General features: G+C 41.9%; 109 protein-coding genes, 1 tRNA gene, 3 pseudogenes and 1 riboswitch. Of the genes and pseudogenes, 94 read left to right on the top strand and 19 right to left on the bottom strand.

All coding sequences use genetic code 11. The annotated features are described in order from the left end of the window. Positions 1-8: 8 nt before the first annotated feature. From TZ97_RS06220 to TZ97_RS06195, 6 genes are read left to right on the top strand one after another with little or no spacing between them, the layout of a single operon-like run. A complete protein-coding gene (locus TZ97_RS06220; protein WP_324252899.1) occupies positions 9-581 on the top strand; it encodes an ECF transporter S component in 573 nt (190 codons plus the stop codon). Then, positions 571-1,221 carry a phosphatase PAP2 family protein gene (locus tag TZ97_RS06215; protein WP_045759760.1) on the top strand — a complete coding sequence of 217 codons (651 nt, stop codon included), beginning with the start codon at positions 571-573 and terminating at the stop codon, positions 1,219-1,221. Before TZ97_RS06220 ends, TZ97_RS06215 begins: the two co-directional genes overlap by 11 nt. 57 nt (positions 1,222-1,278) lie before the next feature. Then, positions 1,279-2,238, top strand: a complete 960-nt coding sequence (locus TZ97_RS06210) for a TIGR01212 family radical SAM protein (RefSeq protein ID WP_080934881.1) — start codon at positions 1,279-1,281, stop codon at positions 2,236-2,238. Further along, positions 2,222-2,779 carry a class I SAM-dependent methyltransferase gene (locus TZ97_RS06205; protein WP_045759758.1) on the top strand — a complete coding sequence of 186 codons (558 nt, stop codon included), beginning with the start codon at positions 2,222-2,224 and terminating at the stop codon, positions 2,777-2,779. The genes TZ97_RS06210 and TZ97_RS06205 overlap by 17 nt, the downstream gene beginning before the upstream one ends. Then, on the top strand, positions 2,772-3,026 hold the full coding sequence (locus tag TZ97_RS06200) for a hypothetical protein (protein ID WP_045759757.1): 255 nt from the start codon (positions 2,772-2,774) through the stop codon (positions 3,024-3,026). The genes TZ97_RS06205 and TZ97_RS06200 overlap by 8 nt, the downstream gene beginning before the upstream one ends. A gap of 12 nt (positions 3,027-3,038) precedes the next feature. After that, complete coding sequence (locus TZ97_RS06195) at positions 3,039-5,093, top strand: cation:proton antiporter (RefSeq protein ID WP_045759756.1); 2,055 nt, start codon at positions 3,039-3,041, stop codon at positions 5,091-5,093. Positions 5,094-5,304: 211 nt separating this feature from the next. On the opposite strand, the gene TZ97_RS06190 is transcribed toward TZ97_RS06195, so the two are convergent. Beyond that, positions 5,305-6,096 (bottom strand): ABC transporter ATP-binding protein, encoded by a 792-nt coding sequence (locus TZ97_RS06190; RefSeq protein WP_024054785.1) that lies wholly within the window; start codon positions 6,094-6,096, stop codon positions 5,305-5,307. 74 nt (positions 6,097-6,170) lie between these two features. On the opposite strand from TZ97_RS06190, the gene TZ97_RS06185 reads away from it, so the two are divergent. The 6 genes from TZ97_RS06185 (at position 6,171) to TZ97_RS06160 (ending at position 13,484) form a co-directional block, all read left to right on the top strand. Next, the gene (locus tag TZ97_RS06185) at positions 6,171-7,298 is read left to right on the top strand and encodes an AI-2E family transporter (RefSeq protein WP_003008322.1); all 1,128 of its coding nucleotides are present in this window, start codon (positions 6,171-6,173) and stop codon (positions 7,296-7,298) included. A gap of 136 nt (positions 7,299-7,434) precedes the next feature. Next, entirely contained in the window at positions 7,435-8,916 is a 1,482-nt protein-coding gene (locus TZ97_RS06180; RefSeq protein ID WP_045759755.1) for a M protein trans-acting positive regulator PRD domain-containing protein, read from the top strand. A 116-nt stretch (positions 8,917-9,032) separates the two neighbouring features. After that, positions 9,033-10,382 carry a hemolysin family protein gene (locus TZ97_RS06175; RefSeq protein WP_045759754.1) on the top strand — a complete coding sequence of 450 codons (1,350 nt, stop codon included), beginning with the start codon at positions 9,033-9,035 and terminating at the stop codon, positions 10,380-10,382. Between the two features lie 407 nt (positions 10,383-10,789). Beyond that, positions 10,790-11,767 (top strand): ABC transporter substrate-binding protein, encoded by a 978-nt coding sequence (locus TZ97_RS06170; RefSeq protein ID WP_045759753.1) that lies wholly within the window; start codon positions 10,790-10,792, stop codon positions 11,765-11,767. A 10-nt stretch (positions 11,768-11,777) separates the two neighbouring features. Then, positions 11,778-12,671 carry an ABC transporter permease gene (locus TZ97_RS06165; RefSeq protein WP_003005682.1) on the top strand — a complete coding sequence of 298 codons (894 nt, stop codon included), beginning with the start codon at positions 11,778-11,780 and terminating at the stop codon, positions 12,669-12,671. 9 nt (positions 12,672-12,680) lie between these two features. Next, positions 12,681-13,484 (top strand): ABC transporter ATP-binding protein, encoded by an 804-nt coding sequence (locus tag TZ97_RS06160; RefSeq protein ID WP_045759752.1) that lies wholly within the window; start codon positions 12,681-12,683, stop codon positions 13,482-13,484. Positions 13,485-13,670: 186 nt separating this feature from the next. Here TZ97_RS06160 and TZ97_RS10250 read toward each other — a convergent pair. Next, a pseudogene (locus TZ97_RS10250) lies at positions 13,671-13,859 on the bottom strand (UTRA domain-containing protein); the annotation flags it as partial. A gap of 107 nt (positions 13,860-13,966) precedes the next feature. Here TZ97_RS10250 and TZ97_RS06155 point away from each other — a divergent pair. The 7 genes from TZ97_RS06155 to TZ97_RS06125 all read left to right on the top strand — a co-directional run bounded on the left by TZ97_RS06155 (position 13,967) and on the right by TZ97_RS06125 (position 21,304). After that, positions 13,967-16,273 (top strand): endonuclease/exonuclease/phosphatase family protein, encoded by a 2,307-nt coding sequence (locus TZ97_RS06155; RefSeq protein ID WP_045759751.1) that lies wholly within the window; start codon positions 13,967-13,969, stop codon positions 16,271-16,273. A 212-nt stretch (positions 16,274-16,485) separates the two neighbouring features. Beyond that, positions 16,486-17,280: a pyruvate formate-lyase-activating protein gene (gene pflA / locus TZ97_RS06150; RefSeq protein WP_003005017.1), complete on the top strand. Its 795-nt coding sequence runs from the start codon at positions 16,486-16,488 to the stop codon at positions 17,278-17,280. Between the two features lie 124 nt (positions 17,281-17,404). Continuing rightward, positions 17,405-18,340, top strand: a complete 936-nt coding sequence (locus TZ97_RS06145) for a manganese-dependent inorganic pyrophosphatase (RefSeq protein ID WP_003005572.1) — start codon at positions 17,405-17,407, stop codon at positions 18,338-18,340. Between the two features lie 62 nt (positions 18,341-18,402). Beyond that, complete coding sequence (locus TZ97_RS06140) at positions 18,403-18,915, top strand: YiiX/YebB-like N1pC/P60 family cysteine hydrolase (protein WP_045759750.1); 513 nt, start codon at positions 18,403-18,405, stop codon at positions 18,913-18,915. A 268-nt stretch (positions 18,916-19,183) separates the two neighbouring features. Continuing rightward, a complete protein-coding gene (locus TZ97_RS06135) occupies positions 19,184-19,885 on the top strand; it encodes an MBL fold metallo-hydrolase (RefSeq protein WP_023918823.1) in 702 nt (233 codons plus the stop codon). Then, entirely contained in the window at positions 19,885-20,463 is a 579-nt protein-coding gene (locus TZ97_RS06130) for a TetR/AcrR family transcriptional regulator (RefSeq protein WP_045759749.1), read from the top strand. The genes TZ97_RS06135 and TZ97_RS06130 overlap by 1 nt, the downstream gene beginning before the upstream one ends. A gap of 190 nt (positions 20,464-20,653) precedes the next feature. Continuing rightward, a complete protein-coding gene (locus TZ97_RS06125) occupies positions 20,654-21,304 on the top strand; it encodes a DUF1803 domain-containing protein (protein WP_045759748.1) in 651 nt (216 codons plus the stop codon). Positions 21,305-21,338: 34 nt separating this feature from the next. On the opposite strand, the gene TZ97_RS06120 is transcribed toward TZ97_RS06125, so the two are convergent. Beyond that, entirely contained in the window at positions 21,339-22,784 is a 1,446-nt protein-coding gene (locus TZ97_RS06120) for a UDP-N-acetylmuramoyl-L-alanyl-D-glutamate--L-lysine ligase (protein WP_045759747.1), read from the bottom strand. A gap of 87 nt (positions 22,785-22,871) precedes the next feature. On the opposite strand from TZ97_RS06120, the gene TZ97_RS06115 reads away from it, so the two are divergent. From TZ97_RS06115 to TZ97_RS06045, 15 genes are all read left to right on the top strand, one after another. Further along, a complete protein-coding gene (locus TZ97_RS06115) occupies positions 22,872-24,500 on the top strand; it encodes a putative polysaccharide biosynthesis protein (protein WP_031574286.1) in 1,629 nt (542 codons plus the stop codon). A 407-nt stretch (positions 24,501-24,907) separates the two neighbouring features. Beyond that, positions 24,908-26,005, top strand: a complete 1,098-nt coding sequence (locus TZ97_RS06110) for a cystathionine gamma-synthase (protein WP_045759746.1) — start codon at positions 24,908-24,910, stop codon at positions 26,003-26,005. A 1-nt stretch (position 26,006) separates the two neighbouring features. Next, positions 26,007-27,170 (top strand): MalY/PatB family protein, encoded by a 1,164-nt coding sequence (locus TZ97_RS06105; RefSeq protein WP_045759745.1) that lies wholly within the window; start codon positions 26,007-26,009, stop codon positions 27,168-27,170. 35 nt (positions 27,171-27,205) lie between these two features. Beyond that, a riboswitch (M-box (ykoK) riboswitch) is annotated at positions 27,206-27,361 on the top strand. Positions 27,362-27,570: 209 nt separating this feature from the next. Beyond that, positions 27,571-30,231 carry a magnesium-translocating P-type ATPase gene (mgtA, locus tag TZ97_RS06100; RefSeq protein ID WP_045759744.1) on the top strand — a complete coding sequence of 887 codons (2,661 nt, stop codon included), beginning with the start codon at positions 27,571-27,573 and terminating at the stop codon, positions 30,229-30,231. Between the two features lie 219 nt (positions 30,232-30,450). Continuing rightward, positions 30,451-31,080 (top strand): uracil phosphoribosyltransferase, encoded by a 630-nt coding sequence (gene upp, locus TZ97_RS06095; protein WP_003005574.1) that lies wholly within the window; start codon positions 30,451-30,453, stop codon positions 31,078-31,080. A 128-nt stretch (positions 31,081-31,208) separates the two neighbouring features. Next, on the top strand, positions 31,209-31,799 hold the full coding sequence (clpP, locus tag TZ97_RS06090) for an ATP-dependent Clp protease proteolytic subunit ClpP (protein WP_021153673.1): 591 nt from the start codon (positions 31,209-31,211) through the stop codon (positions 31,797-31,799). Between the two features lie 277 nt (positions 31,800-32,076). Next, positions 32,077-32,355 carry a DUF2129 domain-containing protein gene (locus tag TZ97_RS06085; protein ID WP_003013098.1) on the top strand — a complete coding sequence of 93 codons (279 nt, stop codon included), beginning with the start codon at positions 32,077-32,079 and terminating at the stop codon, positions 32,353-32,355. A gap of 108 nt (positions 32,356-32,463) precedes the next feature. Further along, positions 32,464-33,621, top strand: a complete 1,158-nt coding sequence (locus tag TZ97_RS06080) for an ABC transporter substrate-binding protein (protein ID WP_023918808.1) — start codon at positions 32,464-32,466, stop codon at positions 33,619-33,621. A gap of 81 nt (positions 33,622-33,702) precedes the next feature. Continuing rightward, positions 33,703-34,572: a branched-chain amino acid ABC transporter permease gene (locus TZ97_RS06075; RefSeq protein ID WP_045759743.1), complete on the top strand. Its 870-nt coding sequence runs from the start codon at positions 33,703-33,705 to the stop codon at positions 34,570-34,572. A 3-nt stretch (positions 34,573-34,575) separates the two neighbouring features. After that, positions 34,576-35,523 carry a branched-chain amino acid ABC transporter permease gene (locus TZ97_RS06070; protein WP_003008278.1) on the top strand — a complete coding sequence of 316 codons (948 nt, stop codon included), beginning with the start codon at positions 34,576-34,578 and terminating at the stop codon, positions 35,521-35,523. Continuing rightward, positions 35,523-36,287, top strand: coding sequence for an ABC transporter ATP-binding protein (locus TZ97_RS06065; RefSeq protein ID WP_003005595.1), 765 nt, complete (start codon positions 35,523-35,525; stop codon positions 36,285-36,287). Before TZ97_RS06070 ends, TZ97_RS06065 begins: the two co-directional genes overlap by 1 nt. Further along, positions 36,287-36,997 carry an ABC transporter ATP-binding protein gene (locus TZ97_RS06060; protein ID WP_003008277.1) on the top strand — a complete coding sequence of 237 codons (711 nt, stop codon included), beginning with the start codon at positions 36,287-36,289 and terminating at the stop codon, positions 36,995-36,997. The genes TZ97_RS06065 and TZ97_RS06060 overlap by 1 nt, the downstream gene beginning before the upstream one ends. Before the next feature lie 472 nt (positions 36,998-37,469). Continuing rightward, on the top strand, positions 37,470-38,312 hold the full coding sequence (locus TZ97_RS06055; protein WP_235287905.1) for an Rgg/GadR/MutR family transcriptional regulator: 843 nt from the start codon (positions 37,470-37,472) through the stop codon (positions 38,310-38,312). Between the two features lie 214 nt (positions 38,313-38,526). Then, a complete protein-coding gene (locus TZ97_RS06050) occupies positions 38,527-39,765 on the top strand; it encodes an MFS transporter (RefSeq protein WP_045759741.1) in 1,239 nt (412 codons plus the stop codon). A 149-nt stretch (positions 39,766-39,914) separates the two neighbouring features. Beyond that, positions 39,915-40,571 (top strand): CBS domain-containing protein, encoded by a 657-nt coding sequence (locus tag TZ97_RS06045; protein ID WP_045759740.1) that lies wholly within the window; start codon positions 39,915-39,917, stop codon positions 40,569-40,571. A gap of 41 nt (positions 40,572-40,612) precedes the next feature. Here the strand turns inward: TZ97_RS06045 and TZ97_RS06040 are convergent, their stop codons facing one another. Further along, complete coding sequence (locus TZ97_RS06040) at positions 40,613-41,500, bottom strand: YitT family protein (protein ID WP_045759739.1); 888 nt, start codon at positions 41,498-41,500, stop codon at positions 40,613-40,615. A 149-nt stretch (positions 41,501-41,649) separates the two neighbouring features. On the opposite strand from TZ97_RS06040, the gene tmk reads away from it, so the two are divergent. The 8 genes from tmk (at position 41,650) to TZ97_RS06000 (ending at position 47,706) form a co-directional block, all read left to right on the top strand. Then, the gene (gene tmk / locus TZ97_RS06035) at positions 41,650-42,288 is read left to right on the top strand and encodes a dTMP kinase (protein WP_045759738.1); all 639 of its coding nucleotides are present in this window, start codon (positions 41,650-41,652) and stop codon (positions 42,286-42,288) included. Continuing rightward, positions 42,285-43,178, top strand: a complete 894-nt coding sequence (locus tag TZ97_RS06030; protein WP_045759737.1) for a DNA polymerase III subunit delta' — start codon at positions 42,285-42,287, stop codon at positions 43,176-43,178. Before tmk ends, TZ97_RS06030 begins: the two co-directional genes overlap by 4 nt. Positions 43,179-43,187: 9 nt before the next feature. After that, positions 43,188-43,508, top strand: coding sequence for a DNA replication initiation control protein YabA (gene yabA / locus TZ97_RS06025; protein WP_014713697.1), 321 nt, complete (start codon positions 43,188-43,190; stop codon positions 43,506-43,508). 2 nt (positions 43,509-43,510) lie between these two features. Next, positions 43,511-44,368 (top strand): 16S rRNA (cytidine(1402)-2'-O)-methyltransferase, encoded by an 858-nt coding sequence (gene rsmI / locus TZ97_RS06020; RefSeq protein ID WP_045759736.1) that lies wholly within the window; start codon positions 43,511-43,513, stop codon positions 44,366-44,368. A 17-nt stretch (positions 44,369-44,385) separates the two neighbouring features. Then, positions 44,386-44,967, top strand: a complete 582-nt coding sequence (locus tag TZ97_RS06015; protein ID WP_045759735.1) for a GNAT family N-acetyltransferase — start codon at positions 44,386-44,388, stop codon at positions 44,965-44,967. Then, entirely contained in the window at positions 44,951-45,442 is a 492-nt protein-coding gene (locus TZ97_RS06010; RefSeq protein WP_045759734.1) for a methylated-DNA--[protein]-cysteine S-methyltransferase, read from the top strand. The genes TZ97_RS06015 and TZ97_RS06010 overlap by 17 nt, the downstream gene beginning before the upstream one ends. A 5-nt stretch (positions 45,443-45,447) precedes the next feature. After that, entirely contained in the window at positions 45,448-45,801 is a 354-nt protein-coding gene (locus tag TZ97_RS06005) for an arsenate reductase family protein (protein ID WP_045760208.1), read from the top strand. A gap of 363 nt (positions 45,802-46,164) precedes the next feature. Beyond that, complete coding sequence (locus tag TZ97_RS06000; protein WP_045759733.1) at positions 46,165-47,706, top strand: ABC-F family ATP-binding cassette domain-containing protein; 1,542 nt, start codon at positions 46,165-46,167, stop codon at positions 47,704-47,706. Positions 47,707-48,017: 311 nt separating this feature from the next. Here the strand turns inward: TZ97_RS06000 and TZ97_RS05995 are convergent, their stop codons facing one another. After that, a complete protein-coding gene (locus TZ97_RS05995; protein WP_045759732.1) occupies positions 48,018-48,863 on the bottom strand; it encodes a peptidylprolyl isomerase in 846 nt (281 codons plus the stop codon). A gap of 222 nt (positions 48,864-49,085) precedes the next feature. On the opposite strand from TZ97_RS05995, the gene TZ97_RS05990 reads away from it, so the two are divergent. From TZ97_RS05990 to TZ97_RS05955, 9 genes and pseudogenes are all read left to right on the top strand, one after another. Continuing rightward, positions 49,086-50,135 (top strand): hypothetical protein, encoded by a 1,050-nt coding sequence (locus TZ97_RS05990; protein WP_080934875.1) that lies wholly within the window; start codon positions 49,086-49,088, stop codon positions 50,133-50,135. Positions 50,136-50,260: 125 nt separating this feature from the next. Next, positions 50,261-51,523: a hypothetical protein gene (locus TZ97_RS05985; protein WP_045759731.1), complete on the top strand. Its 1,263-nt coding sequence runs from the start codon at positions 50,261-50,263 to the stop codon at positions 51,521-51,523. 61 nt (positions 51,524-51,584) lie between these two features. Next, the gene (locus TZ97_RS05980; RefSeq protein WP_235287903.1) at positions 51,585-52,460 is read left to right on the top strand and encodes a hypothetical protein; all 876 of its coding nucleotides are present in this window, start codon (positions 51,585-51,587) and stop codon (positions 52,458-52,460) included. Beyond that, entirely contained in the window at positions 52,453-52,956 is a 504-nt protein-coding gene (locus TZ97_RS05975) for a hypothetical protein (RefSeq protein WP_045759730.1), read from the top strand. Before TZ97_RS05980 ends, TZ97_RS05975 begins: the two co-directional genes overlap by 8 nt. 100 nt (positions 52,957-53,056) lie before the next feature. After that, positions 53,057-53,599 carry a hypothetical protein gene (locus TZ97_RS05970; protein WP_045759729.1) on the top strand — a complete coding sequence of 181 codons (543 nt, stop codon included), beginning with the start codon at positions 53,057-53,059 and terminating at the stop codon, positions 53,597-53,599. A gap of 100 nt (positions 53,600-53,699) precedes the next feature. Continuing rightward, positions 53,700-54,453 (top strand): annotated as a pseudogene (locus TZ97_RS11080) (DNA translocase FtsK); the annotation flags it as partial. A 74-nt stretch (positions 54,454-54,527) separates the two neighbouring features. After that, positions 54,528-56,060, top strand: a pseudogene (locus tag TZ97_RS11075) (DNA translocase FtsK); the annotation flags it as partial. A 66-nt stretch (positions 56,061-56,126) separates the two neighbouring features. Next, positions 56,127-56,513 (top strand): SMU1112c/YaeR family gloxylase I-like metalloprotein, encoded by a 387-nt coding sequence (gene gloA2, locus TZ97_RS05960; RefSeq protein ID WP_045759727.1) that lies wholly within the window; start codon positions 56,127-56,129, stop codon positions 56,511-56,513. 8 nt (positions 56,514-56,521) lie between these two features. Next, a complete protein-coding gene (locus TZ97_RS05955; RefSeq protein ID WP_045759726.1) occupies positions 56,522-58,840 on the top strand; it encodes an HAD-IC family P-type ATPase in 2,319 nt (772 codons plus the stop codon). Positions 58,841-59,135: 295 nt separating this feature from the next. On the opposite strand, the gene TZ97_RS05950 is transcribed toward TZ97_RS05955, so the two are convergent. Further along, on the bottom strand, positions 59,136-59,480 hold the full coding sequence (locus TZ97_RS05950; RefSeq protein ID WP_024056054.1) for a DUF3397 family protein: 345 nt from the start codon (positions 59,478-59,480) through the stop codon (positions 59,136-59,138). A 160-nt stretch (positions 59,481-59,640) separates the two neighbouring features. Between TZ97_RS05950 and rplK the strand changes: the two genes are divergently transcribed. The 7 genes from rplK to TZ97_RS05915 all read left to right on the top strand — a co-directional run bounded on the left by rplK (position 59,641) and on the right by TZ97_RS05915 (position 64,583). Next, positions 59,641-60,066, top strand: coding sequence for a 50S ribosomal protein L11 (gene rplK, locus TZ97_RS05945; RefSeq protein WP_003005369.1), 426 nt, complete (start codon positions 59,641-59,643; stop codon positions 60,064-60,066). A gap of 97 nt (positions 60,067-60,163) precedes the next feature. Beyond that, positions 60,164-60,853: a 50S ribosomal protein L1 gene (gene rplA, locus TZ97_RS05940; RefSeq protein ID WP_003005355.1), complete on the top strand. Its 690-nt coding sequence runs from the start codon at positions 60,164-60,166 to the stop codon at positions 60,851-60,853. Between the two features lie 163 nt (positions 60,854-61,016). Next, positions 61,017-61,748, top strand: a complete 732-nt coding sequence (gene pyrH / locus TZ97_RS05935) for a UMP kinase (RefSeq protein WP_003005706.1) — start codon at positions 61,017-61,019, stop codon at positions 61,746-61,748. A gap of 19 nt (positions 61,749-61,767) precedes the next feature. After that, positions 61,768-62,325, top strand: a complete 558-nt coding sequence (gene frr / locus TZ97_RS05930; protein WP_003005165.1) for a ribosome recycling factor — start codon at positions 61,768-61,770, stop codon at positions 62,323-62,325. Between the two features lie 99 nt (positions 62,326-62,424). Then, a complete protein-coding gene (gene cvfB, locus TZ97_RS05925) occupies positions 62,425-63,279 on the top strand; it encodes an RNA-binding virulence regulatory protein CvfB (protein WP_045759725.1) in 855 nt (284 codons plus the stop codon). Positions 63,280-63,289: 10 nt separating this feature from the next. Then, complete coding sequence (locus TZ97_RS05920) at positions 63,290-63,505, top strand: YozE family protein (RefSeq protein ID WP_003005127.1); 216 nt, start codon at positions 63,290-63,292, stop codon at positions 63,503-63,505. 79 nt (positions 63,506-63,584) lie between these two features. Continuing rightward, the gene (locus tag TZ97_RS05915) at positions 63,585-64,583 is read left to right on the top strand and encodes a PhoH family protein (RefSeq protein ID WP_045759724.1); all 999 of its coding nucleotides are present in this window, start codon (positions 63,585-63,587) and stop codon (positions 64,581-64,583) included. Between the two features lie 257 nt (positions 64,584-64,840). Here TZ97_RS05915 and ald read toward each other — a convergent pair whose 3' ends face one another. Beyond that, on the bottom strand, positions 64,841-65,953 hold the full coding sequence (gene ald / locus TZ97_RS05910; protein WP_045759723.1) for an alanine dehydrogenase: 1,113 nt from the start codon (positions 65,951-65,953) through the stop codon (positions 64,841-64,843). 200 nt (positions 65,954-66,153) lie between these two features. Here ald and TZ97_RS05905 point away from each other — a divergent pair, with 200 nt between their 5' ends. From TZ97_RS05905 to tehB, 15 genes are all read left to right on the top strand, one after another. After that, the gene (locus TZ97_RS05905; protein WP_045759722.1) at positions 66,154-66,723 is read left to right on the top strand and encodes a GNAT family N-acetyltransferase; all 570 of its coding nucleotides are present in this window, start codon (positions 66,154-66,156) and stop codon (positions 66,721-66,723) included. 50 nt (positions 66,724-66,773) lie between these two features. Beyond that, positions 66,774-66,846: transfer RNA gene (locus TZ97_RS05900), tRNA-Thr, on the top strand. Between the two features lie 393 nt (positions 66,847-67,239). Beyond that, positions 67,240-68,964, top strand: a complete 1,725-nt coding sequence (tetA(46), locus tag TZ97_RS05890; RefSeq protein ID WP_045759720.1) for a tetracycline efflux ABC transporter Tet(46) subunit A — start codon at positions 67,240-67,242, stop codon at positions 68,962-68,964. Between the two features lies 1 nt (position 68,965). Continuing rightward, a complete protein-coding gene (tetB(46), locus tag TZ97_RS05885) occupies positions 68,966-70,702 on the top strand; it encodes a tetracycline efflux ABC transporter Tet(46) subunit B (RefSeq protein WP_045759719.1) in 1,737 nt (578 codons plus the stop codon). A 97-nt stretch (positions 70,703-70,799) separates the two neighbouring features. Then, positions 70,800-71,297: an rRNA maturation RNase YbeY gene (gene ybeY / locus TZ97_RS05880; RefSeq protein WP_045759718.1), complete on the top strand. Its 498-nt coding sequence runs from the start codon at positions 70,800-70,802 to the stop codon at positions 71,295-71,297. Beyond that, on the top strand, positions 71,278-71,676 hold the full coding sequence (locus tag TZ97_RS05875) for a diacylglycerol kinase family protein (RefSeq protein ID WP_045759717.1): 399 nt from the start codon (positions 71,278-71,280) through the stop codon (positions 71,674-71,676). Before ybeY ends, TZ97_RS05875 begins: the two co-directional genes overlap by 20 nt. A gap of 29 nt (positions 71,677-71,705) precedes the next feature. Beyond that, positions 71,706-72,605, top strand: a complete 900-nt coding sequence (gene era / locus TZ97_RS05870) for a GTPase Era (protein WP_003004993.1) — start codon at positions 71,706-71,708, stop codon at positions 72,603-72,605. 48 nt (positions 72,606-72,653) lie between these two features. Next, the gene (gene mutM / locus TZ97_RS05865) at positions 72,654-73,478 is read left to right on the top strand and encodes a DNA-formamidopyrimidine glycosylase (RefSeq protein WP_045759716.1); all 825 of its coding nucleotides are present in this window, start codon (positions 72,654-72,656) and stop codon (positions 73,476-73,478) included. Further along, positions 73,479-74,075: a dephospho-CoA kinase gene (gene coaE / locus TZ97_RS05860; protein ID WP_045759715.1), complete on the top strand. Its 597-nt coding sequence runs from the start codon at positions 73,479-73,481 to the stop codon at positions 74,073-74,075. Between the two features lie 16 nt (positions 74,076-74,091). Further along, on the top strand, positions 74,092-75,291 hold the full coding sequence (locus TZ97_RS05855; protein ID WP_327083384.1) for a multidrug efflux MFS transporter: 1,200 nt from the start codon (positions 74,092-74,094) through the stop codon (positions 75,289-75,291). Beyond that, positions 75,281-75,430 carry a 50S ribosomal protein L33 gene (gene rpmG, locus TZ97_RS10240; protein ID WP_003005699.1) on the top strand — a complete coding sequence of 50 codons (150 nt, stop codon included), beginning with the start codon at positions 75,281-75,283 and terminating at the stop codon, positions 75,428-75,430. The genes TZ97_RS05855 and rpmG overlap by 11 nt, the downstream gene beginning before the upstream one ends. Positions 75,431-75,471: 41 nt before the next feature. Further along, the gene (gene secG / locus TZ97_RS05850) at positions 75,472-75,705 is read left to right on the top strand and encodes a preprotein translocase subunit SecG (RefSeq protein ID WP_045759713.1); all 234 of its coding nucleotides are present in this window, start codon (positions 75,472-75,474) and stop codon (positions 75,703-75,705) included. Positions 75,706-75,804: 99 nt separating this feature from the next. Beyond that, the gene (gene rnr / locus TZ97_RS05845; RefSeq protein WP_045759712.1) at positions 75,805-78,165 is read left to right on the top strand and encodes a ribonuclease R; all 2,361 of its coding nucleotides are present in this window, start codon (positions 75,805-75,807) and stop codon (positions 78,163-78,165) included. Next, entirely contained in the window at positions 78,128-78,595 is a 468-nt protein-coding gene (smpB, locus tag TZ97_RS05840; RefSeq protein ID WP_003005443.1) for an SsrA-binding protein SmpB, read from the top strand. The genes rnr and smpB overlap by 38 nt, the downstream gene beginning before the upstream one ends. A gap of 129 nt (positions 78,596-78,724) precedes the next feature. Next, entirely contained in the window at positions 78,725-79,585 is an 861-nt protein-coding gene (gene tehB, locus TZ97_RS05835; RefSeq protein WP_045759711.1) for an SAM-dependent methyltransferase TehB, read from the top strand. A gap of 129 nt (positions 79,586-79,714) precedes the next feature. Here tehB and TZ97_RS05830 read toward each other — a convergent pair whose 3' ends face one another. Next, the gene (locus TZ97_RS05830; protein ID WP_003008179.1) at positions 79,715-80,257 is read right to left on the bottom strand and encodes a TetR/AcrR family transcriptional regulator; all 543 of its coding nucleotides are present in this window, start codon (positions 80,255-80,257) and stop codon (positions 79,715-79,717) included. Between the two features lie 334 nt (positions 80,258-80,591). Then, a complete protein-coding gene (locus TZ97_RS05825) occupies positions 80,592-81,938 on the bottom strand; it encodes an Nramp family divalent metal transporter (RefSeq protein WP_045759710.1) in 1,347 nt (448 codons plus the stop codon). 208 nt (positions 81,939-82,146) lie between these two features. On the opposite strand from TZ97_RS05825, the gene TZ97_RS05820 reads away from it, so the two are divergent. Both TZ97_RS05820 and TZ97_RS05815 read left to right on the top strand, forming a co-directional pair. Then, a complete protein-coding gene (locus TZ97_RS05820) occupies positions 82,147-83,001 on the top strand; it encodes a metallophosphoesterase family protein (RefSeq protein WP_045759709.1) in 855 nt (284 codons plus the stop codon). Positions 83,002-83,100: 99 nt separating this feature from the next. Continuing rightward, positions 83,101-83,550 carry an Rrf2 family transcriptional regulator gene (locus TZ97_RS05815; RefSeq protein ID WP_045759708.1) on the top strand — a complete coding sequence of 150 codons (450 nt, stop codon included), beginning with the start codon at positions 83,101-83,103 and terminating at the stop codon, positions 83,548-83,550. Positions 83,551-83,789: 239 nt separating this feature from the next. Here TZ97_RS05815 and TZ97_RS05810 read toward each other — a convergent pair whose 3' ends face one another. Beyond that, positions 83,790-84,872, bottom strand: a complete 1,083-nt coding sequence (locus TZ97_RS05810) for a M24 family metallopeptidase (RefSeq protein ID WP_045759707.1) — start codon at positions 84,870-84,872, stop codon at positions 83,790-83,792. Positions 84,873-85,032: 160 nt separating this feature from the next. On the opposite strand from TZ97_RS05810, the gene ccpA reads away from it, so the two are divergent. The 4 genes from ccpA (at position 85,033) to thrS (ending at position 90,798) form a co-directional block, all read left to right on the top strand. After that, positions 85,033-86,037 (top strand): catabolite control protein A, encoded by a 1,005-nt coding sequence (gene ccpA / locus TZ97_RS05805; protein ID WP_045759706.1) that lies wholly within the window; start codon positions 85,033-85,035, stop codon positions 86,035-86,037. 141 nt (positions 86,038-86,178) lie between these two features. Beyond that, the gene (locus tag TZ97_RS05800) at positions 86,179-87,177 is read left to right on the top strand and encodes a glycosyltransferase family 4 protein (protein ID WP_045759705.1); all 999 of its coding nucleotides are present in this window, start codon (positions 86,179-86,181) and stop codon (positions 87,175-87,177) included. Position 87,178: 1 nt separating this feature from the next. Further along, positions 87,179-88,501 carry a glycosyltransferase family 4 protein gene (locus TZ97_RS05795; RefSeq protein WP_045759704.1) on the top strand — a complete coding sequence of 441 codons (1,323 nt, stop codon included), beginning with the start codon at positions 87,179-87,181 and terminating at the stop codon, positions 88,499-88,501. Between the two features lie 353 nt (positions 88,502-88,854). Then, positions 88,855-90,798: a threonine--tRNA ligase gene (gene thrS, locus TZ97_RS05790; RefSeq protein ID WP_045759703.1), complete on the top strand. Its 1,944-nt coding sequence runs from the start codon at positions 88,855-88,857 to the stop codon at positions 90,796-90,798. A 211-nt stretch (positions 90,799-91,009) separates the two neighbouring features. Here the strand turns inward: thrS and TZ97_RS05785 are convergent, their stop codons facing one another. After that, a complete protein-coding gene (locus TZ97_RS05785) occupies positions 91,010-92,059 on the bottom strand; it encodes a TIGR00341 family protein (RefSeq protein ID WP_045759702.1) in 1,050 nt (349 codons plus the stop codon). A gap of 501 nt (positions 92,060-92,560) precedes the next feature. On the opposite strand from TZ97_RS05785, the gene yycF reads away from it, so the two are divergent. The 5 genes from yycF to TZ97_RS05760 all read left to right on the top strand — a co-directional run bounded on the left by yycF (position 92,561) and on the right by TZ97_RS05760 (position 96,806). Continuing rightward, positions 92,561-93,262, top strand: a complete 702-nt coding sequence (yycF, locus tag TZ97_RS05780; RefSeq protein ID WP_003008151.1) for a response regulator YycF — start codon at positions 92,561-92,563, stop codon at positions 93,260-93,262. Beyond that, complete coding sequence (gene vicK, locus TZ97_RS05775) at positions 93,255-94,607, top strand: cell wall metabolism sensor histidine kinase VicK (protein ID WP_045759701.1); 1,353 nt, start codon at positions 93,255-93,257, stop codon at positions 94,605-94,607. The genes yycF and vicK overlap by 8 nt, the downstream gene beginning before the upstream one ends. A gap of 7 nt (positions 94,608-94,614) precedes the next feature. Then, positions 94,615-95,424 carry an MBL fold metallo-hydrolase gene (locus tag TZ97_RS05770; RefSeq protein ID WP_023918725.1) on the top strand — a complete coding sequence of 270 codons (810 nt, stop codon included), beginning with the start codon at positions 94,615-94,617 and terminating at the stop codon, positions 95,422-95,424. Positions 95,425-95,565: 141 nt separating this feature from the next. Beyond that, a complete protein-coding gene (locus TZ97_RS05765; protein ID WP_152620216.1) occupies positions 95,566-96,093 on the top strand; it encodes a hypothetical protein in 528 nt (175 codons plus the stop codon). Between the two features lie 149 nt (positions 96,094-96,242). Continuing rightward, positions 96,243-96,806, top strand: coding sequence for a DUF443 family protein (locus tag TZ97_RS05760; protein ID WP_045759699.1), 564 nt, complete (start codon positions 96,243-96,245; stop codon positions 96,804-96,806). On the opposite strand, the gene TZ97_RS05755 is transcribed toward TZ97_RS05760, so the two are convergent. The 4 genes from TZ97_RS05755 to TZ97_RS05740 are packed head-to-tail and all read right to left on the bottom strand — an operon-like array spanning position 96,803 to position 98,996. After that, positions 96,803-97,351, bottom strand: coding sequence for a DUF6036 family nucleotidyltransferase (locus TZ97_RS05755; RefSeq protein ID WP_045759310.1), 549 nt, complete (start codon positions 97,349-97,351; stop codon positions 96,803-96,805). The genes TZ97_RS05760 and TZ97_RS05755 overlap by 4 nt on opposite strands. After that, the gene (locus tag TZ97_RS05750; protein WP_020902550.1) at positions 97,344-97,631 is read right to left on the bottom strand and encodes a hypothetical protein; all 288 of its coding nucleotides are present in this window, start codon (positions 97,629-97,631) and stop codon (positions 97,344-97,346) included. The genes TZ97_RS05755 and TZ97_RS05750 overlap by 8 nt, the downstream gene beginning before the upstream one ends. Before the next feature lie 2 nt (positions 97,632-97,633). Further along, positions 97,634-98,089, bottom strand: a complete 456-nt coding sequence (locus tag TZ97_RS05745; RefSeq protein ID WP_045759311.1) for a hypothetical protein — start codon at positions 98,087-98,089, stop codon at positions 97,634-97,636. Continuing rightward, the gene (locus TZ97_RS05740; RefSeq protein ID WP_045759312.1) at positions 98,079-98,996 is read right to left on the bottom strand and encodes an IS1595 family transposase; all 918 of its coding nucleotides are present in this window, start codon (positions 98,994-98,996) and stop codon (positions 98,079-98,081) included. Before TZ97_RS05740 ends, TZ97_RS05745 begins: the two co-directional genes overlap by 11 nt. A 136-nt stretch (positions 98,997-99,132) precedes the next feature. On the opposite strand from TZ97_RS05740, the gene TZ97_RS05735 reads away from it, so the two are divergent. From TZ97_RS05735 to ftsY, 10 genes are all read left to right on the top strand, one after another. Then, the gene (locus TZ97_RS05735; RefSeq protein ID WP_045759313.1) at positions 99,133-99,348 is read left to right on the top strand and encodes a hypothetical protein; all 216 of its coding nucleotides are present in this window, start codon (positions 99,133-99,135) and stop codon (positions 99,346-99,348) included. Further along, a complete protein-coding gene (locus TZ97_RS05730; RefSeq protein ID WP_045759314.1) occupies positions 99,341-101,632 on the top strand; it encodes a hypothetical protein in 2,292 nt (763 codons plus the stop codon). Before TZ97_RS05735 ends, TZ97_RS05730 begins: the two co-directional genes overlap by 8 nt. A 385-nt stretch (positions 101,633-102,017) precedes the next feature. After that, positions 102,018-103,067, top strand: coding sequence for a hypothetical protein (locus TZ97_RS05725; protein ID WP_235287901.1), 1,050 nt, complete (start codon positions 102,018-102,020; stop codon positions 103,065-103,067). After that, positions 103,068-103,607: a hypothetical protein gene (locus TZ97_RS05720; protein WP_045759698.1), complete on the top strand. Its 540-nt coding sequence runs from the start codon at positions 103,068-103,070 to the stop codon at positions 103,605-103,607. It begins immediately after the preceding gene. Between the two features lie 76 nt (positions 103,608-103,683). Continuing rightward, complete coding sequence (locus tag TZ97_RS05715; RefSeq protein WP_045759697.1) at positions 103,684-104,070, top strand: YbaN family protein; 387 nt, start codon at positions 103,684-103,686, stop codon at positions 104,068-104,070. A gap of 99 nt (positions 104,071-104,169) precedes the next feature. Beyond that, entirely contained in the window at positions 104,170-104,871 is a 702-nt protein-coding gene (rnc, locus tag TZ97_RS05710; protein WP_045759696.1) for a ribonuclease III, read from the top strand. Beyond that, positions 104,862-108,398, top strand: coding sequence for a chromosome segregation protein SMC (gene smc, locus TZ97_RS05705; RefSeq protein WP_045759695.1), 3,537 nt, complete (start codon positions 104,862-104,864; stop codon positions 108,396-108,398). Before rnc ends, smc begins: the two co-directional genes overlap by 10 nt. Beyond that, on the top strand, positions 108,388-109,194 hold the full coding sequence (locus tag TZ97_RS05700; RefSeq protein ID WP_045759694.1) for a Cof-type HAD-IIB family hydrolase: 807 nt from the start codon (positions 108,388-108,390) through the stop codon (positions 109,192-109,194). Before smc ends, TZ97_RS05700 begins: the two co-directional genes overlap by 11 nt. Next, positions 109,191-110,012: a Cof-type HAD-IIB family hydrolase gene (locus TZ97_RS05695; protein WP_045759693.1), complete on the top strand. Its 822-nt coding sequence runs from the start codon at positions 109,191-109,193 to the stop codon at positions 110,010-110,012. Before TZ97_RS05700 ends, TZ97_RS05695 begins: the two co-directional genes overlap by 4 nt. Next, positions 110,013-111,671: a signal recognition particle-docking protein FtsY gene (gene ftsY / locus TZ97_RS05690; protein ID WP_045759692.1), complete on the top strand. Its 1,659-nt coding sequence runs from the start codon at positions 110,013-110,015 to the stop codon at positions 111,669-111,671. Positions 111,672-111,762: 91 nt separating this feature from the next. On the opposite strand, the gene zwf is transcribed toward ftsY, so the two are convergent. The 4 genes from zwf to TZ97_RS10825 all read right to left on the bottom strand — a co-directional run bounded on the left by zwf (position 111,763) and on the right by TZ97_RS10825 (position 115,300). Then, positions 111,763-113,229 carry a glucose-6-phosphate dehydrogenase gene (gene zwf, locus TZ97_RS05685; RefSeq protein WP_045759691.1) on the bottom strand — a complete coding sequence of 489 codons (1,467 nt, stop codon included), beginning with the start codon at positions 113,227-113,229 and terminating at the stop codon, positions 111,763-111,765. Positions 113,230-113,433: 204 nt separating this feature from the next. Next, the gene (locus TZ97_RS05680; protein ID WP_045759690.1) at positions 113,434-114,249 is read right to left on the bottom strand and encodes a TIGR03943 family putative permease subunit; all 816 of its coding nucleotides are present in this window, start codon (positions 114,247-114,249) and stop codon (positions 113,434-113,436) included. Then, entirely contained in the window at positions 114,246-115,151 is a 906-nt protein-coding gene (locus TZ97_RS05675; protein ID WP_045759689.1) for a permease, read from the bottom strand. The genes TZ97_RS05680 and TZ97_RS05675 overlap by 4 nt, the downstream gene beginning before the upstream one ends. Next, on the bottom strand, positions 115,151-115,300 hold the full coding sequence (locus tag TZ97_RS10825) for an SPJ_0845 family protein (protein WP_023918704.1): 150 nt from the start codon (positions 115,298-115,300) through the stop codon (positions 115,151-115,153). Before TZ97_RS10825 ends, TZ97_RS05675 begins: the two co-directional genes overlap by 1 nt. Between the last annotated feature and the right edge of the window lie 43 nt (positions 115,301-115,343).

The raw sequence follows: 115,343 nt of genomic DNA, 5'->3' as shown, positions 1-115,343 counted from the left end.
TTAAAAAATTGGAGGAACCTGTTATGACAAATACACGTAAACTGACCCTAGTGGCTGTTTTATCCGCTTTATCTTTTATTTTGATGTTCTATCAATTTTCTTTCTTGATAGATTTCTTCAAAATTGATTTGAGTATCATCGCCATTTTGTTGGCCTTGGTCCTGTTGGATTTTAAAAGTGCCGTTTGGGTGACCTTGATCCGATCTGTCCTTAAGTTAGCCCTTAATAATAAGGGGCTTGAAACCTTGATCGGATTACCAATCAATATCATTGGAGTTCTTGTTTTTGTTCTTGCTTTTGCATGGATTTGGAACAAGGAACGGACCCATGGTCGATTTGTCTTGGCAACGATTGTTGGAACGATCAGCTTGAGTATCACGATGGTATTGGTGAACTATGTCTATGCAATCCCTTTGTATGCTCGTTTTATGAACTATGATATTTCGAAAACACTAGGGCTTGTCCACTATTTAGCCGCAATGGTTGCACCGTTTAACCTGATCGAAGGGGTGATTTGGGCCATCGCATTTGGGTTGATCTATACCTTATTGCAACCGATTTTAAAAAAATATGAAAAATAAACAACAACATTGGGCGAAGGCAAGCTTCGCCCTTCTCATTTTTGTCATTCTTGGGTATGTGATTCGCTTTTACCCGCAACAATTAACAGGCTTTGATAGCACGATTCAGTCTGCTATTCGAGGCGATCTGCCTGCAGCACTGACGGCCTTCTTTACCAAGGTGACCCATGTCATGGATACCAAGATCATTGTCATCTGGGTGGGTCTTTTGCTGGCGGTCTTTGCCTATAAGAAGTGGTACAGCGAAGCTCTTTTTCTAGGGAGCAATCTGGTATTGACTGGTCTTTTGGTTCTTCTTCTAAAGAATATCTACCAGAGACCGAGACCAAGTATTCTTCATCTAGTAGAGGAAAAAGGCTTTTCTTTCCCGAGTGGTCATTCACTGGCATCTAGCCTTGTTTTGGGAAGTTTGATCATCATCATCAGCCAACATGTAAAACATAAAACAGCCCGCTTTTGCCTTCAAGGCTTGCTGGTTCTGGGAATTGTGACCATTGTGGTTTCCCGCGTTTATGTCGGGGTCCACTATCCATCAGACGTTCTTGGCAGTATGATTTTGGGTCTCGCTGTTTTACAGTTTGAGTATCCCTTGTATGATCGCTTGCGATTTCAATGGCGCTTTACAGGTAAGCAAAAATAAGCATCTAACAACTAGGAGTTGAACTCGCGTTTTGAGTTCGACTCTTTTTTTGCTATAATGAAGGGTATGAAATCCTACAATACTTTGAATGATTATTATCGAACCTTATTTGGAGAAAAGACCTTTAAAGTCCCTATTGATGCGGGCTTTGATTGTCCCAATCGAGACGGAACAGTCGCCCACGGTGGCTGTACTTTTTGTACGGTCTCGGGTTCAGGAGATGCCATTGTGGCCCCAGAAGCTCCGATTCGAGAACAGTTTTACAAAGAGATTGATTTTATGCATCGGAAATGGCCAGATGTGAAGAAGTACCTGGTCTATTTTCAAAATTTCACCAATACCCACGATAAAGTGGAAGTCATTCGAGAGCGGTATGAACAGGCCATCAATGAACCAGGAGTGGTAGGAATCAACATTGGTACGCGTCCGGACTGTTTACCAGATGAGACCTTGGCCTACCTAGCAGAGCTGACAGAGCGCATGCATGTGACGATCGAGTTGGGGCTTCAGACGACTTATGAAGCGACTTCTAAATTGATCAATCGGGCCCATAGTTATGATCTCTATGTTGAAACAGTCAAGCGTATTCGCAAACAGGTGCCCAAGGCAGAGATCGTCTCCCATTTGATCAATGGCCTTCCTGGGGAGACGCATGAGATGATGGTGGAAAATGTTCGCCGTTGTGTGACCGATAATGAAATTGATGGCATCAAGTTACACCTCTTGCATTTGATGACCAATACACGGATGCAACGGGACTATCATGAAGGACGACTTCAACTCATGAGCCAGGAGGAGTATGTCAAGGTCATCTGTGACCAGTTGGAGATCATCCCCAAACACATTGTCATCCACCGGATTACAGGGGACGCGCCACGGGATATGTTGATTGGCCCTATGTGGAGCCTCAACAAATGGGAAGTCCTAAACGCCATTGAAACTGAAATGCGTCGGCGTGGAAGTACCCAAGGATGTAAGCTAGAAGAAAAGGAGACTGCTGATGCTTCGACCACTTGAAATGGCCCATCAATTTTTAGCAGAAGTCATCACCAAAGAAAATGTGGTGGTGGATGCGACCATGGGAAATGGACATGATACGGCCTTTTTAGCCCAACTAGCAGGCCAGGTCTATGCCTTTGATATTCAAGAGCAGGCACTTGTCAATACCCAAGAAAGATTGGAAAAGTTGGGACTTCAACATGTCCGGTTGATTTTGGATGGCCACCAGCATGTGGACCAATATGTGGAGACCATCAAAGCAGCTATTTTTAATCTGGGTTATCTGCCATCTGCGGATAAATCGGTCATTACTCTTCCAGCTACCACGATTGAAGCGATGGAGAAAATTTGTGTTCGCCTAGAAAAAGGTGGGCGAATGGCTATTATGATCTATTATGGTCATGAGGGAGGAGACATCGAGCGTGATGCAGTGCTGGACTTTGTCAGTCAGCTCCCTCAAAAAGACTATACAGCGACCATCTACCGGACACTGAATCAAGTGAATCAGCCACCGTTTTTGGTCATGATCGAAAAATTAGAAAGCTACCGTCATGGATAAAGAATATTTAAAGAATAAAATTGAAGGATTGAGACATCATTTTGTCGAATCAACCATCCACGAGCGTGCAATGGGTTTTTATGATGAAGCCCATATGACCAAAAAGATGCTCAAAATAAAAAAGAAATTGGTTTCGCTTGAGATGGAACGGTCCCAAAAGAAGATTGAGCACAAGGATGTAACCAAGACAGACCAAAAGATTGCGGAGTTAAAACAGCAATTTGAGACCTGTTGCCAAGAACGCTAAGGAGGGAGTGATATGGAACTACTCCTTTATGCAGTGATCTTTTCGATGATTTTGATCGTCTCAAATGCCACGAATAAACTTGTGCCGAGTCTTCCTCTACCCTTGATTCAAATTTTACTAGGGATTGGTTGGGCTCTCTTTGTGCCAGAAGAAAATTTTCATCTGGATACCGAGCTCTTTCTGGCCTTGGTCATTGGCCCTCTCTTATTTCGAGAAGCAGAAGAAGCAGATATTACTTCCGTCTTAAAGCACTGGCGGATCATCCCCTATTTGATTTTCCCAGTGATTTTTATCTCAACCATTAGTTTGGGCTGGGCAGCTCACTCCTTGTGGCTGAGTCTTCCATTAGCAGCCTGTATGGCAGTTGGGGCAGCCCTTGGGCCTACCGACTTAGTAGCCTTTGCTTCCCTGTCTGAGCGCTTTAGCTTTCCAAAGCGGGTTTCGAATATCTTAAAAGGCGAAGGATTACTAAATGATGCCTCTGGTCTAGTCGCCTTTCGAGTGGCCTTGGCAGCTCTTGCGACCGGGAGTTTCTCTCTTGGAGAGGCAGGGATTTCCTTAGGAATCTCCATTATTGGAGGATTTGCGGTGGGGATCTTGACGGCCTTTGTGAACCGGTGGCTGCAAACCTTGCTCTTGAGTGTTCGCGCTAGTGATATTGCGAGTGAATTGTTATTAGAACTAAGCCTCCCTTTGTTGACCTTCTTCCTTGCAGAAGAACTCCATGTCTCTGGTATCATTGCAGTAGTTGTGTCAGGAATCCTAAAAGCCAGTCGCTTTAAGCACATTACCCTCCTTGAAGCGCGGGTAGATACTGTGAGTCATACTGTCTGGAATACGGTCAACTTTATCTTAAATGGGTCGGTCTTTGTCATCTTAGGAATGGAATTGGAAATGATTTCCAAGCCCATCTTAAGTAGTCCCATTTACAATAATCTGCTTTTAGTTCTTTCTGTCTTTTTGTTGACAGCCTTGCTCTTTTTGATTCGTTTTGTCATGGTTTACCTCTTTTATTGGTACCGAACTGTTCGATTAAAAAAATCGTTGAGAAATTATCTAAAAGATGCCTTATTGCTGACCTTTTCGGGTGTGAAGGGAACGGTTTCGATTGCGACGATTCTTTTGATTCCAACCAAGATCGAAAAAGAATACCCTATCCTACTCTTTTTAGTGGCAGGAGTTACCCTTGTCAGCTTTATTGCTGGCTTAGTGGTACTTCCAAAATTATCAGAAGACAAGGAAGAAACCAATGACTACCTGATGCAGATCGCGATTTTAAATGATGTCGTCATGGAATTAGAAGCAGACCTAAAGAATAGCAAGCACAAGGGACCCTTGTATGCGGCGATTGATAACTACCATGGTCGCATAGAAAACTTGATTCTGGGCCAAGAAAACAGGCTCATTCAAAAGGACTGGGAACAGTTGAAGCTCCTGATTTTGAGTATTGAAAGTGACGGCTTGGAACAGGCTTATGAAGAAGGGAAGATTCGAGAGCGGGGCTACCGCGTCTACCAACGCTATCTTCGCAATATGGAGCAACGTGTCAATCGCAATCTTTCGTCTCGCTTAACCTATTACCTCTTGGTGTCTTTCCGCCTTTTGCGTTTATTAGTTCATGAGATCTTAACTTTTGGGTCTGGCTTGCGAAACTGGTGGACCCGAGAAGACAGCAAGTTAGAGGCCATTGATTATGACCAGATTGCGGCCCTTTATCTGGCCAATACGGAAATCATCATCGAAAGTTTGGAAGACCTCAAGGGGGTTTATCGGAGCAGTTTGATTTCTTTCCTACAAGAATCTCGTCTGAGAGAGACAGCTATTATTACCAGTGGGGCCTTTGTGGAGCGGGTTATTAATCGCGTGAAACCAAATAATATCGATGAAATGTTGAGAGGCTATTATTTGGAGCGTAAGATTATTTTTGAATATGAAGCGCAACACCTGATTACTGCCAAGCAAGCGCGCCGTATGCGACAAAATGTCAATGAATTAGAAAGCTACTCCCTAAGAGAAAGTGCCAATACTCTTCCATACGATTTGATCGAGTATGCACGGAATCGTTGAGATAAGAGTAAAAGAGGCTGGGACAAAAGTCCTAGCCTCTCAATTATTTTTGGATTGTCGAGCAAGACGCAGTGGTTGAGTGGGCTCTACTACGCTGATTTCATCAGCTTTTACAGCCCTACTCAACTGTGCGGAGGTGGGACGACGAAATCGAATTCTAACGAATTACCGATTTCTGTCCCACTCTCTTTTTGCTTTATTCATTTTCTTTTCAGTGTGCGATTTCTGGTTTGACAAAGAGTCGCTCATCACCAAGATCAATAAGGGATACTGGTGCTTCATAAAATTGGCTAAGGACATGAGGAGTTAGGATCTTTTCCTTTGGTCCTTGCTCGACCACTTGGCCATGTTTGAGTAAGAGGACATGGGTCATGTCTGTTGTAATTTCCTCGGCATGGTGGGTGACGTAGATCATGGTAGGCGCGTGATCCAGTTGTTTGATATGATGGATCTGACGGAGGAGCTTTTCTCTGGCAAAGAGATCCAATCCACTAGAAGCTTCGTCAAAAATGATCAGATCTGGCTGGTCCATGAGGCTTCGTGCAATGAGAACGGTCTGCTTTTCTCCCTGGGAGAGCTCACGGTATTTGCGGCCGATCAAAGAGCTAGCCCCAATTGAAGTTAGCATATCCCGTGCCCAGTTCAGTTCTTCTTCCCCGTATGCAGCATATAAGATACTACTCTTGTATTGACCAGTTAGGACAATTTGTTCTGTCAAAAGATGCTCTGGTAGTCTTTCTGAAATAAAGGAGCTAACGATCCCAATACGCTTCCGCAACTCAGGAATGCCCCCTTCTCCAAAGCGGGTTCCAAGGACCGTTACCTGGCCAGAACTAGCCCAGTATTCAGACATAAGAAGTTTGAGGAGAGTCGATTTTCCTGCCCCATTGAGGCCTAAAATGGCCCAGCATTCATTTTCTTTTACTTGCCAGTTAATCTCTTTTAAAAGGGCTTTTCCATTGCGGATCAAATTGACGTCTTGTAGTTCAATCAAATTATTCATAACTTCATCCTTTTGATTAAAATCTCCTTTATTCTATCATAAAATATGGTAGAATAGAAAACAGGAGGTAAGGAATGTTTCGAAATAGTAAATTGTTATTCTGGACATGTGAGATCTTATTATTGACGGTGATTTTCTATATTTGGAAATCAATGGGGACTTTAATTTCTCCATTTGTATCTGTTCTGAATACCATCCTCTTACCATTTTTAATTGCAGGTTTTTTATATTACATTACCAATCCGATTGTTGAATTGTTGGAAAAACACTTAAAAATCAAGCGTGTGTTTGGTATTTTGATCACCTTAGTTCTGTTGTTTGGGATCATTGGCTTAGGGATCTTTTATCTGCTCCCCATCTTAATCAATCAGTTAACCAGTTTGATCAATTCAACTCAAGGACTTTACTGGGAAGTTCAAAGTTTGGTTCGAAAACTCTCGACCAATCCTTTGTTCCAGAATGTGAATATCCAGTCGACGATTCAGCAGTTGAATCTCTCTTATATGGATATCCTACAAAATCTCTTGAATAGTGTGACCAACAGTTTAGGAAGTGTGGTTAACACCATTGTTAATACGGTCTTTATCTTGATCATGACCCCTGTCTTCTTGGTTTATTTCTTGGTCGATGGGAAGAAGTTATTGCCGATGTTGGAGCGGACCATTTTACGCAATGACAAACTCCACATTTCAAGCCTCTTGATTAGTTTGAATGAAACGGTCTCTCGCTATATTAGTGGGATTTCGATCGATGCCTTTATCATTGGAACCCTAGCCTACATTGGCTATAGTTTTATTGGATTGAAGTATGCTTTGGTCTTTGCCATTTTTTCTGGATTGGCCAACTTGATTCCCTATGTAGGACCAACCATCGGGTTGATTCCGATGATCATCACCTATGCCTTCACAGATATGGATATGATGATCAAAGCAGTCATTTACATGTTGATTATCCAGCAGATCGATGGGAATATTCTTTATCCGCGTATCGTTGGAGGCGTGATGAAGGTTCACCCGATTACCATTATGGTTCTCTTATTGCTCTCAAGTAATATTTACGGCATTATCGGGATGGTCGTTGCGATTCCAGTCTATTCGATTGGAAAAGAAATTGTAAAATTCTTGGTAAATCTTTATGATAACCACCGTGCTGCTAAGGAGCAGAAGAAAAAAGAAGAATTTGGTATCATTAATAAATCATAGACTCTAGCGCCTATATGGGCCTTGGAGTCTTTTTTGTACATTTATTTGAAAAAATGCTGGAAAATAGTCAACAAGTGCTATGAAATGTGTTAAAATATAAGTGATTTTGAAAGAAAATATGAAAAGGTAGGAAAAGATGAGACTGCTCTTATCGAAAAAACAGAGACGCCAATTGCAATTATTGGAAATCTTGATTAAGGAAAAAAGATGGTTCCACTTAAAAGAGTTGGCCAAGCGTTTGGATTGTACAGAACGTTCGTTAAAAGAAGATTTGTCTAATCTTCGTAGTACATTTGATGACTTTTTAATTGAATCCTCTACCAATGGGATCAAGATCAGTTATGAGGATTCGGTTGGGCTAGAAGTGATCTATCATCACTTTTTAAAAGAATCACAAGCCTTTGCTTTGATTGAATATCTCTTTTTCAACAAGGATGTTTCCAATGAATATATTTGCAGAAAGTTTGATCTGAGTTACCAATCTTTCTACCGCTTGATTCGGACGATTAATCAGAAGCTTCAAACCAAATACAATGTAAAGATTGATTTGAAACCCTTGAATCTTGTCGGGGATGAAGTGGATGTTCGTTTCTTCTATGCCCAGTATTTTGCGGAACGTTATTACTATATGGAGTGGCCTTTCCCAGAATTTAAGGAAGAGGCTGTGACCGATTTGATCACCTTCTTCTTCAAGCTCTATGGCTATCCATTGACCTTCTCTGTCCTCAGGTCTTATAAAGTTCTCTTGACAGTCTACTTATCACGGATTAAGCAGGGCTATTTTATTGACATGCCAACGAACTATGATGTGTATAAGGACCAGTATCAAGGAGTGACCAATGTCGAGGAGATGTTACGCTACTTTAGCTTGCAGTTGGGTGTCGAGTTGAATGAAAAAGTGCTGGAGCAGTTCTTCATCATCTTCATTCAAGAGAATTTCTATTTCAGTCCAGAAAGCTTGATCGAAGCTGCAGAAACGGATCCTTATGCCAAAGAATCAACGACGCTCATCAGAGATATGTTCAAGGATCTATGCTATACCTATGATTTAGACATTGAAAATCTTGATGAGATGTTGATGCACGTTCACAATACGGCTCACTTAGGTCGGAAGGAATTGTTCTCGGAGTTCCTCTTATTTGATACCAAGACCAATACCAACGAAGATTTTATGAGCATCTTCCCAGCCTTCTATGATGATTTGAGAGACCATATCATCACTTATATGAAGACCATGAAGCATAATCTGAATGAAGAAATTATCAAGCACATGATCTACACGGTCTACACTCACTGGGAACGTCTCTTACCACAATTATTGCGCCGTCGGAAGTCTATTAAGGTCTTGATTATCAGTCGTTTTGACGATCACCATGCTAAATCCATGATCGATTTTCTAGATTTCTACTGTACGGATAACTTTGAATTTACGCAGATGATCAAGTACAATCTAACAGTGGATGATATTGAAGCTTCGGATGCCGACGTAGTGGTGGCCAACTTTATGATGCCTGAATTAAAGAAAAAACCATTTATTTGTACAAGTAGTCTCTCATCGCTTAAGCTGGTTGAAAAACTCAATGCCTTCTTTTATGATTTTACCAGTGCAGAACACTAAAATCAGGACTTGTTCCTGATTTTTTGATGGTAAAAAAAGAAAATGACATAGAAAAATGCAGGCTCTCCTATTTTTGTGGTATAATATACAATATTATATACTGGAGGAAATTATCCATGGAAGACCCTGGCAGTCAGGAAATTTTACTGGAAGTTATTTTATTGATTGTTTTGACATTATTGAACGCCTTTTTCTCGGCGACTGAAATGTCAATGGTATCGTTGAATCGCTCTCGTGTAGAGCAAAAGGCTGAAGAAGGAGATAAAAAATACATTCGTCTTCTTAGCGTATTGGAGCAACCGAACCATTTCTTATCCACTATTCAGGTGGGGATCACCTTGATTACCATCTTATCTGGGGCGAGTCTTGCGGATAGCCTTGGACATGTCATTGCTGGATGGATGGGCAATACCAAAACAGCTCATGCAACTGGAAGCTTTTTATCTCTAGCATTTTTGACTTATATTTCGATCGTGTTTGGCGAACTCTATCCAAAACGAATCGCTATGAACTTGAAAGATGAGTTGGCTGTTCGAACAGCTCCGATTGTGATTCTATTAGGAAAAATTGTCAGCCCCTTTGTTTGGTTGCTTTCAGCGTCGACCAACCTTTTGAGCCGTATCACGCCAATGGAATTCGATGATCCGGATGAAAAGATGACGCGGGATGAAATCGAGTATATGCTGACCAATAGTGAAGCAACACTGGATGCTGACGAGATTGAGATGCTCCAAGGGATCTTTTCATTAGATGAAATGGTAGCGCGTGAAGTCATGGTCCCACGGACAGATGCCTTCATGGTTGATATCAATGATGATACCAAAGAAATTATTGAAAGTATCCTTAAGCAAAACTTTTCACGGATTCCTGTCTATGATGATGACAAGGACAATGTCATCGGCCTCATCCATACCAAACGTCTCTTGAACGAAGGATTTATCAATGGCTTTGATAATATTGTCTTAAGAAAGATTTTACAAGAACCTTTGTTTGTTCCAGAGACCATTTTTGTGGATGATCTTTTGAAGGAATTGCGCAATACGCAAAATCAAATGGCCATTCTGCTTGATGAATATGGTGGAATGTCTGGACTGGTCACTCTTGAAGACCTCTTGGAAGAAATCGTCGGTGAAATTGACGATGAGACTGACAAAGCTGAAATTGATGTTTTTGAAATTGGGGATAATACTTATGTCGTGCAAGGAGCTATGTCACTAAACGACTTTAATGAATACTTTGGCGTTGAGTTGGAAAGTGATGATGTGGATACCATTGCGGGGTATTACCTGACAGAGGTTGGGCGAATTCCGACCTTGAAAGAGCGACTCAGCTGTGAAGTCGATAGTCAAAAGAAACACTTGATTCTGACAAATGACAAGGTGAAAAATGGTCGTGTGACCAAGGTAAAAGTTGAAATTTCTGAAATCGTCGAAGATGATGAAGAAACCAAATCAAAAGAAGATTAGAAAATAGAGGCCTGGACGTGTTCCAGCCTCTATTTTTTTCTTGTCAGGGCTAGTTGAATTTTCAAAAAATTTTAAAAATTTCTGAAATAGTCTTGACAGCTAAAAAAAATTAAGGTAAGATATTACCCATAAATAAAGAAAGCAGAAAATAAACATGAAGCAACAAGCCATTTCAACTCAAAAATTTTACTTTAGCTACTTTAGATAGTGTTTGTAGACATGATCACATGGATGCAAACAACCCAAGCAATTTGTTTGTATCTATGTGGCTAAGATTTTTGATGATGGTCCATAGAGCTAGTATCTAAATGGACCGAGGTTTTGTAACTTGTTGGAGAATTTCAAGCATCCGTTTAGAGAATCATCTAAGCGGATTTTTTGTTTATTTTCAGAAAAGGAGTCAAAAAATGAAAGTAGTGAAGAAATTACTAGCACCTGCCCTGGTTGTAGGACTTCTGTTAACCTCATTGGTGACCTTACACCATCTGAAGGATGCTAAAAAGGATAATGTCTTTCGGATTGGGATTTCCCAGTATATCACCCATAAGTCACTCGACGCAACACGAAAAGGCTTTATCGAAGAGTTGAAGAAAGCGGGCTATGTGGATGGGAAAAATATCCAGATTGATTTCCAAAATGCTCAAGGGGAGCAACGAAATCTGAAAAACATTTCCAAACAATTGGCGGAAGAAAGTGATCTCGTCTTTGCGATTGCAACACCTTCGGCTCAAAGTTTGGCCAATACGACGAAAACAACACCGGTTGTCTTCTCGGCTGTGACCGACCCATTGGCAGCGAAATTGGTGAAAAACTTGAAAGAGCCTGGTGGCAATATCACAGGGACAAGTGACCAGTCAGAAGATGTGATCGCTACACAGGTAGATATGATTAAGCAAGTGCTTCCAACGGCGAAAACAGTTGGGATCCTCTATACGCAAAGTGAGCCTAACTCAGTCGTCCAAAAAGACAATGCGAAAAAGATCCTTGAAGCTAAAGGCTATCAAGTGGTTGAAAAAACCATCCTCGATAGTAACAATGTGAAAGCTGCAGCAGACAGTATCATGTCAGAAGCAGATATCGTCTTTGTTCCGACGGATAACATCATTTCTTCTACAATGGACACTGTAAAACAAGTGTCTCTCAGTCATAAGGTGCCCGTTTTTGGTGGGTCTGCTGAGATGGTGGCTACTGGTGGCTTGTATAACTTTGGTACTGATTATGAGGAATTGGGAAGACAAGCTGCTCGGATGGCCATTCGCATCATGAAGGGTGAGAAACCTAGTAAAATTGCAGTTGAAACACCTGAAAAATTAGAATTGCATACCAATAAAGAGATGGCGAAAGAGCTTGGAATTGATATTAGCTCGTTGAAGGTAGAAAAATAGGAGGTTTGAGATGAATTTCGTTTTATCAAGTTTATCAGAAGGTTTATTGTGGTCGATCATGGCGATCGGTGTTTACTTAACATTTCGAATTTTAGATATTGCTGACATGACGGCAGAAGGAGCCTTTCCACTTGGGGCAGCAGTTGTAGCTTCCCAAATTCAAGCCGGAAGAAACCCTTGGCTTGCAACCTTGTTGGGCTTCCTAGCAGGAATGATCGCAGGATTGGTTTCTGGGATTCTCCATACAAAAATGAAAATTCCAGCCCTCTTGACAGGGATTGTCACTTTGACCGGTCTCTACTCTATCAATATTAAAATCATGGGGGGAGTACCCAACCTCTCTATTGGCGATGCCAGTACCATTTTCAAAAGTGTCATGAAATTGGGCTTGTCCAATGAAGAAGCTGTCTTTTTGATTAGTATTTCTTGCTTGATCATCGTCTGTATCTTGTTAACTCTCTTAATGAAGACGCAACTTGGCTTGGTTTTGCGCTCGACTGGTGATAACATTCCAATGAGTGAGGCCAATGGGGTCAATGTAGATAACATGAAGATGTTGGGCTACATGATTTCGAATGGTTTGATTGCCCTTTGTGGAGCCATGTTTGCACAAAATGATGGTTTCTCAGATGTGACTTCTGGTACAGGGACGATCGTAGTCGGCTTGAGTGCTGTGATTATCGCTGAAGTTTTGATCCACGAATTGACCATTGGCTGGCGCTTGCTTTCCATCGGGGTTGGAGCTATTGTGTACCGTTTGATTATCTTAAATATTTATGAGATCCCAAATCTCGATCAAAATATGGTTCGTCTCTTCAATGCGATCTTGCTCGCGATTGTCTTGTTCGCTCCTGAGGCGCAAAAACGTCTTCGTGTTCGCGGATTGAAGTTAGGAAATAAGTAGGAGAAAAGTATGGCAACATTATTATCAATTGAAGGCATTCATAAGACATTTGAAGCAGGAACGGTTAATGAAAACCATGTCTTAAAAGGCTTGGATCTCCAAGTAGAAGAAGGGGACTTCATTTCGGTCATCGGTGGAAATGGAGCTGGGAAATCAACCTTGATGAACATCTTGGCAGGAAATCTGGTTGTAGATGAAGGGGATATCTTGCTAGAAGGTAACTCTATCAAAAATACGAGTGTTCGTAAGCGTGCGAAAGATATTGCGCGTGTCTTCCAAGATCCCAAGATGGGGACAGCTTCCCGGTTGACCATTGAAGAAAATATGGCCATTGCCCAACGTCGGGGGAAATCTCGTGGTTTGGGCTGGGGAGTTCGGGAGAAAGATCGCGAATTATTCCGTGAAGCCTTGAAGGAACTGAATATTGGTTTAGAGAACCGCCTCAAAGTCGACACCCAATATTTGTCTGGTGGGCAACGTCAAGCGTTGACCTTGGTCATGGCAGCCTTGGTCAAACCCAAACTCTTGCTTCTGGATGAACATACCGCAGCGCTCGATCCTAAGACTAGTGAAATGGTCATGGAATTGACACAAAAGATCGTGGAAAGCCATGATTTGACAACCTTGATGATTACGCATGATATGAACCATGCAATTGAATACGGCAACCGCTTGATCATGCTCTACCAAGGCAAGGTCGTTGTCGACGTCAAAGGAGAAGAAAAGAAAAACCTAACGGTTGAAGATTTAATGCGCCTCTTCCAACAAAACAGTGGCGAAACCCTGGTGAGTGATGAATTGGTATTAGGATAAAATAAAAGAGAGTGGGACAGAAATCGGTCATTCGTTAGAATTCGATTTCGTCGTCCCACCTCCGCACAGTTGAGTAGGGCTGTAAAAGCTGATGAAATCAGCGTAGTAGAGCCCACTCAACCACTGCGTCTTGCTCGACAATCCAAAGATAATTGAGAGGCTAGGACTTTTGTCCTAGCCTCCTTTTTATTTCCTCCGCTCTGCATAGTCGACAAAATGAAACTTATCTAATATGTGTCGACTTTCGGTGAACTGGAATTGCCGACCGTCTGCTAAGTAAACTTGGGAGCGGACCGTTACCACGTGTTGGTCTTTTCCAAGATCCAGTAAGATCTTATCGCGATTATCGATTGGTGAAATCAAAATTTCTTTCTTTTTGGGTCGAAGTGTTTTTTTTTGAAAAATATTTTTGAAAGCGCTTGAAAATGCAAAACCATTCCCTTATAATAAAAGAGGAAAACTTTTTAGGGATGGAGATAAGCATGAGAAATAACGGAAAAAAGATTCGATTATTAGCAGTAGCTACCTTATTGGCTAGTCAGTTGGGGGTCTTTAACAGTGCCCTCACGGTAGTTGCAGACGAGAACACGGCTTCGACTTCAGAGCCAGCGCTTGTGACGAACACTAGCAGCGAGGAAAGCTCGACAAATCATTCGACTTCTGCTACAACAACTACAGAAGCTACGACGAGAGCTTCAAGTGATAAAGAAGAGACATCTAGCAGTTCCTCAGACGATACTGAGGAGAAAACGGTTAAGATCGGGGAAATTCAAGGGGAATCGCAACGCTCTCCACTGGAAGGCCAAAAGGTAGCCATCAAAAATGCAGTGGTGACCAAAACAGACCGCTATGGTTTTTATGCCCAAGATATTGAATCGGATGGCAATAGTCGGACTTCAGATGGGATTTATGTAGTTTCCAAATACAAGGTCAAGGTCGGTGACAAGGTTAAAATCACTGGTACCGTCAAGGAAGGCTATATGGAAGAGGTCACCTTGGGAGCAGGGAAGACCTTTAAGGAACCGACGAATAGTTTAACGGTGACCATGTTAATCGATGCTTGGATCACAAAAGACGGGACAGCCCCTCTTCCAGAAGCTGTGAATATCACTGCGGGCATGCCAGCAGAGGTGAAGACTAATCCGACTGCCTATGCTCCAGAAACCGATGCTCTCGATTATTGGGAAAGCTTGGAAGGAATGCTCACGGTGGTGAAGAAACCGCATGTCCTTGGTCCCCAGTACAAAGGAGATATCTATGTATTGGGAGAAGATTTCACAGGACTTCCTTTAAACAATATTGGAGGTCTGAATCTACGGCCACATGCGCAAAATACAGCGACGATCCCGATTTATGTTGGTAATCAGTTTGTCGCAAAAGCCAAAGATTACTTTGCAGAAGATGTGACAGGAGTGGTGACTTATCGGAATAGCTTTTATAAGGTAGAGCCCACTCAACAGTTGACAGTCCAAGATGGTGGCTTGCAGCGTCAAGCAGCTCAAACCCAACCAAGTGAGGACAAGCTGACCATCGCTTCCTATAATATTGAAAATTTCTCGGCCAACAATGCCAAAAATGAAACCCCAGAGGATAAGGTGACGCTGATTGCCAATTCCTTTATCCATGAAATTCACAATCCGGATATTATTACTTTGATCGAAGTGCAGGACAATAATGGTAGTGTGGATGACGGGACGACCAGTGGTGTTGAAAGTGGACGCAAACTAGCTAGTCGGATCAAGGAATTGGGTGGCAAGAGCTATGAGTATACGGAGGTTGCTCCACTAGATGGCGCTGACGGTGGAAAGCCAGGTTCCAATATTCGCTTGGGAATTCTCTACAATCCGGAACGCGTGACCTTAGCCAAAAAAGAGGCAGCGACTAGCAACGAAGCAGCGCAATTTGACAAGGGACACCTGGTTAAAAATCCAGCTCGGATTGCCCCTAATGATCCATCGTTTGACCATACTCGCAAGTCTTTAGCCGTTGAGTTTGAATTCAAAGGCCAACCAGTTGTGGTGATTGCCAATCACTTGAAATCAAAAATCGGAGATGATGCTATTTATGGGGCAAGCCAACCAGCAGTGGAACATACCTTGCCAACTCGTGAAGCACAAGCAAATATCATTCATCAATTCGTCCAAGAAGGCTTGAAGCAAAATCCGAAGACCACCTTTGTTTTGACGGGTGATTTTAATGACTACGATTTCTCAACCACGGCGCAGATCCTTGCGGGCAGTGAACTAACCAACTTAATGGCGCAACATGATGCAGGCGATCGCTATTCCTATTTCTATCGTGGAAGCAATCAAGTTTTGGATAACATTTTTATCTCAAACAATATGGCAGCTAAAGCAAGGTTTGAACCAGTCCATATCAATGCTTCCTTTATGAAGGAACACGGTCGTGCATCAGACCATGATCCTGTCTTGGTCCAAATCGACTTTAGTGGAGCACAAACTCCAGGAACGCCGACGGATGATCAACAAGGAAATACAGGACAAGCAACGGATCAAACCAGCCCTTCTTCATCGAATACAGGGTCCCAACTAGTCCCTCATCAGACTCAAGCCAATGAACAAAAGAGTTCACCATCTGAAAGCAAAGAGAAGGGCAAGAACGAAGATGAGAAGCAAGACGACAAGGAAGAGGCAGCAACAGAAACGAAGACACCAGGAAAACGGAAAATCCTCCCATCTACTGGACAAGAAACAAGCTATCTAGCTCTTTTTGGAGTGGCAATAGCTACGATGAGTCTTGTCTGGTATAAGAAGAAAAAGACTTACTAACGTTTTCAAAAGAAAGATCTAAAAAAGGAGTCGCTGGCTCTTTTTTTCTCCTAAAATACAGGACAGATAGTCCCATATTGGAAACTGTACTAGGACAATGAAAACTACTGAAAAGAACAGTTTCTTTTCAAAAAGAAGCTTAAACTCTTTAAAATAGATGGAATCGTGTTATAATAAAATCATAAAACGTTTTCAAGAGAAGAGGTTCCTCAATGGAAAATGAAACAGTTGACTATGGAAAAGTAACAGGAATGGTACACTCAACAGAAAGTTTTGGTGCAGTAGACGGGCCTGGGATCCGCTTTATTGTCTTCCTTCAAGGCTGTCAAATGCGGTGTCAATACTGCCACAATCCAGATACTTGGGCAATGGAAACCAACAAGTCCCGTGAGCGGACGGTGGATGATGTCTTAGAAGAAGCCCTCCGTTATCGTGGATTTTGGGGCGAAAAAGGGGGAATCACTGTCAGTGGTGGAGAAGCCCTCTTGCAGATTGACTTTTTGATTGCCCTCTTCACCAAGGCTCAAGAGTTGGGCATTCATTGTACCTTGGATACCTGTGCTCTTCCTTTCCGGAATACGCCTCGTTATTTGGAAAAATTTGACCGCTTGATGGCAGTGACAGACTTGGTGCTTCTTGATATCAAGGAAATCAATGATGAACGACACAAAATTGTGACCAGCCATACCAATAAAACGATTCTAGCTTGTGCCAAGTACCTATCTGATATTGGAAAACCAGTCTGGATTCGTCACGTTTTGGTGCCAGGTTTGACAGACCGAGATGATGACTTGATCGAACTTGGAAAATTTGTTAAAACCCTTAAAAATGTCGATAAATTTGAGATCCTTCCTTACCATACTATGGGGGAATTCAAATGGCGTGAATTGGGCATTCCGTACAAGTTGGAGGGTGTGAAACCACCGACAAAAGAACGTGTCCAAAATGCAAAAGATTTGATGGAAACAGAAAGTTACCAAGATTACCTGAAACGGGTCAAAGGATAAAAAGTATAGACAGTTGGTCACTCCAGCTGTCTTTTCTATTGAAATGCACAACTATTCCCTTTCTTTAAATGGCAAAACGTGCTAAAATAGAGTGAATCTATAAATGAAATAAAGAGGTAGAAACATGTCAAAAATTCTCGTTTTTGGTCACCAAAATCCTGACTCAGATGCTATCGGCTCATCTGTAGCTTTTGCTTATCTTGCAAAAGAAGCTTATGGTTTGGATACAGAAGCAGTGGCTCTTGGAACTCCAAATGAAGAAACAGCTTTCGTATTGGACTATTTTGGTGTGGAAGCACCACGCGTCATCACATCAGCTAAAGCAGAAGGTGCAGAACAAGTCATCTTGACGGACCACAATGAATTCCAACAATCTGTTTCAGATATTGCTGAAGTAGAAGTTTATGGTGTAGTGGATCACCACCGTGTGGCTAACTTCGAAACTGCTAGCCCACTTTACATGCGTTTGGAACCAGTTGGATCAGCATCTTCTATCGTTTACCGCATGTTCAAAGAACACGGTGTAGCAGTGCCAAAAGAATTGGCAGGTTTGATGCTTTCAGGTTTGATTTCAGATACTCTTCTTTTGAAATCTCCAACAACACACCCATCTGATAAAGTGATTGCGCCTGAATTGGCTGAATTGGCTGGTGTCAACTTAGAAGAATACGGTCTTGCCATGCTCAAGGCTGGTACTAACTTGGCAAGCAAATCAGCAGAAGAATTGATCGATATCGATGCTAAGACTTTTGAATTGAACGGAAACAACGTTCGTGTGGCTCAAGTGAACACAGTTGATATTGCGGAAGTTTTGGAACGCCAAGCTGAAATCGAAGCAGCTATCCAAGCTGCCAATGCAGCTAACGGCTACTCTGACTTTGTTTTGATGATTACAGACATCGTCAACTCAAACTCAGAAATTTTGGCTCTTGGTGCCAACATGGACAAGGTAGAAGCAGCTTTCAACTTCAAACTTGAAAACAACCACGCTTTCCTTCCAGGTGCCGTTTCACGTAAGAAACAAGTGGTACCACAATTGACAGAAAGCTTTAATGCTTAATGATAGGTGGGAAAACCCATCGTTAAAAGGAGTTTCGACTCCTTTTTTGCTAGGAGAGAAATATGTTAGAAAATGGTGATTTGATTTTTGTAAAGGACCTGTCAGATATGGGACAGGCTATCCAGGCATCAACTGGTAACTATAGTCATGTGGCCATCTTTTTGAACGGTTCCATTTATCATGCTACGGTAGAAGGTGGCGTTCTTGCCCAATCCCCTGAAGACTTCTTTGAAGCTGGAAAAGTCTATGACCTTTATCGCTACCCGAAAATCGATCTCAAAGAAGTCAAAAAGAAAGCAGATAGCCACATAGGGGCTCCCTACAATGCGTCCTTTTATCCTGATGGAGATGGTTTCTATTGTTCCCAGTTCATCGCTGAACTACTTCCTATTTTTGAGACCATTCCCATGAAGTTTGGGGAAGGAGAACAAGAGATTAGTTCGTTTTGGGAAGATTATTACAGAGGGCTTGGTCTAGCTGTTCCTCTAGATCAGCCCGGAACCAACCCGAGTCAGTTAGCCCAATCACCACAGCTACAGTTTAAAGAAAGGTATTTGGATGATTTGGATTCATAAAACAACAATCTGAAACTTTGATACAGTTTATAAGAGTTACATCAAACTAAAGAAAAATAATATTTTAATCCTTTCCTCACAGTGGAAAGTCTCGATATATCATTTTTTACTTTAAAAACATATTTTACGTTCGAATACAACTTGAAAAAGTTGTATTTTTTCTACTATCCTCTGGATGTTTCTTGTTTAGACAGATAAAATATGATATACTTCACAAAAAAACTAACCGCTGGTTAGTTTTTGCCGGAATTCAAAGGAGGAAGTAAATATGTCTTTCTTGTATCGTTTATTAACACGTACAAAACAAATCAGTCCACATATAAGAAAGTTTGAGTTCGAATTGGGTGTTTTTGTTGTCAGCATATGGCTAGTTGAATCATCTGGTCGCTTTTATGTGATTGATACGGGAATGCGAGGAATGGAGAAGTACGCTGCCCAGTTTTTACTCCCACAAAAAATTGAAGCAATTTTTCTGACCCATGGACATCCAGATCATATCAAAGGTTTGCCCTATCTTAGACAGCACTTTGGGAACATCCCGACTTTAATCAGTGAGAAGGAATTCCCCTATATTTCAGGCAAAGAACCTTTTCCTAATAGAAAAGAGACGGAAAAAGTGATTTTTGATCCGGCTACTTTTATAACTGTTGAAAGTCAAGAAGGTCAAGACTTGATAAGTAGTGCAGGACTAAAACCACTATTTTCTCCTGGTCATTCCCCTGGTCATGTTGTTTATTACCATGAAGAGGATCAAGTTTTAATTGCTGGAGATCTTTTTACAGCTACGAGAAATGGAAAGTTGCGTCCACCAATGAAAGGATATACAGCAGATATGAGACAGGCTTTAGCTAGTGGTGAAAGAATTCTCAAGGATTATTCACAGGCACTTGTTAGTGTTTGTCATGGTAGTGAGGTAAAAGATGCTGTACGAGATTTTGAGGCATCGGATGGGTTTAAAGGGAGTTTGTAATGGCAAAGGATACAAGATCTAGAATTATCAGGGCAGCCGAGGAACTTTTCCGGACAGAATCTCAGCAAAAAGTAGGAATCAGGCAGATTGCTCAAGCTGCAGGATGTTCACATACAGCTATTTATCAGTATTTTAAAAAGAAAGAGGATATATTATATGCAGTAGCGGAAAAACCGTTGATTCACCTCTATCATACTTGCTTAGAAATCAGCCATTCCAAGCAGACTGATAAAGAACGTCTGCTCCAAATCTGTCAAGCATACGTGGATTTTGGGTTTAGAGAACGTAATTTTTATGAATTATTGATTTTTTACCGTGGAGAGCATGAAGATCCAGGCAAGTGTTCGCAACCGTTGCTCGAATTGAGAATGAAAAGTTATCGTTTATTGGAAGAAGCTATTGATGTCTTTTTACCGAGAGACTTATCTGATGCAGAAGCGCTAAATATTCGTAGTGGAATCTTTATTTTTTTACATGGCTTAGTGAGTATCTACAGTAGGGACAATGAAGAATGTCCAGAACGCATTAAGCAACTATTGACGGATTTTATTTCTTTTAAAATACTAGAAATAAAATGAGTTGGAATAACTTATGGGGCTTCTACAGTAAACTTGGATTGAAAAGACTAAGTTCTTTTATTGCCTTATTTTCCCCTCTTGCCTGCCTATCTATAAATTGAAAATTTTGTCCTTTGGTATTGATTTCGCTTAAACTAATTTTTATGTTACAATAAGAACGAACCGATAAAACAGTAAACGAGACCTATTCATGATTACAATCATTAACCCCACACGTTTGACACGTCAGCCATTTTTCAAGGACTTGATCAACTATTTGGACCAGCACGACGATGTGATCCTGCGGCAAATTAAGGCCCAATTTCCGGATCAACCAGTGGATAAGCTGATGGAGGAGTATATCAAAGCGGGCTTCATCCTTCGAGAAAATAAACGCTACACTCTCAATTTGCCTTTCTTAGAGTCAACTGATCGAGTTGAACTGGATCAAGAGGTCTTTGTTCGAGAGGACAGTGCAGTTTATCAAGAATTAAAAGCCAAGGTCTTCCAAACAGAACTCCGCAACACGACTAATGCAGCAATTCTCATAGAGGAGACTGACTTCGAACGACATGCACAGACACTTTCCAATTACTTCTACAAGGTGAAACACCAATACCCTTTGACGGAGGAGCAAGAAAAGCTCTATGCCATTTTGGGCGATGTCAATCCTGAGTATGCTCTTAAGTATATGACTAGCTTTTTGCTCAAATTTCTCAAAAAAGAAGTAGTCCAGCAAAAGCGCAAGGACATCTTTGTCGACAGTTTAGTTTTATTGGGCTACATCATTCAAAATGAAGATGGAAAGTATGAGTTAGCTGTCGAATTTGATAAAGAACGATTCATTTTTATAAAAAAATAAAGGCTAGGAATTTTCCTAGCCTTTTTTCATTTGATCATAGATAACGTTCAGCGATGGCGGCGTCACCTGGATACTCTTCTTTTACGCCATTGACGATTTGGTAGCAGTCTGCTCCTTTTCCAGCGATAATAACAGCATCTTCAGGCTTGCTGGTTGTCGCCATAGCCAGTTGAATGGCTTGCTCGCGATCTGCGATTTTCTCGACAGGGCGCGTGATGAAGCTACTAATCTCTTCAGCGATTGCCAAAGGATCTTCATAGTTGGGATCATCCGCTGTGAGGAAGACTTGGATCTCAGGATGGTCTTCTAAGAGTAAGCCAAAGTCTTTACGGCGGCTCTCTCCTTTATTACCAGTTGATCCAAGGACCAGTGAAATCGTCCCCGTTTGATGGGTTTCGACAACTGAGAGCAGTTTTTTCAAGCTATCTCCATTATGGGCGTAGTCGATGAAGACCTTAGCGCCGTTTTTCTGAGTCAAGACTTCCATTCGGCCTGGAACTCGCGTCTTAGCAATCCCATTTTGGATATCCTCGAGGCTCGCACCTAGGCGAAGGCAGGCAAGACCTGCAGCCACAGCATTTTCTTGGTTGAAATGTCCAATCAGTTGGATTTCATAGTTTCCAGCTAATTTACCAGTGGCTGAGAAGCTGAAGGCCTTAGAGTTTTCAATTTGATTCTCAGACTGGCTTCCATAAAAATCGTGGTCTTGGTTCGCGACTTGGTCCGCTAAAACTTGGAAATGATCCATATCACTATTGATGACAACGGCTTGGCTGTTCTTCATGAGGAGACGTTTGTGGTAGAAATAATCCTCAAAAGTTGGGTGTTCAATCGGTCCAATATGGTCAGGACTGATGTTGAGAAAAACACCAACGTCAAAGGTCAGACCGTAAACTCGTTTCACTAGATAAGCTTGACTGGAAACTTCCATAATGAGGTGGGTCCGATCATTGGCTACTGCCTCAGCCATCATGGCAAAAAGATCCAAGCTCTCTGGAGTTGTCAGGGTCGATTTAAAGAAGTTTTTACCATCCAGTGTTGTATTCATGGTCGACAGCATAGCTGGTCGGTGACTTTGTTCCAAAATATGGTAAGCAAAATAGGCCGCGGTTGTCTTTCCCTTAGTCCCTGTGAAGGCCAATAGTTTTAATTGTTTCTCAGGGTGTCCATAAAACTCCATGGCGATTAAGCTCATAGCCTGTTTGATATCATTGACGAGGATGGCAGGAATACCAACTTCATAATCTTTTTCAGAGACATAAAAGCCGAGTCCATTAGAAATAGCCTGTTCCAGGTATTCTTTTTTGAAGTTGGCCCCTTTGACAAAAAAGAGTGTGCTAGCAGAAACCTTCCGGCTATCATAGCTAATAGCATCAAAATTTGTTCCTTCTAGATGGTAGTAGTATTCACCATTTACTAGAACTTCTCGGAAATTTTGGTCATGTTTTAAAATATTGAGGGTTTGTTCAATTGTAATCATAAAACTATTGTAAACCTAAAGTCCCTATTTTACAAGTGTCATGGAAAAGTTTATAATGAAGAGAAGAAGAAACGAAAGAGGACACCAATGAGTCACGAACAAAATGACCAGCAAGCCCAGATGCTACGCGGGACTGCCTGGATGACAGCCAGCAACTTTATCAGCCGTTTGCTAGGAGCCGCTTATATTATTCCTTGGTATATTTGGATGGGGAAATATGGGCCACAAGCCAATGGTCTTTTTACAATGGGCTACAATATCTATGCTTGGTTTCTCTTGATTTCGACAGCCGGAGTACCCGTAGCTGTTGCTAAGCAAGTAGCCAAATACAATACCCGGGACCAAGCGGATCATAGCTTTGCTTTGATTCGGGGCTTCTTGAAATTTATGGGAATTCTAGGCCTTGGATTTGCCATTCTCATGTATCTTTTGTCTCCTGTCTTTGCGAGTCTTTCAGGTGGGGGAAAAGAGTTGATTCCGATCATGCAGAGCCTTTCTTGGGCTGTCTTGATCTTTCCTTCGATGAGTGTCATTCGGGGATTTTTCCAAGGTTTTAACAACATGAAGCCTTACGCCATTAGCCAGATCGCTGAACAAGTGATCCGGGTCATCTGGATGTTGCTCACGACCTTCTTCATTATGAAGATTGGCTCAGGAGACTATGTGCAGGCTGTGACGCAGTCGACCTTTGCGGCCTTTATCGGTATGGGAGCGAGCCTTCTGGTGCTCTTTTATTACCTTGCAAAGACAGGCTTGCTCTCTTCTATTTTTAGAAAGCAAGAGGGAAGTGAAGGGATTGACACTCGGGCTCTCTTGATTGATACGATTCGTGAGGCTATTCCTTTTATCATCACAGGTTCCGCGATTCAGCTTTTCCAAATTGTTGACCAGATGACCTTTATCAATGTCATGTCTTGGTTCACAGACTATAGTCAAAAGCAGCTCTTGGTCATGTTTAGTTATTTCTCTGCTAATCCAAACAAAATTACCATGATCTTGATTGCGGTAGCGACTTCGATTGGGGGAGTTGGGATTCCTCTGTTGACAGAGAATTATGTGAAGGGGGACCTAAAAGCGGCTGGGAAGCTCGTACAGGATAACTTGACCATGTTGCTGGCTTTCTTGCTTCCAGCCACCTTTGGTGCAGTAGCAGTCGCAAAACCACTTTATACGGTATTTTATGGGCAACCCGATGGCTTGGCCTTAGGACTCTTTATCGTAGCGATGTTGCAGACCGTAATTCTCGGTCTTTACACGGTCTTATCGCCAATGATTCAAGCCCTCTTTCAAAATCGCAAGGCCATTCGATACTTCCTCTATGGGGTAGTGGTGAAATTGGTCCTCCAAATTCCATTTATTTTGGTCTTTCGTTCTTATGGTCCGCTTTTGTCAACGACCATTGCCTTAATGGTCCCAATCGTTCTCATGTATCGGGAGATCCAAACCATTACTCAGTTTAATCGCACCATCGTCTTCAAGCGGACCTTGCTTGGTTCCATTCTGACCGTGGTGATGCTACTTGGAGTCTTGATCGCTGGTTTGATTTTGGGCTGGATTTTCCCACCAAATGGCCGTGTATCGAGCATGATTTATATCATCGTCATTGGCGGATTAGGAGTTGTTATCTATGGAGCCTTAGGATTATGGCTACGGTATTTTGACCGCTTTATCGGAGGTCAAGCTGCACGTCTCAGACAAAAATTCCGCATCAAATAAATCAGAGGTTGGACATTTAAGTCCAGTCTCTGATTGAGGACAAAGTTATCTTGAAAACTTTCCTTAAGTGAGTACGGACGTCAGCGAACTTCTACGAAGTTCCATGACTTAGTTTTGAACCTAAAGTTTCAAAATTCCCGAGTGCTAGAAACAAAAGTGTTTCTAGCACTTTTCTCACGGCGGAAAGTTTCAGTAGATGATTGAATAATTCTAACGAATAAATTTTTATAGAATTTATTAGATTTGTAAAGAAGAACTGTTTGTCTATACTCTCAGGCTGGCCATTAGAGACCAGCCTTTTCTTATAGTTTGAAACTATAGCTAGGTCTTGAAAATGGGAAAACCGCTCTCCTCATAATAGTGATAAAATAGTAATCAGTTAGATTGAATGTTTATCGGAGGGCAATATGAGTAAAAAACGCAATATCAATACGATTTTGGCACAGACAGGAATCAAGTCGGATCAAGCAACGGGAGCTTTGACGACTACTTTGCATTTCTCTACGACTTACCAACACCCAGAATTTGGTCAGTCTACAGGTTTTGACTATACCCGTACGAAAAATCCAACACGCGCAACAGCTGAGAAGACTTTGGCAGCTATCGAAAGTGCAGATTATGCTTTGGCGACAAGCTCTGGAATGTCAGCTATTGTGCTTGCTTTTAGCATTTTCCCAGTTGGTTCAAAAGTCTTAGCCGTTCGTGACCTTTATGGAGGTTCTTTCCGCTGGTTTAACCAACAAGAGCAAGAGGGTCGTTTCTCTTTCACCTATGCCAATACAGAAGAAGAACTGATCCACCATCTAGATCATGATCCGGTGGATGTCCTCTATATTGAAACACCAACCAATCCATTGATGTTGGAATTTGATATTGCTCATTTAGCTAAATTGGCCCATGCAAAAGGTGCCAAAGTCGTGGTAGACAATACCTTCTATAGCCCGATCTATCAACGTCCGATTGAAGAGGGAGCGGATATTGTTCTTCATTCAGCAACTAAGTACCTAGCTGGTCACAACGATGTCTTGGCTGGTGTTGTCGTGACAAATGAGGCAGACTTGTATGACAAACTCTTTTACAATTTGAATACGACAGGTGCTGTTCTTTCCCCATTTGATAGCTATCTGCTAATCCGTGGTCTCAAGACGCTTTCTATCCGGATGGAGCGCTCCACAGAGAATGCTCGCAAGGTGGTCGAGTTTTTGAAAACATCGCCTCAGGTCAAAGAAGTCCTCTACACTGGAAAAGGGGGGATGGTCTCCTTTAAAATTCAAGATGAGAAAAAAATTCCTAATTTTTTAAATTCTCTTCAAGTCTTTACCTTTGCAGAAAGTCTGGGTGGAGTGGAGAGCTTGATCACTTATCCGACTACTCAGACTCATGCAGATATCCCTGCAGAGGTTCGTCATTCATACGGCTTGACAGATGACCTGCTTCGTTTGTCTATCGGAATCGAAGATGCGGATGATTTGATTGACGATTTGAAACAAGCATTGGAGGCTTAAGATGACCAAATATGATTTCACGACTTTACCCAATCGCTTGACCCACCATACCTATAAGTGGAAAGAGACAGAGACGGATCCAGAGATCATTCCGGCTTGGATCGCGGACATGGATTTTAACGTCATTCCAGAAGTGCGAGAAGCGGTAATTGGCTATGCTGACCAAATGGTCTACGGCTACACCTATGCCTCAGATAGCCTCTACCAGTCTATCCTTGATTGGGAAAAAAATGAGCACGGCTATTCCTTTGACAAGGAAGCGATCGTCTTTATCGAGGGTGTTGTGCCAGCTATTTCAACAGCCATTCAAGCCTTCACCAAGGAAGGGGATGCTGTCTTAATCAATACACCAGTCTATCCTCCGTTTGCACGAAGCGTTAAGCTCAATCGTCGAAAATTGATCGAAAATTCGTTGATCGAAAAAGACGGACTTTTTCAAATTGATTTTGATCAGTTGGAAAAAGATATTGTGGAGCAAGAGGTTAAACTCTATGTTTTGTGCAATCCGCACAATCCTGGAGGCCGTGTATGGGATCGTGAGGTCTTGGAAAAAATCGGTCACCTCTGCCATAAACATGGGGTCCTACTCGTTTCAGATGAGATCCACCAAGATTTGGCCTTGTTTGGCCACCGTCATACCAGCTTTAACACAGTTGACCCAAGCTTTAAAGACTTTAGCTTGATCTTAACCAGTGCGACCAAGACTTTCAATATTGCAGGAACAAAAAATTCTTATGTGGTTATTGAAAATCCAAAGCTTCGCACAGCTTTTAAACAACGGCAATTGGCCAATAACCAACATGAAATCTCAGGCTTGGGCTATATTGCTACAGAAGCAGCTTATCGCCATGGCAAACCTTGGTTGACAGAGCTCAAGCAAGTCTTTGAAAAACACATTGACTATGTTGTAGATGAATTGCAGGAAAAGACCAATATCCGAGTCATGAAGCCCCAAGGAACCTATCTTCTTTGGTTGGACTTTTCAGCCTATCCTTATACCGATGATGAGCTACATGCTAGAATCCATGACCAAGCCAAATTGATTTTGAACCGTGGAACAGATTTCGGAAAAGAAGGAACCTTGCACGCCCGCCTTAATGTAGCGGCTCCTTTCTCTCTTATTGAAGAAATTACCAAACGTTTAGTTGATACTTTTCACAAATAAGTGTTGACTTTCTGTAAGTGAAGGAGTAAAATAAACTCGAAATACGGTAGGTGAGGCTACCACAAGGATACGGATGACTACCGCAAAGCAGTGGAGACACTACTCGTTGGTCAACAGTCCTGATCGCAAAGGTCAAGACTAAGCTCATTTCATTGCCTTGCGGAGCTAAAGCTTGAACGGTCAATTTTTTAAGAGTTTTGATTAAAAAATAAATGATGAGTTTCATGAGTCCTACCGATCGAGGGTAGGACTCTTTTTTATGCCTTACCAAGAAAAGTGAAAGGAGAGAGCTATGATACAAATCGACGATCATCCCGAGCCGCACCGAGCCAGCCAATCGCTGATTTGTGTCGTAGGGACTCCAAAAGTGATTGGCTCCTGATTGAAAAAGGAGATACCAATGCAAACAAATAAAGAAAGATTCATTACTGCTCTTCAAGAACCACTTGAAACCACCTTTGCCACCTACAAAACCAGTGCCCTTGGTCTAGTTGACGATCAAGTAGAAGAAAACCGCGATACCTATGGCGAAAATGTCATCACAAAAGGTCAAGAAGATTCTATGATCAAAAAGATCTACGAATCGATCATCAATCCTTTTACGGTGATTTTGTTGGTCATTGCGCTGGTTTCCTTCATCACCAATGTCTGGCTAGCGAAGCCAGGTGAGCAGGACCCAACGACCTCCATCATCATTGTGACCTTGGTCTTGATTTCTGGTGGGATCCGCTTCATTCAAGAATTGCGAAGCGACAAAGCTGCCAGCAACTTATCACGTATGATTGTCAATACAGCGACCGTTCTGCGTGATGGATCCGAACAAGAAATTCCGATCGATGAAATCGTTGTCGGAGATGTGATCAAACTGAGTGCCGGCGATATGATCCCAGCAGATGTGGTCTTGATTGATTCTCGTGACTTTTTTGTCCAACAATCTGGCCTCACAGGGGAAAGTGATGCTGTTGAAAAGGTTTGTCTCAGAAAAGCCGACAGTCAAAATTTAGATAGTCTCTTGGAGAGTGAAAGCTTGGCCTTCATGGGGACCAATGTCATCTCCGGCCGGGCGACAGCCTTGGTCTTGGTCGTGGGAGATGAAACCATGATGGGCGCCATTGAGCAAACCATCAACACCTATGACGAACCAACTTCATTTGAGAGAGAAATGAATACCATCTCTTGGCTCTTGATTCGGCTCATGTTAGTCATGGTGCCCGTTGTCTTTGTGATCAATGGCCTCACAGACGGTGACTGGTTAGAAGCAGGCGTCTTTGCCCTCAGCGTTGGGGTTGGTTTGACTCCTGAAATGTTGCCGATGATTATTACGGCGAGTCTTGCCAAAGGCTCCATCATCATGGCCAAGGAAAAAGTCGTCATCAAAAAACTCAATGCGATCCAAGACCTTGGGGCTATCGATATTTTGTGTACAGATAAGACAGGAACCTTGACCCAAGATGAAATCGTTTTGGAGTATCCGCTTGATATCCATGGCGATTTGGATCTATCAGTCCTTCGCCGGGCTTATTTGAATTCCTATTTCCAAACTGGGCTAAAAAATTTGATGGACCGGGCGATTATCAATCGAACCCATAAAGAAGCCAAGAAACATGAGATCGTCCGAGATCTAGATCAAACCTTCCATAAGATAGATGAATTGCCCTTTGATTTTGAACGTCGTCGCATGAGTGTCATTGTTAAAGACGAAGACGGTGTGGTCAGCATGGTGACCAAGGGTGCCTTGGAAGAAATGCTTTCTGTATCGACTTATGTTGAGTACAAGGGTGATATCAAACGATTAACAGACGAGGTCCGTCAAGAGGTCCTCGCTGAGGTCGCTCAATTAAATGAACAAGGTCTTCGTGTTTTGGGCGTCAGCTACAAAACCGACTTGGACGAAAATGAAATCTTTAGTGTTGAAGATGAAGGAGACATGATCCTAACCGGTTACCTGGCCTTTCTTGATCCACCAAAACCTTCTGCAGCTCCAGCGATCAAAGCTCTTGCAGAATATGGGGTTACCACTAAGATCTTAACTGGCGACAATGATAAGGTCACCCAAGCTGTCTGTGAAAAAGTAGGACTAGATGTCGAGCGGATACTTTTGGGAAGCGAAATCGATACGATGACAGACCAAGAGTTAGCGCAAGTTGTGGAAACAACAACAGTCTTTGCTAAATTATCGCCCGATCAAAAAGCACGGATCATTCTTAGCCTTAAGAACAATGGCCACAAGGTGGGGTACATGGGAGATGGGATTAACGATGCTCCATCCATGAAGGTGTCAGACGTTGGGATCTCTGTGGATACTGCTGTTGATATTGCCAAAGAAACGGCAGATGTCATCCTGTTGGATAAGGACTTGATGGTCCTTGAAAAAGGTTTGGTCGAAGGCCGCAAGGTCTATGCCAATATGACTAAGTACATCAAGATGACGGTTTCTTCTAACTTCGGGAACATCTTTTCTCTGCTCTTCGCCAGCATCTTTTTGCCTTTCCTTCCAATGGCTCCCGTTCATTTGATTGTGCTCAATCTTATCTATGATCTTTCTTGTATCGCCCTTCCTTTTGACAATGTCGACAAGGAATTCCTCAAGAAACCTCGTATCTGGGAAGCAAACTCTATCATGCGTTTTATGGCCTGGATTGGTCCCATTTCATCTGTATTTGATATTATTACCTACATGCTTCTTTACTTCCTTGTTGTTCCTATGATTTTAGGTCATGGCTACAACCATGGAGCAGCAGATGCAGCAGCCTTTATCATGGTGTTCCAAACTGGATGGTTTATCGAATCCATGTGGTCTCAAACCATGGTTATCCATATGTTGCGTTCACCAAAACTGCCATTTATCCAAAGTCGTCCAGCCTTCTCAGTCGTGGTGACGACTCTAGCAGCAGCCTTCTTTGTAACCTCCCTTCCATATAGTCCTTTGGCTTCTATCTTGAAGTTGAGCCAACTAAATGGATTGTACTTTGTTCTATTGTTTGCGATTATCGTCCTTTATATGCTGAGTGTGACGGTTGTCAAACGTATCTATATTAAGAAGTACAAAGAATGGTTGTAATTGATTGATAGAAAGAGTGAGTCCGAACTTAAAAAATTAAGTGTAAGGGCTCTCTTTTTTTGGTAAAATTTGGTATAATAAGAAGAATGTAAAGTTGGAAATGAAGATTTCCATGTGCTGTGAGTATCAAAGAGGGACTGAAAGAAAGAGTAGAGCTTGACTCCACTTTTATCATAGCTCTTTTTTGAATAATAACAGCTTAGAAAGAAGGATCTCAAAATGGGAAAATTAGAAGTTATTACACATCCACTGATTCAACACAAATTGTCTATTCTTCGTCGTACAGATACCTCTACGAAGGCCTTTCGTGAATTGGTAGATGAGATTGCTATGTTGATGGGCTACGAAGTATTGCGTGAATTGCCTCTTGAGGATGTTGAAATTGAAACTCCTATTACCAAAACCGTTCAAAAACAAATCGCAGGGAAGAAGTTGGCTATTGTCCCAATTCTTCGTGCAGGGATTGGGATGGTTGATGGTCTCTTGAGTTTGGTACCAGCTGCTAAGGTTGGCCATATCGGGATGTACCGTGATGAAGAAACCTTGAAACCAGTTGAATACTTGGTGAAATTGCCAGAAGATATTGATCAACGTCGTATCTTTGTAGTAGACCCAATGCTTGCTACGGGTGGATCCGCTATTCTAGCTATTGATTCCTTGAAAAAACGTGGCGCTAGCCATATCAAATTTGTCTGTCTAGTATCAGCGCCAGAAGGGGTGAAAGCTCTTCAAGAAGCTCACCCAGATGTTGATATCTTTACAGCAGCCCTCGATGATCATTTGAATGAACATGGCTACATTGTTCCTGGTCTTGGAGATGCAGGTGACCGTTTATTCGGTACCAAATAAGAAACCATTCATGATTCGTCCGAAAGGTGCTTAAGATTTGACCTTTTTTGACCATTGGTTTATAATAGCACATATACTTTGAACCTCACGAATCGTGAGAATGAATGGATACTAAAGGAGAAGAATAGATGATTCCAGTAGTTATTGAACAAACCAGTCGAGGAGAACGTTCTTACGATATTTATTCCCGTCTGTTAAAAGATCGAATTATCATGGTAACAGGACCAGTTGAGGACCAAATGGCTAACTCCATTATCGCTCAATTGCTCTTCTTGGATGCCCAAGATAATACAAAAGATATCTATATGTATATCAATACCCCAGGTGGCTCTGTCTCAGCAGGTCTTGCCATTGTAGATACTATGAACTTTATCAAGTCAGATGTCCAAACCATTGTTATGGGGATGGCAGCTTCTATGGGAACTATTATCGCTTCAAGCGGTGCGAAGGGCAAACGCTTCATGTTGCCAAACGCCGAGTACATGATTCACCAACCAATGGGTGGTACTGGTGGTGGTACCCAACAAACCGATATGGCGATTGCAGCAGAACACTTACTCAAAACACGGAACAACTTGGAAAAAATCCTTGCGGAAAATTCAGGTCAATCCATTGAAAAAGTGCATGCTGATGCGGAGCGTGACAATTGGATGAGCGCACAAGAAACACTTGAATATGGCTTTATTGATGAAATCATGGCCAATAATAAATTGGGTTAAACCATCCTGTGGGAAGGCCCGTCAAGAGGCTGGGACAAAAGTCCTAGCCTCTCAATTATTTTTGGATTGTCGAGCAAAACGCAGTGGTTGAGTGGGCTCTACTACGCTGATTTCATCAGCTTTTACAGCCCTACTCAACTGTGCGGAGGTGGGACGACGAAATCGAATTTTAACGAATTACCGATTTCTGTCCCACTCTCTTTTTTGCTCTCATAAAAGAGTAGTTCTTTTTCTTGAAATTTGATATACTAGTAACAGAACGAGAAAGGGATTGACCATGTTTGAGAAACAAGAAAGAACAGGCTTAATTGTTAAATTGTATTACAATCGAGACGGGAAAAAATTACAATCTGTCGGAGATGTCTTGTACCATTCTAAGAAATGCCGTTATGTCCAATTGTATGTGGACAGCGACAAGGCCGATCAAGTCATGGAAGACTTAAAGAAAGAACGTTATGTCAAAAAAGTCTTGCCTTGCCATCTCAAAGATTTAGATACAGATTTTGTGGGGAGTTTGCAACGATTGGAGACCCCATCTGTGGTCACAGAAGGTTAGAAAACGCAATCATTTGATGGATTGCGTTTTTTTTATTGACAATTGTCAGATAATTCGGTATATTCTTAATGTATTTATTTTAAGATTCATTTAAGGAGATCATTACAAATGAAGAAAAAATTTGCTCTTTCATTTTTAACCATTGCAAGTGTCGCTCTTCTTGCTGCTTGTGGTGAAGTTTCTACTTCAGGTTCAAACACAACTGGTAACGAAATCGGCAAAGAACTAAAAGTCGGTTTTAACTTTGAAAAAACTGGTGAAGTAGCAGCCTACGGTAGCGCTGAACAAAAAGGTGCTCAATTGGCCGTTGATGAAATCAACGCTAAGGGTGGAGCTGACGGTAAGAAGATTGTTGTCACAGATAAAGATAACAAATCTGAAACAGCTGAAGCAGCTACAGTCACTACAAACCTTGTCACTCAATCAAAAGTGAACGCTCTTGTAGGACCTGCGACTTCAGGTGCTACTGCAGCAGCGGTTGCCAATGCTGGTAAAGCAGGTGTGCCATTGGTTACACCATCAGCAACTCAAGATGATTTGACAAAAGGTCAAGATTACCTTTTCCGTGCAACCTTCATCGATAGTTTCCAAGGAAAAATCATTGCCAAATACACAACTGATAACTTGAAAGCGAAAAAAGTCGTTCTCTACTACGATAACTCATCTGACTATGCGAAAGGGATTGCTGAAGCCTTCAAGAAATCTTATAAAGGTGAAATCGTAGCAACAGAAACATTCCAATCTAAGGATACAGACTTCCAAGCTGCCCTTACAAAAATCAAAGATAAAGACTTCGATGCGATTGTTCTTCCAGGTTACTACACAGAAACTGGTAAGATCGTAAACCAAGCGCGTGGTATGGGAATCAAACAACCAATCATTGGTGGGGATGGATTTAGCGATGCTAAATTTGTTGAACAAGCAACACCTGCTGCAGCTACAGATATCTACTACGTAGCTGGATTCTCTACTGAAGGTGAAATGACTGATAAAGCCAAGAAATTCGTAGAAGCATACAAAGCGAAATACAATGAAGAACCTTCAATGTTCGCAGCTTTGGCTTATGATTCAGTTTACATGGTTGCAGAAGCATCTAAAGGTGCTAAGAACTCTGTCGAATTGAAAGATAACCTTGCGAAGTTGAAAGACTTGGAAGGTGTGACTGGTACAATGTCAATTGACAAGAACCACAACCCGGTTAAATCAGCTCTTATGATTGGCTTGAAAGATGGTAAAGTCAAATCAGTTGAGTCTGTTAAACCATAATTATCATTTGTTGTTTGTACAAGAGGCTGGGAGAATGAAAATTCCTGGCCTCGCTCTTTATTGTTAGAAAGGATGGTTCAAATGCTCCAGCAATTAGTGAACGGTCTAATCTTGGGAAGTGTCTATGCACTCTTGGCCCTTGGTTATACCATGGTGTATGGAATTATCAAATTGATCAACTTTGCCCATGGGGATATCTACATGGTAGGTGCCTTTATGGGATATTTCTTATTAAATTCATTGAAAGTGAACTTCTTTGTCGCTTTGCTCCTAGCCATGGTTGGGACAGCTATTTTAGGGGTTGTAATTGAATACCTGGCTTATCGTCCGCTTCGTCATTCGACTCGGATTGCAGCCTTGATCACAGCCATCGGGGTTTCCTTCTTGCTCGAATATGGGATGGTCTTCTTCGTCGGTGCCAATACCCGTTCCTTCCCGCAAGTGATTAAAACGGTTCGTTACAACTTCGGTCCTATTTCAATCTCCAATATTCAGTTGATGATCTTGGGAGTGTCAGTTTTCTTGATGGTCGCTCTTCAATTTATTATTCAAAAGACAAAGATGGGGAAAGCCATGCGGGCTGTATCTGTTGATAGTGATGCCGCTCAATTGATGGGGATTAACGTAAACCGTACGATCAGCTTTACCTTTGCTTTGGGATCAGCCTTGGCAGGTGCTGGTGGTGTCTTGATTGGTTTGTATTACAACTCGATCGAGCCTTTGATGGGGATGACACCAGGGATCAAAGCCTTTGTCGCAGCCGTTCTTGGAGGAATCGGAATCATTCCAGGTGCTGCCCTAGGTGGATTTGTTATCGGTTTGTTGGAAACCTTCGCTACAGCGATCGGTCTTTCAGACTTCCGTGATGCCATTGTGTATGCCATCTTGATTGTGATCTTGCTCATCCGTCCAGCAGGTATCCTCGGTAAAAATGTGAAAGAGAAGGTGTAAGCCATGAAACAAAATTTAAAAGTGAATTTAGTCTGGCTTGGTCTTTTGGTCGCAGGTTTTGCCTTGATCCAAGTCTTGGTTGCAGCGGGTGTGCTCAACCTCTTCTATATCCAAATTTTAGAACAAATTGGAATTAATATTATCCTTGCAGTTGGCTTGAACCTCATTGTTGGTTTCTCAGGTCAATTCTCACTCGGCCATGCCGGATTTATGGCGATTGGTGCTTACTCTGCAGCCATTCTTGGTTCCAAATCACCAACCTATGGGGCTTTCTTTGGTGCGATGGTTTTAGGTGCTTTGATTGCTGGTGTCGTTGCCTTGATCGTTGGGGTTCCAACCCTTCGTTTGAAAGGGGACTACCTCGCAATTGCGACACTTGGGGTTTCTGAAATCATCCGGATCTTGATCGTCAATGGTGGTACTCTAACAAATGGTGCTGCTGGTATCCTTGGTTTGCCAGCCTTTACAACTTGGCAATTGGTTTACCTCTTTGTTGTCATTACAACGATCTTTACGATTAACTTCTTACGCAGTCCAATTGGGCGCTCTACCCTTTCTGTCCGTGAAGATGAAATCGCAGCAGAATCTGTTGGGATCAATACGACCAAAGTCAAAGTCATCGCCTTTGTATTTGGTGCGATCACAGCGGCGATTGCTGGATCTCTCCAAGCTGGCTTTATCGGCTCTGTTGTTCCTAAAGATTACTCTTTCACCAATACCATTAATGTCTTGATCATTGTCGTGTTTGGTGGTTTGGGATCAATGTCAGGAACAGTTGTAGCAGCCATCGTCTTGGGTATCTTGAATATGGTGCTTCAAGACTTCTCAAGTGTCCGTATGATCATTTACTCATTGGCTTTGATTCTCGTGATGATCTTCCGTCCAGGTGGTCTTCTTGGAACATGGGAATTCAGCTTGAAAAAACTACTCTCAAAAAAGGAGGCTAACTAATGGCACTTCTTGAAGTAAAAAATTTAACAAAAAACTTTGGTGGTTTGACAGCCGTTGGGGATGTGACCATGGAACTCAATGAAGGGGAATTGGTTGGTTTGATCGGACCCAACGGTGCCGGGAAAACAACCCTCTTCAACCTCCTAACAGGGGTATATGAACCAAGTGAAGGGACCATTACCTTAGATGGTCAGCTACTAAATGGTAAAGCACCTTATAAAATCGCTGCAGGTGGTCTGGGACGTACTTTCCAAAATATTCGTCTCTTTAAAGATTTGAGCGTTTTGGACAATGTTTTGATTGCCTTTGCCAATCACCACAAACCACATGTCTTTGCGAGTCTTTTTCGCTTGCCAAGCTATTACAAGAATGAAGAAGCTTTGAAAGCGAAAGCTCTTGAATTGTTAGCGATTTTTGGTTTGGAAAAAGAAGCAGATACCTTGGCCAAAAACTTAGCTTACGGACAACAACGTCACTTGGAGATCGTTCGTGCCCTTGCGACAGAGCCAAAAATCCTCTTCTTGGATGAACCTGCTGCAGGGATGAACCCTCAAGAAACAGCAGAATTGACCCAATTGATTCGTCGCATTCAAAAAGAATTTAATATTACGATCATGCTGATTGAGCACGATATGAGCTTGGTTATGGAAGTAACGGAACGGATTTATGTATTGGAATACGGTCGCTTGATTGCCCATGGTACGCCAGATGAAATCAAGACCAACAAACGCGTAATCGAAGCCTATCTAGGAGGTGAAGCCTAATGTCTATGTTAAAAGTTGAAAATCTTTCTGTACACTATGGCATGATCCAGGCTGTCCGTGATGTCAGTTTCGAGGTAAACGAAGGGGAAGTTGTCTCTCTTATCGGTGCTAACGGTGCTGGGAAAACATCTATTCTTCGTACCATTTCAGGTTTGGTGCGTCCAAGTGCTGGGAAAATCGAGTTTTTAGGTCAGGAAATTCAAAAGGTTCCGGCTCAAAAGATTGTAGCAGCAGGACTCTCTCAAGTTCCAGAAGGTCGTCATGTCTTTCCGGGCTTAACTGTTATGGAAAACTTGGAGATGGGAGCTTTCTTGAAGAAAGATCGAGAAGAAAATCAAGCTAACTTGAAGAAAGTTTTCTCCCGTTTCCCACGTTTGGAAGAACGGAAGAACCAAGATGCAGCAACCCTATCTGGTGGGGAACAACAAATGCTAGCAATGGGTCGTGCACTTATGTCGACGCCAAAACTCTTGCTTCTGGATGAACCTTCTATGGGATTGGCTCCAATCTTTATCCAAGAAATCTTTGATATCATCCAAGATATCCAAAAACAAGGGACAACGGTTCTCTTGATCGAGCAAAATGCCAACAAGGCTCTTGCTATCGCAGACCGCGGTTATGTTTTGGAAACAGGGAAAGTCGTTCTTTCCGGAACAGGAAAAGAACTCTTAGCCTCAGAAGAAGTCCGCAAGGCCTACCTTGGTGGATAAGATTTCTAAAGTTCACTAGAATGTTAAAAAGAAAGGTCTTGAAGACCTTTCTTCGGATTGATGACAAAGATAATTTAGAAACTTTCCTTAGGTGAGTACGGACGTCAGCGAACTTCTACGAAGTTCCATGACTTAGTTTTGAGCCTAAGGTCTCAAAACTCCCGAGTGCTTGAAATAATCTTGTTTCAAGCACTTTTCTCACGGCGGAAAGTTTCTATATACTCCTAATGATTCAAAAATAGCATAATTTCTATTATGAAGAAACATTAATCTAATTTTATAGGAAAAACAGTTTGAATATGTTCGAAAGAAAGGTCCTGAAGGCCTTTCTTTTTTCATTTGTACTGGCTGAGATTTTTTCTTAGTAAAATAATTTAAAATATATAATTTCCTTTATTAATTTGGTAAAATAAACGTAATTACTAATGACTGAAATGGATAATAAGTTATGCATATAGATCGAAAAATTCAATTGGGTGAATTATATAAGGAACTAAGAATCGCCAGAGGCTTAAAACAAAAGGATGTTGCTAGAAAAGGATTAAGCATAGCACAATTGTCTAAATTTGAGAATGGGCAAACAATGTTAAGTGCTGATAAATTATTAATAGCGATAGAATCAATTCACATGACTTTTGAAGAGTTTGGCCATAAATTAAATAATTATGAATTACCTAAAGATATTATTTTAGGTAAGAAGATATCCACTTTATTTTTGAAACAGGATATTAAAGGATTAGAGTATCTATTAACCGAAGTATTACAGAGTGAAGAGACGGATCAATATCAAAGAATTCAGTCGTTTATTATTGAAAATGCGATTCATTCATTAGATCAAAACTATGAAATAAATATAGAAGATAGAAAAGTATTGGTAGATTATCTATTTTCAATTGAATCTTGGACATGGTTTGAATTATATGTATTTGGAAATACAATGACTTTAATTTCTGATGAAGATTTATTATTTTTTGGAGATCAGCTTGCGGAAAGGACTAAAGATTATAATTTTCTTAAACACAATTTAAGTTCTTTAAAATTAACGTACATAAATTTAATTGGCGAATTAATTTTAAGAAAAATTGATACTCAAGTTCCATTGTTTATACTCGAGCTAGAAAAGCTTCTTTTCCCATATGATATGCTAGAAATCATGTTGTTGAAATTTTTAAAATTAGTAAATGGTTACTTAAAGTCAAAAAATTCTAAAAAGGAAATTAAACAATTTATAGAGTCTCTTCGAGTTGTTGGTGATAGTCAACTGATTAATATTTTAGAGGTAAAATTGGACCAGTTTGGGATACATATAAATTAGGCAAAAGATCAGATGTATGAGATAGGATATTTCATATTTGAAACTCTGTTAAATATTTAAAATTTAGTAGTAAACTATATTTAGATATAACAATTAAATACTTCGATATTTCGTTAATTCATATAAAAGAAAAAGTAATTCTGAAAAACTTAAAAATATTTTTTTATTTGAATGAAGTTATGTACATCAAGTTTCTACTAGAAAGGTATAGCAGATGAAAGTTTTTTTAAGAAATATTTTTTTTAGGAATCTGGTCTTGTCTAGTTTCTTCGATGATTTAGGATCAACTATTTATAATCTTGTTTTTGTAGTTTTTGCAGCAAGTATGGCGAATAGTAAATTGGCGGTTGGTGTAGCAAGTTTTATACAATATATTCCAACGATTTGTGCTCTTTTTATTGCAATGCAGGCTGACAAAACAAAGAATAAGAAATTGTGGTTGCTATTATTAGGATATATACAAGCAGTATTATTTATTATGGTTGCGTTCTTATCGAAAGAAAATTCATGGCTAGTTTTCTCGATTGTATGTTTCATTAACATCCTATCAGATTGTATTGCAGAGTACAGAAGAGGCTTAGTATTACCCATGTTTCAGTCCCACATTCCCGAAGAAGAGCTGATGGAAGCGTACTCTTTTGATCAAGTAATTAGTCAAATAACTTTGATTTCTGGTCAAACTTTGGGAGTTTGGTTACTAACGATTTCTCATAATAATTTCTTCTTTTTAGCTACGATAAATGCTATAAGTTTCTTATTATCATCGATGGTATTGCTTAAAATCCAAAGACAATTGACACATCCAGAAGTTAATTATTCACCAGAAAATGGGTTTATCTCACAACTTAAGAACCTTTACAAAAATAGTAAAAGTATATTTAAATATCAAGAGAAAGTACGTTTTGGTCTAATGATTTTTTCAATTTTAGGATTAAATTCGTTAGGCAGTGCTATTTTAATAATGTACAATCTGAAATTTACAGAAATAACTCCTTTTGGTTTATCTTTTGCTCAGTCGGTATTTTTACTTCAAACAATATTATTTGTTTCAGCCCTAATTGGTGGAATGACCCCTAATGATTATTTTTCTAAACTATCACTTATTAAAATACTTCAAATAGATAGTGGATTATTAATAGTCATAGGAATATGTGGTTGGATAAATGGTTTGGAAATTATTTCCTTTAGTGTGTTGGCATTCATGATGTATCTTAGTAGTAAGGTAAATCCCAAATTAAATAGTCTCTTAATGGCAAAACTTCCACCGGATATTCTTGCACAAACTAGTAGTTTTTTTAAGGTTATATCAGTATTATCAATGCCAATAGCAACTATTTTATTTACAAGTTTATCTATGTGGAACTCTCAGTTTGCCTGGGGTATATTCTTATTATTATCCATTGTGGTATTTGTACTTTCCTTATCTTCTAATAAATCGGTTACTAGTGACTAAGATTAGTTTACAAGATTAAATGTTGCATAAAAAGGTACGTGTGTTTGATTTTTCTAAATTTTGAAAACAAGAGAAAACTGCTGAAAGCGTTTGAAATCATTCTTAAAATCAAGTATAATAAAACTAATAAAAGCATAGGAGAACTTGTTATGGCTGTTAAAGATTTTATGACACGTAAAGTGGTTTACATTAGTCCAGATACTACAATTGCCCACGCGGCAGATTTGATGCGCGAACAAGGTTTGCACCGTTTGCCAGTCATTGAAAACGATAAATTGGTTGGTTTGGTGACAGAAGGTACGATTGCAGAAGCAAGTCCATCTAAAGCAACAAGCTTGTCTATTTTCGAGATGAACTATCTGTTGAACAAGACCAAGGTCAAAGATGTCATGCTTCGCAATGTCATTACCGTCTCTAAATTTGCTAGCTTAGAAGATGCGACCTATCTCATGTATAAGAACAAGGTGGGAATTCTTCCAGTCGTGGACAATGACCAAGTATCCGGTGTCATCACAGACCGTGATATTTTCCGTGCCTTTCTTGAAGTATCCGGTTATGGAGAAGAAGGAGTTCGTGTTCGCTTTGTGACAGAAGATAAGGTTGGCGTTCTAGAACAAATCATTCACTTGATTGTAGAAGAAGGATATAACATCGCAAATACAGTCAATATCCCAACCAAAGACGACCGTGTGGTTATCGAAGTTCAAATTGATGGGGTGACAGATCTAGAAGGGATCCGTACTAAATTTGAAGCCAACGGTTTGAAAGTCGATGAAATCATTCGAACAACCGCAAAAGCTATTTAATAAAAAATCAGGCTGGATGACAATCCAGTCTGATTTTTCTATTAACGGGTAATGGGTTGTTTTTCTTTATCTAAAGTGAAGCCTTCGCCGAGAATTTCATGGGCTTCGGAAATAGTGATAAAGGCGAATGGATCAATACGATTGATGATGTCTTTCATTTGTTTCATCTCATTCCGCGAAACGACACAGTAAACGATATCCAGGTCCTTACGGCTGTAATAGCCCATCCCACGGATAAAGGTAATCCCGCGACCCAGATCGTCAGATACCTTTTGGGCAATTTCTTCTGGTTTAGATGTAACGATGAGGAAGCCTTTTCCAGCGAAACCACCTTCTCCAATCAAGTCGATCACAAGGGTGTCAATCAGGATGAAGAAGAGAGTATACATGGCGGTACGGACATCTTGGAAGACTACGACAACAGTTGTCAGAACAATGGCATCTACAATCAACATGAGTTTTCCCATACTGAGGGAAGTGTATTTATTAAAGATGCGAGCGAGGATATCTGTTCCTCCAGTGGTTCCTCCAGCATTGAAGATGATCCCTAGCCCCAAACCAAGCACAACCCCTGAGGCAATACAGGCAAGCAGAATATCTCCTTTAAAGGCGTCAAAGATGAAGTGATGGTAGCGGTGGCTGAGGGGCATGGCTTCAAAAATAGCCATCCAAGCCGAAACCGAGAAAGTCCCCAGTAAGCTCAGATAAAGAGATTTCTTGCCCAGCAGCTTCCAAGCGAGAACAAAGAGAGGGATATTGATCAGCAAGTTCATGAGGGATACAGGAATTTTGAAGAGGTAATAGGTAATCAAGGTAATCCCTGTTGCTCCTCCTTCATAGAAGTGAAAGGGAATGACTAAAAAATAGATCCCAAACGAAAAAATGCCGGCCCCAAAAATGATAGCCAGAATATCTTTAAATTTAAACATGATAGGTTGTCTCCTAAAACTTTATAAGAATATTGTAACAAAAAAGTGAAAAAATGAAAATGACTTTGAAAAATTTTCTCTCCTAAAATACAAGATTTTTACCCTTATTTTTGGTAAAATAAAAAGAAGAAAAACAGAAAGAGGATACTATGGTAAACGGTACATTAATTTCATTTGAAGGTCCAGAAGGAGCGGGAAAATCATCGGTCCTAGAAGCCATTTTGCCTCTACTTGAAGAAAAAGGAATTCCTTTTATTACAACCCGTGAACCAGGTGGTGTCGACATTGCAGAAAAAATCCGCCAAGTCATTTTGGATCCAGACCATACTAGTATGGATGCCAAGACCGAGTTGTTGCTCTATATTGCTAGTCGCCGGCAGCATTTGGTGGAACGTGTCTTGCCAGCCCTTGCAGCTGGGAAGGTTGTCTTGATGGACCGCTTTATTGACAGCTCGGTGGCTTATCAAGGGTATGGTCGCGGTCTGAGTGTGGAAGACATCGAGTGGCTCAATCAATTCGCGACAGATGGTCTTAAGCCAGACCTAACCCTTTACTTTGATCTGGATGTTGAAGAAGGGCTCGCACGAATTGAGAAAAACCAAGAGCGGGAAGTCAATCGTTTGGATTTGGAAGGCTTGGAGCTTCACCAAAAAGTCAGACAAGGTTATTTGGCCTTGTATGACAAAGAACCAGAGCGCATCGTGAAAATCGATGCCAGTCAATCCTTTGAAGCAGTCTTTGCGGCTGTCTTGGCTGTTTTAGAAAATCGCTTGGGGACATTGAAATGAATCTAGAAGAGATCCAACAGCTCCAGCCAGAACTGGTGGAGCGCTTCACCCAGATCCTAGAACATAAACAGCTCAGTCATGCTTATCTCTTTACAGGCTCTTTTGCCAGTTTTGAGATGGCCCTCTTGCTAGCTCAGAGTCAGTTTTGCGAAGACTTGCAAGGAGTCTGGCCTTGTGGCAAATGTCGGTCCTGTCGCTTGATTGCTGAAGAAGAATTCTCAGATGTGAAGATCGTGCGTCCAGTCAACCAGATCATAAAGACCGATCGTATTCGCTCGCTCGTTCAAGACTTTTCTCAATCCGGATTTGAAGGAAGTCGGCAGGTCTTTATCGTCCAAGATGCGGACAAGATGCACACCAATGCAGCGAATTCTCTCTTAAAGGTTATGGAAGAGCCCCAGAGTGAGATCTATCTCTTCTTGTTGACATCCGATGAAAACTTGATTTTACCGACCATCAAGAGTAGGGCCCAGCAGGTCCATTTTCCCAAAAAGCAAGCCTACCTAACTGAATTGCTAGAAAAAGAAGGTTTGATCAAATCACAGGCGAATTTAGTAGCTCGTTTTAGTTTTAGTCTCGAAGAAGCAGAGCAGCAAAAAAAGAATGCTACTTTTTTTGAGTTGGCGAAAGTTTGTAATCAGTTCATCGAACGTTGTCACTCCAATTTAAATAGCGCCTATTTGGAAGTGACCCGATTGGTGAGCTTAGCAGATGATAAGGAAAAACAAAGCCAGGCCTTTCGTTTGATGGGGTTGTCTTTAGAAGAGCAGTTGCGCTTGAGCAGATCCCAGCAGCTGCTGGAAAAATTGAGTCTTGCTCGCACCATGTGGAAGGCCAATGTTTCTTTTCAAAATGCTCTAGAATATATGGTTTTGAGCTTAGAAAGTTAAGGAGTCAGAATGAATAAAAAAGAATTATTTGATGCTTTAGACGGCTTTTCTCAGAATTTGTTGGTCACCTTGGCTGAAGTTGAAGCCATCAAGAAAAATTTGAAACAAGTCATCGAAGAAAATACAGCTCTTCGCTTAGAAAATGATAAATTGAGAGAGCGTTTGGGGGAAGTTGAGAAGACCGCATCCGCAAAGTCACAACACCATGGTCGTGAAAATTTGCAACGAATCTACAACGACGGCTTTCATATTTGCACCTATTCCTATGGCCAACGCCGTGAGAACGATGAAGAGTGTATGTTTTGTGACGAGTTGTTATTTAGGGAGTAAGCATGCAGATCCAACGAAGTTTTAAAGGGGAAAAGAAAACAGGGGTCCTTTATCTAGTCCCAACACCGATCGGCAATCGTGAAGATATGAGTTACCGCATGGTCCAGACCTTAAAGGATGTGGACTTGATCGCAGCTGAGGATACCAGAAATACAGGCCTCTTGCTCAAGCATTTTGAGATTAGGACTCCCCAGACTAGCTTTCATGAGCATAATGCCCAGGAGAAAATTCCAGATCTGATCGCCCATTTAGAATCTGGAAAAGATTTGGCGCAGGTCTCAGATGCAGGACTCCCAAGTATCTCTGATCCTGGTCATGATTTGGTTAAGGCAGCGATTGAACGCGAGATTCCTGTCGTAGCTGTTCCTGGCCCAAGTGCAGGGATTACTGGCTTGATTGCCAGCGGCCTAGCCCCTCAACCTCATATTTTTTATGGATTTCTACCTCGCAAAGAGGGACACCAAAAAGCCTTTTTCCAAGAAAAAGTGGCCTATCCGGAGACACAGATCTTTTATGAGTCGCCTCATCGGGTGAAGGCGACCTTAGAGAATATGTTGGCTGTCTATGGGGATCGTCCGGTTGTCTTGGTTCGTGAATTAACCAAGATCTACGAAGAATATACTCGCGGTAGCATTTCAGAGTTAGTCGCATTTCTGGAAGAAAATCCCCTCAAAGGGGAGTGCCTCTTGATCGTCGAAGGAGCCAAAGAAAAAGAGTTAGACCTAGAAGAGGTCGACTTGATCCAAGAGATCGATACCTTGGTCCAAGAGGGGATGAAGAAGAATCAAGCAATCAAACAGGTCGCCAAACAATACGGCCTGCAAAAGAGTGAGCTCTATGCTCGTTACCATCAAGAGTAGGAAAGGTTGAAAGCAGGATGGAAATTAGAATGGCTTATCCCAATGAGATCCAGAGAATTATGGAAATCATCCAAGATGCTAAGGAAAGCCTGGCTCAAAGACAGGTCGATCAGTGGCAGGATGGTTATCCAGATGAAGAGATCATTTTTGAGGATATTCTAGAAAGTCGTGGCTATGTAGCCGTTGAAGATCAGGAAATCGTCGCCTATGCAGCCGTTCACAAGGGCAACGAAGCGGCCTATAATGAGATTTATGATGGTAAGTGGGAGCATGACAACTATATGTATATCACGTTTCACCGTGTTGCTGTGGCTAAAGAAGCTGCTGGCAAAGGGGTGGCTCAGACCTTCCTTCAAGGTTTAATCGAAGGAGAAAAAGGGCCGGATTTCCGTTGCGATACCCACCCAGATAATCTGGTCATGCAACATTTGCTTGAAAAATTAGGCTACCATTATTGTGGAAAGGTCCCAATTGATGGCGTCCGTCTGGCTTATCAAAAGATCAAACGAAAAGCAGAAACCAGTTTGTTCCAAGTGGTCTCAGAAGAGGACCGATGGGACCAAAGAGCAGAAGCGGCTTACAATGACACTCTATCTTAAACAATTCTATGAGGGCCCTATGGGACTTCTTTCGATCATTGTCAGTAAGGAAGGCCTTGTAGAGCTTGATTTTTATGATTTGAAAGAAGATTCGCCTGATCCTTTTGGGGCGCTGGAGCAGTTCCATCCCTACCATGAGAAGGTGAAGGAGTGGTTGGACCATTATTTTGTTGGGGCCCCAATTGCGATCAGCTTTCCACTAGCGCCGCAAGGGACAGCTTTTCAAGAGCGGGTGTGGCAGTTATTGAGAGAGATCCCCTATGGTGAGACCAAGACCTATGGGCAGCTTGCCCAGGATCTTTCTTGTGGTTCTGCTCAGGCCGTGGGACAAGCAGTTGGGCGCAATCCCTTGTCGATCCTAGTTCCCTGTCACCGCGTGATGGGAAAAAATGGAGAATTGACAGGCTATGCGTCTGGACTCGATCGTAAACGCTGGCTCTTACAACACGAAGGAATTACCTGGAAGGAGAAATGAAATCGATGTATACCTTTATTGAATACCCAAAATGTTCGACTTGTCGAAAGGCTAAATCAGAATTGGATGGTCTCCAATGTGAGTTTCAGAGCCAAAATATTGTAACCGAAACACCTACTAGCAAAGAATTGAAAGACTGGATGGCAGCGTCTGGTCTACCGATCAAGTCTTTCTTTAATACCAGCGGGATGAAATACCGGGAACTCGGTTTGAAAGATAAGGTAGATCAACTGACAGTGAAAGAAGCAGCGGATCTTTTGGCTAGCGACGGTATGCTGATCAAGCGCCCCCTACTTGTCAAAGACGGAAAAGTGGTTCAAGTGGGCTACAGGAAACCATACGCAGACTTAGATTTGTAAAAGAAAAGGGAGTTGGATTTTCTTCAGATCTATAATAAAAGTATGCCAGAAGCTTTCCTTAGGTGAGTACGGACGTCAGCGAACTTCAAAGAAGTTCCATGACTTAGTTTTGAGCCTAAGGTCTCAAAACTCCCGAGTGCTAGACACAATAATGTTTCTAGCACTTTTCTCACGGCGGAAAGTTTCGGTATATTCTTTATGAAATTCATAAGTTAGAACTTATTTTGATTTCTTGACAAAATCGCGTAACCTATCTTACTTATAATTTATTTTTATATATTCTAAAGGGAGTTGGACTCCCTTTTCATTTTGAGTTGAAGATGATATAATCATACGAGTGAAATCTACGAAAGAGAGTTAAGCATGAGTATTTTAGAAGTGAAAAATTTGAGTCACGGTTTTGGGGACCGTGCGATTTTTGAGGATGTGTCCTTCCGTTTGCTAAAGGGAGAACATATCGGTCTTGTCGGGGCTAATGGTGAAGGGAAATCGACCTTCATGAGCATCGTGACGGGTAAGATGCAACCTGACGAAGGGAAGGTCGAGTGGTCTAAGTATGTGACCGCTGGTTATCTGGACCAGCATTCGGTCTTAGAAGAAGGACAAACGGTTCGCGATGTCTTACGGACCGCTTTTGATGAGTTGTTCACAGCTGAAGCTCGCATCAATGACCTCTATATGGCCATGGCGGAAGAGGGAGCCGATGTCGATGCTTTGATGGAAGAGGTTGGAGAACTCCAAGAGCGTCTAGAAAGCCGTGATTTTTATACCTTGGATGCCAAGATCGATGAAGTGGCGCGTGCTCTTGGGGTCATGGACTTTGGCATGGACACGGATGTGACCTCCTTGTCAGGTGGGCAACGGACCAAGGTCCTCTTGGCCAAATTGCTCCTTGAAAAACCAGATATCCTTCTCTTGGACGAGCCGACCAACTACTTGGATGCAGAGCACATCGATTGGCTTAAACGCTACTTACAGAATTATGAAAATGCCTTTGTCCTCATTTCCCACGATATTCCATTCTTGAACGATGTGATCAATATCGTCTACCATGTGGAAAATCAGCAGTTGACCCGCTATTCAGGAGACTATTACCAATTCCTTGAAGTCTATGAAATGAAGAAGTCGCAATTAGAAGCGGCTTATGAGCGCCAACAAAAAGAAATTGCTGATTTGAAAGATTTCGTAGCCCGTAATAAGGCGCGTGTGGCTACACGGAATATGGCTATGTCTCGTCAGAAGAAGCTGGACAAGATGGAACTCATTGAGTTGCAAAGTGAGAAACCAAAGCCCTCCTTTGACTTTAAAAATGCCCGTACTCCGGGACGCTTTATCTTCCAGGCCAAGGATCTCCAGATTGGGTATGACCGTCCTTTGACCAAACCTTTGAACCTAACGTTTGAGCGCAATCAAAAGGTAGCCATCATCGGAGCTAACGGAATTGGAAAAACCACCCTCTTGAAGAGCTTGCTGGGAATCATTCCACCGATCGCTGGAGAAGTAGAGCGTGGAGATTACCTAGAACTTGGCTATTTCGAACAAGAGGTCGAAGGAGGCAATCGTCAGACACCGCTTGAAGCAGTCTGGAATGCCTTTCCGGCTCTCAACCAAGCAGAGGTCCGTGCCGCCCTTGCCCGCTGTGGCTTGACGACCAAGCATATCGAGAGCCAAATTCAGGTACTATCCGGTGGGGAGCAAGCCAAGGTACGCTTCTGTCTCTTGATGAACCGTGAAAACAATGTCTTGGTACTAGACGAGCCGACCAACCACTTGGATGTGGATGCTAAAGAAGAATTGAAACGGGCCCTTAAAGAATACAAGGGATCGATCCTCATGGTTTGCCACGAACCAGACTTCTATGAAGGCTGGATGGACCAAATATGGGACTTTAATGAATTAACGTAAACACAAAAAGAGAACCGTGCGGTTCTCTTTTTAGATTGACGTTACATACTTCTTAGAAACTTTCCTTAGGTGAGGACGGACGTCAGCGAACTTCTAAGAAGTTCCATGACTAATTATTGAGCCTAAGGTCTCAATAATTCCGAGTGCCTGAAACTGTATTGTTTCAGGCACTTTTCTCACAGCGGAAAATTTCAGTAGATGAATGTCTTAAATAATTAGAATTCATTTTATTTACCAATGAATCTATTAGCTAATTTTATGTAAAATATTTATCAATATCTTAAAAAGAGAACCGTTTGGTTCTCTTCTCATTATTTCTTGAAATCATAGTCTTTTAAGATTTCAATTTTTTCAATCTTGATGTCTGTTTTTGGTTTGTCCTTATCATCAGTTTCGGCAGATGCAATTTTATCCACCACATCCATCCCATCGATGACTTGTCCAAAGACAGTGTAGTTGCCACCATCAAGGGTTGGATTTCCACCATTTTTATAAGCATCGATGATCTTAGCTGGGAAGCGGTCAGTCGGGAGCTTGCTAGAAATATCTTCCTTATTTTGGTTGATATAGAATTGACTACCATTGGTATTTGGACCAGAATTGGCCATGGCTAGGGCTCCACGAAGGTTGTAAAGGTATGGAGAATACTCATTCTCAAAACCAGTACCTGAATCTTTGGATTTGTCTTTGCCCTTCCAGATGGATTCACCACCAGTACCATCTCCCTTAGGATCCCCAGTTTGGATCATAAAGTTGTTAATAACACGGTGGAAAAGCAAGCCATTGTAGTAGCCTTCTTTTGCGTGGGTCAAGAAGTTTTCAACTGCAAGGGGCGCATATTTAGGGAAAAGCTTCACAGTGATATCGCCTTCAGTCGTAGTGATTTTAACCTCCGCTTCGTCTTCAGCCACTTCATTTGAGAGCTGTGGGAAGACAGCATTTTCATTGGTCATGGCATCGTTAAAATCTTTGCGCAGTTGTTCTAATTTCTTTTGTTCTTGTTCAATTTTCTTTTGATCTTTTTCACTAGAGCTAGAAGTTGCTGTCTGCTCTGTCTTTTCTTTGCTTGAGCTTGAAGAGTTAGCGTCAGTCTTATTAGACGAACAAGCTGTCAAAGCCAAGCCGGAAAATAATAGTAGTGCGATTAATTTTTTCATATTCTTCCTTTCCAACATAATTGTCTTTCTCTATTGTACCTTAATTTTGCGATACTTTCAAATCTGGACGGGATTCTCTATTTTCTGAGGTTGTTTCAAGACCGATAACATTTGATAAATCACTAATTAAGAAGTAAGTTGCGTATAGATGGAAAATTCGGTATGATGGAAAGTGCTTTTAGAGTTGTGAAATAGATTTTTTATAGAGGAAGAATATCATAAATGAAACAACCACGTAAATTTTATATTTACTCGAGAAGTTCACTGTATTTTTTGATCTTTTTAGTAGTGTCGATGCTCATCGCGATCATCCAATTACTGATTGAAGATAATTTTTTTGAAAACCTAATAGCCTTATTGGCTGCTTGTTTTCTTCTAGTGACAGTTGGCTGGATTGCTTTTTCATCGATGGGAAGAATAGAGATTAGGAACTCAGAAATAGTGGTCGATCGCAATTTCAAGCGCTATCGCCTAGACCCATTCACCATTGTGGTCCGTTTGGGAGAAAAGAATACGTCTCGAGGGATCACCAATTATCCAATTTATGTGGAAGGAAAAGTCATAGGCAATGGGACTTCTGATCGTTCAGTTACACTTAAATTCCTTGGTACCAAACGGAAAAATAAGGAATTACTGAAGTATTATCAAGAGCATCTTCAAGCCCAGGTAGAAGCAAATAAAGCTCTTGAGCAGGAAACTATGGAAGTGGATTTTGAACAGATTGTGTTAGCGTCGAAGGATCGGCAACAATTCCCTTTACGCGATTTGGTCGAATTCGGTGCAGATCAAGGGAATCTCAAAAAAACAGTATTTTATTATCCTAAAGAGAATAAGCTCTATGTCGGAAAAAGTGTTCCATTTCCCATTATCTTTACCCCGAGTGGCGTCCTTTTTTATGGCATTTATCTGTTAACGGATCGAGTATCCTTTCATGGACTCATCCCACTAGTGCTATCGTTTGGATTGATGCTTGTCATCGCTATATGGCAATTGAAACACAGAAGGCAGACGTATACAGTGAATGTCATTCCTTACGATATGCCTGAGCATTATTTTCAAGTACAGAAGTCGAATGGATTGAAAACCTATTTGCTGATTCTTGTTTTTGGACTCATCACTTTAGGATTATCCATCTTATATCTTACCTTCGGAAGTTTTTTGTTATTGTTTATAAGTTTTTTGATGTGGTATCTCTTTGTTGTGTTAACATTATCTGGCCAATTCAAGAAAACACATTATTTAAAAATTTTGGAAAAGAAATATTCCCCTTAATTTTTTAGCATTCGTCACCCGTGAGGGTGATTTCTTTTTGGTCTAAATCACTAATTAAGAAGGAAGTTGCGTAGAGATGGAAAATTCGGTATGATGGGAGATAACACTAAAAGAGGTATCATTAAATGAGTTATAGCAAATTAAGAAAAAAATATGTCATAATACTCTGGATTGGGATTATCAGTTTATTTGTAGGCCATTTCTATTTATCTAGTCTGTATCCGGATCATCAAGACTTTTATTCGAATACCTTGCTAGTAGTGCTTGGTCTTATATTCCTTCTTTTTGTTTTGATGAATAGATGGTTTGGAAAAGAATGTCTTAAGATTTTAAATGCTTCGACTGGAATCGATTTTTGGTATGAATGTGCACAATCTGGAAGTCGTGCTAGATTTAGTTTAAGCAAAAAAGCTGCCCATCTTGCTAGTGTAATATATTGCTACATGATTGGAGATTTCTCATCTGCAATCGATCGAATAGAGTTTTTACAAAATCAAAACATAGCTAGGACTGATCGTTCATCCCTCTTGGGAATTTTCGTAAAATCTTCCCTACTTTCAGGAAAAACCATCAGCAAGGAAGATATTCAGAAGAAGTTTACCTATGTTCCCTTCAAGAATGAAGCAGAAAAAGAAGAAGTTATTCAGAAGCAACTGGCCATCTATGACATCCTTGTGGACCAGCAACCCAATGATTATTTTGATCATGTGACCGGTTCACAGGCTTTTCAACGCTTAGAAAATCGTTATTTTAAAGGATTAAATACCTATTTAAAGGGAGATATGGAGCTGGCTGTTTCTTTATTTGAAGAGATAGCGCAAGAAGATGAGCGTCTGTATTTTGTCCAGATGGCCAAGCAATGGTTAGCGAGTGAAGATCACTCTTTATCTGCTCTTATGCTAGATCCAAAGCTGGAGTCTGAGAGACTTGCGACTCTAACAGCTGATCTGCCTCTTCCTGAGGCGGAACTTCCCAAAAAGAAGGGGAAAAAGAAATGGAAATGGTTATTGTTGATTTTTCCGATTCTTTTTGTCGGAGCGATCATCATGAACTTGGTGGAGTCCAATCGGCCAATTAATGGAATCTATTATTTGTCGGTTGACAATATGGAGACAAAAACTGCCTCGCTTAATAAAGAATCCTGGATCAAGATTGATGGAGATCATGTGATAGTGAAGGAGAAGGGCGAGGAGAAGACTTATCCTTTTGATCGAGAAGATATCGAGTTGACCGTCGATGGAAAGCAATATGATGGAATTTTACAATGGGGTTCTCTGTCGCTTTTCGAGCAGTCTGACTCTTCACATGATATTCGTACTTACGTGAGTCGGTACAGTCCGATGTATTCCGGATACGAAAAAGGAACGGTCAGAGTTGAAAAACATTAAAAAGTGTTAAAATGGCGTAAGCTAAAAAGTATACCTAGAAGTCTGAGGGAAAAAATAAAAAATGGATTCAAAAAAATTGAAGAAATCAATCTTTAAAGCCAATTTTTATGAAAGTCGTCGTTTACGTCATGATGGCTTTATCGATTATATGGTCAAGGACACAAATAGTCGAAAAATCTACACAAAGCCATTTAGTATTGCGAGAAAACTATTTTCATTTATGGGGATTTTGTTCCTGTTTGGACTATCTGCAATAACCGATTCAAATATTGCATATCCACAGAATGGCATGACTGTGAAAACTTGGGGCATCAATTTTTTACCATTCTGGTTATTTTTCTTGTGCGGTTTTTTGTGGTATGCCATAAGTAAAGTCAATTGTAGAAAACAATACACTGCAAAAGTTCCATATGTTAGCATTCTAAATGGAAACTTGTATATAATATGGATGATATTGTTTGTTAATTTATTCTTTATTAGTGCTTTTGGGAGAACTTTAACCATTCCTGGTTTACTTGTAATTTATTCTCTAATTGGAATCATTGATGGGATGATTATTCGAAAAAGAATATCTTCAATTCGAACTCGATTATATGAAAAACAAACTGATAATGGTTCTCAATCTAAACAAATTCAATTAGTTACAGGATTTGCTGGAGGAATTGTTGCAATTTGGATGGTTTTAAAATTCTTTTTTCCACAAATCGGAGAAGTTAGAACCGATATTGTAGGTGTAGTATCAGTGATTGGTATGCTATTTCTAATGAATGTGATATTTTTGGGTATGTATTTTATATTACTTTTGCCCCATTCACTGTATGGTTACTACCGAAATAAATATTCAGAAGAATATCGCGAGTTCGAAGGAAAGTCGCTGGAAGAATGGTATGGCAAACAATACCTGAAAAAACACAAGGAGTTATTGGAGAATGAATAAGAATTTTAACCAGATGTCATTTGATGAATTGAAATGCTACCGTAGAGAAGGTTTATGGAGATCTTTGGGACTATTGCTGGTCATTTTTTTAGTGATTGTGGGAATGGTCTTGATGGAAGTGAATCATGTTTCTCCGTCCAATCAGAATCGTTTTCGGGTTATTGGGTTGACAACGGTTATTGCGCTCTTTGGCTACCTGATGCCTCTGATGGCAGCTAATCGTGTCATGCGAGACCATCCGGATTGGGTCAAGAAATCAGGGATTCGAGCAAAAATTCCCTTGCCAATGGCCTGGCATGTCAAAAGACTTTGCGTCCTTGGAGCGAGTCTACTGGTGATTGGAGTAGGATTTTCCTCGTCATTCAAACCACAAGTTCCGCAGACAAATTTAAAAGATCAAATCGATATGATTCAAACGGATCATGACTTGGAAAGAGAACAAAAAGTCAACCAAGTTCTAGATACTATCACACCGAATGATAAAAAATCTGAGTGAAATCCATTTTACATTCGGCACCTGTCATCAGGAAGCTTTCTTGATCGACAGGTTCTTTTTATTTTGTTATGATACAGTCAATGATAGATAGGAGAGACTTATGACGACTATTTCAGATGTAATGGAAATATTTTACACTGATCACGAGGTGAAACCCTATATTTCGCCTGAAAGAGATTTGGAAGCTTGGTTGTTAGATTCAAAACCTGTTCCCAAACGAAATATGGAGCTCCTTCGAGATGGCTTGCTTGCAGGGGATATCATTCTCTTGTGGCGGATCCATTTTGGAACCTTTACGACAGAGACTTGGTTTCCTAAGTACTTCGAATATACTTATGGAATTCATGCGTCGGAACACTTGAAGACTTTAGTGGAGAAGGGCTATGTTTATATCGAATCCGCTTTTGATTCGCTGGACCATATCAATGCGACCATGAAAAAAGCCATTCTCAAAATGAAGGGAGTCACGGGTTTGTCCAAGATGAAAGCGGCCGATTTGAACCAAGCTTTGGCTGACCATTTTACGGAGGAAGAATTGGCGGAGCAGTTCACAATTAGGGGTTATCAGTTGACGGACAAAGGAAAGCAAGCGCTGAAAGACTATCAAGCCATCATTGACCGTCACCCAAAGAAAAATCTATAAGTAACAGTGCCTACTTGGTGCTGTTTTTTACTTTATACTGCAAAATTGAGGAAATGATTTTACTAGAGAACTGGCTTGGAATTGTGATATAATAAAGGTTATGGCAAACAATAATCAATCAAAAAAAACACGGTCGACAAGACGACTGTCCAAAGCAGAATTAGAAAGAAAAAAAGCAATTCATCGCATGATTGCGACCATTCTGATTAGTCTGGTCTTAATTTTTGCGGCCTTGAAATTGGGGGCAGTAGGGGTCTTAGCCTACAATTTGATCCGACTCTTTGTTGGGAGTTTGGCTTACTTGGCTATTTTAGCGACCTTTTTCTACCTTTATGCCTTTAAATGGCTGGACAAACACGAAGGGGTTATTTCAGGATTCCTAAGCTTCTTTGCTGGACTTCTCTTGATGTTTCAGGCCTTCTTTGTATCCTCCCTTCATTTAGACAATAATGGGATCAAGGTCACCTTTTCAAGAATCATGGCAGACCTGATTCATCTGCGGGTGGAGAGCTTTGCCGGTGGTGGTATGATCGGTGCCCTTCTTTATGCTCCGATTTCCTTCCTCTTTTCAAATATTGGCTCTTATTTTATTGGCCTTCTCTTTATTGGATTGGGGATTCTCTTGATGAGTCCTTACTCCATCTATGATTTGTTTGAAAAGGGATCGGAAGCCTTCCATGCCTCTATGGAAAAACGCAAAGAGCGTCGCGAACAGAAATTCCTTGAAAAAGAAGCAAGAGTTGCCGAGGAAGCTGCTGCAGCTGAAAGAGAGCAAGAAGAAGCAAGAGCTGTTCTTCCAACTCCCCTTTCTATGGAAGGGCACCCTGTAGATCCTGAAACGGGAGAGGTATTGGCGGAAGATCCGTTTACAGAGTCCTTCCCAGAAGCCGAGATTGTTGCACCAGCAACACCAGAAATCTACCTGCCAGATGAAGAATGGCCGGAAGAGCCTGAAGAATATGAAGAGCTTCCGGTAGCCGAAGAATTCGAAGACGATGGGGAGGAAGTTCAGGTGGACTTCACACCTAAAGAACTCCTTCAATACAAACTTCCAACGATTGATCTCTTCGCACCTGACAAGCCGAAAAATCAATCCAAAGAGAAAAACATCGTTCGCCAGAACATCCGCATTTTGGAAGAGACCTTTGCAAGTTTTAACATCAAGGCGACAGTGGAGCGGGCGGAAATTGGTCCATCTGTTACCAAATATGAAGTCAAGCCGGCAGTTGGTGTCCGGGTCAACCGCATTTCCAACCTAGCAGATGATTTGGCCTTGGCTCTAGCTGCCAAGGATGTGCGGATTGAAGCGCCGATTCCAGGGAAGTCTTTGGTCGGGATTGAAGTGCCCAACTCAGAGATTGCGACCGTTTCCTTCCGTGAATTGTGGGAGCAGTCCAAGACAGACCCAGCTAAACTCCTTGAGATTCCTCTTGGGAAGGCCGTAGATGGTTCAGCTCGGACCTTTGATTTGGCTCGGATGCCCCACCTCTTGGTAGCGGGTTCTACTGGATCTGGTAAGTCAGTAGCGGTTAATGGGATTATTTCGAGTATCTTGATGAAGGCCCGTCCGGACGAAGTCAAGTTTATGATGGTCGATCCAAAGATGGTGGAGCTTTCTGTCTACAATGATATTCCTCACCTTTTGATTCCAGTGGTGACCAATCCACGCAAGGCTAGTCGGGCCCTGCAGAAGGTCGTTGATGAGATGGAAAATCGTTATGAACTCTTCTCGAAAGTGGGCGCTCGGAATATTGCTGGCTTTAATGCCAAGGTTGCGGAGTACAATGCCCAGTCTGAGATGAAGCAAGTGCCCCTTCCATTGATCGTGGTCATTGTCGATGAGTTGGCAGACTTGATGATGGTCGCAAGTAAAGAAGTGGAAGATGCCATTATTCGTCTTGGACAAAAGGCGCGTGCAGCAGGGATCCACATGATCCTTGCGACCCAACGGCCATCGGTTGACGTTATCTCAGGTTTGATCAAGGCCAATGTGCCTTCCCGTGTCGCTTTTGCGGTATCATCTGGGACCGACTCACGGACCATCTTGGATGAAAATGGAGCAGAGAAATTGCTCGGTCGCGGAGACATGCTCTTTAAACCGATTGATGAAAATCATCCGATTCGTCTACAGGGATCCTTTATCTCAGATGACGATGTCGAGCGGATTGTCAACTTTGTCAAAGAGCAGGCAGAAGCTGATTATGATGATGCCTTTGATCCAGGAGAAGTATCGGAGTCAGACTTTGATGGAGGTATGGGTGGCTCAGACGAGGGTGATCCTCTCTTTGAAGAGGCCAAAGCACTCGTCATCGAGACCCAAAAAGCCAGTGCTTCGATGATCCAGCGCCGCTTATCGGTTGGTTTTAACCGGGCGACTCGCCTCATGGAAGAGTTGGAAGCAGCGGGTGTGATTGGACCAGCTGAAGGGACCAAGCCTCGAAAAGTATTGCAACAATCATAAGGATAGGGAAAAAGGGCATATGCCCCACTCCCTTTTCTTTTTATAGAAAATAGAAAGTAGGACCAGATGAAGTTAGACACGATTCATCATATTGCCATCATTGGACGGGATCGCGACGCCATGTTGCACTTTTATGTGGACCAGTTGGGCTTTGCGATTGTCAGTGAGTATGACCGTCCTGAACGCGGAGATATCTTGATCAATCTCCGTCAGGGGCAGCTGACTTTAGAACTCTTTATCAAACCGACGGCCCCAGACTGGCCTAAGCTCCCCTTGCCCGAGCATGCGGGACTGCGTCATCTGGCCTTTCAAGTGGACGATGTAGAGACCTATCTAGCTAGATTGGATCAGCTAGGTATTGAGAATACAGGTCTTCGCTATGATGATTTTGATGGCAAGAAGATGGCATTTTTCTTCGATCCAGAAGGATTGCCCTTGGAAATACATGAGTGAGGAAAGCAATGGTTAGATTAGAAGGACTCAGTCAGGAAGAAGTAGCGAAAAAGATCCAAGAGGGCAAGCAAAATAAGGTCACGATTAAGACAGAAAAAAGTGTAGGGCAGATCATTCGAGACAATGTCTTTACCTACTTTAATCTGATTTTCCTGGTCTTAGCGGTCTTGCTGGTAGCAGTGAAGTCTTGGAACAATCTCTTGTTTGTTCCGGTCGTTGTGGTCAACTCCTTGGTAGGAATTGTGCAGGAAGTCCGCTCTCGACGGATCTTGCGTCAGATGCAATTTTTACATATGAGTGAGGCGATCGTTCTTCGCGAAGGAAAAGAAGTCGCTCTACCGATCGATCAGCTGGTGGAGGGCGATCTGGTTCGCTTTCAAGCTGGAGATCAAATCTATGCGGATGGGGTCTTGCTGGAGGGCGATCTAAAAGTCGATGAGTCGCAATTGACTGGTGAAGCTGATGAGGTCAAAAAAGGAGCACAAGACGCACTCATGTCAGGTAGTTTTGTGATTGCTGGTCAAGGTTTAGCGCGACTAGAAAAAGTTGGGAATGACTCCTACATCAACCAATTGAGCCTGGAAGCCAAGCAGGTTAAGTCTCATGAGGAGTCCGACATGGTCCATGCGGTCAATCGCATCGTGGGGATCATTGGTCTCCTTATCATTCCGCTAGGCTCGCTCCTTTTTCTTCGTAGCTATATCAGCCTAGGCGATAGTCTCAAGCTCAGTGTGACTTCAACAGTCGGGGCCTTGATCGGGATGATTCCAGAAGGCTTGTATCTCTTGATGACCTTGGCACTGGCTCTGGGTGCTGTCAGATTGGCCAAGGAAAAGGTCCTGCTCAATAGTATGAAGGGGATTGAGACCTTATCGCGCGTGGATATCCTTTGTGTCGATAAGACCGGGACCATTACAGAGCCGGGTATGGAAGTAACAGAGATTCGTCCAGTTAAAGACGCTCAAGACTTGGAGGCTCTAACTCAGTATGTAGAGGCTAGCTCGGATCAAAATGATACTATGGATGCCATCCGTAAATTCCACAAGACACCAGTCAGCCATCCTTGGAAAGCTCTTGAAATACAGCCCTTTACGTCTAAGAAAAAATATGGGGCCATTGCCTTTGAATCTGGGATCTATGTATTAGGGGCACCAGAATTTGTTTTACGAGAGGGCTTCTCTGAGGTTGAACAAGAGATAGCTCCTGCTACTAAGGCAGGTAATCGGGTCTTGGCCTTTGGGAAATATCGGGGAGATCACCTGGGAGAGACTTTAGAGGCTCCTGTAGACTTGGTGGCCTGGATCATTCTCTCCAATCCTTTGAGAAAAAATGCCAAAGAAACCTTCGCCTACTTTAAAGAACAAGGAGTGACCATTAAGGTCATTTCAGGGGACAACCCAGCTACGGTCTCAGCTATTGCACAAAAAGCAGGCATTGAAGGAGCAGAGGGTCTAATCGATGCCAGAACCTTACTGACGGAAGAAGATTTGCACCAGGCGGCGAGTCAATATACGGTCTTTGGACGAGTGACCCCAGAGCAAAAGAAAAGCCTTGTTGAAGGCTTGCAGGCAAAGGGACACAAGGTTGCCATGACTGGAGATGGCGTCAACGATATTCTGGCCTTAAAAACAGCAGATTGTAGTATTGCGATGGAATCTGGAAACGATGCGACCAAAAAGATGGCGCAAGTGGTCTTACTGGATTCTGACTTTGGGAAGATGCCGTCCATCGTGGCAGAAGGGCGGCGGGTGGTCAATAATATTCAACGATCAGCCAGTCTCTTTTTGATCAAGAATATCTTTTCCATTTTGTTGGCCATCTCAGTGACGCTTTTAGCCTTTACCTATCCCATTATGCCGTCGCAGATGTCTTTGATCAGTGGTTTTACGATTGGGATTCCAGGATTCTTCCTAGCGCTTGAGCCCAATAGCGAGCGCATCAAAGGGCGCTTTATCGAAACGGTCTTTAAAAATGCGCTACCTGCTGCCTTGACGGATTTTATATTGATCTTTAGTTTGGTGTTGCTCTCTTCGACATTTGGCATGAGGTCGGAAGAACTCTCAAGTGCAGCCATCTGCTTGATGGCCTTCGTTGGATTTACCATCATCTACCAAGAATCCCAGCCTCTCAATCACTACAAGAGACTGGTTCTTCTAGGAAATATCCTAACCTTCCTGGTTTCAAGTAGTATCCTAGGGAAATTCTTTAACATGAGTCCCTTGAGACTTCAAACGCTGCTTATCTGTGCCATCATGGCAGTTCTAGCTCTCGTCTTGATTCAAGTTTTCAAGAAGTTGGTGGGCTGGTTCTTTCATCGGAAGAAATAAAAAAAGACAACTCTAAAGATAGAGTTGTCTCAGATTGAAGAAAAAGATATTTTGGAAACTTTCCTTAGGTGAGTACGGACGTCAGCGAACTTCTACGAAGTTCCATGACTTAGTTTTGAACCTAAAGTTTCAAAACTCCCGAGTGCTAGAAACAATCGTGTTTCTAGCACTTTTCTCACGTCGGAAAGTTTCAGTACATATTAGAGAATTTAAAATTAAAATGATTTCAGTCTATGCAGTATCATCTAGGTTATTTATAAAAAAACAACTCCAAAGATAGAGTTGTCTTTTGGCATTAGATAAACAAACTAGCGGTTAAGATCAGATAGAGCAAGAAGGTAACTAGAAATCCAGCGCGCCAGAAGTATTTGATAAATTTAGGATAATAAAAACACTTTTTCTTTTTTAAGAAATAAATCGTTAGCCCCAAGGCCAAAAGCGAAAGGCTCAAGGCTAATAGTGGTAAGAGGCTGTGGTAAAAGGCGCTGTCTGAGATCAGGTAGTACTCCAAGGCAAATAAAGGAAAGGCAATATCGGTAGATCGCCATCCTCTTTTTTGGAGTTTAAAGAGGTGAACAATGATGCCGCTCAGAATCAGCGTTAAAAAAATAAATAATACAGAAGCAACTTTGATTAACATAGCTTCATTCTATCATAAAACGAAAAAAAAGTTTACTATATTTTAATTTTTTCTTGCAAAAAAAGAGAAATCGTGTATAATAGAAAGGTATGCACAAAGCATACTTGTGGGAGGTAAAAATCTGTAATTACCGCCAAAACCACAAAGGAGGATTTAAGAAATGGCTAAAAAAGTCGAAAAACTTGTAAAATTGCAAATCCCTGCTGGTAAAGCTACTCCAGCTCCACCGGTTGGTCCAGCGCTTGGTCAAGCAGGTATCAACATCATGGGATTCACTAAAGAGTTTAACGCTCGTACAGCTGATCAAGCTGGTATGATCATCCCAGTTGTTATCACTGTTTATGAAGATAAATCATTCGATTTCGTTACAAAAACACCACCAGCTGCTGTTCTTTTGAAAAAAGCTGCAGGTGTTGAAAAAGGTTCAGGTACACCGAACAAAACGAAAGTTGCAACTGTAACTCGTGCACAAGTACAACAAATCGCTGAAACTAAGATGCCAGATTTGAACGCTGCAAACATTGAGTCTGCAATGCGTATGATCGAAGGTACTGCTCGTTCTATGGGATTCACTGTTACTGACTAATTGTAACAATCCTATTTGCCCGCAATACACTTGATCAAATGACGAGTGACGTGGGAGATGAAAATCGATATGACCACATTACAAGGAGAAAGATAAAATGGCTAAAAAAAGCAAACAACTTCGTGCTGCTCTTGAAAAAATCGACAGCACAAAAGTCTACAGCGTAGAAGAAGCTGTAGCTCTTGCAAAAGAAACTAACTTTGCAAAATTTGACGCAACTGTAGAAGTTGCTTACAACTTGAACATCGACGTGAAAAAAGCTGACCAACAAATCCGTGGTGCAATGGTATTGCCAAACGGAACTGGTAAAACAGCTCGCGTACTTGTATTTGCACGTGGTGCAAAAGCTGAAGAAGCAAAAGCTGCTGGTGCAGACTTCGTAGGTGAAGATGACCTTGTTGCGAAAATCAACGATGGTTGGTTGGACTTCGACGTAGTTATCGCTACACCTGACATGATGGCTCTTGTTGGACGTCTTGGACGTGTCCTTGGACCACGTAACTTGATGCCAAACCCTAAAACTGGTACAGTAACAATGGATGTTGCGAAAGCAGTTGAAGAGTCTAAAGGTGGTAAAATCACTTACCGTGCTGATAAAGCAGGTATCGTTCAAGCGATCATCGGTAAAGTTTCATTCGATGATACTAAATTGGTTGAAAACTTTAAAGCTTTCAACGACACAATCCAAAAAGCAAAACCAGCTACAGCTAAAGGTACTTACGTAACTAGCTTGACTTTGACTACAACTCAAGGTCCTGGTATCAAAGTGGATGTTAACTCACTTTAATTGAAATGAAAAGCTGCCTTCGGGTAGCTTTTTTTGTACGCCATTTTTATTTGCTACAGTTGGTAAAACTAATCGGATGGAAAAAAGAAAATTTTGATGGATATGACTATATAAAAAACGTAATTTATGGTAAAATAATACAGATCAAAAAAGGAGAGAGAAAATGGTAGAACCTAAGTATAAACGTATCTTAATCAAGCTATCTGGTGAGGCTCTTGCTGGCGAACGTGGTGTCGGAATCGATATCAAAACTGTCCAAAATATGGCTCAAGAAATCAAGGAAGTTCACGAACTTGGAATTGAAATTGCCTTGGTGATTGGAGGGGGAAACCTTTGGCGCGGAGAACCTGCTGCAGAAGCAGGGATGGATCGTGTCCAAGCAGACTACACAGGGATGCTTGGGACTGTCATGAACGCCCTTGTGATGGCTGATTCGCTTCAACAAGTTGGCGTGGATACCCGTGTTCAAACTGCGATTGCTATGCAACAAGTTGCAGAACCATATATCCGTGGTCGTGCCCTTCGTCACCTTGAAAAAGATCGGATCGTGATCTTTGGTGCAGGGATCGGTTCTCCTTACTTCTCAACAGATACGACCGCAGCCCTTCGTGCAGCTGAGATTGAAGCAGATGCCATTCTCATGGCCAAAAATGGGGTCGATGGTGTTTATAATGCCGATCCGAAAAAAGATGCTTCAGCTGTGAAATTTGAGGAATTGACTCACCGCGATGTGATCAACAAAGGTCTTCGCATCATGGACTCAACAGCCTCTACTCTCTCCATGGACAACGACATTGACTTGGTTGTCTTTAATATGAATGAACCAGGCAATATCAAACGCGTTGTCTTTGGTGAAAATATCGGTACAACCGTATCGAATAACGTAGAAAAATAATAGAAAATAGAGGAAGATTATGGCAAACCCAATCGTAGAAAAAGCAAAAGAAAGAATGACCCAGTCTCACCAAAGTTTGGGACGTGAATTTGGTAGCATCCGTGCTGGACGTGCAAATGCAAGTCTTTTGGATCGTATTTTCGTAGAATACTACGGAGTAGAGACTCCTTTGAACCAATTGGCATCTATCACGATTCCAGAAGCGCGTGTCTTGTTGATCACACCATTTGATAAATCATCTTTGAAAGACATCGAGCACAGCATCAATGCTTCTGACCTTGGCATCACTCCAGCCAACGATGGATCTGTTATCCGCTTGGTCATCCCAGCTTTGACAGAAGAAACTCGTCGTGACTTGGCAAAAGAAGTGAAAAAAGTGGGTGAAAATGCTAAAGTAGCGATCCGTAACATCCGTCGTGATGCTATGGATGAAGCGAAGAAACAAGAAAAAGCAAAAGAAATCACAGAAGATGAATTGAAAGGTCTTGAAAAAGAGATTCAAAAAGTTACGGATGACGCTGTTAAGCATGTAGATGAAATGACAGCTCACAAAGAAAAAGAATTGATGGAAGTTTAATCCATCCCAACCATTACAGGAAAGAAAGACTCAGTTGGCACTGCTGGCTGGGTTTTATTTCCATTATTCTTGTGAAGAGGCAAGAGGAAAGAAGGAAACATGAATACGAATCTAGCAAGCTACATCATGGGAATGGTCATTGATGAAAATGATCACTTCTATTTTGTTCAAAAAGATGGTCAGACCTACGCGCTTGATAAAGCAGAAGGCCCCCATCAAGTCGGAGAAAGTGTCAAGGGCTTTGCCTATACAGATATGAAGCAAAAGCTCCGACTCACGACACTTGAAGTCACTGCAACTCAAGAAAGCTTTGGCTGGGGAACGGTCACGGAAGTGCGCAAGGATTTGGGAGTCTTCGTGGATACAGGGCTTCCAGATAAGCAGATTGTTGTCTCACTAGATATCCTACCGGAGATCAAAGATCTATGGCCTAAAAAGGGCGATCGTCTCTATATTCGTTTAGAAGTCGATAAGAAAGATCGGATTTGGGGGATCTTAGCCTACCAGGAAGATTTCCAGCGTTTGGCTCGTCCAGCCTACAACAATATGCAAAACCAAAACTGGCCAGCCATTGTCTACCGCTTGAAATTGTCTGGGACCTTTGTTTACCTTCCAGAGAATAATATGCTGGGCTTTATCCACCCAAGTGAGCGCTATGCAGAACCTCGTTTGGGAGAGGTCGTAAATGCTCGCGTTATTGGTTTTCGGGAGGTGGACCGGACCTTGAATCTATCTTTGAAGCCACGTTCCTTTGAAATGTTGGAAAACGATGCCCAAATGATTTTGACCTATTTGGAAGCCAATGGTGGCTTTATGACCTTGAATGATAAGTCCTCTCCAGAAGAAATCAAAGCAACTTTTGGGATTTCAAAAGGTCAGTTCAAAAAGGCTTTGGGTGGTTTGATGAAGGCCAAAAGAATCAAGCAAGACCAGTTTGGAACAGAGTTGATCTAAGAGGAGGCTTATGCGAAAATCGTTTTATACTTGGCTGATGACGGAGCGCAATCCTAAAAGCAATGCTCCTAAGGCCATTCTAGCAGATCTTGCATTTCACGAGTCTGCTTTTCCCAAGCATACAGATGACTTCGACGAGGTCAGTCGCTATCTAGAAGAGCATGCCAGCTTTTCCTTTAATCTTGGCGATTTTGATGCGATTTGGGAAGAATACCAAGCCCACTAGAGAAGGATAGGTCGAGGATGGTTTTTTCTCGGCCTCTTTGTTATAATAATAGAAAAACACAGGTAGAGAGGTTCTTTATTTGCAAGAACATTCAGTTGAAATTACATTAACGCATCCAGACGATCTCTTTCATTTGTTTGGATCTAACGAACGCCATCTCCGTTTGATGGAGCAAGAATTTGGGGTGACTATTCATGCCCGGACAGAAATCGTCCAAATCATTGGGGAAGAAGAAACCTGCGAGCAGGTTCGTCAAGTCATCCAGGCTCTTTTAGTCCTCGTTAACCGTGGTATGACCATTGGTACGCCAGATGTGGTGACCGCCATTACCATGGTGAGAAATGGGGAATTGGATAAGTTCATCGCTCTCTATGAAGAAGAGATTATCAAGGATAGTTACGGCAAGCCCATTCGGGTTAAAACGCTTGGTCAAAAGATCTATGTCGATAGTGTTAAGAACCATGATGTCACTTTTGGGATTGGACCAGCGGGGACTGGGAAAACCTTCCTAGCAGTGACTTTGGCCGTGACTGCCCTCAAGCGTGGTCAGGTCAAGCGAATCATTTTGACCCGTCCTGCTGTAGAAGCTGGAGAGAGCCTTGGTTTCCTACCAGGGGATCTTAAAGAAAAAGTAGACCCTTATCTACGTCCGGTCTATGATGCTCTATACCAGATTTTAGGGAAAGACCAAACAACTCGGATGATGGAGCGGGAGATTATCGAGATTGCGCCTTTGGCTTATATGCGGGGGCGGACCTTGGACGATGCCTTTGTCATCCTCGATGAAGCGCAAAATACCACCATCATGCAGATGAAGATGTTTTTGACCCGTCTTGGTTTTAACTCTAAGATGATTGTCAATGGAGATACCAGCCAGATTGACCTTCCTCGAAATGTCAAATCAGGCTTGATTGATGCTCAGGAGAAATTGAAGAACATTTCTCAAATTGACTTTGTGCATTTCTCTGCTAAGGATGTCGTTCGTCATCCAGTAGTAGCAGAGATTATCCGGGCCTACGAGCCAATCCCAAATCCAGTCCTCAAAGAAAAACTGGATGTGGAAGAAGAAGCAGAATAAAAAGGCAAAGATCATCGGATCTTTGCCTTAAATTGATGATAAAATCATCTCCTAGCCTTTCCTTAGGTGAGAACGGACGTCAGCGAACTTCTTTGAAGTTCCATGACTAATAATTGAGCCTAAGGTCTCAATTATTCCGAGTGCTTGAAACTAAATTGTTTCAAGCACTTTTCTCACGGCGGAAAGTCTCTAAAGATGATTTAAAAAACTCAAAACAACTTGTTTTTTCGATGGTAATTCTTTAAATATATGATAGTTTAAACCAATTCATCAATTGGTGTGAAGTCACGCTCTAAACCAGTAGCAACGGGTTGGCTAGTGATGTGGCCTTGGTAAGTAGTGACCCCTTGGCGTAGGCCTTCGTCGAGGTCAATTGCCTTGTGAAAACCATTGTTAGCTAGGGATTCGACATAAGGAAGGGTCACATTGGTAAGGGCGATTGTAGAGGTACGAGCGACAGCCCCTGGGATATTGGCAACGGCATAGTGGAGCACGCCATGTTTTTCGTAAACTGGTTCCGTATGCGTTGTGACACGGTCTGCTGTTTCGATAACCCCACCTTGGTCAACGGCCACATCGACGATAACTGAACCGGGACGCATTTGTTTAACCATATCGTCTGTCACTAATTTAGGAGCTTTAGCACCAGGAATCAAGACGGCCCCGATAACAACATCGGCATCACGGACGCTGGCTTCAATATTAAATGGATTGGACATAAGGGTTTGGATTTGATGACCAAAGACATCTTCCAGAACAGCCAAACGTTTAGCGCTGATATCTAAGATGGTCACTTGGGCACCGAGTCCAAGGGCGATCCGAGCTGCGTGGGTTCCAACGACCCCGCCTCCGATAATGGTAACTTTTCCTTTGGGAACACCTGGCACCCCACCTAGGAGGACGCCTGATCCACCTTCTTGTTTGGTCAGGAAGTGAGCACCGATTTGCACGGCCATCCGTCCAGCCACCTCACTCATTGGCACCAAGAGAGGCAATTGTCCATCAAGGTCACGCACCGTTTCGTAGGCCACCCCAGTTGTTTTAGCTGCGACCATAGCATCTGCTAATTCAGGTGCGGCAGCCATATGCAAGTAGGTGAAGAGCAAGAGGTCTTCGCGAAGGAAGCCATATTCTTCAGCGAGGGGTTCTTTGACTTTGACCACCATCTCAGCTGCCCAAGCTTCTGCAGCAGTTGCAACGATGGTTGCCCCTTGCTTCGTGTAATCTTCATCCGCAAAGCCAGAACCAAGTCCAGCATTTGTTTCTACCAAAACGTGATGACCTTTCTTCACCAAGCTTTGTACACCTGCAGGTGTCAAACCGACCCGATTTTCGTTGTTTTTAATTTCTTTAGGAATTCCAATGAGCATTTTTGCCTCCTTGCTCAGATTTAGGTGTAAAAAGGCCATTGGTGTGAGATTGCTCTCTTGACTCAATGACCTTTTCACTCCTTATCTGATTGTTTTGATTGATTTTATTGTATAGAAAAGTGGGTTAAAAAGCAAGAAAAATTTGAGCTTGCCTTCCTTTAGGTTATTTGCTAAACTAATCCCTAAAGAAGGAGAGTCAAATGGAAAATTTATATGTGAAGTTAGCGGCTTATCGAGAAATAGAGACTGAGCGTTTGCACTTGCGTCCGGTCACTCTTGATGATGCACCAGCTATGTTTGAGTATGCTTCTGATGAGACAGTTACGCGCTATACCTTTGCAACCAATCAAAGTATAGAAGAGACGCGTAATAATATTGCCCTCTTTTACCTAGCGAGCCCACTTGGAAGATGGGGGATCGAGCTCAAAGAAAATGGAAAATTTATCGGGACGATTGATTTACTGGATTTGGATCTTTGTCTGAAGAAGGGGAGTATCGGCTATGTTCTGAATAAAGACTATTGGAACCAGGGTCTTGCGACAGAGGCTACCAAGGCAGTCATTGCCTTGGCTTTTGAACAGTTAGGGATGAACAAGCTCATTGCTGTTCATGATAAGGACAACCCAGCTTCTGGACGGGTGATGGCCAAATCAGGGATGAAATATTCTCACGAGGAGCCCTACGCGATGCTAGACTTGCATGAAGAAGGGCGAATGGTGACGAGAGTTCATTATGTCCTCACTAAGGAAGAATATTTGGCAGAAAAATGAGTCAGGATATTGACAAAAGACCTATCTCCATGATATAGTAGATAGGTACTGCTGGTTTAGCTCAGTCGGTAGAGCGCATCCATGGTAAGGATGAGGTCGCCGGTTCAATCCCGGCAACTAGCATAGCAGAAGAGAGAAGCTTAGAGACGATCTAGGCTTCTTTTTTTGCGAGTCCATCTTAAAAATTTTGCTTTTTTCAATAATTTTCAAAAAAGCGTTGACAAGCAAGGAAATCCGTGGTAAAGTTAGAACAACAAAGAGAAAGGAGAAAACCATCATGAACAAAGTAGATGTTTTGATGACACAATTGAATACAAAGCTTCTCCAATCTCAGTTGAGTTCGATGTAAACTATAAATGGAACCCAAGATGGAGGAGTCTGTCTTGGGTTTTTTGTATGCATTTTTACCTGCCTTAACTGAATTGGTGATAGGCATCAGAAGGCCCAAGTGTGGACTGAGCACGTACTCAGCTCCTTGCTTGGGTTTTTTCTGTGCCATTTTGAAAAGGAGAATATATGATCAGAGCTATTTGGGAGTATATCAGGGAGCGCAAATGGCGATATGTGAAGATCGCTATGGTCCTGATTCTTTATGATTACACCTTATTGATCCCGACGCAAGTCATCCAGCGCTTAGTGGATCATTTGAGTCAGCGGACGCTGACGCAATCGAACTTTGTATGGGATATGGTCCTCTTGGTAGGATCAGCTCTCCTCAATTACCTAACGGCTTTTTATTGGCAGTTGCGACTCTTTCAGTCGTCAGTCCATTTCAAGGCGACCCTTCAGGGACAAGCTTTTCGTAAGCTAGTAGCTATGCGGCGTCCGTTTTTTGAGAAATTCCGTTCAGGGGACCTCTTGACGCGCTTTACGACAGATGTGGATGGGATGGCTGATATGGCGGGTTACGGGATGATGGTGCTCCTGTTTGGCGGTGGCTTGTTTGCCTTTATTATTCCGACCATGTTTTTCATTTCTTGGCAATTAACCTTGATTTCCTTTATTCCTATGATCTTCCTCGTCGTCTCGACCTATTTTTTGAGTAGAAAGCAGGAGGAGTATGTTGAGCAAAACCGGGAAGCGGTCGCTCAGTTGAACGATGAAGTCTTGGAGTCCATCGAGGGGATCCGTGTCATGCGGGCCTATAGTAGACGGGACCAGCAGGTCAAACAGTTTCAGAAAAAAACAGCCAGTCTCTCCAAAACAGGGGACAAGATTGCTTCTATCCAGTACTCTTTTGGACCTTTAGCCCTGTTGTTTATTGGATTCTCGACAGTCTTGCTCCTGCTATTTGGAGGCCAGTCCCTGGCAAGCGGGCAGTTGAGCCTTGGCAAGTTATTGGCTTTACAGCTGTATTTGGTCTTTTTAATTGAGCCTATGTGGATGATGGCAGACTTGATCTTGGTCTACCAGACAGGTCAAATGTCCTATAAAAAATTAAAAGAAGTGATTGATGAAACGGATGATCTGGAGCCAGATGGTCCTCACTACTTAGAGCAGATTGATTTGGTGCAGTTTAAGGACTATTCTTTCAGCTATCCTAGTGCTGAGCGAAAGAGCCTGTCAGGCATTGATTGGACCATTCAGAAAGGACAGACGGTTGGAATTGTTGGTCGTACTGGAGCAGGAAAGACTACCCTTGTTCGACAATTCTTGCGGCAGTACCCAGTTGGTGAGGGAGAGTTTTTGATCAACCAGCAACCGATCGTGGACTACAACCGACACTCGATTGAAGAAAAAATTGGTTATGTTTCCCAAGAACATATTTTATTCTCCAAGTCTATCCGTGAGAATATAGCGCTTGGTAAAAAAGGAGCCAGCCAAGAAGACTTGGTGGAAGCGATAGCCCAAGCTGCTTTTGCGGATGATCTCGAGCGGATGTCTCAGGGAATGGACACCCTGATCGGTGAGAAAGGGGTCTCTGTATCAGGAGGTCAAAAACAACGGATCTCCCTGGCGCGTGCATTCTTAAGAGATGCTGAGCTCTTGCTGTTAGATGATTCCCTTTCGGCAGTAGATGCTAAGACTGAACAGGCCATCATTGACACGATTCAAAAAGAACGAAATGACAAGACGACCATCATTGTTTCTCATCGCTTGTCTGCTGTTCATCAGGCGGATTGGATCATCGTCTTGGATCAAGGTCGTATTGTAGAAGAAGGCAGAGCTAGTGATTTATTGGCTCAAGAGGGCTGGTATTATGAACAATACCAACGGCAACAAAAACAGGAAGGAGAATAATATGAAAGTTTTGAAACGATTATTATCGAGGATCACACTTTATCCAACTGTCTTTCTTGCTGGCTTTATTTGCCTCTTGCTAGCCACTATTTTTTCTGAATTGTCACCCTTTCTTCTCCAAAAGATGATCGATGGACCTTTGACTGCACTGACCCACGGTGGCGGGCAAGGGGACTTGCTTCAGATGGGAGGCTTTTATCTCTTGGTCTTGAGCCTGGGGCAGCTGATTAGCTACATGGGCAATCGGATCTTGCTACATGGAAGTAATCAAGTAACCGCTAGTCTGAGAGATCAAGCCTTTCAAGTCATGCAAGGGCTGCCTATTTCTTATTTTGATGATAAGCCGGCTGGGAAGATCGCGACAAGAATTGTCAATGATACGGAGACCTTGCGGACCCAGTTTTATAACTCTTGTATGATTTTAGTCATCTACTTGGTGCGTTTCCTCTTTATCCTAGGGATTCTCTTTTACCTGAGTCCTATGATGGGCCTTCTCTTGTGTTTGGTCTTTCCGATTTTTTATGGGATCCAGTATCTCTACAAGGTCATGACGGACCAGCCTATGAAGGATTTCTTTGATGCGAGAAGCGAGGTCAATACCCAGGTCAATGAACTCTTGCATGGTGCCAGTATGATTCAACTCTATCATCAAGAGCCTGGTGTGGTGGATGAGTTTGAAGCCACTACTCAGAAGATGCTAGGAGCTAATGATCGAATCCTCTTAGCCGATTCCATTGCTTCTTGGACCTTGACGGAATTGCTCAAGTTTTTAGTGATTGCAGGCATTTTGACTATCGCTGGGATTTCTTTCCTAGAGGGTAATATCGGTGTGACGGCTGGTTTCTTATTTATCAATATTAACTATGTCATTAATCTATTTGATCTCATGGCCAATCTCAGTCGTCAATTCCCAAATATTCGGCGATCCTTAGAAACGGGGAGCCGCGTCCTTGCTTTCTTAGACCAACCCTTAGAGACCGATGGTGCATCGGAATTGAAGATAGAAAAGGCTCAAGTCGTGTTTGACGACGTTCAATTTGGCTATGAAGAAGGCAAGCCAGTTCTGCGGGATATTGCCTTTCAGGCTAGTCCAGGTCAAACCATCGCTCTTGTGGGCCATACTGGATCAGGTAAGTCTTCCATTATGAACCTGCTCTATCGTTTTTATGATCCTCAAGAAGGAGCGATTTTGATCGATGGTCAAGATATTCGCCAAGTCTCTCGTGAGAGCCTACGAAGCCACATGGGGATTGTCCTGCAGGATCCTTATCTATTTACAGGGACCATTGCTAGTAATGTGGCCATGAGTAAGGATCACATTGATCGGGATGCGGTCCAAGATGCCTTGAAAAAAGTCGGAGCTTGGCCCTTTGTAGAGCGCCTTGAAAAGGGAATCGACCATCCAGTCGTAGAAAAAGGATCCGCCTTTTCAAGTGGTGAGCGCCAATTGATTTCCTTTGCGCGGACGCTCTATATGAATCCGCAAATTCTGATTTTGGATGAGGCAACCTCTCACATCGATACGGAAACAGAAGAAATCATCCAGAAGGCTATGGCAGTCCTGCAAAAGGGCCGGACCACCTTTATCATTGCCCATCGCTTGTCCACTATCCAAGACGCGGATCAGATCTTAGTCTTATCTGAAGGACGCATTGTGGAGCGTGGTAGACACGAGGAACTAGTCGCACAAGGCGGGATCTATGCCCAGATGAATGCCATCCAGCAAACAGTGGTGTAAGATTGTCCTGCAAAGAAAAAGATTGAAAACCAGCCTGTATCTAGTATATAGGCTGGTTTTTGTGATATAATAAAGTGATAATAGTGAGGTGATCCAGATGTATATTGAAATGGTAGATGAGACTGGTCAAGTCTCTGACGAAATCTTAAAACAAACGCAAGAAATTTTAGAATTTGCTGCTCAAAAAATTGGGAAAGAAGACAAGGAAATGGCTGTGACTTTTGTAACCAATGAACGCAGTCATGAACTAAATCTTGAATACCGTGATACGGATCGTCCGACGGATGTCATCAGTTTAGAATACAAGCCAGAGATGGAGATTTCTTTTGACGAGGAAGACCTTGAAGAAAATCCAGAATTGGCAGAGATGATGGCTGAATTCGATACCTATATTGGTGAGCTCTTTATTTCAATTGACAAGGCGCATGAGCAAGCCGAAGAATATGGCCACAGTTTTGAGCGCGAAATGGGATTTTTAGCAGTGCATGGTTTTCTTCATATCAATGGCTATGATCACTATACGCCGGAAGAAGAAAAGGAAATGTTTGGCTTACAGGAAGAGATTTTGACAGCCTATGGACTCACAAGACAATAAGCGAAAATGGAAAAATCGGGACTTCACTTCAAGTCTGGAGTTTGCGATAACAGGAATTTTCACGGCGATCAAAGAAGAGCGCAATATGCGCAAGCATGCCTTATCAGCCATCGTAGCAATTCTTGCTGGTTTGGTATTTAGGATTTCTGCGACAGAGTGGCTCTTTTTGTTGCTCAGCATCACCTTGGTGATTGCTTTTGAAATTATGAATTCAGCCATTGAAAATGTGGTGGATCTAGCTAGTAACTACCATTTCTCCATGTTGGCAAAGAATGCCAAAGACATGGCGGCTGGAGCAGTCCTCGTCGTATCAGGCTTTGCCCTACTAACAGGACTGGTGATTTTTGTGCCCAAATTCTGGGCCTTGGTATTTGGATAAGAGGGAGTATGCCCTCGTGAAAGGATAATATGACATTTAAATCAGGCTTTGTAGCCATTTTAGGACGTCCCAATGTTGGGAAGTCAACTTTTTTGAACCACGTCATGGGGCAAAAAATTGCCATCATGAGTGACAAGGCGCAGACAACGCGCAACAAGATTATGGGAATCTACACGACCGATAAGGAACAGATCGTCTTTATCGATACCCCAGGGATTCACAAACCCAAGACAGCGCTTGGAGACTTCATGGTGGAGTCGGCCTATAGCACCCTTCGAGAAGTCGATACCGTTCTCTTTATGGTGCCAGCAGATGAGCCACGTGGGAAGGGCGATGACATGATCATCGAGCGCCTCAAGGCTGCTAAGGTGCCGGTTATTCTGGTGGTCAACAAGATCGACAAGGTGCACCCTGACCAACTCTTGGCGCAAATCGATGACTTCCGTAGTCAGATGGATTTCAAGGAAATCGTGCCGATTTCAGCCCTTCAAGGAAACAATGTTTCGCGTTTGATTGATATTTTAAGTGAAAACTTAGAAGAAGGTTTTCAATATTTCCCTGCTGACCAAATCACTGACCACCCAGAGCGCTTCTTGGTCTCTGAAATGATCCGTGAAAAGGTCTTGCATTTAACGCGGGAAGAAATTCCCCACTCTGTGGCAGTAGTAGTGGATTCTATGAAGCGGGATGAGGAGACAGATAAGGTTCATATCCGTGCAACAATCATGGTCGAGCGCGATAGCCAAAAAGGGATTGTCATCGGAAAAGGTGGCGCCATGCTCAAGAAGATTGGAACCCTTGCGCGTAAGGATATCGAGCTCATGCTAGGGGACAAAGTCTTCCTAGAAACCTGGGTCAAGGTCAAGAAAAATTGGCGGGATAAGAAATTAGACCTAGCTGATTTCGGATACAACGAAAAAGAATATTAAGAAGAGGTGGGCAGAAGCCTGCTTCTTGTTTTTAGAGAAGGAGAAGCTATGCCTGAATTACCAGAAGTAGAGACAGTTCGACGAGGTCTTGAGAAATTAATTCTTGGGAAAACCATCCAGTCAGTGGAAGTAAAGTATCCAAAGATGATTCATACGGATCTAGATGATTTTTGTCAAGATCTTCCAGGTCAAGAAATTCGGGCCATGGGGCGCCGTGGGAAATACCTTTTATTTTATCTGACGGATCTGGTCCTCATCTCGCATTTGCGGATGGAAGGCAAGTATTTCTTTTATCCAGACGATGTTCCTCTTCGCAAGCATGCCCATGTCTTCTTTCATTTTACAGATGGTAGCACTCTGGTCTATGAAGATGTCCGCAAGTTTGGGACCATGGAAGTCCTAATACCTGAGCTTGTCGACAGCTATTTTTTGGCGAAAAAAATTGGTCCAGAGCCGACGGAAGCAGATTTTAAAGAACCAGCCTTCCAAGCATCTCTTAAAAAATCAAAGAAACCCATTAAATCAGCTCTTTTAGACCAAAAATTAGTGGCTGGTCTGGGCAATATCTATGTGGATGAGGTCCTTTATCGAGCCAAGGTTCATCCAGCCCGTTTGGGTCAAAGTTTGACTGCTAGAGAAGCTAAAGCAATCCGCAAAGAAACGATTGCTGTGCTTGCTCAAGCTGTTGAAAAGGGTGGCTCCACCATTCGCTCCTACAGCAATGCTTTTGGAGAAGATGGCACCATGCAGGAAGAACACCAGGTCTATGGGAAAACAGGTCAGCCTTGTTTGCGCTGCGGAACACCGATTGAAAAAATTCAGCTGGGGGGACGTGGAACCCATTTTTGCCCTCACTGTCAAAAGGAGAACTAGATGGCAAGAATCATCGGATTAACAGGAGGGATTGCTTCAGGAAAGTCCACTGTCACCTCTTATTTGAAAGAAAAAGGCTATCCTGTCATTGATGCTGATCGAGTGGTCCATGACTTGCAGGCACCAGGTGGAGAACTCTACCGTGTCCTAGTGGATCATTTTGGTAGAGAGATCCTTACCAAAGAAGGAGAGTTGGATCGCGTCGCTTTGGGTCAGCGGATCTTTTCAGACCCTAGTGAAAGAGACTGGTCCAATCGCGTCCAAGGAAGGCTTATTCGTGAGGCTCTAGCTGAGGTAAGAGACAGACAAGCTGCACAATCCGATCTCTTTTTTATGGATATTCCTCTCTTAATCGAGCAGCACTATGAAGGGTGGTTTGAATCTGTCTGGTTGGTAGCTGTATCAAAAGAAACCCAGCTCAAGCGCCTGATGGAACGCAACCACTTATCAGAACTGCAGGCCCAGGAACGCATCGCGTCTCAAATGCCGCTAGATGAAAAAAGAGCCCATGCAGATCTGGTTCTAGACAATAATGGCGATCTAACGGCCCTCTATGCTCATTTAGATGTAGCCCTACAACAATTAGAAAGAAGATGATTTTATCACAAGAGAAATCAATTGGCGTAAAAATCTATATATTGCCTGGATCGGGTGCTTTTTCATCGGAGCTAGCCTTTCGTTAGTTGTGCCTTTTATGGCCCTCTTTGTGGAAGAGTTGGGGGTTACGGGCAAGGCTGTTCCCTTTTATGCTGGGATAGCCGTCGCAAGTTCTTCTGTAACCTCTGCGATCATGTCTCCCATCTGGGGAAGCTTAGCCGACCGCTATGGTCGAAAACCCATGATGCTTAGAGCTTCCATTGCCATGACGCTGACCATGGGCGGCATTGCCTTTGTCCCATCTGTCTTTTGGCTCTTGGTCCTGCGCTTGCTCAATGGGGTCTTTTCAGGCTTTGTCCCTAATAGTACAGCCTTGGTTGCCAGTCAAGTTCCCAAGGACCAATCCGGCTATGCCCTAGGGACCTTGTCGACGGGTGTCGTGGCTGGAACCTTGATGGGCCCTTTGATTGGGGGACTCATTGCTGAAAATCTGGGAATGCGCAATGTCTTTCTCTTGGTCGGCTTCTTCTTATTTTTGGTTTCCCTCTTAACCTTCTGGGGCATCGAGGAAGACTATGAGCCCCTTCCAAAAGAAGAACAAAAATCCAGTTGGGAGTTGCTCTTGTCCATTCAGCAAAAAGATATCCTCTTGGGACTCTTTTTGACCAGTATGACCATCCAAATGATCGCCCAATCTATTTCTCCGATCCTGCCTCTTTATGTGCGAGCTTTGGGACAAAGAGATAACCTGATCTTTGTATCAGGGATGATTGTTTCGGCTATGGGAGTCTCCAGTATGCTCTTTTCAGGTTGGATGGGAAAACTCGGAGACCGAATCGGGAATCACCGGCTCTTATTAATCGCCCTTCTTTATAGTGGTTGTCTCTATATCCTTTGTGCCCAAGCGCAATCACCCCTGCAATTAGGAATTTTACGCTTCCTCTTTGGAATCGGGACAGGAGCCCTACTACCTGGAGTTTCTGCATTATTGAATCGTTTAACCCCTCCTGAAGGGATTTCTCGGATCTTTAGCTACAACCAGCTCTTTTATTACTTAGGTGGTGTATTAGGGCCAATGATGGGATCGAGTATTTTCATGCATTTTGGCTATCATTGGGTATTTTACGGTACAGCCCTCTTAGCCTTTACCGATTTGGTGTTCCTCTTATTCTTATTTAGAAAGTATTTGAAAGTGAGAGACGTACGTGCGAATTAAAGTTCAATTGACCTGCACCAGCTGTGGGAGTCAGAATTATTTGACCAGTAAAAATACCAAAACCCATCCTGAAAAGATCGAGGTCTTGAAGTATTGTCCCAAGGAAAGAAAAGTAACCTTACATATTGAATCAAAATGATTTTCATGGTATAATAGTGAGGATTTTAAGGAGTTTTGAATATGAGCGGAGCATTAACAACTATTTTACTAGTATTATCAGTATTGATTATTATCGCAATTTTTATGCAACCAACAAAAAACCAATCGAGCAACGTCTTTGACGCAAGCTCAAATGACTTGTTTGAACGTTCAAAAGCGCGCGGGTTTGAAGCCGTGATGCAGCGTTTAACAGCTATTATGATCTTCTTTTGGTTATTGATCGCGATGATCTTAATGGTACTTTCTAGTAAATAAGATAGGCTCAGACAATGTCTTTGCCTATTTTTATTTTGCAAAACGATGATGACACAACTAGATAGAAAAAAGGAGGCTGGATAACCAGCAAATAAATCAATGAAAACAAGTATTAAAGAATATTTACAAGAGCATGACAAAGCCCAGATCAATGATCTGGCAGCAGCTCTAGGAAAGGAAGGGTCTAAGGATTTCCGTGACTTGGTCAAAACCATCTCTCTGATGGAACGCCGTCATGAGTTGAAATTCGAAGATGATGGCTCTCTTCGTTTGGCTCAAAAGAAGGCCCCAGCCATTACGCTCAAGGGGATCTTTCATGCCCATAAGAATGGCTTTGGTTTTGTCAGTTTAGAAGGCGAAGAAGAGGACCTCTTTGTTGGCCGAAATGATGTCAACCACGCCATCGATGGTGATACCGTAGAGATCGTCATTACTAAGGTGGCAGACCGAAACAAGGGAACGGCAGCAGAAGCTAAGGTTATTGACGTCTTGGAACATAGTGTCACAACAGTAGTTGGACAAATTGTTCTGGATGAGGAAAAGCCTAAATATGCCGGCTACATTCGTTCGAAAAATCAAAAGATCAGCCAGCTGATCTATGTGAAGAAGCCAGCCATTCAATTGGAAGGGACCGAAATCCTCAAGGTCGAAATTGATCAATACCCGAGCCGCAAACACAATTATTTTGTGGCGACTGTGCGGGATGTGGTCGGTCATGTAACAGATCCAGGAATCGATGTCTTGGAAGTCTTAGAGTCCATGGACATTGTCTCAGAATTTCCAGAAGAAGTGCTGAAAGAGGCTGAACAGGTTCCAGATGCACCGTCTGCTAAGGATATAGAGGGACGCTTGGATCTGCGAGAGGAGATCACCTTTACCATTGATGGGGCAGATGCCAAAGACTTGGACGATGCGGTCCATATCAAGTTACTCAAGAACGGCAACTTTGAGCTGGGTGTTCACATCGCAGATGTCTCTTATTACGTTCAGGAAGGTTCAGCACTCGACAAGGAAGCTCTAAATCGTGCTACCTCTGTCTATGTGACCGACCGAGTAGTACCCATGCTTCCAGAACGCTTGTCCAATGGGATCTGTTCTTTGAATCCGAATGTAGATCGCCTGACCCAGTCTGCTATCATGGAGATTGATCCTCATGGAAAAGTCGTCAAGCATACCATTACCCAAACAGTGATCAATACAACCTTCCGAATGACCTATAGCGACGTCAATGATATCTTAGCGGGCGACGAAGAAAAGGCTCAAACCTTTAAGAAAATTGTTCCAAGTATTCATCAAATGGCCACCTTGCATGGCATTCTAGAAAGCATGCGGATTCGCCGCGGAGCCCTCAATTTTGATACCAATGAGGCTAAAATCTTGGTCAATAAAGAAGGGAAACCGGTCGATATTGTCCTTCGCCAAAGAGGAATTGCCGAGCGGATGATCGAGTCCTTTATGTTGATTGCCAATGAAACAGTGGCGGAGCACTTTACGCGACTGAAACTGCCGTTCATCTACCGGATCCACGAAGATCCAAAAGCAGAAAAAGTACAGAAGTTTATCGATTATGCTTCCAGCTTTGGTATCCAGATCTACGGAACGGCTAGTGAGATGAGTCAAGAAGCCCTGCAAGAAATTATGCGCAAGGTCGAAGGGGAACCCTATGCAGATGTCCTTTCGATGATGTTGTTGCGCTCGATGCAGCAGGCTCGCTACTCAGAGCATAACCATGGCCACTATGGGCTTGCTGCTGAGTATTATACCCACTTTACCAGTCCCATCCGTCGGTATCCGGACCTGATGGTTCATCGAATGGTGCGCGAATATGGGAAATCCCAAGAAGTAGCTGAACACTTTGAACAAGTCCTTCCAGACATTGCCAGCCAATCCTCTAGTCGAGAACGCCGAGCTATTGATGCAGAGCGCGAAGTAGAAGCCATGAAGAAGGCAGAATACATGGAAGACTATGTTGGGGAAGAGTACGATGCCGTGGTTTCCAGTGTGGTAAAATTTGGCCTCTTTGTGGAGTTGCCAAATACGGTTGAAGGCTTGATCCATATTACCAATCTCCCTGAATTCTACCATTTTAACGAACGAGATCTAACCCTTCGCGGGGAAAAATCCGGAGTGACCTTCCGTGTCGGTCAGCAAATCCGAATCAAGGTAGAAAGAGCCGACAAGATGACCGGAGAGATTGATTTCTCTTATATTCCAAGTGAATGGGATGTCGTTGAAAAAGGCCTCAAGTCTAAAGGACGTGACCGAGATGGTAATCGCAGGGATCGCAGACGCAAGGACAAAAAAGTTTCTAAGGGATCAACTGCTAGAAAAGATGACAAGCGGAAAGATTCTTCCTCTAAATCCAAAAAGAAAAAAGGGAAGAAACCATTTTACAAGGAAGTAGCAAAGAAAGGAGCCAAACATGGCAAAGGGCGAAGGAAAGGTAGTCGCGCAAAATAAAAAGGCGAGACATGACTACACCATCGTGGATACGATTGAAGCAGGGATGGTGCTGACGGGGACAGAGATCAAAAGTGTCCGTGCGGCACGCATTAACTTGAAAGATGGCTTTGCACAAGTAAAAAATGGCGAAGTTTGGCTTAGCAATGTCCACATTGCCCCTTATGAGGAAGGCAATATCTGGAACCAAGATCCAGACCGTCGTCGCAAGCTCCTTCTTCATAAAAAGCAAATCCAAAAGCTGGACCAAGACACCAAAGGGACCGGAATGACCTTGGTGCCTTTGAAGGTCTATCTCAAGGACGGCTATGCCAAATTGCTTTTGGGACTCGCTAAAGGGAAACATGATTATGACAAGCGTGAATCCATCAAGCGTCGGGAACAAAACCGGGACATCGCACGGGTCATGAAACAATACAATACACGTTAAACTAAAAAGGCAGTTCTGAAACAAGTTTCAGAACTGCCTTTTTTCTCGGAGAGGGGCCTCTTTTTCCAACTTGTAAAAAGGAATTTTTTTCTGTATGATAAGGGTACAGAAAGAAAAAGGAGAAGCAGCATGACACAAAAATTGATTGCTTACAAGCGCATGCCTATCTGGACCAAGGATACCATGCCAGAAGCTCTTCAAAGAAAGCACAATACCAAGGTAGGAACCTGGGGGAAGATTACGGTTCTAAAAGGTCAGTTACGATTTATTGAATTGACCGAAGAGGGGGAAGAAATTGCGAGCCACCTCTTTGAAGCAGGAGCAGAGAACCCCATGGCCGAGCCCCAGGCCTGGCATCGTGTCGAAGCGGCGACTGACGATGTGGAGTGGTACCTAGAATTTTACTGTGAGCCAAAAGACTATTTCCCCAAAAAATACAACACCAATCCTGTCCATTCAGAAGTGCTAGAAGCAGTGGGAATTGTCCCAGCTGGAAAGGCGCTGGATCTAGGATGCGGGCAAGGCCGCAACGCCCTCTTTTTGGCCCAACATGGCTTTGACGTGACAGCAGTGGATCAAAATGAACTGGCTCTTGAGATCTTACAAAGTATTGTCGCTGAGGAAGATCTAGAGATGCCAGTGGGACTCTATGATATCAATGCTGCAGCTCTTACCCAAAACTATGACTTCATCATATCGACTGTGGTCCTCATGTTTTTAGAGGCTGATCGGATTCCAGCGATTATCCGCAATATGCAAGAGCATACCAATCCAGGTGGTTACAATCTCATTGTCTGTGCTATGGATACGGAAGATTATCCTTGCCAGATGCCCTTCTCGTTCACCTTTAAAGAAGGAGAATTGGCGGAGTATTACAAGGATTGGGAATTGGTCAAATACAATGAAAATCCTGGCCATCTCCATCGTCGAGATGAGAATGGCCATCGGATTCAACTTCGATTTGCAACCATGTTGGCAAAGAAAAAATAGAGAAAAAGCAGGATCCTAGCATCCTGCTTTTTTGCTTTCTACAAACAAGTTGAACAAGGTGATCTATATGTTGTTCATTTGCCAAAAAGAAAAAACCTTCTCCATAAAGGTAGGAAAAGGTTGGGGAATTTAGTTCCAGTTAGCAAAGTCGCAGACGCTAAGAATGATCGTCCCGATTTCGATTGGCTCTTCCTTGGCACCAGATTCTAACCAGGTCACAATCACAGATTCGATTGTAGCGATGAAAATTTCTAGACCATACTTGTATGGAACTTGAAAGTCTGAAATGATGTGTTCTTTCGCATGGGGAGTATCGTCTAATGCATGGAGGGTAAAACTTCTTATTAGTTTACGGAAGTCCGAGCAGCAGGATTGGGACAAGGCATAAATAAAATCATAATTCTCTTTAATAGCAGTCAAGACATTGAGAAAGTTTACCTTGACAGGGCTTCCTTCAACGAAGAGGCTATCCAATTCTTGCATCATGTCCATTTTCATTTGCTCAAACATGTCGTATTTATCGACATAGTGCAAGTAGAAGGTCCCGCGGTTAATCCCAGCGGTTTCAGTTAATTGTCGAATAGTGATGCTTTCAAAAGGTTGTTGCAAGAGGAGTTTTGAGAGCGCATTTCGTAAGTCTGACTTGGTTGTTGTTTGTCTTTGGCGTACCATATGTTCCTTTCTGTAGTTGTATAAATTTATTCTTATTTATTTGACGTTAAAATAATTTATATGTTAAATAATTTCACGACACTAACAAAGAGCATTATACTCCAAAAGAATAAATTAGACAACAATTCTCATTTTTGTACAGATAACGGAAAGTGTACAAAAAATTTATAAGTTTATGAATGACGGGCACTGGCAAGATTTTGTGAAAACCTCACAACAATTAGTGATTTAAAATAATTCCCTCCTAAAAAAATGGTCAGGAAATTTTTAGGAAAAGGAGGAACAAGATGAAGGGACGAATAAAGAAACCAGCACCGTTTAAGTGCTGGTTTCTTTATTTGATAAAAGTTGTCACGATCAGATTGAAATTTAAGATAGTTAAGACAATCGCAACGAGATAACCTAAGAAAGTATTCCATTTCGCATTGACATGTTCTCCCATGATTTCCTTGTTGGAGGTGAAATAAACCAGAGGGAAGATGGAGAATGGAAGAGCCGCTGATAGGAAGACTTGAGAGTAGACTAGAAGGTCGTCGAGGACATGTTCCTGATCTCCAAATAAGATCGCAACGATGATGACAGGAAGAAGGGCAATGATCCGAGTCATGAGACGAACGACCCATTGTGGCAGGCGGAATCTCAAGAAACCTTCCATAACGATTTGACCGGTTAGGGTCCCAGTAATGGTTGAATTTTGACCACTGGCTAACAAAGCGATGGCAAAGAGGGTAGACAAGAAGGGACTAGCGATAGCACCGGCAATATGATTATCTTTGAGGGCATTATACATGCTAGAAAAAGCACCGATCTTATCTCCGTGACCAAAGAAGAGGGCCGCTCCAAGAATCAAGAGGAGGGAGTTGACGACGAAGGCCAAGCTCAATTCAATATTTGAATCCCAGGTCATAAAGCGCACTGCCCGTTTGATATCTGCTGAATCTTTGTAGTCCACCTTTCGCGTTTGTGAAATGGAAGAGTGGAGGTAGAGGTTGTGGGGCATTACGGTTGCCCCGATGATTCCAAGTGCCAAGGTCAAGGCTTCATTTCCTTTTGGAAGACCAATTCCCAGTACTTCTTTTTGAGGCAGGAATCCAGCAAAGATTCCCCCGATATCTGGTTTCGATAGGAAAACCAGATAGCCGAAAATTGCAAGGATCGTGAGGATCAAGGTTGAAACGATGGCCTCGATCTTTCGAAATCCTAGATGCATGAGCCCCAATAAGAGGAAGACATCAAAGATGGTGATCAGAATGGAAAAAAGCAAGGGCCAGCCAAAAAGAAGGTGGAGGGCAATCCCTGATCCGATGACTTCTGCTAAATCTGTCGCCATCAGGGCAAGCTCGATCACAATCCAAAGGGTATAGCGAAGCCATTTTGGCAAGTGATGGGCGGTTGTTTGGGCCAGGTCCTTACGATGGACAATTCCTAGTTTACCAGCCATTTGTTGCAACTGCATGGCGATTAAAGAGGAGAGAAGAACCACTGATAAGAGTAGGTAACGGTATTGGGCCCCTCCGACGACACTAGTAATCCAGTTTCCCGGATCCATATAGCCGACAGCTACTAGACTTCCTGGTCCTGAAAAGAGCAGGAGGGTCTTCCAAAAAGGGATGCCTTTTGGTACGTCAATAGATTGGTTGATTTCTTGAAGTGATTTCCTTTCAAACTGTTGTAAACTCATGATGAGCCTTCTTTCTAAGAATAAATCAATTTGTCTCCATTATAGCATAAAATATATAATAGTTCATGATAATGAGAGGTTTCTTGCCCTTTTTAGTGAAAAATCATTTGAAAATCAAATAAATAGAAAAAAAGGAACTTCCTATAAATAGTTGTTTCAGGCTGAAAGATTTTTGAGGCTTTGTTATAATGGAGAGAAGGAGAAGATCATGACTAAAATTGCTTTACTTTCAGATATTCATGGAAATACGACAGCTTTGGAAGCTGTCCTTGAGGATAGTCGAAAAGCCAAGGTGGATGAATATTGGCTCTTGGGTGATAGTTTGATGCCTGGAACAGGCAGACGCGCCCTTTTGGAGCTGTTAGAGGAGCTTCCTATTACGGTGAAAGTCCTTGGAAACTGGGAAGATAGTCTTTGGCGCGCCATGAGGGGGATGTTGGATGAGACTAGATCAAGCCATCGCTACCTTATGCGCCAGTGTCAATATATTCTTGAAGAAATCACGCCTCAGGAAATTGAAGCCATGCAGGAAATGCCCATGCAGGTCCATAGAGAAATCGCCGGTTTAAAGATCGGCATTACCCACCACTTACCCGATAAGAATTGGGGTCGGGAATTGATCCACATTGGTGAGCAGAAGGATTTTGATCGCTTGGTGACAAATCCGTCTTGTGATATTGCAGTCTACGGACACATTCACCAGCAGTTTTTTCGCTACGGGACAGGAGGAGAACTGATCATCAATCCTGGGTCGATCGGTCAACCTTTCTTTTTGGAAAAGAATCTTCGCAAGGATCTTCGGGCCATGTATGCTATTCTTGAATTTGATCAAATGGGCCTAAAAGATGTTGATTTTAGACGGGTGGACTATGATGTCCAAAAAGAACTACAACTCGCAAAAGATCTCCATCTTCCTTATTATCAAGTGTATTATGAAAGTTTGGTCAATGGCATTCATCATACCCACAATCATGAGCTACTTCATGAGATTGAGCAGAGAGAAGGTCATGATCGAGAAATCGATGCTTGGTTAGAGGACTTTTTTCAAAAGTGTAACTGTTGACATTACAACAAAAACTAGTATAATAAGGGTAGTAAGAGTCGTCTGTTGACAATCGTCCAATGGATGTCACTTTCAGAACAGGCAGAAAGGAGAAAAGACATGCAAATTTCGAGTCGGTTTACCATTGGAACCCATGTACTAGTGATGATTGCCCTAAAAGGGGACTGTACCAAGGTGACCAGTGATATGATTGCTGAGAGTGTTGGGGTGAACCCGGTCATTATTCGAAAGACCTTGTCTCAGTTAAAGAAAGCGGGATTGATCCATGTAGCGCGTGGGACAGGAGGAGCTGAACTCGCTAAAGCAGCCGATGAGATCAGTCTGCTGGATATCTATCAAGCGGTCGAATGCTTAGGTTCGACAGGCCAATTATTTGGTTTCCATGAAAACCCCAATCCAAATTGCCCAATAGGTCACAATATCCATCATGTCTTAGATGGGAAGCTCGAAGACATTCAGACTGCTATGGAAAAAGAGATGGCTCAAACCAGCCTAAAAGAAGTCGTAGAAGACGCGCAGAAAAGAATGGACCTCGAATCGGTTTCATAAGAAAAAAGAGAGTGGGACAGAAATCGGTCATTCGTTAGAATTCGATTTCGTCGTCCCACCTCCGAACAGTTGAGTAGGCTGTAAAAGCTGATGAAATCAGCGTAGTAGAGACTACTCAACCACTGCGTCTTGTTCGACAATCCAAAAACAATTAAGAGGCTAGGACTTTTGTCCCAGCCTCATTTTTTATATTTATTGACGAAACATTCTGTTTGCTGCGACTTGGATCTACAAAAGGATTAGTCAAAGTAAAGCAAGTCTTTGCTGGTTTCTGTAAAGAGTCCAAAGCCGTCTTTTGTGACATAGCCGCAGTCTTCGATACGGACTCCGACTTTACCTGGGATATAGATCCCAGGTTCGACTGAGAAGCACATGCCTTCTTCAAGCACCAGGTCATTTCCTTCCATAATAGAAGGGAATTCATGCACATCCATACCGATACCGTGTCCAAGGCGGTGGTTGAAGTATTCACCATAGCCAGCTTTTTCGATGACGCTCCGTGCAGCACGGTCAACGTCATGTGCGGTTACACCAGGTTTGATCATATCGATGGCTGCTTGTTGAGCTTCTAACGTCAAGTGGTAGATTTCTTTTTTGAAATCATCCGGTTTTCCAACCGCGACGGTACGGGTCATATCAGACGCATAACCATTCACCATACAGCCAAGGTCAAAGAGCAAGAGAGCATCGTTTTCGACTTTGTTGCTTCCAGGAATTCCGTGTGGGTTAGCTGCATTATTTCCAGTCAAGACCATGGTTTCAAAGCTCATTTCATAACCCAATCGTTTGATACCAAAGTCGATTTCTGCTACGATATCAGTTTCTGTTTTATCCAGTGAGATGGCGTTGAATCCCATATTGACAGCCTTATCTGCATATTGACCAGCCACCAACATCTTTTGGATCTCATCAGCAGATTTGATCAAGCGCATCCGGTTAATCCGTGGTGTCAAGTTGGTGAATTGAGCCTGTTCAAAGACAGTACGTAAGCCATTGTATTTGGTAAGGATCAAGTTATCATATTCAAGTGCAACAGTTTTGGCATCGGGTTTTGCGATAGCCCCTTTAATCTTTTCCCATGGGTTTTCAGAATCCACATAGCCAACCACTTGGAAATCGACAACTGCAGTCGCCCGTTCCACTTCAAGGGCAGGAACGAAGAGAAGGGGTTCGTGGTCTGTGTAAACGAACAAGAAGAGTTGACGTTCGTGGGGATCACTGTAAAATCCAGTCAGGTAATTGATGGTGACAGGATCGGATACAACAGCGACATCTGTTTTTTCAGTTTCAAGAAAATCGACGATTTGATCTAATTTAGACATAATGCTACCTTCTTTCTATGGATCTATTTTGTCAAATTTTCCCCAAAAAAGCAAGAGTTTACAAAATTTTACCAAAATACTTGAAAGTGTTTACAATCCATGATAAAATAGGATTAATTAGAGAGTGAAAACGAAATTTTCAATAATGAAAGGAAATCTTATGAATACAGACGATACAGTAACGATTTATGATGTCGCCCGTGAAGCAGGGGTTTCAATGGCAACCGTTAGTCGTGTAGTAAATGGGAATAAAAACGTTAAAGAAAATACACGTAAAAAAGTATTAGAAGTGATCGAACGCTTGGATTACCGTCCAAATGCTGTTGCGCGTGGTCTTGCTAGCAAGAAAACAACAACAGTCGGTGTTGTGATTCCAAACATCACGAATAGCTATTTCTCTACATTGGCTAAGGGGATCGATGACATTGCTGAAATGTATAAGTACAATATTGTTCTTGCAAATAGCGATGAAGACGATGACAAAGAAGTTTCAGTGGTAAATAACCTCTTTTCAAAACAAGTGGATGGGATCATTTTCATGGGCTATCATTTGACAGAAAAGATTCGTTCAGAATTTTCACGCTCTCGTACGCCAGTTGTCCTTGCTGGTACAGTGGATGTTGAACACCAATTGCCAAGTGTCAATATTGACTACAAGCAAGCAACCGTTGATGCTGTTACACAGTTGGCAAAACACAACAAGAAAATTGCTTTTGTAAGCGGCCCATTGGTGGATGATATCAATGGAAAAATCCGTTTGGCGGGCTACAAAGAAGCTTTGAAAGCGAAAAAATTGAGCTATAGCGAAGGACTTGTCTTTGAATCCAAGTACCGTTATGATGAAGGTTACAACTTGGCAGAACGCATCATTGCGTCAAAAGCAACAGCTGCTTTTGTGACAGGTGATGAATTGGCTGCAGGTCTCTTGAATGGCTTGTCTGATCACGGTATCAAAGTACCAGAAGACTTTGAAATCATTACTAGTGATGATTCACAAGTAACACGTTACACGCGTCCAAATCTATCAACGATTGGCCAACCCTTGTATGACCTTGGTGCGATTAGTATGCGTATGTTGACCAAGATCATGCACAAAGAAGAGTTGGAAGAACGCGAAGTGTTGTTGTCTCATACGATCAACCAACGTGGAACGACGAAAAAATAAGGATTAGTAGACTAGAGTCTCGACTTGGGAAGACGTGTTTACTAGTCTGAGAGGTTAGAACAAAACTGTTCTAGCCTCTTTTTTATACTAGAAACAGGTAGAGACTTGCTGGGCACTCTTTATTTCGGTATAATAGAAGGTATGAAAGTTTTACTGTATTTAGAAGGAAAATCCGTATTACAAAAATCAGGAATTGGTCGAGCCTTGCAGCACCAAATGCATGCGCTTGATTTGGCTGGGATTCCGTATACGACAGATATTTTAGGGGATTATGATGTGGTGCATATCAATACCTATGGCCCACGGAGTTTCCTTTTGCTCCATGCAGCAAAACGTCGTGGAAAGAAAGTCATCATGCATGGTCATTCAACCCGTGAGGATTTTGAAAATTCCTTTATCGGGTCTAACTTTTTTGCGCCCTTGTTTGGAAAGTATTTGGCTCACATGTACCAAAAGGCAGACTATGTGATCACGCCATCTGAGTATTCCAAACATCTGATTCAGTCTTATGGGGTGACAACACCGATTATCGCGGTCTCCAATGGGATTGATTTGGAAAAATACAAGAAGGATCCGAAAAAAGAAGAAGTCTTTCGCAAGCATTTTAATATTCAAGAAGGCCAAAAGGTTGTTATCTGTGCGGGGCTGTATTTTAAACGCAAAGGGATTGAAGATTTCGTAGAAGTGGCCCGTCGCATGCCGGATGTGCGCTTTATTTGGCTTGGATCGATTAACAAATGGATCATTCCGCGTAAGATTCGTCGCATAGTGGAAAAGGATCATCCTAGTAATGTGGAATTCCCTGGCTATTTCAAGGGAGCGGTCTTCCAAGGGGCTATGACGGGTTCAGATGCTTTCTTCTTCCCATCTTATGAAGAAACGGAAGGAATCGTTGTTTTAGAAGCTTTGGCTAGTCATCAGCATACGGTCTTGCGGGACATTCCCGTATACAATGGCTGGGTCGACGAGAGCTCATCTGAATTGTGCCACAATGTGGATGAATTTGTGGATTCCTTGAACAAGGTCTTGAACGGACAAGTAGATAAGCGGGAGGCTGGCTACAAGGTTGCTGAGAGTCGTTCGATCGACTTAGTGGCTCATCAATTGGTCGAAGCCTATCAAACAGTTTTGGAGATGTAAGATGCGTGTAGGATTATTTACAGATACCTATTTCCCGCAAGTTTCGGGAGTGGCGACCAGCATTCGGACGCTCAAAACAGAATTAGAAAAATTGGGTCACACGGTCTTTATCTTTACGACAACGGATAAAGATGTGAACCGCTATGAAGATTGGCAAATTATTCGGATTCCAAGTGTGCCTTTCTTCGCCTTTAAGGACCGCCGCGTTGCTTATCGTGGTTTTTCAAAGGCACTTGCCATTGCCAAGCAATACCAGTTGGATATTATCCATACCCAGACTGAGTTTTCATTAGGCCTTTTGGGAGTTTGGATTGGACGCGAATTGCGGATTCCAGTCATTCATACCTACCATACTCAGTATGAGGACTATGTCCGCTATATTGCGAGAGGCATGGTCATTCGCCCAAGTATGGTCAAATACATTGTGAGAAGTTATATGAATGATCTGGACGGCGTCATTTGCCCAAGCGAGATCGTCTATGACTTGCTCCAAAAGTACAAGGTCAAGGCAGAAAAACGTATTATTCCGACAGGGATTGATTTGGCCAAGTTTGACCGACCGGAAATCACTCCGACAGAAACAGCTGCTCTTCGTGAAAAATATGAAGTCGCAGAAGATGAAACGCTCTTATTGAGCCTGTCGCGGGTCTCTTATGAAAAGAATATTCAGGCTGTTATTGCGGCCCTTCCTGATGTCCTTCAAGCCAATTCTAAAGTTAAGTTGATTGTGGCTGGGGATGGACCTTATTTGGATGATCTGAAAAAACAAGCGGCGAAACTGGGGATTTCAGATGCGGTTGTCTTTACAGGGATGATCCCACCAAATGAGACAGCTCTCTACTATAAGGCGGCTGACTTCTTTATTTCAGCTTCAACGAGTGAGACGCAAGGGTTAACCTATTTAGAGAGTATTGCAAGTGGTACCCCGATTATCGCTCATGGCAATCCTTATCTCGATCACGTGATTGATGACCCTATGTTTGGAAAGCTCTTTTATGAAGAGAGCGATCTGGCACAAGCGGTTCTTGAAGCGATTGACGAGATGCCTGCAATCGATGAGAGCAAGTGGGCAGAAAAGATTGATGATATTTCTGCAGCAACCTTTGGCCGTCGGGTCTACGAATTTTACTTGGATAAAATCATCTCTAAAGACTTCTCAAATGATTTGAATCCTGAGCAAAGCCGGGTTAAGCGGATGTCTAAGACCATTGTGAAAATCCCGACCAAGGTGATTGCTCTTCCGGTCAATGGATCTGTGAAGATGATGAAGGCTTCGGTCAAACAAGTGAAGAAAATCCGTAAAATCACGCATTTCTTTGATTGAAAATGAAACTTTTTCTTGCAAAATTTTTCAATCGTGCTATAATAACTGACAGAGACATATCAAATCTAGGAAATCTGATAGAGAGCGCGTGGGGCTGGAAATCGCGTAGAGGATAGGTTTGGGACTACTCGTGATTCTTTTATGCAAACATAAAACGGTGGCTACGTTAGAGCCAATCAGAGGTGTCCCTCTTTTTTGAGGAACATAAATGAAGGTGGAACCACGTTGCGACGTCCTTTCGAGGAGGTCGCTTTTTTGATTTCTTCATGAAGACATCAAAAGGAGTGACGATTCCAATGTTCAAAGACACCTCCCACCCATTTAGCTACTAAAAACTTTATAAGGAGAAAATCATGATTAAGATTACTTTCCCAGATGGCGCTTTTCGTGAATTCGAATCTGGCGTTACTACTTTTGAAATTGCCCAATCTATCAGCAATTCTTTGGCTAAAAAAGCCCTTGCTGGTAAATTCAATGGCAAATTAATTGACACAACTCGTGCCATCACTGAAGACGGAAGCATTGAAATCGTGACACCTGATCACGAAGATGCTCTTCCAATCTTGCGTCACTCAGCGGCACACTTGTTTGCCCAAGCAGCTCGTCGCCTCTTCCCAGATATCCACTTGGGTGTCGGTCCAGCGATCGAAGATGGTTTCTACTACGATACAGACAACCAAGCTGGTCAAATTTCTAATGAAGACCTTCCTCGTATCGAAGAAGAAATGAAGAAAATCGTGAAAGAAAACTTCCCATCTATCCGTGAAGAAGTGACCAAGGATGAAGCGCGTGAAATCTTCAAAAATGATCCATACAAATTGGAATTGATTGAAGAACACTCAGAAGACGAAGGTGGGTTGACCATCTACCGTCAAGGTGAATACGTTGACCTTTGCCGTGGCCCACACGTCCCATCAACTGGTCGCATCCAAATCTTCCACCTTCTTAACGTTGCTGGTGCTTACTGGCGTGGGAATAGCGACAATGCCATGATGCAACGGATCTATGGTACTGCTTGGTTTGACAAGAAAGACTTGAAGAACTACCTTCAAATGCGTGAAGAAGCTAAAGAGCGTGACCACCGTAAACTTGGGAAAGAGCTTGATTTGTTCATGATTTCTCAAGAAGTTGGTCAAGGTCTTCCATTCTGGTTGCCAAATGGTGCGACCATCCGTCGTGAATTGGAACGCTACATCGTTGATAAAGAAGTAGCAGCAGGCTACCAACACGTCTACACTCCACCAATTGCTTCTGTAGAACTTTATAAAACTTCAGGTCACTGGGATCACTACCGTGAAGACATGTTCCCACCAATGGATATGGGGGATGGAGAAGAGTTTGTTCTTCGTCCAATGAACTGCCCTCACCACATTGAAGTCTACAAACACCATGTGCATTCTTACCGTGAATTGCCTATCCGTATCGCTGAAATTGGTATGATGCACCGTTATGAAAAATCTGGTGCTCTGACTGGTCTTCAACGTGTGCGTGAAATGTCTCTGAATGATGGTCATACTTTTGTGGCTCCAGAACAAATCGAGGAAGAATTCAAGAAGATCCTTCAATTGATCATCGATGTGTATGAAGACTTTAACTTGACGGATTACCGTTTCCGCTTGTCTTACCGTGATCCTGAAGACAAACACAAATACTTTGATAACGACGAGATGTGGGAAAATGCTCAACGCATGTTGAAAGCCGCTGTCGATGATATGGGTGTTGAATACTACGAAGCTGAAGGGGAAGCAGCCTTCTACGGACCAAAATTGGATATCCAAGTTAAGACTGCTCTTGGTAAGGAAGAAACTCTTTCTACTATCCAGTTGGATTTCTTGCTTCCAGAACGTTTTGACCTTCACTACATCGGAGCTGATGGGGAAGAGCACCGTCCAGTGATGATTCACCGTGGGGTTATCTCAACGATGGAACGCTTTACTGCGATCTTGATTGAGAACTACAAGGGTGCCTTCCCAACATGGCTTGCCCCTCACCAAGTAACCCTTATCCCAGTATCTAACGAAAAACACGTGGACTACGCTTGGGAAGTAGCGAAGAAACTCCGTGACCGCGGTGTTCGTGCCGATGTGGATGAACGCAATGAAAAAATGCAGTTCAAGATCCGTGCTTCACAAACGCAAAAGATTCCTTACCAATTGATCGTTGGGGACAAGGAAATGGAAGAGCAAGCAGTTAACGTCCGCCGTTATGGTCAAAAAGAAACAGAAACCATGCCGGTAGATGCATTTGTAGAATTGATTCTTGCAGATATTGCAAATAAATCCCGTGTTGAGAAATAAACCATTTAACCTAGAACAAAATCTCAGCCACCTAAAAAGCAACAACTGAAATAGTTGTTGCTTTTTTACATTTTGATTAAGCTGAGCTAGTAGTGATCTGTCAAATCACCACAAATAGTATCCTCATCAACAATTCTTTCTATCCACTAACTTTTGAATATAGGATATCCTCCCAAGATTTGCTTCCATGAGTTAGATAAGTTGACTATCCTCAATCCTTGTCTGCTTCATTTTCTTTTACGAGATCGTTTTGTGAATCTTTTTCAGAGAGTTTTTGATCGATATACTTGTCAATGTTTTCGTAAAATTCCTTGGTCGTCTCACTATCTAATTTTGTCGAATTATGGACTTGATTGACTTTCAATTGAACAGATTGAATACCGTAAGAGGCTTGCTTTTGGCGAATTGTTTCTAATTCTTCTTCTGAAATCGGATCTCCAACAACTGTCAAGACTAATTCATTGCTACTTGACTTGTAGACTTGATTAATGATCGTATGATTAGAGAACTCTTTGCCTACAAACTGTTTAATCCCTTCTTTTCGTGCTTGATCCATCGTCAGAGTGACTGCTGAATAGCTGGCTGGAAGAACCAATAATACAATCAAGGATAACAGACCAATTCTCATTTTAATGTTTAGCTCTTTAAATGAACTTAAAGGAGATTTTCTCATTAAAATTCTTGTTCCAACAATATTGGTTAGCATGATAAAGACACAGTTAATCAAGAAAAGATAGAGAGCCCCGAATAAAAATCGCACATTTCCATTAGCTAAACCATAGCCTGCAGTACAGATAGGTGGCATCAGAGCTGTTGCAATGGCTACGCCAGGCACGATATTGTTTGCTTCTTTTTTCCTTGAACCAATTACACCTGCTATCCCACCAGCAATAGCAATGAGAACATCCCAAATGGTTGGAGAGGTTCGTGCAATCAACTCGCTACTTGCATAAGATAAGGGAGACATCCAGAAATACAGAGTCGAGACAAGCAAACTGACCAATACTTGAGTAAATAAAACCTCTAGAGATTGCTTGATTAAACGCGTATCAAAAATAGCCAAACCGAATCCCAGTCCAACAATCGGTGTCATAAGAGGGGAAATCAGCATAGCTCCAATAACGACAGCCGTTGAATTCATATTTAGTCCGATAGAGGCAATAAAAATCGCACACATTAAAATTGCAGTATCTCTTAATCGAACATGAAGATCATCATATAATTTTTCACGGTATTCACGTGTTGAATAGTTTCCGGTCATTGGTTACTCCTTTTATTTCATATAATCTTGTTTCTGCATAGACGATGGTAGAGAGACCTCTGTCCAATCTTACATATTTTTAATTCTCACCTGTCATTCTTTTGAACATAATTTTTTAAATATCCATCAGTCCATCCTTGATATTATATCAAAAAGTTTACAGTCTTTCTCTGAAGAACTCAATCAATTTAAAAGATAGTGAAGGCAGAAATTTTTGTATCCTTATCCGAAGAAGAAAAACGATATCTCCTCTGAAAGTAGATACCGTTTTAATGTTTAAACATGATGAGTATGTAGCAGCAATCCTAGCTGATATCTCCAACAAATCACGTGTTGAGAAATAATGAAAAAATAAAAAGATTGAGATGTAACGATCTCAGTCTTTTTGCTTTGTCTTATTGGAAAGTCCAGCAATTGAGACTCCACATTTCTTCATAAGTTTGATATAATAAGAAGATAGAGATTGATAAGGAAAAGTATCATTAGAAACAGGTATGTAAGATGAAAAAAATATTAGTAGTTGATGATGAAAAACCAATTTCAGATATTATCAAATTTAACATGGCAAAAGAAGGCTATGAGGTATTGACAGCCTTTGATGGTCGGGAAGCTTTAGAGGTCTTTGCGGCTGAAAATCCGGATATTATTATTCTTGATTTGATGTTGCCAGAGATTGATGGTTTGGAAGTGGCGCGTACGATTCGTAAGACTAGCAATGTGCCGATCATTGTCCTATCTGCTAAGGATACGGAATTTGATAAGGTTATCGGGCTTGAAATCGGGGCGGATGACTATGTAACCAAACCCTTCTCGAATCGGGAATTGCAAGCGCGTGTGAAAGCCTTGTTGCGTCGTTCTGAGTTTGCGGCTGATCCTCAGCTTGAAAATGAGGCTGATACGGAAATTGTCATTGGTGATCTTCACATTCTTCCAGATGCCTTCTTGGTTCAAAAAGGCAACAAAGAATTGGACTTGACCCATCGCGAATTTGAATTGCTCTATCACCTTGCGACCCATGTCGGTCAAGTGATGACCCGTGAGCACCTTCTTGAGACGGTGTGGGGCTATGATTACTTTGGTGATGTTCGGACAGTGGACGTGACGGTTCGTCGGTTGCGTGAAAAAATCGAGGACACACCGGGACGTCCAGAATATATCTTGACCCGCCGTGGTGTCGGATATTATATGAGAAACAATGATTGATCAACTAAAACAATTTGTAATGTCGTCGAACTTTGTCTTTGTTCTGATTACGGTTGGGTTTATCATTGTGGTAGCCTTGCTTTTGCTAGAAAACCGTAGGGACAATATCAAGCTCAGACAATTAAACGCCAAAATTAAGGATCTGATTGCAGGGGACTATTCTGAAGTGGTCGACATGCAAGGGAGTCCAGAACTGACAGATATGACCAATAGTATCAATGATCTGTCTGAGGTTATTCGCCTGACGCATGAAAACTTGGAACAAGAAACCAAGCGTTTGACCAGTATCCTTTCTTACATGACAGATGGGGTGCTTGCGACCAATAGACGTGGTCAGATCATCATGGTCAATGAAATGGCCGCCAACCAATTGAATGTCAATCCAGATGAGGTGCTCAATACCAGTATTCTGGATTTGCTTTCGATTGGAGACGAGTATGATCTGCGCAGCTTGATTACAGAAGTACCAGAGTTGACCATCGATTCCCAGGATGAAAATGGGGAATACTTAAGTCTTCGTGTGCGCTTTGCCTTGATTCGTCGCGAGTCAGGTTTTATCTCTGGTCTAGTAGCTGTCTTGCATGATACGACGGAGCAGGACAAGGAAGAGCGGGAACGTCGCCTCTTTGTCTCCAATGTGAGTCATGAATTACGGACACCTTTGACCAGTGTGAAATCCTATCTGGAAGCCCTGGACGATGGCGCTTTGTCAGAGCCGGTAGCACCAGATTTTGTCAAGGTTTCACTCAATGAAACCAACCGCATGATGCGCATGGTCACAGATCTATTGAGCTTGTCACGAATCGATAATGAAACCAGTCAGTTGGACATCGAGTTGACCAACTTTACGGCCTTTATCACCTTTATTTTAAACCGGTTTGATAAGATCAAGAGTCAATCGCAAGAAGATACCAAGAAGTATGAACTGATCCGGGAATACCCGATCACTCCGATCTGGGTGGAAATTGATACGGATAAAATGACCCAGGTGATCGACAATATCTTGAACAATGCCATCAAGTACTCACCTGATGGTGGAAAGATCAAGGTGGGGATGAAAACGACAGATGCTCAGTTGATTATCTCTATCTCAGATGAGGGCTTGGGGATTCCAAAGAAAGACTTGCCACGTATTTTTGATCGCTTTTACCGAGTGGATAAGGCACGAAGCCGGGCCCAAGGTGGGACTGGTCTGGGCTTAGCCATTGCTAAGGAGATCGTTAAGCAACACAAAGGCTTTATTTGGGCCAAGAGTGAATATGGCAAGGGATCTACTTTTACCATTGTCTTGCCGTACGACAAAGATGCTATTAAAGACGACTGGGATACAGAAGAGGAAGAATAAGGAGTCAATGACAGAAGAGGGATTTAAGTACAGTATTTTAGCTTCAGGTTCTAGTGGGAATTCTTTCTACCTTGAGACACCAAAGAAAAAATTGCTTATTGATGCAGGGCTATCAGGGAAAAAGATTACGGGACTATTGGCTGAAATTGATCGCAAACCAGAAGACTTAGATGCCATTTTGATTACGCACGAACACTCAGACCATATCCATGGTGTGGGTGTTTTAGCGCGGAAATATGGCATGGATCTATATGCTAATGAAGCAACTTGGAAGGCCATGGAAGGCACCAAGTATCTAGGCAAGGTCGATGATGCTCAAAAGCACATTTTTGAAATGGGGAAGACCAAGACATTTGGCGATATTGATATCGAAAGTTTTGGGGTCAGTCACGATGCTGCAGCTCCTCAATTCTATCGCTTTATGAAGGATGGCAAGAGCTTCGTCATGCTGACGGATACGGGCTATGTGAGTGATCGCTTGGCAGGAATCGTCGCAGATGCTGATGGCTATCTGATTGAGTCCAACCATGATGTAGAGATCCTTCGAGCAGGTTCTTATGCGTGGCGCTTGAAGCAGCGGATCTTGTCAGACCTAGGCCACCTTTCTAACGAAGATGGTGCGGATGCCATGATCCGAACCCTGGGGAATCGCACCAAGAAGATTTATCTGGGACATTTGTCAAAAGAGAACAATATCAAAGAATTGGCCCATATGACGATGGAGAATCAACTGGCTCGAGCAGATCTAGCTGTTGGCCATGATTTTGAGGTGCTAGATACCTCGCCAGATACCGCGACCCCTTTGACGAAGATATAAGATAGAGAACCACCTGCGGGTGGTTTTTTATATGCCTATTTAAGGAAATCTATATTTAGTAATGAATTTGCTCTTTACCCAAAATTCGTGTATGATAGGAGTACTTTATCTCAAGAATAAATTGACGGAGAAATGTTAATTGTGAAAACATATATCGGTTATTTGGATTCGAAATGGATTTATTTTGATGAAGAAAACGAAGTATTTCAATATAATGATCAAAAAAATACTTCCAATTGGATAATGGTTGCTGCTCCACTTACAGTCTTTCTTTTAAAAGGAATTGCAAGTGTATTAAATTCAGCTTTTGGGACCTTACCGTATACGATCAATATCGGTATTGCAATGATTGGAACTCTGATAGTTTTCGGAATGTTGATGATAGCGAAGGCGAGAAAAAAAGATCTGAGAACAGGTTGGAAAACAGTTGTTTTGAAGGAAAAAGAGCGCAAAACACTTAGAGCAAAGGTGCTTGCAATTTTTATTATGAAGATTCTTTTTGCTTTTTTAGGGATTTTTTTCTTGGTTACTTATATTAGAGAAACTGATTTTTTGTGTCTGATGATCTACCTTCTTGCTTTTGCTTGTGTGATGCATTTTCATCAGGAAATTAAGACCAGAAGGATTCTTAAACTATTGAAGCGTCAAACAGGATCAACTGGACAATAATTACATCGAAATATGTTGTACTGCAATAGAATGAGAGCATTGCATCTTTGCTAAGCGATTTAATGGTAGATAATATGGGTCAAGAAATTTTGGGTGGTTCATCATTTAAAAATCTCCTTGATTAATTGATATGAAAAGAAAGGGTGTTTATGCTTAAAAAAGCAAACATAGAACATTTAGCAAAAAAAAATTTTCGCTATCGCATTCTAAATGTAGATAATGAGCATTATTTAGTAGACGTGGATCGTCCTTTTATAATCTCATACTTTTTCCCGTGGTTTTTGTATTTTACATCCCATTGGGCTATTCGGTTAACTGAGGATGAATTTAACGCATTAACAACATCTAGAAACGACAAGCAAAGGAATGGTTTAACACATAACAAAGGAATTACAGCTTCTGGAGCTGCGTTTGTGGCATTGCTTTTATCGAGGGCGTTTCCGATTGAAGATTATCTGTACTTCAATTCTCATTTACTCAATATTGGATTGACGTTATTCGTTTTTGGTATTGTGATGGGAATTCGCGTGTGGATGAGCAGAAGAAAAATTGTGTCCATGCTAGAGAATAATGATCATCTTATCAAAGTATATTGTGTCCCAACAACATTAAAATTTATTTTGGGAACTATATACCAGTTTACACTAGACACAAGATATAGTATTTTCGAGAATATCAAAAAAGGCGACTTCCAAACGGAAACCGTCTTTTAATAATGTCTAAATTCTTCATAATGTTCACTCATATATTCTGCCAACCATTCCATACCATAGGCTATCTCAAATACTTCCAATATCAATGAAAGGTCTGGTTGAAAACCATATTCTTTGAGTTTATTGATAATATCTTTTATAGAACGAATTTTCACTAGTTTAATAATTTCCCCAGCATCCTGCCTATCTCTATCTCGTCCGCTGTCTAGTTTCATTCCGAGAATGTAAGATAATGGTGGTACAAAAACAGTCAAATTTGAATAGCTAAATGCCTTCTCACAGATAGACAGTGGCGGTATTTTATTCATATTTGCAACATTGTTGTTCAGCCATAACTCATCAGGCTCATTCACGTCAAAATCATCGCCAACTTTCTCAATAATGCTTCTGATTTTAACATCTTCTTGATAAAAAGCATCAACATCTTGTGTTCCTCGAAGGTTGTAGTATTCGAGGACAAAGCCACCAACACAGATAATTTCTAGGTCAATATTTTCCTTAGCTAATTCTGTATTGAGAGCCTCAAATAAAACTTTCTTATCCATAGTTACCCTCTCTAAAGAGTTTCAAAATATCTTTTGGCTGACTTTTACGGTTCGCCTGCAAAACGTGTTCTCTTGTGTGTGTGCCTTCTGTTAAAGCATCTTGAAGGGTTATTTTTTGGAAAGGTGTTAAGGTAGGATTTTTCAACAATTGCTCTACATCATCAGTAGTTAGTTTAGTCTCCTCATCTTTAATGACCTTATAAAGATAGCGAAACCACAAATCACCGTCACTTCCAGCATGTTCACTAGCTCTCACCATGTAATCGTACCATGTTGTCATTATTATTCCCCCTCATCTTTTCTAGGGTTATAGTGCATTGCTATCCAAAGTTTTTTGTCAAAATCAGATAACTCTTTTTTCTTCTGATAAATGCAATCGTTCAAATTAGGAAATTTGAGACTGTATTTTTTCTCAAAAAAGTTCTGAAACTCCTCTTTACTTTCTGCAATATCAACCAAGGCTTCTAACTCTGCCATTTGTTTGGCAATAGCCTTTCTGTCAATTTTCTTTTGACTATCTCCAAGTACGTCATAAACACAACGTTTTGTCAGTTGAGTATAAAAAGAGCGATGTTCAGTAACAAAATCAAAGGAATAGGTCTTATCCCAGAGTTTGGTGTATTTATTGTAAAAACCATCTGAAAGGCTGACCTGATAACCAATCAGCTTACTATCAACTCTACGAGCGATAGACCTTTCCAATTCAAAATGCAGGTCATGTAATGTATTAGTAGCCATAAATCAGCTCCCTGTATTTAGTTCGGACACAGGCATTTGAAATTAGGAGATTAAAACGCTCACTATCCGAATAGTCACGAGTATTATAACGAAAAACAAATTCATCTACATAGTCTTGAAGATATTTCTTAGACCACGAATGGTAAATTCCTAATACTCCACGTTTCAATCCAGCCCAAAAGCCTTCAATCGTGTTGGTATAAACATCACCTTGCACATACTCACTAATTCCATGATTAACAAAGTCATGATTATACATCTTAGCTACTTTATTATAACCCAGCCATTCATCTGTGTAAAGTTGAGCTGTTTCCTTTACGTATTTGACAATCTGTTCAGTCAATGTTTTCGTCTTTGTATCTGGAACATGATGAGCATTAACTTTACCTTGACGTTGTACCATACCTACTACAGCAGATTTGTCTTTCAATGAACGCCCTTGAGCATTTTTGACTTTTTTGGAGTTATGACGGTTCTTGTTTTTACCACCTATGTAGGTTTCATCAACTTCCACAACATCATCAAGACTATTGTTGTTTTCAGAACTAAAACACTTACGGATACGTTCCAGCATGAACCAAGCTGTTTTTTGCGTAACACCAATATCTTTTGATAATTGTACAGATGAGATTCCTTTTTTGTGAGAAGTCACAAGCCAAATTGCCATAAACCATTTACGAAGTTCAATTTTAGTATTGTCAAAAAGAGTACCAGTCTTGACATTGAAGTATTTTCCAGTATTTTTACAACGGTATTTGTTACCTTTGCATTTGTAGACCTTTGAAGTAGCATCAAAAGGGCTGATAATCACATCGCCCCAAATCATATTTTCTAAATGGTCAATACATGACTGTTCGTCTGGAAAAGCAGATTGTAAATCAAATAATGACTTAAACTCAAACTTCATAACTGATACTCCTTACTTCTTGATTATATTATATCGAAAACAAGAATATTTGTCAATAAAAATGTAAACTTCTACTATGCAAGGTTCCAAAATTTTGATATAATAGAAGTATCAAAAATAAAGGAAATTAAGTATTATGAACGCAATCACAGCTCACAGCTCACAGCTCACAGCTCACAGCTCACAGCTCACAGCTCACAGCTCACAGCTCACAGCTCACACTGATTATGTAATCGGGCGTGTTTTTTGTCAAGCATTAAAACAGGCTTTTTCACATTTTTGTGAGAAGGCTTTTTATGTTGAGTTTTCTGAGTTGTTTTTAGAGAGAAATGGGGAGCTACAATATGCCTAACCATTTCTCAAACGAAGTTGACGGACAACTCAAGTTTTATCAAGATTATCTACCTCTTGTTGATAAAACTTTGAAAACAGATGATATTTTAACGGATTATACAGATGGTATTCTAAATGGAAATCTGATTGAATTTAAAGTTGTTATCAATGATATTAACACTGTTCTATTCCAAGCCATCAAATATCTATCCGCTCGGAGAATCAAAGGAAAAGAAATTCCCAAAAACATTCTGCTTGTGTCGCTAACGAATGAAAAAATCTACGTTTTTGATAGTCAGGAATATTTAATACATATCGAAAAAGTATATTTTGGTGGTGCAAGTGTAAAAACCTCTGGTTTTTCTTCTGATGCTCCTCTTGAAGTTTTAGAATACGGTCAAAGTCAACTAGACGAAAGTCGTCTTATTACTTTACTACGTTCAAAGCAATATACAAAAATTAACATCGACGAAAACTGTATTGTTGGTTGGGCAGAACGTTTTTATCGTGAAAACAAAGGAGCTAAAAAGTCTGATTTTATCGGTGACCATACTGGTAAAGTTAAAATTATTGGTGAAATTCGGAAACCTGAGAAACTAAAAGAGTTTATCAATCCTTATATCGGTGAAACTAATGTTCAATTTCAATATTTGATGGATAAACTCAATGATAATTTGCAAAAGAAAAATTTAGGAGCTTTCTACACTCCTGAACCTTATGTTCAAAAGTCATTGGAGCTAGTCCGACAAGCTATTAAACGTGTTCCAGAAGGAAATGATTATATTATTTTGGATAGATGTGCCGGAACTGGAAACCTTGAGAAATTGATGAGCGACGAGGAATTAAGTCACTGTGTTCTTTCAACTATAGAATATTATGAATACAAAGTTCTGCTGGAATTGCTTGGAGATAAAGTCCGTCATATCATTCCACCAACTGAAAAAGAAGATACTTTTAATATGGGGCTAGTCCGAGGAGCGGATGCTCTTAGCGAGGAATATATCAATAATGAAATTATTCAACGCTATATCAACGACCCAAAAGTAACAATTATTTTGTATGAAAACCCACCCTACGCAGATACACGCAGTATAGAACATCAAAAAGCAAAAAAGACTTCATCATCATCTCAATGGAAACAAAGTTATTTAATGAAACAGATGAAACAAGAAATCAAGGGAATGGGTGTAAATGAGATGGGAAATATCTTTATTTGGAGTGGTTTCAAATATTATCTTCGTCAGCCTACTGATAGTTACATTATTTATAGCCCAATCAAATATTGGAAAGAAATTCATCTCATTGATAAAAAGTTTGAAAGTGGATTTGCTTTCAACCGAAGACATTTTCACACTAAAATTGATGCGTTAGTTTCTTGTATTCTTTGGTCAAATGTAGATGAAAAATTAGATAATATTACCCTTGAAGCATTCAATATAGCCAATAACGAAATCTTACAAGAAGAAGATTTAACCATCAATCGTATTTATACGAAATATAGTAATGTGTATTACGACAAACGGAAATTTAGTGACGATAAATTATCTGATTTTGTATTGGGGTTAAATGGAGCAAAATTAGTAGGCACGAATAAAATTACTTCTCAGACAATTATAAATAACAATCTAATTGGCTATTTGCGAGCTTCTGGAGTGAATTTTGACAATCCTGACTTGGCTTCTTCTCTACTAGTTGCTAGTCTATATAATGGTGCAGGGTATTTCCCATTAAGAAAAGACAATTTCATCGAAAAGCTCCCAATGTTTGCCGCCAGTCGCTACATTACTTATAATCGTCACTGGACACAGCGTGCTAATATTATGAAATCTGCTGATGGCGCTGAACGTTTTAATAAAGCTGTATCAAGTAACAAGATTGAACAAGACTTATTGAAAATTCTGCTCTTCACAACACTTGAAACGCAAAATCACATGAGAAGTTTATATGGTTCTGATGGACGATTCTACCGCAATGAGTTGTCACTGGATAACTCTAATGGAGATACGCTAGCAACAGTCAACTTAGCAAAATTGAAACAAGGTTCTAAAGAGACTGCTTTATTTGAACAATGGGAAAAAGTCCTAACAGAAGCTAAGAAAACGGAAAATTATAATTCTAAATTGACGTATTCAGTTTATCAGATTATTGATGAACTTAACACATCTGAAAAAGATGAAAATGATAAAACAATCTATAACTATCCCGAATTAAACGGACACTTGAATACATTGAAAACAATGATAAAAGAATATTATAATTCTGAAATTGTGCCATTTTTATTTGAGTATGAATTTTTGAAATAAGCATAAAAAAGACGACTTCCGTTTGGAAGTCGCCTTTTTTGATATTCTCGAAAATACTATATCTTGTGTCTAGTGTAAACTGGTATATAGTTCCCTTTATTTTTTTATCGCTTCTAATGCCAACGATTTCTCTTATCATTGTTGGTGTGGTTTGTTATGCGGTAATAACTAATTTTGCTCCGAACTTTGTAGTTCATTTAGGTTTATTTGTTTTTGCACTTAATTTTTTATTGTCTGGAAATACAATCTATTTCTCAGCTGAGTCAACTTTCAAAGCTAAAATGAAATAATATAGAAGTGCATATAAAAAATTCAGATAGAACAATAAAGCAGTAATCTGAATGGCAGAGAGATGACTATTAGTCATAGGAAAGGAAAAATAGAAATGAAAAAGATAATCAGATCAAAATTAGTTCAAGTTTTATTTCTTGTCTTTATTATCACAGGAGCTAGCCTTGCATATAAGGCTTATCGTAAACATGAATTGACCCAGTTTGTCATGTGGAGCCCGAGAGCAAAAATGACGGATTATGAATTTATTGCTAATCATAAAGCGGTAGCAATTAGCTGGGATAACGAAGCTGAATTAAAGGAAGCGAAAGAGGCTAAGAAATATGATCCTCGTATTGACATCAGAAACAATAGAATTGAGATGCATGGTGAACGTTTTATTATTCGGCAGAGTTACAAATTGAAGTCGGCAGCATATAAGTACTGGTTAAGTGAAAATGATAAAGTTCCTTATTTAAAGAGTAATATCCCTGAAAAAGGAGAATACTGGTTATTAGATGTTTACGATACAAAAGACAATACGATTAAACAAAAAACTTATGATGTGTTTAAGATGGTGAGGGAATATAATAGAAATTATGTTCCAATTAATGTTGCGGATTCCCCAAAATTGTTACAATCTGAAGAAGGAAAAACTTATTTGCCTATAAAGATGGCAGTGAATAGTAAACCAAACTCAAAAACTTTTATTGGTATCATAGATATAGAAACGGGGAAAATTATTTCTAAAACATCATCTGGAAAAACAGGTAAGGACTTTTATGATGTAAATCAAAAAGCATGGCAAAATAAAGAAGGTCTTGAGGATTTACTCAATAAATATGACAGACTTTCAAACCAACATTTTAATTTTGTATGGTCAGCGTTTTGGTTTACTAAAAAAGCTCAAGCAGATTCTTTAGCAAGCAAGTATCCAAAAGTATATGATATATTGAGTAAAGGTTCGCTATCTGAATTGTATTTCCTTGGAAAAGAAGATGTTCGTTTAAAAATCTCTTTTTTGAAATTGGTTGTTCCCAAAGATACCAATATCTTTAAGAACCTAACTATTCCTGCAACTAGTTCGAAAGATGGAAAAGAACATATCGTTCAAAGCGAAGAAGAGTTTTTAGAGTATTACCAAGAAAATTTGAAGGAGAAATAAATGTCAACTAAAATGCTACTGTTTTGGCTCTCAACAACAGTTATATTTTTAGCCTTAGTTTTTGTGAGTGGTACTTATTTTTATCTTTATTTCCGTGATAAAAAGATGGTTCGGCTTGCTACATCATCCATAAAAGGAACAGTTGTGGGCTATAATAGCTTTCGAGGGGGAAATCCTCCTATTGTGGAATACAAGGTAAATGGTGTTGCTTATAAAAAATCCTTTCGTTATTTCTTTATTAGGACGGTTTCAACCCCATGGGGACCTAAACGGGCATCTTACTTTCACACAAGAGAAGAGATGCTAGCCAATTCGATTACCTTTTATCGAAATTCATTTGTATCTTTTAATACAGCTCTTCAGACCCAATTTCCACTATGTTCTTCGATGACAGTTTGGTATGATCCTGAAAAACCAAGTAGAGCTTACGTGGAGCGTTATTGCGGTGTGAATCGCTATTATAAATGGGCTGGAATCCTTTATGGGATCTTGCTCCTTCTAGTCTATGCTGTTGTGTTAGTAGCTTTTTCTAAAAATTGAGAAAGGATTAGCAAAAGTTAGTAAGTCAACTATGAACTGGCTTTTAATAAAAAAGAATCATACAAAGGAGAAGAAAATGCGCCTTGTTTATCTTACGATTGGTTTTGTGTCTTTGGGACTAGGAATTATTGGGATTCCTTTGCCGATTTTACCGACAACCCCCTTTCTATTGTTGTCTATGGCTTGCTTTGCTAAAAGTTCCAAACGCTTTGAAACTTGGCTCTACCAAACCAAGCTTTATCAGACCTATGTAGCGGATTACCGAGAGACCAAATCGATTGCCAAAGAACGGAAGAAATGGATCCTTCTTCAGATCTACATTCTGATGGGGATTTCGATCTATCTGGCTCCGATTATTTGGGTGAAGCTTGCTTTAGGTGCTTTAACGATTTTTATCACCTATTATCTCTTAAAAGTGATCCCTAATAAGCCTGAAAATCCAACTGAAGAAAATCCTGATTAAAATTGGAGAATTCAGGCCCTAGAACTAGGAAAAGAAGTGCGTTCGTGCTTCTTTTTTGGTATACTTAAGAGTATGAATTTATTAGAAAGTAGGCTTCCCATGGAGAAATTACAAGCCCTGTTATCGGAACGGTTTCAGATCGTTTTTTCAGATAGCAGTTTATTAGATACAGCTTTTACGCACACCTCTTATGCCAATGAGCACCGCCTCTTAAAAATTTCACATAACGAACGTTTGGAATTTTTAGGAGACGCTGTTCTTCAATTAGTTATTTCCGAATATTTGTATAAGGAACACCCAAACAGACCTGAGGGAGATTTGTCCAAATTCCGTTCCATGATTGTCCGTGAAGAAAGTTTGGCTGGTTTTTCTCGGGATTGCCAATTTGACCGTTATATCAAACTAGGCAAAGGCGAAGAAAAATCAGGCGGTCGGGACCGCGATACGATTCTTGGCGATTTGTTTGAAGCCTTTTTAGGTGCCTTGCTCTTAGATCAAGGTGTGGAAGCAGTCAAACGCTTCATCTACCAGGTCATGATTCCCAAGGTGGAAACGGGTCAATTCTCCCAAGTCATTGACTACAAGACCCGTCTGCAAGAACTGTTGCAGGTTCACGGGGATGTGGAGATCCAGTACCAAGTGGTCAGCGAGTCCGGCCCTGCTCATGCAAAGGAGTTTGAAGTGGAAGTGTTCGTGAACGGTAAAACCCTAGGGCACGGCCATGGTCGCTCCAAGAAATTAGCGGAACAAGAAGCAGCCCGCAATGCAGTTGAAACGAGGAATGATGGGCCATGTATCTAAAAGAGATTGAAATCCAAGGCTTTAAATCCTTTGCGGATAAGACAAAAGTCGTATTTGACAAAGGGGTCACTGCCGTTGTAGGGCCTAATGGATCTGGAAAATCAAATATCACAGAGAGCTTGCGCTGGGCCCTGGGGGAATCCAGTGTCAAGAGTCTACGTGGGGGCAAGATGCCCGATGTCATCTTTGCAGGGACAGAATCGCGTAAACCGCTGAATTATGCCTGTGTCACAGTTGTCTTAGATAACCAGGATGGTTTTATCCAACAGGCAGGGAAAGAAATTCGTGTCGAACGGCATATTTATCGTTCAGGAGACAGCGAGTACAAGATCGACGGCAAGAAAGTACGTCTCAGAGATGTTCACGATTTGTTCATGGATACGGGATTGGGACGTGATTCTTTCTCTATCATCTCCCAAGGACGGGTAGAGGAGATCTTTAACTCCAAACCGGAAGAACGCCGGGCTATCTTTGAAGAAGCTGCTGGTGTCTTGAAATTTAAGACGCGGCGTAAGGAAACTGAGACCAAACTCAACCAAACCCAGGAGAATTTGGACCGTCTGGAGGACATCCTCTATGAATTAGAAGGACAGATCCAACCTCTTGAAAAGCAAGCGACTGTCGCTCGTCGTTTCTTGGAATTAGACCAAGAACGGCAGGTTCTCTTGCTAGATGTTTTAGTTGCTCAAGTCGATCTGACAAAAGAGCTCTACGAAAAGGCTGATCAAGAAGAAAAAGCCATTCAAGAACAGTTGGCTTCTTATTACCAACGTCGTCAGGTCTTAGAAGAAGATAATGTACGCATCAAGAAAGCCCGCCATCAGTTGGATGAAAGCTTAGCTGAGGACCAGGCCAGCTTACTTGAGGTCACTCGTTTGATCAGTGATTTGGAAAAGCAAATCGAAGTAGCTAAGTTGCAATCGAGTCAAGCAGCCCATAGTCGTAGGGAAAATCTTGAGCGTCTGGATGCTATTTTGGCCCGTCTGGAAGAAGCGAAAAATGAGCTGGCTCAAAAACAAGAGACGCTAGCTGTGCTTCAACAAAGACTGACAGAGAACCGTCAGCAACAAGAAGAGTTGGAAAAAGAATTAGCCAACTACGAAGAAGATCCGGAACAAGTCATTGAGCATCTACGAGAGCAGTATGTCGCGCTTTTGCAGATGGAGGCTGAAAAATCGAATGAGCGAACAGCCATTGAGAGTCGGATCCAAGCACTCCTGCAAGAATCTAGCCATCGTCAAGAGGATTTGACCAAGGCACAAACAAACTTTGAAACTGCCAAGGAAAAAGAAGTCCGACAATTGGAAGAATTGGATCAGGCACAAGCGACGGTCAAAGGTTTACTAGTAGAATATCAAGAGCAATTGGTAAAAGTGGAACAGGCCAAAGCTGCCTACCAAGAGGCTCAAGCTGCCATGTTTGACTTGATGGATGAGAGCAAAAACAAACGGGCGCGGATCAATAGCTTGGAAGCCATTCAGAAGAACCATAGTAACTTCTATGCAGGCGTCAAGAGCGTCTTACAAGAAGCAGAACGTCTAGGAGGCATCTGTGGGGCTGTTAGTGAGAATTTGAGCTTCTCAAAAGACTACCAGACAGCGCTTGAAATTGCTCTGGGAGCTAGCAGCCAACAGATCATTGTCGAGGATGAAAAGGCTGCAACTCGAGCGATCGATTTCTTGAAACGCAATCGCTTGGGACGGGCAACTTTCCTTCCACTAACGACCATCAAAGCTCGTCAACTATCCCCTCGGAATCTGGAATTGATTCAAGCCAGTGCAGGATTTTTAGGAATTGCGAGTGACTTAGTGACCTATGAGCATCGTTTTGAACAGATTTTCCAAAACCTGCTTGGCGTAACGGCCATCTTTGATACGACGGAGCATGCGCGTGAGGCGGCCCGTAAAGTCAACTATCAAGTTCGGATGGTGACCTTGGATGGTACTGAATTGCGGACCGGAGGATCATATGCCGGTGGTGCCAACCGTTCCCAAAATACGGTCTTTGTCAAACCAGAATTGGATAGTTTGAAGCAGGAAATGCAAGCTCTGGATGCTCGTTTGAGAGAAGCTGAGCAGGAAGTAGAAACCAAAGACAATCTGCTCAAGCAGGCGCAAGAATACCTGGCCTCTATTCAAAGCCAGGGTGAGCAAGCGCGTCTGGAGCAACAGCGAGCCCAATTGGCCTACCAACAAAGCCAAGAGCAACTGAAAGAAATTCAGGAACTCTTAGAAGCTTTGAAGTCAGAATTAGCAACAGATGCGACCCAGTCTCTCCAAGAAGAGCTGGAATCCCTTACTAAGCAATTGGCAGAAATTGAGCTTCAAAAAGAAAATCTGAATCGCGACATTGAAACCATGAAGTCGGATAAAGATGTCTTGCAACAAAAGGTACAAAACCTGCAAGAGCAATTGGCAGAATTGCGACTTCAACAGACGGAATGGTTGAGCCAACAAAGCTATGAGCAAACAGATGCTCGTCGCTTGGAAGAAACGATCTCTCAGTTGGAAGTAGAAGAGCATCAGTTGCAATTGCTGATTGAACAAGGCGAGGCTCAAGTTCAGACAGTGGATGTGGACCAGCTAGCCAATCAATTGGCACAGGCCCAAGCTAAGAAAACGGACTTGGAACAAGGAGTTATTCGGAAACGCTTTGAGCTGGATGATTTGGAAGGCCAGGCCGAAGATGTGGCAGAACAGATGGAACAAGCTCGCAAGAAAAACGAAGAGTGGATTCGTCAACAAGCCAAGGCTGAAGCGACACGTGAAAAGCATGCGGATCGTTTGAACAAGCTCTTAACGCAAATTACCGATGAATTCATGCAAAGCTTTGACCAAGCCAAAGAGCAGGCTAAACCTGTTGAAAATCTTGTAGCAGCTGAAAACCAGCTCAAGAGCATCGAAAAAGATATTAAGGCACTTGGTCCAGTCAATGTGGATGCGATCGAGCAGTACGATGAGGTGAAGGGGCGCTTTGATTTCCTTTCCAGCCAGCGTGAGGATGTCTTGGCTGCGAAAAACATGCTTCTGTCCACCATCAACGACATGAATGACGAAGTTAAGGAACGCTTTAAATCAACTTTTGAAGCCATTCGTGAATCCTTTAAAGTCACTTTCCGTCAAATGTTTGGTGGGGGTTCTGCTGATTTGATTCTGACAGAGCCGGATCTTCTGACAGCTGGTGTTGAAATTTCTGTGCAGCCACCTGGTAAAAAGATCCAATCCTTAAACCTCATGAGTGGTGGAGAAAAGGCCTTGTCTGCCTTAGCTCTCCTGTTCTCGATTATTCGTGTCAAGACTATTCCATTTGTCATTCTGGATGAGGTAGAGGCTGCCCTAGATGAGGCCAATGTCAAGCGCTTTGGGGATTATTTGAACCGCTTTGATAAGGAAAGCCAATTTATTGTCGTGACGCACCGGAAGGGAACCATGTCGGCAGCTGATTCTATCTATGGGGTGACCATGCAAGAATCTGGGGTTTCTAAAATCGTCTCTGTAAAATTGAAAGACTTAGAAAATGAAGAATAATGATATTAAATTGATCGCTACGGATATGGATGGAACCTTTCTAAATGACCAACATCAGTACGATCAAGACCTTTTACGCAAGGTATTAGCAAGCTGCAAAGAAAAAGGCATCTATTTTGCTGCTGCAAGTGGCCGTGCCCTCCTTTCTCTCAAATCTCTCTTTAAAGGATTTGAGGACCAGATGATTTTCATTGCTGAAAATGGTAGTGTGGTAGAATTTCATGGAGACGATCTCTACGAAGCGACCATGTCCAAAGACTTTTATTTGGGTGTTTTTGAGGCTTTGAAATCCTCACCTTATGCAGACCCGAATAAGCTTCTTTTGACTGGGAAAAAAGGGAGCTATGTCTTAGAAACAGTAGATCCCGACTATCTGGCCTTGAGTCAGCACTACAATGAAAACATTCAAAAAGTGAAAAGCCTAGCAGATATTCAGGATGAAATTTTCAAATTGACCACCAACTTTGATGCAGCTCTTGTACTTGAAGGTGAACAATGGGTCACTGAGAATATCCCAGGTGTCAAAGCGATGACGACAGGTTTTGAATCGATTGATATTGTACTCGATTATGTCGATAAGGGAGTGGCCATTACCGCCTTAGCGGATAAACTAGGGATCTCGATGGATCAGGTGATGGCTTTCGGGGATAACTTAAATGACCTCCATATGATGCAAGTCGTGGGCCATCCTGTAGCGCCAGAAAATGCGCGTCCTGAAATCTTGGCGATTGCTGAAACAGTCATCGGTCACCATGTAACTGGTTCTGTCCTACGCTACATGGAGGAAATTGTATGAGTCAGATTTCCTTGATTGCGCTGGATTTAGATGGGACCCTTCTCAATTCAGAAAAAAAGATCTCCCCTCGCAATAGAGCAGCCCTCGCTGCTGTACAGGCCCAAGGTGTCAAGGTGGTTCTAACCACTGGTCGTCCCTTGAAAGCCATGGATTTTCTTTTGGAAGAATTGGGAACAGCAGGCCTCAAAGAAGAGTATACGATTACCTTCAACGGTGGTCTAGTGCAGCGAAATAATGGAGAAATCCTCTCAAAAGTTGTCTTGGCACCAGAAGATGTCGCAACCATTCATGATGAAACAGCCCGTCTAGGCCTTCCGCTGGATGCTATCAGTGAGGGAACGGTTTATGAGATTCATGCAGATCGAAAGTCTCTCTATTCCCTTTACAATCCCTACCTGAACTTTATTGAGACAGATTTTAAAGACCTGCCATCCACGATTTCCTACAACAAGTGTGTGACAGCAGTCGATCAAGACTTTTTAGATGCAGCGATCAAGCAGATCAAGCCGGATTTATTTCAAGACTATGAAATTTTTAAATCTCGGGAAATGTTGCTGGAATGGTGCCCTAAAAATGTTCACAAGGCAACGGGCTTAGTAGCTCTAGCTTCTATTTTGGGTCTTGAGGCAGATCAAGTCATGGCCTGTGGAGATGAAGCCAATGACCTGTCTATGATCCAATGGGCTGGACTGGGGGTTGCCATGGGCAATGCGATTCCAGCAGTGAAGGAAGTTGCAGCGCTTGTGGCCCCTGTTACCAATGACCAAGATGCTGTCGCATGGGCGATTGAAAATTATGTGCTAAAGGAGAGTGAATAAATGGGATTATTTGATCGTTTATTTGGAAAAAAAGAAGAAACTGAAAAAGTGCTTCCGTCTTCGGAAGAAGTGACGGAAAGTACTGAGGTTGAAGAAACTGTCAAAGAGGAGCCTACGGCTACCCAAAATGACAAGGAAGAGCAAAAAATCGCTGATATGGAGGCTTACTACCAAGAGCTCAAAGCGCGAATTGCAGCCACTCATCAACCTGTTTCAACCGTTGCTCAAGAAGAGCCGGCAGAGGAACCTCTTGTTGAAGAAATAGGAACTTCAGAGACTCCTGAAGTTCAAGAACCGGTAGAGGAGTCTCCAGTTGCCTTTGAACCTGCTCAAACAGAAGCAATTCCTCAAGAAGTTTCACCACTAGCTGATGACACGGAGACTGAGCCTCTTGAAGAAGTGAAAATTGAAGCGGAAGTTACTGAAGATGGTGAGGAAGCAGATGGGGCTAACGGTTCAGAAATGGAAGAAGAGTCACCAATTGCCTCTCCATCATCTGACGCTGAGCTAGTGGAAGGGAGCACGACAGAAGAGGAGTCTCCAGAACTAGTAGAAGCTCAGGATGAGGTTTCAGAACCTGAAGTATCAGAAGCGATTGCTCAAGTGGAGGAAACTTCAGAAGTGGCAGAAGCCGAGTCCAGACTTCCTCAAGGAGAAGCTGCTTCAGCCGTTGAGGAAAGAACTGTTGAAGAGGCAGAGGAGCCAATTCCAGAAGAGGTTGAGCCAGAGCAAGAAACCATTCAGGAAAAATACGATCGTAGCTTGAAAAAGACGCGGACTGGATTTGGAGCGCGCCTCAATGCCTTCTTTGCCAATTTCCGTTCAGTTGATGAAGAATTCTTTGAAGAATTGGAAGAACTCTTGATCATGAGTGACGTTGGGGTTCAAGTGGCCTCTAATTTAACCGAAGAGTTGCGCTATGAAGCCCGTTTGGAAAATGCCAAAAAACCAGATGCTCTCAAGCGCGTGATCATCGAAAAATTAGTGGACTTGTATGAAAAGGATGGCCAATTTAATGAAGCCATTCGTTTTCAAGATGGTCTTACGGTCATGCTCTTTGTTGGGGTCAATGGAGTTGGTAAAACCACATCTATTGGGAAATTAGCCCACCGCTACAAACAAGAAGGCAAGAAAGTCATGCTGGTTGCAGCAGATACTTTCCGTGCAGGAGCAGTAGCTCAACTGGCAGAATGGGGACGCCGCGTAGATGTTCCAGTTGTGACAGGTCCTGAAAAATCAGATCCTGCTAGCGTCGTCTTTGATGGAATGGAACGCGCGATCGCTGAAAACATCGATGTTCTGATGATTGATACAGCTGGTCGTCTGCAAAACAAGGACAACCTCATGGCCGAGCTTGAAAAAATCGGCCGCATTATCAAGCGTGTGGTACCTGATGCACCGCATGAAACCTTGCTGGCCCTCGATGCATCAACCGGTCAAAATGCCTTGGTGCAAGCCAAAGAGTTTTCAAAAATTACGCCTGTAACAGGAATTGTATTGACCAAGATCGATGGAACGGCTCGAGGTGGGGTCGTCCTTGCGATCCGTGAAGAGTTGGACATTCCAGTGAAGTTGATTGGTTTCGGAGAAAAGATTGATGACATCGGACCATTCCACTCAGAAAACTTCATGAGAGGCCTCTTGGAAGGCTTGATTTAAGAGTCGAATAGAAAAAGACAAATTGTTGGAAGAACAATTTGTCTTTTTGTTTCCTTGCGCTATCAAAAAAACCACCCGAAGGTGGCTTTCCTTAATTCTTAGGTTCAGGTTTCCAAACCCATTCTGCTCCGTATTCTGCAAGGAGATCATCGGATGCAGTTGGTCCCATGGATCCAGACTTGTATTCATAGAGCGGTGCACCATTTTCGGCCCATAGTTTTTCAATCCGGTCAATCAATTGCCATGAAGCACGAACTTCGTGCCAGTGGCTGTAATTGGTTGAGTCATTGTTCAAAACGTCAAAAATTAATTTTTCATAAGGCTCTGGGGAAGCTCCAGTTGCAGTCGCATCTGTTTCGTAATCAAAGGAAATCGGTGCGATGCTGAATGTTTCTCCGACCTCTTTCCCGTTGATGCTCAATGAGAAACCTTCATTTGGTTGGATATAAATGGTCAAGACATTTGGTTGCAAACTATGTCCAAAGATGGAGTCGGTTTGCTTGAAGACCACATTGACCATGGTTCCTTTTTGAGTCAAGCGTTTTCCAGTACGGAAGAAGAAAGGAACTCCACGGAAGCGATCGCTATCAACAAAGAATGCACCAGAAGCATAGGTCTCTGTAGTAGACTCAGGGTCGACATTGGGCTCGCTGCGATAAGAGATATCTTTTTTCCCTTCGATCGTACCTGAATGGTATTGACCACGGATAAAGAATTTCTTTAACTCATCATCTGTTGGATTGTGCAATTGCTCAAAAACTTTAACTTTTTCTGCCCGAATCGCATCCTTAGTAAAGGTGGCTGGTTTATCCATGGCAAGCAGAGACAAAAGCTGAAGGGTATGGTTTTGCACCATATCTCGAAGGGCCCCCGAGTGATCATAGTAGCCACCGCGTTCTTCAACCCCCAAGCGTTCAGCAAAGGTAATTTGGATATTGTCAATAAAATCTCGGTTCCAAAGATTATCAAAAATAAGATTTCCAAAACGAATAGCAAAGATATTTTGGATCATTTCTTTTCCAAGGTAATGGTCGATCCGGAAGATTTGTTCTTCATCAAAGGTTTCTTCCAATTCCTTGTTGAGCTGACTAGCCGTTTCTAGGTCTGTACCGAAAGGTTTTTCAACGATCAAGCGCTCAAAGCCTTGCCCATCCACAATGCCTTCTGATTTGAGGTGTTTGGCAATGGTTCCAAAAAATTGAGGAGCCATGGACAAGAAGAAGACCTTGTTGTGTTCTGTTTGGTATTTTTCATCCAAGCTGTTTTGTAATTCGCACAGGGCGATGTAATGTTCGGTATCATTGACATCGTGGCTTTGGTAGTAGAAATGACTAGCGAATTCTTGAGCTTGTTGAGGGCTATCGGCCAGGTCTGTGATGGATTCTACCACGACTGATTCAAAGTATTCCTTGCTCCAGGGTCTACGGGCTGTCCCGATCACTGCAAAGTTTTCAGATAGATTACCTGATTTGTAGAGCCTAAAAAGGGACGGGTATAGTTTGCGCTTGGCCAAATCCCCGCTAGCTCCGAAAATGGTTACAATAACTTTTGAAGACATTTAAGTACCTATTTCCTATTTTATTAACCATATTTTACCATAAAATCTACAAGATTTCTTTGATGGAATCGTTGTTCCGAATATTTTCCGCTTGGATTAGAGGATTTGAGAGGAAAGCATAGAAAAAGCTAGAACCAATGTGGATTCTAGCTTCAACTGCTATAATCTGTTTGGATCGACCACCGAAGAAACTTGGTGACTCCATCAGAATACGCGGTAGACATAAGGATTATCCGGTTTTGTAATGGTCTTACAATCGCTAATGTGGAGGACAGGCAAGCTTTGTTTGAGCTGCTTGTGGTATTCAATGGACAAGGTTCCTTTCGCATGGATCCAAGTGTTGTTTTCGAAATGCTGCGGAGCACCCGTCGTTAAGAGACCGTAGACTCCGGAATCTGCGATACAGTGGATGATCCCAAAGCGAAAGAGGAATTGGCTATCCTTGTTATTGGGGTCATTGTATACAAAGCCGGTCAGCTCGATTGTCTTTCCTGCAAATTGGTCAGGATAATCATAAATAACCTCCATGACTTCCATGTAATTCTCAGTGGTCACCTGGATCACTTTTTTATCAACATATTTCTTTGCCGCCTGCTTCATTTCTGATTCATAGGCTGACTTTGTAAAATAGCTACTAGTATCTGGTTTGAGATACTGGGTTGTTGTCCCTTCGTCCTGCTGGATTTCCTTGGAAGAACCAGCAGCAACCGGGAAGTGGTAGCCTTTGGCAGAGACTGTTTGGGAATCTAGTGTCACTGTAGGGAAAAATAGCCCGACAAACAAAGGAATACAGAGCAAGAAAATACTCGCCACTTTTGCCCAGAAGCCAGAGAGATGACTGTGGATCTTCATCTGCTTGACCCAGATGATCAGCTGCACAAGAGCTAAAACAAAGGACAAGAACATGGAAATATAAGCCAAGTAAGAATAGTGTAAGTTGATGTATTGATTGAGCTTACCAGATAATTGCAGGTACATAGTGAGCTCAAAATAGCCAGCTAATATCAAGAAACGAATCATAGCACTACCCCCACAAACCAAGCATAAAGGAGCACAACTCCACTCACAATCCCGATAAATTGCCAGATAAAACGGGTTTTGAGATAATTTTTCATCATGAGGAGATTTTTGACATCAAGCATAGGCCCAATCACCAGAAAGGCAAGAACAGGCGCTACTCCAAAACTACTCAAAAGAGAAGAGCCGATAAAGGCGTCCGCCTCGCTACAAAGTGAGAGGAGGAAGGACAAGACCATAAGGAGGAGAATAGCAATAACCGGTGTCGCACTGATCGAGGTAAGGATCCGTGTTGGGACATAGACTTGGACGAGGCTGGCAAAGAGACAACCAAATACCAGGTAACGTCCTGTATCAAAGAATTCATCAATGGCTTGCACCAAGACTTGAAAGAGCTTTTGGCCTTTGCTCAAGTCCCTAAAATCATGTTCATGCACAGGTTTGCGATGTTCTTTTTGGATCGAATCTGTCTGAATAAAGCCAAGGAAGATCCCTAGTACTGTTGCGACAAGCAAGGAACCAAGGGCGCGGTAGAGGGCCATCTTAACAGAATTCCCAAAGGCTGAGTAGGTCGCAAAGAGAACGATGGGATTGATGACCGGTGCTGTCACCAGAAAGGGAACAGCAGTATAACTTGGGACTTTCTTTTCTAGAAAGCGATTGATAATGGGAACAATTCCACATTCACAGGAAGGAAAGATAAAGCCGATAAAAGTCCCAAAGAAGATCCGCCCAAATTTATTTTTGGGAAGAAAGCGGTAGACCCTCTCGGGGGTGATATAGACCTCAATAATCCCTGAAATGATACTTCCGATTAGGACAAACGGTAGGGCCTCGATAATAATCGAGAGAAAAATAGCCCCAGCCTGCAAGACGCTAGAGGGAAGGTGTTGAAAGAATGTCATTACTTAACCTTCTTTGCTTCTTTAGTGGTAGCAGTTTCTGCCTTCTTTTTCTCTTCAGGAAATTCTACTTTCTTTTCTACATCCGGAAAACTCGCAAAATTTTCAAACATTTTATCAAGATCATCTGTTTTTGAGAATTTAATAGCCATTGTTGGGCCTCCTTTTTATTTTCTTTCATTATAACAAAAAGGA

This window comes from Streptococcus parasanguinis (assembly GCF_000963275.1).
In the GTDB taxonomy this organism is placed as follows: Bacteria; Bacillota; Bacilli; order Lactobacillales; family Streptococcaceae; genus Streptococcus; species Streptococcus parasanguinis_B.
The sequence above is the reverse complement of the archived record's forward strand: the minus strand, read 5'-3'. Positions and strand labels throughout refer to the sequence as shown.

Bases quoted from the DNA above. Each gene is read 5' to 3' on its own strand.
- TZ97_RS06215 (WP_045759760.1), top strand. From the start codon at position 571: ATGAAAAATAAACAACAACATTGGGCGAAGGCAAGCTTCGCCCTTCTC.
- TZ97_RS06210 (WP_080934881.1), top strand. From the start codon at position 1,279: ATGAAGGGTATGAAATCCTACAATACTTTGAATGATTATTATCGAACC.
- TZ97_RS06205 (WP_045759758.1), top strand. From the start codon at position 2,222: ATGCTTCGACCACTTGAAATGGCCCATCAATTTTTAGCAGAAGTCATC.
- TZ97_RS06200 (WP_045759757.1), top strand. From the start codon at position 2,772: ATGGATAAAGAATATTTAAAGAATAAAATTGAAGGATTGAGACATCAT.
- TZ97_RS06195 (WP_045759756.1), top strand. From the start codon at position 3,039: ATGGAACTACTCCTTTATGCAGTGATCTTTTCGATGATTTTGATCGTC.
- TZ97_RS06190 (WP_024054785.1), bottom strand. From the start codon at position 6,096: ATGAATAATTTGATTGAACTACAAGACGTCAATTTGATCCGCAATGGA.
- TZ97_RS06185 (WP_003008322.1), top strand. From the start codon at position 6,171: ATGTTTCGAAATAGTAAATTGTTATTCTGGACATGTGAGATCTTATTA.
- TZ97_RS06180 (WP_045759755.1), top strand. From the start codon at position 7,435: ATGAGACTGCTCTTATCGAAAAAACAGAGACGCCAATTGCAATTATTG.
- TZ97_RS06175 (WP_045759754.1), top strand. From the start codon at position 9,033: ATGGAAGACCCTGGCAGTCAGGAAATTTTACTGGAAGTTATTTTATTG.
- TZ97_RS06170 (WP_045759753.1), top strand. From the start codon at position 10,790: ATGAAAGTAGTGAAGAAATTACTAGCACCTGCCCTGGTTGTAGGACTT.
- TZ97_RS06165 (WP_003005682.1), top strand. From the start codon at position 11,778: ATGAATTTCGTTTTATCAAGTTTATCAGAAGGTTTATTGTGGTCGATC.
- TZ97_RS06160 (WP_045759752.1), top strand. From the start codon at position 12,681: ATGGCAACATTATTATCAATTGAAGGCATTCATAAGACATTTGAAGCA.
- TZ97_RS06155 (WP_045759751.1), top strand. From the start codon at position 13,967: ATGAGAAATAACGGAAAAAAGATTCGATTATTAGCAGTAGCTACCTTA.
- pflA (WP_003005017.1), top strand. From the start codon at position 16,486: ATGGAAAATGAAACAGTTGACTATGGAAAAGTAACAGGAATGGTACAC.
- TZ97_RS06145 (WP_003005572.1), top strand. From the start codon at position 17,405: ATGTCAAAAATTCTCGTTTTTGGTCACCAAAATCCTGACTCAGATGCT.
- TZ97_RS06140 (WP_045759750.1), top strand. From the start codon at position 18,403: ATGTTAGAAAATGGTGATTTGATTTTTGTAAAGGACCTGTCAGATATG.
- TZ97_RS06135 (WP_023918823.1), top strand. From the start codon at position 19,184: ATGTCTTTCTTGTATCGTTTATTAACACGTACAAAACAAATCAGTCCA.
- TZ97_RS06130 (WP_045759749.1), top strand. From the start codon at position 19,885: ATGGCAAAGGATACAAGATCTAGAATTATCAGGGCAGCCGAGGAACTT.
- TZ97_RS06125 (WP_045759748.1), top strand. From the start codon at position 20,654: ATGATTACAATCATTAACCCCACACGTTTGACACGTCAGCCATTTTTC.
- TZ97_RS06120 (WP_045759747.1), bottom strand. From the start codon at position 22,784: ATGATTACAATTGAACAAACCCTCAATATTTTAAAACATGACCAAAAT.
- TZ97_RS06115 (WP_031574286.1), top strand. From the start codon at position 22,872: ATGAGTCACGAACAAAATGACCAGCAAGCCCAGATGCTACGCGGGACT.
- TZ97_RS06110 (WP_045759746.1), top strand. From the start codon at position 24,908: ATGAGTAAAAAACGCAATATCAATACGATTTTGGCACAGACAGGAATC.
- TZ97_RS06105 (WP_045759745.1), top strand. From the start codon at position 26,007: ATGACCAAATATGATTTCACGACTTTACCCAATCGCTTGACCCACCAT.
- mgtA (WP_045759744.1), top strand. From the start codon at position 27,571: ATGCAAACAAATAAAGAAAGATTCATTACTGCTCTTCAAGAACCACTT.
- upp (WP_003005574.1), top strand. From the start codon at position 30,451: ATGGGAAAATTAGAAGTTATTACACATCCACTGATTCAACACAAATTG.
- clpP (WP_021153673.1), top strand. From the start codon at position 31,209: ATGATTCCAGTAGTTATTGAACAAACCAGTCGAGGAGAACGTTCTTAC.
- TZ97_RS06085 (WP_003013098.1), top strand. From the start codon at position 32,077: ATGTTTGAGAAACAAGAAAGAACAGGCTTAATTGTTAAATTGTATTAC.
- TZ97_RS06080 (WP_023918808.1), top strand. From the start codon at position 32,464: ATGAAGAAAAAATTTGCTCTTTCATTTTTAACCATTGCAAGTGTCGCT.
- TZ97_RS06075 (WP_045759743.1), top strand. From the start codon at position 33,703: ATGCTCCAGCAATTAGTGAACGGTCTAATCTTGGGAAGTGTCTATGCA.
- TZ97_RS06070 (WP_003008278.1), top strand. From the start codon at position 34,576: ATGAAACAAAATTTAAAAGTGAATTTAGTCTGGCTTGGTCTTTTGGTC.
- TZ97_RS06065 (WP_003005595.1), top strand. From the start codon at position 35,523: ATGGCACTTCTTGAAGTAAAAAATTTAACAAAAAACTTTGGTGGTTTG.
- TZ97_RS06060 (WP_003008277.1), top strand. From the start codon at position 36,287: ATGTCTATGTTAAAAGTTGAAAATCTTTCTGTACACTATGGCATGATC.
- TZ97_RS06050 (WP_045759741.1), top strand. From the start codon at position 38,527: ATGAAAGTTTTTTTAAGAAATATTTTTTTTAGGAATCTGGTCTTGTCT.
- TZ97_RS06045 (WP_045759740.1), top strand. From the start codon at position 39,915: ATGGCTGTTAAAGATTTTATGACACGTAAAGTGGTTTACATTAGTCCA.
- TZ97_RS06040 (WP_045759739.1), bottom strand. From the start codon at position 41,500: ATGTTTAAATTTAAAGATATTCTGGCTATCATTTTTGGGGCCGGCATT.
- tmk (WP_045759738.1), top strand. From the start codon at position 41,650: ATGGTAAACGGTACATTAATTTCATTTGAAGGTCCAGAAGGAGCGGGA.
- TZ97_RS06030 (WP_045759737.1), top strand. From the start codon at position 42,285: ATGAATCTAGAAGAGATCCAACAGCTCCAGCCAGAACTGGTGGAGCGC.
- yabA (WP_014713697.1), top strand. From the start codon at position 43,188: ATGAATAAAAAAGAATTATTTGATGCTTTAGACGGCTTTTCTCAGAAT.
- rsmI (WP_045759736.1), top strand. From the start codon at position 43,511: ATGCAGATCCAACGAAGTTTTAAAGGGGAAAAGAAAACAGGGGTCCTT.
- TZ97_RS06015 (WP_045759735.1), top strand. From the start codon at position 44,386: ATGGAAATTAGAATGGCTTATCCCAATGAGATCCAGAGAATTATGGAA.
- TZ97_RS06010 (WP_045759734.1), top strand. From the start codon at position 44,951: ATGACACTCTATCTTAAACAATTCTATGAGGGCCCTATGGGACTTCTT.
- TZ97_RS06005 (WP_045760208.1), top strand. From the start codon at position 45,448: ATGTATACCTTTATTGAATACCCAAAATGTTCGACTTGTCGAAAGGCT.
- TZ97_RS06000 (WP_045759733.1), top strand. From the start codon at position 46,165: ATGAGTATTTTAGAAGTGAAAAATTTGAGTCACGGTTTTGGGGACCGT.
- TZ97_RS05995 (WP_045759732.1), bottom strand. From the start codon at position 48,863: ATGAAAAAATTAATCGCACTACTATTATTTTCCGGCTTGGCTTTGACA.
- TZ97_RS05990 (WP_080934875.1), top strand. From the start codon at position 49,086: ATGAAACAACCACGTAAATTTTATATTTACTCGAGAAGTTCACTGTAT.
- TZ97_RS05985 (WP_045759731.1), top strand. From the start codon at position 50,261: ATGAGTTATAGCAAATTAAGAAAAAAATATGTCATAATACTCTGGATT.
- TZ97_RS05980 (WP_235287903.1), top strand. From the start codon at position 51,585: ATGGATTCAAAAAAATTGAAGAAATCAATCTTTAAAGCCAATTTTTAT.
- TZ97_RS05975 (WP_045759730.1), top strand. From the start codon at position 52,453: ATGAATAAGAATTTTAACCAGATGTCATTTGATGAATTGAAATGCTAC.
- TZ97_RS05970 (WP_045759729.1), top strand. From the start codon at position 53,057: ATGACGACTATTTCAGATGTAATGGAAATATTTTACACTGATCACGAG.
- gloA2 (WP_045759727.1), top strand. From the start codon at position 56,127: ATGAAGTTAGACACGATTCATCATATTGCCATCATTGGACGGGATCGC.
- TZ97_RS05955 (WP_045759726.1), top strand. From the start codon at position 56,522: ATGGTTAGATTAGAAGGACTCAGTCAGGAAGAAGTAGCGAAAAAGATC.
- TZ97_RS05950 (WP_024056054.1), bottom strand. From the start codon at position 59,480: ATGTTAATCAAAGTTGCTTCTGTATTATTTATTTTTTTAACGCTGATT.
- rplK (WP_003005369.1), top strand. From the start codon at position 59,641: ATGGCTAAAAAAGTCGAAAAACTTGTAAAATTGCAAATCCCTGCTGGT.
- rplA (WP_003005355.1), top strand. From the start codon at position 60,164: ATGGCTAAAAAAAGCAAACAACTTCGTGCTGCTCTTGAAAAAATCGAC.
- pyrH (WP_003005706.1), top strand. From the start codon at position 61,017: ATGGTAGAACCTAAGTATAAACGTATCTTAATCAAGCTATCTGGTGAG.
- frr (WP_003005165.1), top strand. From the start codon at position 61,768: ATGGCAAACCCAATCGTAGAAAAAGCAAAAGAAAGAATGACCCAGTCT.
- cvfB (WP_045759725.1), top strand. From the start codon at position 62,425: ATGAATACGAATCTAGCAAGCTACATCATGGGAATGGTCATTGATGAA.
- TZ97_RS05920 (WP_003005127.1), top strand. From the start codon at position 63,290: ATGCGAAAATCGTTTTATACTTGGCTGATGACGGAGCGCAATCCTAAA.
- ald (WP_045759723.1), bottom strand. From the start codon at position 65,953: ATGCTCATTGGAATTCCTAAAGAAATTAAAAACAACGAAAATCGGGTC.
- TZ97_RS05905 (WP_045759722.1), top strand. From the start codon at position 66,154: ATGGAAAATTTATATGTGAAGTTAGCGGCTTATCGAGAAATAGAGACT.
- ybeY (WP_045759718.1), top strand. From the start codon at position 70,800: ATGTATATTGAAATGGTAGATGAGACTGGTCAAGTCTCTGACGAAATC.
- TZ97_RS05875 (WP_045759717.1), top strand. From the start codon at position 71,278: ATGGACTCACAAGACAATAAGCGAAAATGGAAAAATCGGGACTTCACT.
- era (WP_003004993.1), top strand. From the start codon at position 71,706: ATGACATTTAAATCAGGCTTTGTAGCCATTTTAGGACGTCCCAATGTT.
- mutM (WP_045759716.1), top strand. From the start codon at position 72,654: ATGCCTGAATTACCAGAAGTAGAGACAGTTCGACGAGGTCTTGAGAAA.
- coaE (WP_045759715.1), top strand. From the start codon at position 73,479: ATGGCAAGAATCATCGGATTAACAGGAGGGATTGCTTCAGGAAAGTCC.
- secG (WP_045759713.1), top strand. From the start codon at position 75,472: ATGAGCGGAGCATTAACAACTATTTTACTAGTATTATCAGTATTGATT.
- rnr (WP_045759712.1), top strand. From the start codon at position 75,805: ATGAAAACAAGTATTAAAGAATATTTACAAGAGCATGACAAAGCCCAG.
- smpB (WP_003005443.1), top strand. From the start codon at position 78,128: ATGGCAAAGGGCGAAGGAAAGGTAGTCGCGCAAAATAAAAAGGCGAGA.
- tehB (WP_045759711.1), top strand. From the start codon at position 78,725: ATGACACAAAAATTGATTGCTTACAAGCGCATGCCTATCTGGACCAAG.
- TZ97_RS05830 (WP_003008179.1), bottom strand. From the start codon at position 80,257: ATGGTACGCCAAAGACAAACAACAACCAAGTCAGACTTACGAAATGCG.
- TZ97_RS05825 (WP_045759710.1), bottom strand. From the start codon at position 81,938: ATGAGTTTACAACAGTTTGAAAGGAAATCACTTCAAGAAATCAACCAA.
- TZ97_RS05820 (WP_045759709.1), top strand. From the start codon at position 82,147: ATGACTAAAATTGCTTTACTTTCAGATATTCATGGAAATACGACAGCT.
- TZ97_RS05815 (WP_045759708.1), top strand. From the start codon at position 83,101: ATGCAAATTTCGAGTCGGTTTACCATTGGAACCCATGTACTAGTGATG.
- TZ97_RS05810 (WP_045759707.1), bottom strand. From the start codon at position 84,872: ATGTCTAAATTAGATCAAATCGTCGATTTTCTTGAAACTGAAAAAACA.
- ccpA (WP_045759706.1), top strand. From the start codon at position 85,033: ATGAATACAGACGATACAGTAACGATTTATGATGTCGCCCGTGAAGCA.
- TZ97_RS05800 (WP_045759705.1), top strand. From the start codon at position 86,179: ATGAAAGTTTTACTGTATTTAGAAGGAAAATCCGTATTACAAAAATCA.
- TZ97_RS05795 (WP_045759704.1), top strand. From the start codon at position 87,179: ATGCGTGTAGGATTATTTACAGATACCTATTTCCCGCAAGTTTCGGGA.
- thrS (WP_045759703.1), top strand. From the start codon at position 88,855: ATGATTAAGATTACTTTCCCAGATGGCGCTTTTCGTGAATTCGAATCT.
- TZ97_RS05785 (WP_045759702.1), bottom strand. From the start codon at position 92,059: ATGACCGGAAACTATTCAACACGTGAATACCGTGAAAAATTATATGAT.
- yycF (WP_003008151.1), top strand. From the start codon at position 92,561: ATGAAAAAAATATTAGTAGTTGATGATGAAAAACCAATTTCAGATATT.
- vicK (WP_045759701.1), top strand. From the start codon at position 93,255: ATGATTGATCAACTAAAACAATTTGTAATGTCGTCGAACTTTGTCTTT.
- TZ97_RS05770 (WP_023918725.1), top strand. From the start codon at position 94,615: ATGACAGAAGAGGGATTTAAGTACAGTATTTTAGCTTCAGGTTCTAGT.
- TZ97_RS05760 (WP_045759699.1), top strand. From the start codon at position 96,243: ATGCTTAAAAAAGCAAACATAGAACATTTAGCAAAAAAAAATTTTCGC.
- TZ97_RS05755 (WP_045759310.1), bottom strand. From the start codon at position 97,351: ATGGATAAGAAAGTTTTATTTGAGGCTCTCAATACAGAATTAGCTAAG.
- TZ97_RS05750 (WP_020902550.1), bottom strand. From the start codon at position 97,631: ATGACAACATGGTACGATTACATGGTGAGAGCTAGTGAACATGCTGGA.
- TZ97_RS05745 (WP_045759311.1), bottom strand. From the start codon at position 98,089: ATGGCTACTAATACATTACATGACCTGCATTTTGAATTGGAAAGGTCT.
- TZ97_RS05740 (WP_045759312.1), bottom strand. From the start codon at position 98,996: ATGAAGTTTGAGTTTAAGTCATTATTTGATTTACAATCTGCTTTTCCA.
- TZ97_RS05735 (WP_045759313.1), top strand. From the start codon at position 99,133: ATGAACGCAATCACAGCTCACAGCTCACAGCTCACAGCTCACAGCTCA.
- TZ97_RS05730 (WP_045759314.1), top strand. From the start codon at position 99,341: ATGCCTAACCATTTCTCAAACGAAGTTGACGGACAACTCAAGTTTTAT.
- TZ97_RS05725 (WP_235287901.1), top strand. From the start codon at position 102,018: ATGAAAAAGATAATCAGATCAAAATTAGTTCAAGTTTTATTTCTTGTC.
- TZ97_RS05720 (WP_045759698.1), top strand. From the start codon at position 103,068: ATGTCAACTAAAATGCTACTGTTTTGGCTCTCAACAACAGTTATATTT.
- TZ97_RS05715 (WP_045759697.1), top strand. From the start codon at position 103,684: ATGCGCCTTGTTTATCTTACGATTGGTTTTGTGTCTTTGGGACTAGGA.
- rnc (WP_045759696.1), top strand. From the start codon at position 104,170: ATGGAGAAATTACAAGCCCTGTTATCGGAACGGTTTCAGATCGTTTTT.
- smc (WP_045759695.1), top strand. From the start codon at position 104,862: ATGTATCTAAAAGAGATTGAAATCCAAGGCTTTAAATCCTTTGCGGAT.
- TZ97_RS05700 (WP_045759694.1), top strand. From the start codon at position 108,388: ATGAAGAATAATGATATTAAATTGATCGCTACGGATATGGATGGAACC.
- TZ97_RS05695 (WP_045759693.1), top strand. From the start codon at position 109,191: ATGAGTCAGATTTCCTTGATTGCGCTGGATTTAGATGGGACCCTTCTC.
- ftsY (WP_045759692.1), top strand. From the start codon at position 110,013: ATGGGATTATTTGATCGTTTATTTGGAAAAAAAGAAGAAACTGAAAAA.
- zwf (WP_045759691.1), bottom strand. From the start codon at position 113,229: ATGTCTTCAAAAGTTATTGTAACCATTTTCGGAGCTAGCGGGGATTTG.
- TZ97_RS05680 (WP_045759690.1), bottom strand. From the start codon at position 114,249: ATGATTCGTTTCTTGATATTAGCTGGCTATTTTGAGCTCACTATGTAC.
- TZ97_RS05675 (WP_045759689.1), bottom strand. From the start codon at position 115,151: ATGACATTCTTTCAACACCTTCCCTCTAGCGTCTTGCAGGCTGGGGCT.
- TZ97_RS10825 (WP_023918704.1), bottom strand. From the start codon at position 115,300: ATGGCTATTAAATTCTCAAAAACAGATGATCTTGATAAAATGTTTGAA.